General features: G+C 43.1%; 113 protein-coding genes and 1 tRNA gene (2 of these 114 cut by a window edge). 84 read left to right on the top strand and 30 right to left on the bottom strand.

The features are described 5' to 3' along the window. Positions 1-505, bottom strand: partial view of a peptidylprolyl isomerase gene (locus J1C86_RS08125; protein WP_125405277.1) — the 5' portion only. Its footprint begins 314 nt before the window's first position; the window shows 505 of its 819 coding nt (coding positions 1-505); the start codon lies at positions 503-505; its stop codon lies off the left edge, out of view. Positions 506-559: 54 nt separating this feature from the next. Further along, positions 560-979 (bottom strand): NUDIX hydrolase, encoded by a 420-nt coding sequence (locus J1C86_RS08120; protein WP_002899875.1) that lies wholly within the window; start codon positions 977-979, stop codon positions 560-562. A 227-nt stretch (positions 980-1,206) separates the two neighbouring features. On the opposite strand from J1C86_RS08120, the gene J1C86_RS08115 reads away from it, so the two are divergent. The 3 genes from J1C86_RS08115 (at position 1,207) to gloA2 (ending at position 4,319) form a co-directional block, all read left to right on the top strand. Continuing rightward, positions 1,207-1,389 carry a PspC domain-containing protein gene (locus J1C86_RS08115; RefSeq protein ID WP_125405274.1) on the top strand — a complete coding sequence of 61 codons (183 nt, stop codon included), beginning with the start codon at positions 1,207-1,209 and terminating at the stop codon, positions 1,387-1,389. A gap of 129 nt (positions 1,390-1,518) precedes the next feature. Continuing rightward, positions 1,519-3,819, top strand: coding sequence for a DNA translocase FtsK (locus J1C86_RS08110; RefSeq protein ID WP_125408865.1), 2,301 nt, complete (start codon positions 1,519-1,521; stop codon positions 3,817-3,819). Positions 3,820-3,932: 113 nt separating this feature from the next. Next, positions 3,933-4,319: an SMU1112c/YaeR family gloxylase I-like metalloprotein gene (gloA2, locus tag J1C86_RS08105; RefSeq protein ID WP_125408864.1), complete on the top strand. Its 387-nt coding sequence runs from the start codon at positions 3,933-3,935 to the stop codon at positions 4,317-4,319. Positions 4,320-4,428: 109 nt separating this feature from the next. Here gloA2 and J1C86_RS08100 read toward each other — a convergent pair whose 3' ends face one another. Beyond that, positions 4,429-4,776 carry a DUF3397 domain-containing protein gene (locus J1C86_RS08100; RefSeq protein WP_125405269.1) on the bottom strand — a complete coding sequence of 116 codons (348 nt, stop codon included), beginning with the start codon at positions 4,774-4,776 and terminating at the stop codon, positions 4,429-4,431. A gap of 151 nt (positions 4,777-4,927) precedes the next feature. Here J1C86_RS08100 and rplK point away from each other — a divergent pair, with 151 nt between their 5' ends. The 8 genes from rplK (at position 4,928) to J1C86_RS08060 (ending at position 11,541) form a co-directional block, all read left to right on the top strand. Further along, entirely contained in the window at positions 4,928-5,353 is a 426-nt protein-coding gene (gene rplK, locus J1C86_RS08095; protein WP_002894851.1) for a 50S ribosomal protein L11, read from the top strand. A gap of 101 nt (positions 5,354-5,454) precedes the next feature. Then, a complete protein-coding gene (gene rplA, locus J1C86_RS08090) occupies positions 5,455-6,144 on the top strand; it encodes a 50S ribosomal protein L1 (RefSeq protein ID WP_002894855.1) in 690 nt (229 codons plus the stop codon). Positions 6,145-6,273: 129 nt separating this feature from the next. Continuing rightward, positions 6,274-7,725 (top strand): APC family permease, encoded by a 1,452-nt coding sequence (locus tag J1C86_RS08085; protein ID WP_125405266.1) that lies wholly within the window; start codon positions 6,274-6,276, stop codon positions 7,723-7,725. 190 nt (positions 7,726-7,915) lie between these two features. Beyond that, positions 7,916-8,641, top strand: coding sequence for a UMP kinase (gene pyrH / locus J1C86_RS08080; RefSeq protein WP_002894857.1), 726 nt, complete (start codon positions 7,916-7,918; stop codon positions 8,639-8,641). Between the two features lie 19 nt (positions 8,642-8,660). Then, positions 8,661-9,218: a ribosome recycling factor gene (frr, locus tag J1C86_RS08075; protein ID WP_125405263.1), complete on the top strand. Its 558-nt coding sequence runs from the start codon at positions 8,661-8,663 to the stop codon at positions 9,216-9,218. A 104-nt stretch (positions 9,219-9,322) separates the two neighbouring features. Then, positions 9,323-10,177, top strand: a complete 855-nt coding sequence (cvfB, locus tag J1C86_RS08070) for an RNA-binding virulence regulatory protein CvfB (protein ID WP_125405260.1) — start codon at positions 9,323-9,325, stop codon at positions 10,175-10,177. A 68-nt stretch (positions 10,178-10,245) separates the two neighbouring features. Beyond that, positions 10,246-10,461 carry a YozE family protein gene (locus tag J1C86_RS08065; RefSeq protein WP_002894860.1) on the top strand — a complete coding sequence of 72 codons (216 nt, stop codon included), beginning with the start codon at positions 10,246-10,248 and terminating at the stop codon, positions 10,459-10,461. A 90-nt stretch (positions 10,462-10,551) separates the two neighbouring features. Then, positions 10,552-11,541: a PhoH family protein gene (locus J1C86_RS08060; protein ID WP_142998649.1), complete on the top strand. Its 990-nt coding sequence runs from the start codon at positions 10,552-10,554 to the stop codon at positions 11,539-11,541. Positions 11,542-11,607: 66 nt separating this feature from the next. Here the strand turns inward: J1C86_RS08060 and ald are convergent, their stop codons facing one another. Further along, positions 11,608-12,720, bottom strand: a complete 1,113-nt coding sequence (gene ald, locus J1C86_RS08055; RefSeq protein ID WP_125405257.1) for an alanine dehydrogenase — start codon at positions 12,718-12,720, stop codon at positions 11,608-11,610. Between the two features lie 130 nt (positions 12,721-12,850). Between ald and J1C86_RS08050 the strand changes: the two genes are divergently transcribed. From J1C86_RS08050 to J1C86_RS07970, 17 genes are all read left to right on the top strand, one after another. Further along, positions 12,851-13,420 carry a GNAT family N-acetyltransferase gene (locus J1C86_RS08050; RefSeq protein ID WP_125405254.1) on the top strand — a complete coding sequence of 190 codons (570 nt, stop codon included), beginning with the start codon at positions 12,851-12,853 and terminating at the stop codon, positions 13,418-13,420. A gap of 48 nt (positions 13,421-13,468) precedes the next feature. Next, positions 13,469-13,541, top strand: a tRNA-Thr gene (locus J1C86_RS08045). A 224-nt stretch (positions 13,542-13,765) separates the two neighbouring features. Beyond that, positions 13,766-14,263 (top strand): rRNA maturation RNase YbeY, encoded by a 498-nt coding sequence (gene ybeY, locus J1C86_RS08040; protein ID WP_011837247.1) that lies wholly within the window; start codon positions 13,766-13,768, stop codon positions 14,261-14,263. Continuing rightward, positions 14,244-14,642 carry a diacylglycerol kinase family protein gene (locus J1C86_RS08035; RefSeq protein ID WP_125405252.1) on the top strand — a complete coding sequence of 133 codons (399 nt, stop codon included), beginning with the start codon at positions 14,244-14,246 and terminating at the stop codon, positions 14,640-14,642. The genes ybeY and J1C86_RS08035 overlap by 20 nt, the downstream gene beginning before the upstream one ends. Positions 14,643-14,708: 66 nt before the next feature. After that, complete coding sequence (era, locus tag J1C86_RS08030; protein WP_125405249.1) at positions 14,709-15,608, top strand: GTPase Era; 900 nt, start codon at positions 14,709-14,711, stop codon at positions 15,606-15,608. A 76-nt stretch (positions 15,609-15,684) separates the two neighbouring features. Then, the gene (locus J1C86_RS08025) at positions 15,685-17,646 is read left to right on the top strand and encodes a hypothetical protein (RefSeq protein WP_227963774.1); all 1,962 of its coding nucleotides are present in this window, start codon (positions 15,685-15,687) and stop codon (positions 17,644-17,646) included. Between the two features lie 21 nt (positions 17,647-17,667). Continuing rightward, on the top strand, positions 17,668-18,144 hold the full coding sequence (locus J1C86_RS08020) for an NUDIX hydrolase (protein WP_125405242.1): 477 nt from the start codon (positions 17,668-17,670) through the stop codon (positions 18,142-18,144). A 27-nt stretch (positions 18,145-18,171) separates the two neighbouring features. Next, entirely contained in the window at positions 18,172-18,996 is an 825-nt protein-coding gene (gene mutM / locus J1C86_RS08015) for a DNA-formamidopyrimidine glycosylase (RefSeq protein ID WP_125405239.1), read from the top strand. Positions 18,997-19,001: 5 nt separating this feature from the next. Further along, positions 19,002-19,598: a dephospho-CoA kinase gene (gene coaE, locus J1C86_RS08010; RefSeq protein WP_125405236.1), complete on the top strand. Its 597-nt coding sequence runs from the start codon at positions 19,002-19,004 to the stop codon at positions 19,596-19,598. 3 nt (positions 19,599-19,601) lie between these two features. Next, positions 19,602-20,804, top strand: a complete 1,203-nt coding sequence (locus tag J1C86_RS08005) for a multidrug efflux MFS transporter (protein WP_312022653.1) — start codon at positions 19,602-19,604, stop codon at positions 20,802-20,804. After that, positions 20,804-20,953, top strand: a complete 150-nt coding sequence (gene rpmG / locus J1C86_RS08000; RefSeq protein WP_125408861.1) for a 50S ribosomal protein L33 — start codon at positions 20,804-20,806, stop codon at positions 20,951-20,953. Before J1C86_RS08005 ends, rpmG begins: the two co-directional genes overlap by 1 nt. A 42-nt stretch (positions 20,954-20,995) precedes the next feature. Further along, positions 20,996-21,229, top strand: a complete 234-nt coding sequence (secG, locus tag J1C86_RS07995) for a preprotein translocase subunit SecG (RefSeq protein ID WP_002894878.1) — start codon at positions 20,996-20,998, stop codon at positions 21,227-21,229. 89 nt (positions 21,230-21,318) lie between these two features. Beyond that, on the top strand, positions 21,319-23,667 hold the full coding sequence (gene rnr / locus J1C86_RS07990; RefSeq protein ID WP_125405230.1) for a ribonuclease R: 2,349 nt from the start codon (positions 21,319-21,321) through the stop codon (positions 23,665-23,667). Further along, complete coding sequence (gene smpB, locus J1C86_RS07985; protein ID WP_125405227.1) at positions 23,630-24,097, top strand: SsrA-binding protein SmpB; 468 nt, start codon at positions 23,630-23,632, stop codon at positions 24,095-24,097. Before rnr ends, smpB begins: the two co-directional genes overlap by 38 nt. A 194-nt stretch (positions 24,098-24,291) precedes the next feature. Further along, complete coding sequence (tehB, locus tag J1C86_RS07980; protein WP_125405224.1) at positions 24,292-25,155, top strand: SAM-dependent methyltransferase TehB; 864 nt, start codon at positions 24,292-24,294, stop codon at positions 25,153-25,155. Between the two features lie 426 nt (positions 25,156-25,581). Then, the gene (locus J1C86_RS07975; protein ID WP_125408860.1) at positions 25,582-27,651 is read left to right on the top strand and encodes a M13-type metalloendopeptidase; all 2,070 of its coding nucleotides are present in this window, start codon (positions 25,582-25,584) and stop codon (positions 27,649-27,651) included. Between the two features lie 318 nt (positions 27,652-27,969). Further along, complete coding sequence (locus tag J1C86_RS07970) at positions 27,970-30,018, top strand: C69 family dipeptidase (protein ID WP_125405219.1); 2,049 nt, start codon at positions 27,970-27,972, stop codon at positions 30,016-30,018. A gap of 89 nt (positions 30,019-30,107) precedes the next feature. Here the strand turns inward: J1C86_RS07970 and J1C86_RS07965 are convergent, their stop codons facing one another. Next, positions 30,108-30,668 carry a TetR/AcrR family transcriptional regulator gene (locus tag J1C86_RS07965; protein WP_125408859.1) on the bottom strand — a complete coding sequence of 187 codons (561 nt, stop codon included), beginning with the start codon at positions 30,666-30,668 and terminating at the stop codon, positions 30,108-30,110. Positions 30,669-30,810: 142 nt separating this feature from the next. On the opposite strand from J1C86_RS07965, the gene J1C86_RS07960 reads away from it, so the two are divergent. The 6 genes from J1C86_RS07960 (at position 30,811) to J1C86_RS07935 (ending at position 37,313) form a co-directional block, all read left to right on the top strand. Next, entirely contained in the window at positions 30,811-31,512 is a 702-nt protein-coding gene (locus J1C86_RS07960; protein WP_125340958.1) for an ABC transporter ATP-binding protein, read from the top strand. A 1-nt stretch (position 31,513) separates the two neighbouring features. After that, a complete protein-coding gene (locus tag J1C86_RS07955; RefSeq protein ID WP_125408858.1) occupies positions 31,514-34,237 on the top strand; it encodes an ABC transporter permease in 2,724 nt (907 codons plus the stop codon). A 93-nt stretch (positions 34,238-34,330) separates the two neighbouring features. Beyond that, positions 34,331-35,179 (top strand): metallophosphoesterase family protein, encoded by an 849-nt coding sequence (locus tag J1C86_RS07950; RefSeq protein ID WP_125408857.1) that lies wholly within the window; start codon positions 34,331-34,333, stop codon positions 35,177-35,179. Between the two features lie 55 nt (positions 35,180-35,234). Further along, on the top strand, positions 35,235-35,687 hold the full coding sequence (locus tag J1C86_RS07945) for an Rrf2 family transcriptional regulator (RefSeq protein WP_002931101.1): 453 nt from the start codon (positions 35,235-35,237) through the stop codon (positions 35,685-35,687). A 229-nt stretch (positions 35,688-35,916) separates the two neighbouring features. Next, positions 35,917-36,774 carry a VOC family protein gene (locus J1C86_RS07940; protein ID WP_125405211.1) on the top strand — a complete coding sequence of 286 codons (858 nt, stop codon included), beginning with the start codon at positions 35,917-35,919 and terminating at the stop codon, positions 36,772-36,774. Positions 36,775-36,809: 35 nt separating this feature from the next. Then, positions 36,810-37,313, top strand: a complete 504-nt coding sequence (locus J1C86_RS07935; RefSeq protein ID WP_125405208.1) for a methylated-DNA--[protein]-cysteine S-methyltransferase — start codon at positions 36,810-36,812, stop codon at positions 37,311-37,313. 108 nt (positions 37,314-37,421) lie between these two features. On the opposite strand, the gene J1C86_RS07930 is transcribed toward J1C86_RS07935, so the two are convergent. From J1C86_RS07930 to J1C86_RS07910, 5 genes are all read right to left on the bottom strand, one after another. Beyond that, a complete protein-coding gene (locus J1C86_RS07930; protein ID WP_125405205.1) occupies positions 37,422-38,114 on the bottom strand; it encodes an alpha/beta hydrolase-fold protein in 693 nt (230 codons plus the stop codon). Further along, entirely contained in the window at positions 38,095-39,123 is a 1,029-nt protein-coding gene (locus tag J1C86_RS07925; protein WP_125405202.1) for an ABC transporter substrate-binding protein, read from the bottom strand. The genes J1C86_RS07930 and J1C86_RS07925 overlap by 20 nt, the downstream gene beginning before the upstream one ends. Positions 39,124-39,178: 55 nt before the next feature. After that, positions 39,179-39,934: an ABC transporter ATP-binding protein gene (locus J1C86_RS07920; RefSeq protein WP_125405199.1), complete on the bottom strand. Its 756-nt coding sequence runs from the start codon at positions 39,932-39,934 to the stop codon at positions 39,179-39,181. A 1-nt stretch (position 39,935) separates the two neighbouring features. Then, positions 39,936-40,982 (bottom strand): FecCD family ABC transporter permease, encoded by a 1,047-nt coding sequence (locus J1C86_RS07915; RefSeq protein ID WP_125405196.1) that lies wholly within the window; start codon positions 40,980-40,982, stop codon positions 39,936-39,938. Positions 40,983-41,406: 424 nt separating this feature from the next. Beyond that, a complete protein-coding gene (locus J1C86_RS07910) occupies positions 41,407-42,489 on the bottom strand; it encodes a M24 family metallopeptidase (protein WP_125405193.1) in 1,083 nt (360 codons plus the stop codon). 162 nt (positions 42,490-42,651) lie between these two features. Here J1C86_RS07910 and ccpA point away from each other — a divergent pair, with 162 nt between their 5' ends. From ccpA to thrS, 6 genes are all read left to right on the top strand, one after another. Then, positions 42,652-43,656 carry a catabolite control protein A gene (ccpA, locus tag J1C86_RS07905; protein WP_002894913.1) on the top strand — a complete coding sequence of 335 codons (1,005 nt, stop codon included), beginning with the start codon at positions 42,652-42,654 and terminating at the stop codon, positions 43,654-43,656. Positions 43,657-43,901: 245 nt separating this feature from the next. Beyond that, entirely contained in the window at positions 43,902-44,900 is a 999-nt protein-coding gene (locus tag J1C86_RS07900) for a glycosyltransferase family 4 protein (protein ID WP_125408856.1), read from the top strand. Between the two features lies 1 nt (position 44,901). Then, positions 44,902-46,224 (top strand): glycosyltransferase family 4 protein, encoded by a 1,323-nt coding sequence (locus J1C86_RS07895; RefSeq protein ID WP_125408855.1) that lies wholly within the window; start codon positions 44,902-44,904, stop codon positions 46,222-46,224. 68 nt (positions 46,225-46,292) lie between these two features. Next, the gene (locus J1C86_RS07890) at positions 46,293-46,775 is read left to right on the top strand and encodes a hypothetical protein (RefSeq protein WP_125408854.1); all 483 of its coding nucleotides are present in this window, start codon (positions 46,293-46,295) and stop codon (positions 46,773-46,775) included. Positions 46,776-47,112: 337 nt separating this feature from the next. Continuing rightward, on the top strand, positions 47,113-47,511 hold the full coding sequence (locus tag J1C86_RS07885) for a hypothetical protein (protein ID WP_125405191.1): 399 nt from the start codon (positions 47,113-47,115) through the stop codon (positions 47,509-47,511). Positions 47,512-47,542: 31 nt separating this feature from the next. Then, positions 47,543-49,486, top strand: coding sequence for a threonine--tRNA ligase (gene thrS, locus J1C86_RS07880; RefSeq protein ID WP_125405188.1), 1,944 nt, complete (start codon positions 47,543-47,545; stop codon positions 49,484-49,486). Between the two features lie 103 nt (positions 49,487-49,589). Here thrS and J1C86_RS07875 read toward each other — a convergent pair whose 3' ends face one another. From J1C86_RS07875 to J1C86_RS07855, 5 genes are all read right to left on the bottom strand, one after another. Further along, positions 49,590-49,988 (bottom strand): hypothetical protein, encoded by a 399-nt coding sequence (locus tag J1C86_RS07875; protein ID WP_125378111.1) that lies wholly within the window; start codon positions 49,986-49,988, stop codon positions 49,590-49,592. 108 nt (positions 49,989-50,096) lie between these two features. Further along, positions 50,097-50,756: an amino acid ABC transporter permease gene (locus J1C86_RS07870; RefSeq protein ID WP_125405185.1), complete on the bottom strand. Its 660-nt coding sequence runs from the start codon at positions 50,754-50,756 to the stop codon at positions 50,097-50,099. A 10-nt stretch (positions 50,757-50,766) separates the two neighbouring features. After that, a complete protein-coding gene (locus J1C86_RS07865; RefSeq protein WP_002906090.1) occupies positions 50,767-51,447 on the bottom strand; it encodes an amino acid ABC transporter permease in 681 nt (226 codons plus the stop codon). Between the two features lie 12 nt (positions 51,448-51,459). Continuing rightward, entirely contained in the window at positions 51,460-52,272 is an 813-nt protein-coding gene (locus tag J1C86_RS07860; RefSeq protein ID WP_002906091.1) for a transporter substrate-binding domain-containing protein, read from the bottom strand. Between the two features lie 14 nt (positions 52,273-52,286). Then, complete coding sequence (locus J1C86_RS07855) at positions 52,287-53,048, bottom strand: amino acid ABC transporter ATP-binding protein (protein ID WP_032913415.1); 762 nt, start codon at positions 53,046-53,048, stop codon at positions 52,287-52,289. Between the two features lie 340 nt (positions 53,049-53,388). On the opposite strand from J1C86_RS07855, the gene yycF reads away from it, so the two are divergent. The 9 genes from yycF to ftsY all read left to right on the top strand — a co-directional run bounded on the left by yycF (position 53,389) and on the right by ftsY (position 64,151). Next, on the top strand, positions 53,389-54,090 hold the full coding sequence (gene yycF / locus J1C86_RS07850; protein ID WP_002894937.1) for a response regulator YycF: 702 nt from the start codon (positions 53,389-53,391) through the stop codon (positions 54,088-54,090). Continuing rightward, the gene (gene vicK, locus J1C86_RS07845) at positions 54,083-55,429 is read left to right on the top strand and encodes a cell wall metabolism sensor histidine kinase VicK (protein WP_002894938.1); all 1,347 of its coding nucleotides are present in this window, start codon (positions 54,083-54,085) and stop codon (positions 55,427-55,429) included. Before yycF ends, vicK begins: the two co-directional genes overlap by 8 nt. Before the next feature lie 9 nt (positions 55,430-55,438). Continuing rightward, positions 55,439-56,239 (top strand): MBL fold metallo-hydrolase, encoded by an 801-nt coding sequence (locus J1C86_RS07840; protein WP_002894939.1) that lies wholly within the window; start codon positions 55,439-55,441, stop codon positions 56,237-56,239. 91 nt (positions 56,240-56,330) lie between these two features. Beyond that, positions 56,331-56,690: a DUF454 family protein gene (locus J1C86_RS07835; RefSeq protein WP_125408853.1), complete on the top strand. Its 360-nt coding sequence runs from the start codon at positions 56,331-56,333 to the stop codon at positions 56,688-56,690. 121 nt (positions 56,691-56,811) lie between these two features. Then, entirely contained in the window at positions 56,812-57,510 is a 699-nt protein-coding gene (gene rnc / locus J1C86_RS07830) for a ribonuclease III (protein ID WP_002899941.1), read from the top strand. Then, on the top strand, positions 57,501-61,037 hold the full coding sequence (gene smc, locus J1C86_RS07825) for a chromosome segregation protein SMC (RefSeq protein ID WP_125408852.1): 3,537 nt from the start codon (positions 57,501-57,503) through the stop codon (positions 61,035-61,037). Before rnc ends, smc begins: the two co-directional genes overlap by 10 nt. Position 61,038: 1 nt before the next feature. Further along, the gene (locus J1C86_RS07820) at positions 61,039-61,833 is read left to right on the top strand and encodes a Cof-type HAD-IIB family hydrolase (protein ID WP_125408851.1); all 795 of its coding nucleotides are present in this window, start codon (positions 61,039-61,041) and stop codon (positions 61,831-61,833) included. Continuing rightward, entirely contained in the window at positions 61,833-62,651 is an 819-nt protein-coding gene (locus tag J1C86_RS07815) for a Cof-type HAD-IIB family hydrolase (RefSeq protein WP_125408850.1), read from the top strand. Before J1C86_RS07820 ends, J1C86_RS07815 begins: the two co-directional genes overlap by 1 nt. 3 nt (positions 62,652-62,654) lie before the next feature. Further along, complete coding sequence (gene ftsY / locus J1C86_RS07810; protein WP_125382733.1) at positions 62,655-64,151, top strand: signal recognition particle-docking protein FtsY; 1,497 nt, start codon at positions 62,655-62,657, stop codon at positions 64,149-64,151. Between the two features lie 50 nt (positions 64,152-64,201). Here the strand turns inward: ftsY and zwf are convergent, their stop codons facing one another. The 4 genes from zwf to J1C86_RS07790 all read right to left on the bottom strand — a co-directional run bounded on the left by zwf (position 64,202) and on the right by J1C86_RS07790 (position 67,691). After that, complete coding sequence (zwf, locus tag J1C86_RS07805; RefSeq protein WP_125351153.1) at positions 64,202-65,662, bottom strand: glucose-6-phosphate dehydrogenase; 1,461 nt, start codon at positions 65,660-65,662, stop codon at positions 64,202-64,204. 174 nt (positions 65,663-65,836) lie between these two features. Next, on the bottom strand, positions 65,837-66,655 hold the full coding sequence (locus tag J1C86_RS07800) for a TIGR03943 family putative permease subunit (RefSeq protein WP_125382732.1): 819 nt from the start codon (positions 66,653-66,655) through the stop codon (positions 65,837-65,839). Continuing rightward, positions 66,652-67,557, bottom strand: coding sequence for a permease (locus tag J1C86_RS07795; protein ID WP_125405177.1), 906 nt, complete (start codon positions 67,555-67,557; stop codon positions 66,652-66,654). The genes J1C86_RS07800 and J1C86_RS07795 overlap by 4 nt, the downstream gene beginning before the upstream one ends. Beyond that, positions 67,554-67,691 (bottom strand): SPJ_0845 family protein, encoded by a 138-nt coding sequence (locus tag J1C86_RS07790; protein WP_002897213.1) that lies wholly within the window; start codon positions 67,689-67,691, stop codon positions 67,554-67,556. The genes J1C86_RS07795 and J1C86_RS07790 overlap by 4 nt, the downstream gene beginning before the upstream one ends. 178 nt (positions 67,692-67,869) lie before the next feature. Between J1C86_RS07790 and J1C86_RS07785 the strand changes: the two genes are divergently transcribed. From J1C86_RS07785 to J1C86_RS07750, 8 genes are all read left to right on the top strand, one after another. Next, a complete protein-coding gene (locus J1C86_RS07785; RefSeq protein WP_125405175.1) occupies positions 67,870-70,002 on the top strand; it encodes a Tex family protein in 2,133 nt (710 codons plus the stop codon). Further along, complete coding sequence (locus J1C86_RS07780; RefSeq protein WP_048774223.1) at positions 69,989-70,426, top strand: SprT family protein; 438 nt, start codon at positions 69,989-69,991, stop codon at positions 70,424-70,426. Before J1C86_RS07785 ends, J1C86_RS07780 begins: the two co-directional genes overlap by 14 nt. A gap of 137 nt (positions 70,427-70,563) precedes the next feature. Further along, complete coding sequence (locus J1C86_RS07775) at positions 70,564-70,839, top strand: PspC domain-containing protein (RefSeq protein ID WP_023916493.1); 276 nt, start codon at positions 70,564-70,566, stop codon at positions 70,837-70,839. Between the two features lie 203 nt (positions 70,840-71,042). Beyond that, positions 71,043-71,534, top strand: a complete 492-nt coding sequence (locus tag J1C86_RS07770) for an NUDIX hydrolase (protein ID WP_125405172.1) — start codon at positions 71,043-71,045, stop codon at positions 71,532-71,534. Between the two features lie 138 nt (positions 71,535-71,672). Further along, positions 71,673-72,608, top strand: coding sequence for an HPr(Ser) kinase/phosphatase (gene hprK, locus J1C86_RS07765; protein ID WP_125340928.1), 936 nt, complete (start codon positions 71,673-71,675; stop codon positions 72,606-72,608). After that, complete coding sequence (lgt, locus tag J1C86_RS07760) at positions 72,601-73,386, top strand: prolipoprotein diacylglyceryl transferase (protein ID WP_125405169.1); 786 nt, start codon at positions 72,601-72,603, stop codon at positions 73,384-73,386. The genes hprK and lgt overlap by 8 nt, the downstream gene beginning before the upstream one ends. Before the next feature lie 56 nt (positions 73,387-73,442). Next, positions 73,443-73,841 (top strand): DUF948 domain-containing protein, encoded by a 399-nt coding sequence (locus J1C86_RS07755; RefSeq protein WP_002894975.1) that lies wholly within the window; start codon positions 73,443-73,445, stop codon positions 73,839-73,841. Positions 73,842-73,856: 15 nt separating this feature from the next. After that, positions 73,857-74,336 carry a YtxH domain-containing protein gene (locus tag J1C86_RS07750; protein ID WP_125405166.1) on the top strand — a complete coding sequence of 160 codons (480 nt, stop codon included), beginning with the start codon at positions 73,857-73,859 and terminating at the stop codon, positions 74,334-74,336. A 121-nt stretch (positions 74,337-74,457) separates the two neighbouring features. On the opposite strand, the gene J1C86_RS07745 is transcribed toward J1C86_RS07750, so the two are convergent. Beyond that, positions 74,458-74,760, bottom strand: coding sequence for a DUF3270 family protein (locus tag J1C86_RS07745; RefSeq protein WP_002894977.1), 303 nt, complete (start codon positions 74,758-74,760; stop codon positions 74,458-74,460). Positions 74,761-74,890: 130 nt separating this feature from the next. Between J1C86_RS07745 and J1C86_RS07740 the strand changes: the two genes are divergently transcribed. The 3 genes from J1C86_RS07740 to J1C86_RS07730 all read left to right on the top strand — a co-directional run bounded on the left by J1C86_RS07740 (position 74,891) and on the right by J1C86_RS07730 (position 77,721). After that, positions 74,891-75,820 carry a peptidase U32 family protein gene (locus tag J1C86_RS07740; protein ID WP_176798671.1) on the top strand — a complete coding sequence of 310 codons (930 nt, stop codon included), beginning with the start codon at positions 74,891-74,893 and terminating at the stop codon, positions 75,818-75,820. Between the two features lie 218 nt (positions 75,821-76,038). Next, positions 76,039-77,325 (top strand): peptidase U32 family protein, encoded by a 1,287-nt coding sequence (locus J1C86_RS07735; protein ID WP_427150794.1) that lies wholly within the window; start codon positions 76,039-76,041, stop codon positions 77,323-77,325. A 72-nt stretch (positions 77,326-77,397) separates the two neighbouring features. Continuing rightward, positions 77,398-77,721, top strand: a complete 324-nt coding sequence (locus tag J1C86_RS07730; protein WP_185755722.1) for a CHY zinc finger protein — start codon at positions 77,398-77,400, stop codon at positions 77,719-77,721. A gap of 26 nt (positions 77,722-77,747) precedes the next feature. On the opposite strand, the gene J1C86_RS07725 is transcribed toward J1C86_RS07730, so the two are convergent. After that, positions 77,748-78,104 (bottom strand): hypothetical protein, encoded by a 357-nt coding sequence (locus tag J1C86_RS07725; RefSeq protein ID WP_125405154.1) that lies wholly within the window; start codon positions 78,102-78,104, stop codon positions 77,748-77,750. A gap of 90 nt (positions 78,105-78,194) precedes the next feature. On the opposite strand from J1C86_RS07725, the gene J1C86_RS07720 reads away from it, so the two are divergent. Continuing rightward, positions 78,195-78,407, top strand: a complete 213-nt coding sequence (locus J1C86_RS07720; RefSeq protein WP_004186157.1) for a YdbC family protein — start codon at positions 78,195-78,197, stop codon at positions 78,405-78,407. A gap of 23 nt (positions 78,408-78,430) precedes the next feature. Here the strand turns inward: J1C86_RS07720 and J1C86_RS07715 are convergent, their stop codons facing one another. Beyond that, on the bottom strand, positions 78,431-78,976 hold the full coding sequence (locus J1C86_RS07715) for a biotin transporter BioY (protein ID WP_125405152.1): 546 nt from the start codon (positions 78,974-78,976) through the stop codon (positions 78,431-78,433). A 103-nt stretch (positions 78,977-79,079) separates the two neighbouring features. Beyond that, on the bottom strand, positions 79,080-79,625 hold the full coding sequence (locus J1C86_RS07710; RefSeq protein ID WP_125405149.1) for a biotin transporter BioY: 546 nt from the start codon (positions 79,623-79,625) through the stop codon (positions 79,080-79,082). A 470-nt stretch (positions 79,626-80,095) separates the two neighbouring features. Here J1C86_RS07710 and J1C86_RS07705 point away from each other — a divergent pair, with 470 nt between their 5' ends. Then, positions 80,096-80,827, top strand: coding sequence for a cyclase family protein (locus tag J1C86_RS07705; RefSeq protein WP_125405146.1), 732 nt, complete (start codon positions 80,096-80,098; stop codon positions 80,825-80,827). Between the two features lie 279 nt (positions 80,828-81,106). Here J1C86_RS07705 and gorA read toward each other — a convergent pair whose 3' ends face one another. Beyond that, positions 81,107-82,456 (bottom strand): glutathione-disulfide reductase, encoded by a 1,350-nt coding sequence (gene gorA, locus J1C86_RS07700; RefSeq protein WP_185755721.1) that lies wholly within the window; start codon positions 82,454-82,456, stop codon positions 81,107-81,109. A gap of 209 nt (positions 82,457-82,665) precedes the next feature. On the opposite strand from gorA, the gene J1C86_RS07695 reads away from it, so the two are divergent. The 3 genes from J1C86_RS07695 to J1C86_RS07685 are packed head-to-tail and all read left to right on the top strand — an operon-like array spanning position 82,666 to position 85,779. After that, complete coding sequence (locus J1C86_RS07695; protein ID WP_125405139.1) at positions 82,666-83,829, top strand: efflux RND transporter periplasmic adaptor subunit; 1,164 nt, start codon at positions 82,666-82,668, stop codon at positions 83,827-83,829. Next, positions 83,813-84,511: an ABC transporter ATP-binding protein gene (locus J1C86_RS07690; RefSeq protein WP_125342328.1), complete on the top strand. Its 699-nt coding sequence runs from the start codon at positions 83,813-83,815 to the stop codon at positions 84,509-84,511. Before J1C86_RS07695 ends, J1C86_RS07690 begins: the two co-directional genes overlap by 17 nt. After that, complete coding sequence (locus J1C86_RS07685) at positions 84,511-85,779, top strand: ABC transporter permease (protein WP_125405136.1); 1,269 nt, start codon at positions 84,511-84,513, stop codon at positions 85,777-85,779. The genes J1C86_RS07690 and J1C86_RS07685 overlap by 1 nt, the downstream gene beginning before the upstream one ends. A gap of 99 nt (positions 85,780-85,878) precedes the next feature. Here J1C86_RS07685 and lysS read toward each other — a convergent pair whose 3' ends face one another. The 6 genes from lysS to J1C86_RS07655 all read right to left on the bottom strand — a co-directional run bounded on the left by lysS (position 85,879) and on the right by J1C86_RS07655 (position 91,185). After that, complete coding sequence (lysS, locus tag J1C86_RS07680; RefSeq protein WP_002914784.1) at positions 85,879-87,369, bottom strand: lysine--tRNA ligase; 1,491 nt, start codon at positions 87,367-87,369, stop codon at positions 85,879-85,881. Positions 87,370-87,469: 100 nt separating this feature from the next. Next, a complete protein-coding gene (locus J1C86_RS07675) occupies positions 87,470-88,105 on the bottom strand; it encodes a histidine phosphatase family protein (RefSeq protein ID WP_125405133.1) in 636 nt (211 codons plus the stop codon). A 62-nt stretch (positions 88,106-88,167) separates the two neighbouring features. Continuing rightward, a complete protein-coding gene (locus J1C86_RS07670) occupies positions 88,168-88,653 on the bottom strand; it encodes an aminoacyl-tRNA deacylase (protein WP_125405130.1) in 486 nt (161 codons plus the stop codon). Next, positions 88,646-89,494 carry a DUF368 domain-containing protein gene (locus tag J1C86_RS07665; protein WP_185755720.1) on the bottom strand — a complete coding sequence of 283 codons (849 nt, stop codon included), beginning with the start codon at positions 89,492-89,494 and terminating at the stop codon, positions 88,646-88,648. Before J1C86_RS07665 ends, J1C86_RS07670 begins: the two co-directional genes overlap by 8 nt. A gap of 142 nt (positions 89,495-89,636) precedes the next feature. Continuing rightward, the gene (locus J1C86_RS07660) at positions 89,637-90,494 is read right to left on the bottom strand and encodes a glycoside hydrolase family 25 protein (RefSeq protein WP_002894996.1); all 858 of its coding nucleotides are present in this window, start codon (positions 90,492-90,494) and stop codon (positions 89,637-89,639) included. Between the two features lie 214 nt (positions 90,495-90,708). Beyond that, positions 90,709-91,185 carry a glutathione peroxidase gene (locus J1C86_RS07655; RefSeq protein ID WP_125352857.1) on the bottom strand — a complete coding sequence of 159 codons (477 nt, stop codon included), beginning with the start codon at positions 91,183-91,185 and terminating at the stop codon, positions 90,709-90,711. A gap of 154 nt (positions 91,186-91,339) precedes the next feature. On the opposite strand from J1C86_RS07655, the gene ftsW reads away from it, so the two are divergent. From ftsW to J1C86_RS07560, 19 genes are all read left to right on the top strand, one after another. Continuing rightward, complete coding sequence (gene ftsW, locus J1C86_RS07650; protein WP_125352855.1) at positions 91,340-92,572, top strand: cell division peptidoglycan polymerase FtsW; 1,233 nt, start codon at positions 91,340-91,342, stop codon at positions 92,570-92,572. 46 nt (positions 92,573-92,618) lie between these two features. Continuing rightward, positions 92,619-95,465 carry a phosphoenolpyruvate carboxylase gene (gene ppc / locus J1C86_RS07645; RefSeq protein ID WP_125409651.1) on the top strand — a complete coding sequence of 949 codons (2,847 nt, stop codon included), beginning with the start codon at positions 92,619-92,621 and terminating at the stop codon, positions 95,463-95,465. 121 nt (positions 95,466-95,586) lie between these two features. Further along, the gene (locus J1C86_RS07640) at positions 95,587-96,057 is read left to right on the top strand and encodes an RNA polymerase sigma factor (RefSeq protein WP_002899982.1); all 471 of its coding nucleotides are present in this window, start codon (positions 95,587-95,589) and stop codon (positions 96,055-96,057) included. Then, positions 96,044-97,042: an anti sigma factor C-terminal domain-containing protein gene (locus J1C86_RS07635; protein ID WP_125405121.1), complete on the top strand. Its 999-nt coding sequence runs from the start codon at positions 96,044-96,046 to the stop codon at positions 97,040-97,042. Before J1C86_RS07640 ends, J1C86_RS07635 begins: the two co-directional genes overlap by 14 nt. 122 nt (positions 97,043-97,164) lie before the next feature. Then, complete coding sequence (gene tuf / locus J1C86_RS07630; RefSeq protein ID WP_002895003.1) at positions 97,165-98,361, top strand: elongation factor Tu; 1,197 nt, start codon at positions 97,165-97,167, stop codon at positions 98,359-98,361. Positions 98,362-98,675: 314 nt separating this feature from the next. Next, positions 98,676-100,004: a lipopolysaccharide biosynthesis protein gene (locus J1C86_RS07625; protein WP_125405118.1), complete on the top strand. Its 1,329-nt coding sequence runs from the start codon at positions 98,676-98,678 to the stop codon at positions 100,002-100,004. Positions 100,005-100,010: 6 nt separating this feature from the next. Then, the gene (locus J1C86_RS07620; RefSeq protein ID WP_125405115.1) at positions 100,011-101,003 is read left to right on the top strand and encodes a glycosyltransferase family 8 protein; all 993 of its coding nucleotides are present in this window, start codon (positions 100,011-100,013) and stop codon (positions 101,001-101,003) included. Positions 101,004-101,039: 36 nt separating this feature from the next. Then, positions 101,040-101,756, top strand: a complete 717-nt coding sequence (locus tag J1C86_RS07615) for a glycosyltransferase family 2 protein (RefSeq protein WP_185757521.1) — start codon at positions 101,040-101,042, stop codon at positions 101,754-101,756. Further along, entirely contained in the window at positions 101,756-102,115 is a 360-nt protein-coding gene (locus J1C86_RS07610; protein ID WP_125405112.1) for a DUF2304 domain-containing protein, read from the top strand. Before J1C86_RS07615 ends, J1C86_RS07610 begins: the two co-directional genes overlap by 1 nt. Further along, the gene (locus J1C86_RS07605) at positions 102,105-102,884 is read left to right on the top strand and encodes a glycosyltransferase family 2 protein (RefSeq protein ID WP_125405109.1); all 780 of its coding nucleotides are present in this window, start codon (positions 102,105-102,107) and stop codon (positions 102,882-102,884) included. The genes J1C86_RS07610 and J1C86_RS07605 overlap by 11 nt, the downstream gene beginning before the upstream one ends. 24 nt (positions 102,885-102,908) lie before the next feature. Further along, positions 102,909-105,890 carry a rhamnan synthesis F family protein gene (locus tag J1C86_RS07600; protein ID WP_125405106.1) on the top strand — a complete coding sequence of 994 codons (2,982 nt, stop codon included), beginning with the start codon at positions 102,909-102,911 and terminating at the stop codon, positions 105,888-105,890. Continuing rightward, entirely contained in the window at positions 105,877-107,184 is a 1,308-nt protein-coding gene (locus J1C86_RS07595; RefSeq protein WP_125405103.1) for a DUF2142 domain-containing protein, read from the top strand. The genes J1C86_RS07600 and J1C86_RS07595 overlap by 14 nt, the downstream gene beginning before the upstream one ends. A gap of 3 nt (positions 107,185-107,187) precedes the next feature. After that, a complete protein-coding gene (locus tag J1C86_RS07590; protein WP_125405100.1) occupies positions 107,188-108,435 on the top strand; it encodes a glycosyltransferase family 4 protein in 1,248 nt (415 codons plus the stop codon). A gap of 113 nt (positions 108,436-108,548) precedes the next feature. After that, positions 108,549-109,697 (top strand): beta 1-4 rhamnosyltransferase Cps2T, encoded by a 1,149-nt coding sequence (cps2T, locus tag J1C86_RS07585; RefSeq protein ID WP_125405098.1) that lies wholly within the window; start codon positions 108,549-108,551, stop codon positions 109,695-109,697. Beyond that, entirely contained in the window at positions 109,694-110,629 is a 936-nt protein-coding gene (locus J1C86_RS07580) for a glycosyltransferase family 2 protein (RefSeq protein WP_125347571.1), read from the top strand. Before cps2T ends, J1C86_RS07580 begins: the two co-directional genes overlap by 4 nt. 5 nt (positions 110,630-110,634) lie before the next feature. Then, complete coding sequence (locus J1C86_RS07575; RefSeq protein WP_125347569.1) at positions 110,635-111,441, top strand: ABC transporter permease; 807 nt, start codon at positions 110,635-110,637, stop codon at positions 111,439-111,441. Beyond that, positions 111,441-112,646 (top strand): ABC transporter ATP-binding protein, encoded by a 1,206-nt coding sequence (locus J1C86_RS07570; protein ID WP_002914804.1) that lies wholly within the window; start codon positions 111,441-111,443, stop codon positions 112,644-112,646. The genes J1C86_RS07575 and J1C86_RS07570 overlap by 1 nt, the downstream gene beginning before the upstream one ends. Before the next feature lie 16 nt (positions 112,647-112,662). Then, positions 112,663-114,333, top strand: coding sequence for a rhamnan synthesis F family protein (locus J1C86_RS07565; protein ID WP_125405095.1), 1,671 nt, complete (start codon positions 112,663-112,665; stop codon positions 114,331-114,333). A gap of 57 nt (positions 114,334-114,390) precedes the next feature. After that, on the top strand, positions 114,391-114,857 hold the 5' end (the start) of the coding sequence (locus tag J1C86_RS07560) for an LTA synthase family protein (protein WP_125405092.1). Its footprint extends 2,002 nt past the window's final position; the window shows 467 of its 2,469 coding nt (coding positions 1-467); it begins with the start codon at positions 114,391-114,393; the stop codon falls past the right edge of the window.

Here is a 114,857-nt window from a genome sequence, read left to right as displayed (position 1 = left end):
TATTATAGAGATATGGAGAATACTCATTTTTAAAGCCGTTTCCAGAGTCTTTAGACTTGTCTTTTCCCTTCCAGATAGACTCGCCTCCAGTGCCGTCACCTTTAGGGTCTCCGGTCTGAATCATAAATTCATTGATAACACGGTGGAATAAAACGCCATCATAGTAGCCTTCCTTGGCATGGGTCAGGAAGTTTTCGACAGCCAGTGGAGCTTGTTTTGGAAAGAGCTTGATGCGGATATCGCCTTCAGTCGTTATCAACTTGACTTCCGCTTCATCTTCAGCAACTTCTGTAGATAGCTGCGGAAAATTGGCATTTTCGTTGGTCATGGCATCCTTGAATTGCTCACGGAGTTTGCTGGTTTCCTCTGGATCAGAGCTAGAGCTCACTAGAGAGGAACTGCTGGATGAGTTGGAGGAGCTAGTAGTCTCCTCTTTCTTACCTTTACCAGAGCAGCCAGCCAAGACAAGTCCTGATAAGAGACTGATAAGAAGAATTTTTTTCATATAAAACCTTTCTCACATTAGATTGTAAACTACTGATATTTTACTACAATTAAGCTAGTTTTTCAAACCCTCCTGTGTCAGACAATCCAGGAGCAGATTTTTAAGTCCTGCTGGCCGTAAGTTTAGGCCGCAAATTGCTTCTATGTCTAACCATTCAGGTTGATAGACATTCTGGGCATGACTGCGAAGGGCTTCCTCACCCTGAATCATTGGGGCTGATGTATGGCTGATAGTTGCATGAAAATAGGTTTCTAAGCGTTGGCCATTTCTGAAAGTAAAGGCTGGCTGCAGCTGCTTTTCAGACAAGCTCCAACCCAGTTCTTCCTGAATTTCTCGCTGAGCTGCTTGGACTGCAGTCTCACCTGAATCGGCTTCGCCGCCAGGTATCACAAAATACTCTTCTCCATTTTTCCAGCGGTGGATGAGCAGTAATTGCTTGGTTTGGGGATTGTGAAGAATGACTCCGGCTCGCATTATCTTCCTCCTGATATGTTTTTACTGTTAATTAATTAGAATTTCCTTTTATTCTAACACAAGAACAAAAGTTTTGCTGGGACTTGTTAAAAGTATGGTAGAGTGAACAAATTTATCTTGATGTAATTAAATTTTATCGAAAGAGAGAGTTTAATAGCAGGCGAACTTGTGCACAGAGAAATGTTATGGTAAAATAAACAGTGTAAAAATAATAAGGAGTGTTTTCCATGGAGAAAAGACTGACAAGAGATGTCAAAAACAAGAAAATCGCTGGTGTATGTGCTGGTATCGCAAACTACTTTGATTTAGATCCAACCTTGGTCCGTGTTATTTGGATTCTTTTGGTCTGTGCAGCAGGTACGGGTGTCTTGGCTTACTTGATTGCCTGGGCGGTTATGCCAGAGGCTTAATAAGAATTTTGTGATAGTGAAATGAGAACTGGTTAGTCCAGTTCTTTTTGCGTGGATAAATAAGTTTTTTGTTTCTGATCTAGATAAAAGATTTCTCATCTATGGCTCAAATATGGTATAATAAGGGTTATGGCAACTAAGAAAAACACGAAAAAAGGCCGGACAACTCGCCGGCCGACAAAAGCAGAATTAGAAAGACAAAAAGCAATAAAGAGAATGATTGCCACCTTTGTGCTGGCTCTTATTCTTTTGTTTGCAGCTATAAAGCTGGGCGCCTTTGGGGTTACCATTTATAATATGATTCGCCTCTTGGTGGGAAGCTTGGCTTATCTGGCTATTCTGGCCAGCTTTGGCTATCTCTTTTTTTTCAAGTGGCTGCACAAGCACGAGGGGACACTTTCAGGATTTATCAGCCTTTTTTTGGGACTGGAGTTAATTTTCCAAGCTTATTTTGTCAGTGTGTTGAAGCTAGAGGGAGCAGCTGTCTTATCCACAACTCTAGGCAGGGTTTTGACTGATCTGACAGCCTTTAAGGTCAGCTCCTTCGCGGGTGGTGGCCTGCTAGGTTCTCTCCTTTACGCGCCTATCTCTTTCCTTTTTTCAAATATCGGTTCTTATTTCTTCGGTCTGCTGCTCATTCTTTTGGGCGGTCTGCTTATGAGCCCTTGGTCTATCTATGACATTTCAGAAAAGGCTATGGCAGCCTTTCAAAATTGGAGAGAAAAGCAGGAAGAAAAGCGTCAGCTCCGTTTCCTGGAGCAGGAAGAGAAAGCTGCACAGGCAGCTATGCAAGCCATTGAAGTAGAGCAAGAGGAAGCTGAAGTCGATCCTGAAACAGGAGAGATTTTAGATGACGAGGACTTGTCAAATACAGCTGTGGACTTTGACGAGGCAGACTATGAGGAAGTGGGAGAGTATGATCCTCATGAGCCTCTGGACTTTGGTCGCGAAGAAGAGACGGAGGAGGCAGATGTAGACGTTGAAGTGGACTTTACCGCCAAGGAAAGTCTGGACTACAAGCTGCCGACCATCAATCTCTTTGCGCCCGACAAGCCTAAAAACCAGTCCAAAGAAAAACGCATTGTCCGAGATAATATTAAGATTTTGGAAGAGACCTTTGCTAGTTTTGGGATAAAGGCTGCTGTTGAGAGGGCTGAAATCGGACCTTCCGTCACTAAGTACGAGGTCAAGCCAGCAGTTGGAGTTCGGGTCAATAGGATTTCCAATCTGGCGGACGATTTGGCTCTTGCCCTAGCTGCTAAGGATGTACGGATTGAAGCGCCGATTCCTGGAAAATCCCTTGTCGGAATTGAAGTACCCAATTCTGAAGTTGCGACCGTGACTTTCCGAGAACTCTGGGAACAGTCGAAGACGGATGCCAGCAAGCTCCTAGAAATCCCACTTGGGAAGGCTGTCAACGGCTCTGTCCGCTCCTTTGACTTGGCTAAGATGCCCCATCTCTTGGTAGCGGGCTCTACTGGTTCTGGAAAATCTGTGGCCGTCAACGGTATTATTGCCAGCATTCTCATGAAAGCCAGACCTGATGAAGTCAAGTTTATGATGGTGGATCCTAAGATGGTGGAGCTGTCCGTTTATAATGACATTCCCCACTTGCTTATCCCAGTCGTGACCAATCCTCGCAAGGCTAGCCGTGCACTCCAGAAGGTTGTAGATGAGATGGAAAACCGCTATGAACTCTTCTCCAAGGTCGGTGCCCGTAACATTGCTGGCTACAATGCTAAAGTAGCCGAGTACAATGCTCAGTCAGAATACAAGCAGGTGCCCCTGCCTTTAATCGTCGTCATCGTGGACGAGCTGGCTGACCTTATGATGGTGGCCAGCAAGGAAGTGGAAGATGCCATTATTCGTCTGGGACAAAAAGCGCGTGCAGCTGGGATTCACATGATTCTGGCTACCCAGCGTCCATCAGTAGATGTTATCTCCGGTCTGATTAAGGCCAATGTGCCCTCTCGGATTGCCTTTGCTGTATCCAGCGGGACAGATAGTCGGACTATTCTGGATGAAAATGGAGCAGAAAAGCTCTTGGGTCGAGGAGACATGCTCTTTAAGCCTATTGATGAAAACCATCCGGTTCGTTTGCAGGGCTCCTTTATCTCAGATGAAGATGTGGAGCGAATCGTAGCCTTTGTCAAGAATCAAGCTGAAGCGGACTATGACGATAGCTTTGATCCTGGTGAAGTATCTGAAAGTGATATGGAGTCTGGCGGTGGCGACGATGAAGGTGATCCGCTCTTTGAAGAAGCCAAGGCCTTGGTTATCGAGACTCAGAAAGCCAGCGCTTCTATGATTCAGCGGCGACTCTCGGTCGGCTTTAATCGAGCCACTCGTCTTATGGAAGAACTTGAAGCGGCAGGCGTTATCGGACCAGCCGAAGGCACCAAGCCTCGAAAGGTTTTGCAGACTAATTAATCTTTATTTTTACGAGTTTGCTAGGAAGAAAATCATTTGATAAAAATAAATCTGCCAGCAGTCAGCCGGCAGATTTTCTCTACTTAACATTGCCAAGGAAAGGAAAAGAAGGTATGAAACTAGACACCATTCACCATATCGCCATCATTGGTCATGATTATGCCAAGACCAGGGAGTTTTATGTGGACAAGCTGGGCTTTGAGCAGCTGGATGAGCACCATCGACCAGACAAGCAGGACATTCTCTTTAACGTTCGCAAGGGAAATCTAACTCTGGAAATTTTTATCAAGGAAGAAGCTCCCAAGCGGCCAGCCCTGCCGCATCCTGAGCATACTGGTCTGAGGCATCTGGCTTTCCGAGTGACAAATGTCGAAGAAACGCTGGAGGAATTTGACCGTTTGGAGATTCCTCATACCGAGCTGCGTTATGATGACTTTGACGGCCGTAAGATGGCTTTCTTCTTTGATCCTGATGGCCTGCCTCTGGAGATTCACGAATAAAACTAGGAGCATCGGTAGGTTCTTCTTTCACGATAGAAGTAGGACTTGTAAGTCCCGCATATGAAACCCCATCGGCTATCTTATGACCGATGGGGTTTGTTTTACATTGTTACAAAAAGAGTCCGATGACCATGGCTAGGTACATGAAGAAGGTCAGAAGAAAACCAGCCCGCCAGAAGAACTTGAAAAACTTGGGATAGTAGAAGCTCCGTTTTTTCTTTAGAAAATAAATGGTGATGGCGATAGCGAGAACGGAGAGAACTAATGTAAGCTGGGGCAGCAAGCTATGATAGTAGGCCTTGTCTGAAATGATATAAAATTCCACAACAAAAAGCGGAAAAGCCAAGTCCGCAAAGTTTAAACCGTATTTTCTTAATTGAAAAACTCGCACTGTAATAGTGGTTAAAATCAAAGTTAAAAAGATAAATAAAATCGAAGCAATCTTTAATAGTGTCATAAGATTATTTTACCACAAAAAATTCAAAAAAGAAGATAAAATTCCTTGCATTTAACAAAGTTTAGTGTATAATAGAAAGGTATGCGAAAAGCATACTTGTGGGAGGTAAAAATCTTTATTTACCGCCAAAACCACAAAGGAGGATTTAAAAATGGCTAAAAAGGTCGAAAAACTTGTAAAATTGCAAATCCCTGCTGGTAAAGCTACTCCAGCTCCACCAGTTGGTCCTGCGCTTGGTCAAGCCGGTATCAACATCATGGGATTCACTAAGGAGTTCAACGCTCGTACAGCTGATCAAGCTGGTATGATTATTCCAGTTGTTATCTCAGTATACGAAGACAAATCATTCACTTTCGTGACTAAGACTCCGCCAGCTGCTGTTCTTTTGAAGAAAGCTGCAGGTGTTGAAAAAGGTTCTGGTGAGCCAAACAAAACGAAAGTTGCAACAGTTACTCGTGCGCAAGTACAAGAAATTGCTGAAACTAAGATGCCAGATTTGAACGCTGCAAACATCGAGTCTGCAATGCGTATGATTGAAGGTACTGCTCGTTCTATGGGATTCACTGTTGTTGACTAATCAATAACGCTCATCCCATTTGCCCGCACTACACTTGATCAGATTGACGAGTGACGTGGGAGATGAAAATCGATTGAACCACTTACAAGGAGAAAGATAAAATGGCTAAAAAAAGCAAACAACTTCGTGCTGCTCTTGAAAAAATCGACAGCACAAAAGCATACAGCGTAGAAGAAGCTGTAGCACTTGCAAAAGAAACTAACTTTGCAAAATTCGATGCAACTGTAGAAGTTGCTTACAACCTGAACATCGACGTTAAAAAAGCTGACCAACAAATCCGTGGCGCAATGGTATTGCCAAACGGAACTGGTAAAACTTCACGCGTTCTTGTTTTCGCACGTGGAGCAAAAGCTGAAGAAGCAAAAGCTGCTGGTGCAGACTTCGTTGGTGAAGATGACCTCGTTGCAAAAATCAACGACGGTTGGTTGGACTTTGACGTAGTAATCGCTACGCCTGACATGATGGCACTTGTAGGTCGCCTTGGACGTGTCCTTGGACCTCGTAACTTGATGCCAAACCCTAAAACTGGTACTGTAACAATGGATGTTGCAAAAGCAGTTGAAGAGTCTAAAGGTGGTAAGATTACTTACCGTGCAGACCGTGCAGGTAACGTACAAGCTATCATTGGTAAAGTTTCATTTGAAGCTGACAAGTTGGTTGAAAACTTCAAAGCTTTCAACGACACAATCCAAAAAGCGAAACCAGCTACTGCTAAAGGTACTTACGTAACCAACCTGACTATCACTACTACACAAGGTGTTGGTATCAAGGTTGACGTAAACTCACTTTAAGAATTAAATTGAACTGCCTTCGGGTAGTTCTTTTTTTGAAATAAAATTGATGATAGCGATTACAAACTCATAGAAACATGTTATAATAATATCGAATCAATTTATTTTATAACAAAAGGAGACGGTGTCATGAAAAAAGATCAGAAGCAGCTAACCTGGCTGATGGTATCTCTGATTGCTTTTAATATGGTCTGGGGTCTGGGAAATGTGGTTAATAACTATTCCCAGCAGGGTATTTCGGTAATTGTTTCTTGGATTCTTATCCTAGCTATTTACTTCATTCCTTATGCCCTAATCGTGGGGCAACTAGGCTCGACTTTTAAGGAGAGCGGAGGCGGTGTCAGCGACTGGGTGGAGAAAACCTCTACCAAGCGGCTGGCTTATTTTGCGGCCTGGACTTACTGGGTAGTGCATATTCCTTATCTGGCTCAAAAGCCACAAGGTGTTTTGATTCCGCTGGGCTGGGCTCTTCAGGGGAATGGTGATTTTTTGAGCAGCCTTGATATTCATTGGATTGTTATTCTTAGCTTGCTGATTTTCGGTGCCTTTCTCTATTTGTCCACCAAGGGGCTGTCCACGCTCAAGGTGATTGGGGGCTTGGCAGGAAGTGCCATGCTGATTATGTCTTTCCTCTTTGTCCTCTTAGCAGTTGGGGCACCTTTTATCAAACCTGACATGCAGTTTGCGACGGCTAATATGGATAAGCTTAGCACTTACATTCCCAACTTTGACTTCTCTTATTTCACGACTATCTCCCTCTTAGTCTTTGCGGTCGGCGGGGCTGAAAAAATCTCTCCTTACGTTAACCAAACACGCAATCCAGCCAAGGAATTTCCCAAGGGGATGATTGTCATGGCTGTCATGGTTGGTGCATCTGCTATCCTAGGCTCTATTGCTATGGGCATGCTTTTTGATGGCAGCAATATTCCTGAGGATCTGATGCGAAACGGTGCTTATCAAGCTTTCCAAAAGCTGGGCAGCTACTGGGGTGTAGGCAATGTGCTAGTAGTCATCTATGCCCTGACCAATATGGTTGGACAGATTGCTGCACTGGCTTTCTCTATTGACGCGCCTCTGCAAATCATGCTCAATAATGCAGATGAAGAGTTTGTCCCAAGCTGGCTGCGCAAGAGAACATCAAAAGGAGTCCTAATTAACGGTTACATCCTGACAGGGATTTTAGTTAGCTTACTAATTATTCTGCCTATCTTTGGAATCAAAGAAATTGACGGCCTGGTCAAATGGATGACCAACCTCAACTCCATCGTTATGCCCATGCGGTATCTCTGGGTATTCCTGGCCTATATGTTATTAAACAAAGCTTGGAAAAAGTACAAAGATGCTGAGTACAAGTTTACCAAAAATCCAAAAGTTGGCTTTGCTATCGGAGCTTGGTGCTTTCTCTTTACAGCCTTTGCCTGCATTTTAGGGATGGTTCCGAAAGTAGACTTTGCCAAAGACCCAGCTGGCTGGCAATTCTCTCTCTTGACAAATATCCTGACGCCAATCGTCTTGATCAGTCTGGGTGTTATCCTGCCGCTCTTAGCTAAGCGGGAAAGGAAACAGTCGCTCAAGCAGTGAGTAGACCTAGCAAAAGATGATTGAAGTATTCATTCCCAGTCCTATCTGATGATGGGGCTGGTTTTTCTGTGAAATAAGCTTGTCTGCTCTGCTATTTTACAAAAAGGAAAAAAGAAAAATTTCAGTGATTTAACTATATAAAAATCACAAAATGTGGTAAAATAGTACAGATAAAATAAGGAGTAAAAAAATGGTAGAACCTAAGTATAAGCGTATTTTGATTAAGTTGTCAGGTGAAGCTCTTGCCGGTGAAAAAGGCGTTGGTATTGATATTCAGACTGTTCAGAAGATGGCGGAAGAAATCAAAGAAGTTCACGATTTGGGAGTTCAAATTGCTCTGGTTATCGGAGGCGGAAACCTTTGGCGGGGTGAGCCGGCAGCAGAAGCAGGCATGGACCGCGTGCAGGCCGACTATACTGGTATGTTGGGCACTGTCATGAATGCGCTGGTAATGGCGGATTCGCTGCAGCAAGTCGGTGTAGATACGCGCGTGCAGACTGCGATTGCTATGCAGCAGGTAGCTGAGCCTTACATCCGAGGTCGGGCCCTTCGTCATTTGGAAAAAGGCCGTATCGTCATTTTCGGTGCAGGTATTGGTTCTCCTTATTTTTCAACCGATACAACCGCTGCCTTGCGCTCAGCAGAGATTGAAGCAGATGCGATTCTCATGGCCAAAAATGGCGTAGATGGTGTTTACAATGCCGATCCTAAGAAAGACAAGACCGCTGTTAAGTTTGATGAGCTGACTCACCGGGATGTCATCAGCAAGGGACTGCGGATTATGGACTCAACGGCTTCGACCTTGTCTATGGACAATGATATTGACTTGGTTGTCTTTAACATGAATGAGCCGGGCAATATCAAACGCGTTGTTATCGGTGAGCAAATCGGAACAACAGTATCAAATAATTTATAAGAACGGAGATTAGAAACTCATGGCAAATGCAATTGTAGAAAAAGCAAAAGAAAGAATGACCCACTCGCACCAAAGTTTGGCTCGTGAATTTGGCAGCATCCGTGCAGGCCGCGCCAATGCCAGCCTTTTGGACCGCGTCCATGTGGAGTACTATGGAGTAGAAACTCCGCTCAATCAAATCGCTTCGATTACGATTCCGGAAGCGCGTGTTCTTTTGGTGACACCTTTTGACAAGTCTTCTATCAAGGACATTGAGCGTGCGCTTAATGCTTCTGACCTCGGTATTACGCCAGCCAGCGATGGCTCTGTGATTCGTTTGGTCATTCCAGCTCTGACAGAGGAAACTCGCCGTGATTTGGCTAAAGAAGTGAAAAAGGTCGGTGAAAATGCTAAAGTTGCTATCCGCAACATCCGCCGCGATGCTATGGATGAAGCTAAGAAGCAGGAAAAAGCTAAAGAAATCACTGAAGATGAATTGAAGACCTTGGAAAAGGATATTCAAAAAGTAACGGACGATGCTGTCAAACATATCGATGAAATGACAGCAAATAAAGAAAAAGAACTTTTAGAAGTTTAACATTTTTATCAGAATCAAAACTCAGTTGGCTTTGGCTGACTGAGTTGTTTTAACATCAAAAATCCTTGCCCGGTTTGAAGAAGCAAGGTAGAAAATAGGTCTATATGAATACAAATATTGCCAGCTTCATCGTGGGTATCATCACGGATGAAAATGATCGCTTTTACTTTGTTCAAAAGGACGGTCAGGTTTATGCCCTTTCTAAGAAAGAGGGAGCGCATGAGCTGGGACAGTCTGTCAAAGGCTTTGCCTATAGCGATATGAAGCAGAAGCTTCGCCTGACAACTCTTGAAGTTACAGCTACTCAAGACCAGTTTGGCTGGGGAACAGTAACGGAGGTCCGCAAGGATTTAGGCGTCTTTGTTGATACCGGTCTGCCGGATAAGCAAATCGTTGTGTCACTTGACATCTTGCCAGAAATCAAGGAACTCTGGCCTAAGAAAGGCGACCGCCTCTATATCCGTCTGGATGTTGACAAAAAGGATCGTATCTGGGGCCAACTGGCTTATCAGGAGGATTTCCAGCGTCTGGCTCGTCCAGCCTACAATAACATGCAAAACCAAAACTGGCCAGCCATCGTTTATCGGCTCAAGCTTTCTGGCACCTTTGTCTACCTGCCGGAGAATAATATGCTGGGCTTCATCCATCCAAGCGAGCGCTATGCAGAGCCTCGTCTAGGTCAGGTATTGGACGCACGGGTGATTGGCTTCCGTGAAGTAGACCGCACGCTTAACCTCTCGCTTAAGCCCCGTTCCTTTGAAATGTTGGAAAACGATGCCCAGATGATTCTGACCTATCTGGAGAGCAATGGAGGCTTCATGACCTTGAATGATAAATCTTCACCAGACGACATCAAGGCTACATTTGGCATTTCCAAAGGCCAGTTTAAAAAAGCTCTGGGTGGGCTGATGAAAGCTGGTAAAATCAAGCAGGATCCGACTGGAACAGAGTTGGTGTGAGGATAAAGAATCTCGTATCTAGAGCTGATGCTTGGAAGGATACGGTCTTAAAGAAATGAAAGGAACCTATGAGAAAATCTTTTTACAGCTGGCTGATGACAGAGCGCAATCCTAAGAGCAAGGAGCCCAAGGCTATTTTGGCGGATTTGGCTTTTCAGGATACGGCCTTTCCCAAGCATACAGATGATTTTGATGAGGTCAGTCGTTTTCTGGAGGAGCATGCCAATTTTTCCTTTAACTTGGGGGAATTCGATGCTATTTGGGAAGAGTATCAGGCACATTGAGTGGATAGTGGCTAGGGATAGTCATTTTCTGCTTGCTTTGATATAATAAAGGTAATTCATTCAAAAAAATAAATTAGAGAGGTTCTTTGTTTGCAGGAACATTCAGTAGAATTGAAACTGGGCCATCCAGATGATGCTTTTCATCTCTTTGGCTCTAATGAACGCCATCTGCGCCTGATGGAACAGGAATTAAAGGTCACCATCCATGCCCGAACCGAGATTGTGCAGATTTTAGGTACGGAGACTGCCTGCGAGGAGACTCGACAGGTCATTCAGGCTCTATTGGTCTTGGTCAATCGTGGCATGACCATCGGTACTCCCGATGTTGTGACAGCCATTACCATGGTCAAAAATGATGAAATTGATAAGTTTGTAGCTCTTTACGAAGAAGAGATTATCAAGGATAGCTATGGCAAGCCAATTCGGGTCAAGACACTTGGTCAGAAGATCTATGTAGACAGTGTTAAAAATCATGATATCGTCTTTGGTATCGGGCCAGCTGGAACAGGGAAGACTTTTCTGGCGGTGACCTTGGCGGTGACAGCTCTCAAGCGTGGGCAGGTCAAGCGAATTATCCTGACACGTCCAGCAGTGGAAGCTGGTGAGAGTTTGGGCTTTCTGCCTGGTGACCTTAAGGAAAAGGTGGATCCTTATCTGCGGCCGGTCTATGATGCCTTGTATCAGATTTTGGGTAAGGATCAAACGACGCGCCTCATGGAGCGAGAAATCATTGAGATTGCACCTTTAGCCTATATGCGGGGGCGGACGCTGGATGATGCCTTTGTGATTCTGGACGAGGCACAAAATACGACTATCATGCAGATGAAGATGTTTCTGACACGCCTTGGTTTCCAGTCCAAGATGATTGTCAATGGAGACATCAGCCAGATCGACCTGCCTCGCAATGTTAAATCAGGACTTATTGATGCTCAGGAGAAATTGAAGAACATCTCTCAGATCGACTTTGTGCATTTCTCAGCTAAGGATGTCGTTCGTCATCCAGTGGTGGCGCAGATTATCCGAGCTTATGAACCAACTCCTGTTAAAGAGGCTGCAACTGAGCCAGAAGAAATGGAATAGCATACGAAAAGAGCAGATTTATTTCTGCTCTTTTTGTGCGATTAATTTTAAAGTCGAAATGTTCAACTAAACGAGTTCGTCAATAGATGTGTAGTCCTTGTTGAGTCCCTCTGCAACTGGAAGGCTGGTGATGTGGCCTTGGTAGGTTGTGACACCTTGGCGCAGTCCTTGGTCATCCGCAATGGCTTGCTTGAAGCCTTTTCCTGCCAAAGCCTCCACATAAGGAAGGGTTACATTGGTCAAGGCGATGGTAGAAGTGCGGGCTACGGCACCAGGGATATTAGCAACTGCATAGTGGAGGACACCATGTTTTTCATAGACAGGCTCGGTGTGAGTCGTTACACGGTCGGCTGTTTCAATGACACCGCCTTGGTCAACGGCTACGTCAACAATGACTGAGCCTGGACGCATTTGCCTAACCATATCGTCTGTCACCAGTTTCGGAGCTTTCGCACCTGGAATGAGGACAGCGCCAATCACGACATCTGCCTCTCGAACGCTAGCTTCGATATTGAAAGGATTAGACATGAGGGTCTGGATTTGATGACCAAAGACATCTTCTAGGACAGACAGACGCTTAGCACTGATATCCAAAATAGTCACTTGAGCACCCAATCCTAGAGCGATACGAGCGGCATGAGTTCCAACGACACCGCCACCGATGATGGTAACTTTTCCTTTCGGAACGCCCGGTACACCACCGAGAAGTACGCCGGATCCGCCTTCACGCTTAGTCAGGAAGTGGGCTCCGATTTGGACAGCCATCCGTCCAGCTACCTCACTCATAGGTACCAAGAGTGGCAGTTGTCCATCTTGATCGCGGACAGTTTCGTAAGCCAGACCGGTTGTCTTGGCACTGGTCATAGCATCTGCTAGCTCAGGAGCGGCAGCCATGTGCAGGTAGGTAAAGAGCAAGAGGTCATCTCGCAGGAAGCCATATTCAGCAGCCAGGGGTTCTTTGACCTTGACCACTAGCTCAGCTGCCCATGCTTCTGCAGCAGTAGGGACGATTTTTGCACCTTGCTTTTCATAGTCTGCATCTGTAAAACCAGATCCCAGACCTGCATTTGTCTCAATCAGCACTTCATGTCCTTTACCAACGAGGCTGTGAACACCAGCTGGTGTCAGAGCGACACGATTTTCATTGTTTTTGATTTCTTTTGGAATACCGATTAACATAAAAAATATGCTCCTTTTTTAAGATGTTTTTATTGTATATGAAAACGCTTCAAAAATCAAGAAAAAATCGGAGTGGTTTGCTTTCATTAGTGAATTGTGCTATTCTGTTAAGAAAAAATAGGAGGTCCTGATGGAAAATATCTATGTCAAACTGGCTCGTCATACCAGACTGGAAACTGAGCGGTTGATTCTGCGCCCAGTGACCTTGGAAGATGCCCCAGCGATGTTTGAGTACGCTTCGGATGAGGAAAATACTCGCTATACCTTTGAGACTAACAAAAGCTTAGAAGAAACACGCAATAATATCGCTCTCTTTTATCTGACCAATCCTCTGGGGCGCTGGGGAATAGAAGTGAAGGAAAGCTGTAAATTCATCGGGACTATTGACCTGCATAAGATCAGGCTAGACTTGAAAACGGCAGCTATCGGCTATGTAATCAATAAAAAATACTGGAACCAGGGCTACACGACAGAGGCCAATCGCTCAGTCATCAAGCTGGCTTTTGAGGAAGTCGGAATGAATAAACTTGTAGCGCTGCATGATGTGGATAATCCAGCATCTGGCCGAGTTATGGTCAAGTCTGGTATGAAATATTCCCACGAAGAGCCTTATGCATCACTAGACAAATATAAGAAAGGCTGCATTGTGACACGGGTTCATTACTATCTGACTAGGGAAGATTATTTTGCAAAAAAATGAGAAAGGATATTGACAAGCACCTATCTACATGATATATTAGATAGGTACGCTGATTTAGCTCAGTTGGCAGAGCGCATCCATGGTAAGGATGAGGTCGCCGGTTCGATCCCGGCAATTAGCATCTTGTAGGACAAGGTTGGGGTTTCCCAGCCTTTTCTTTTTGTCAGTTATAGCAAATAGTGAAAGGCAAAGTTTCGGGAAGGAACGTAATAAAAATAGCTGCTTTTGTCTTTGTGATGAGAGGTTGATAAATCTGCTCTGCTATTTTCCAAAACCCTGCCCTCGGCTCCCTAAAGTGAGTCAAAATATGATATAATAAGGTAATACTAGCAAAGCGGGTAAGATATGTATATCGAAATGGTAGATGAAACGGGTCAGGTTTCGGAAGAGATTCTTAAACAGACTCAGGAAATTTTGGAGTTTGCGGCCCAGAAAACGGGTAAGGAAAATAAGGAAATGGCTGTGACTTTTGTCAGCAATGAGCGCAGTCATGAACTCAACTTGGAATATAGAGATACTGATCGGCCAACGGATGTGATTAGCTTGGAGTATAAGCCTGAGCTGGACATCGCTGTTGACGAGGAGGATTTGCTGGACCATCCTGAGCTAGCTGAGATGTTGGAGGATTTTGATGCCTATATCGGAGAGCTGTTCATTTCAGTGGACAAGGCGCGTGAGCAGGCTGAAGAATACGGCCACAGCTTTGAGCGGGAGATGGGCTTTTTGGCAGTGCATGGTTTTCTGCATATCAACGGCTATGATCACTATACGCCGGAAGAAGAAGCAGAAATGTTTGGATTACAGGAAGAAATTTTAACTGCTTATGGACTCACAAGGAAATAACAAACGCAAATGGAAAAATCGAGATGTGGTCTCGAGTCTGGAATTTGCTTTAACCGGTATTTTTACAGCCTTTAAAGAGGAGCGCAACCTGCGCAAGCATGTCCTTTCAGCTCTGGTAGTGATAGTTGCGGGACTGATTTTTGACTTGTCCGCGACAGAATGGCTCTTTCTCTTTTTGAGCATTTTTCTGGTCATTGCCTTTGAGATTGTCAATTCTGCCATTGAAAATGTCGTGGATTTGGCTAGCGATTACCACTTTTCTATGCGGGCAAAGAATGCCAAGGATATGGCAGCGGGAGCTGTTCTGGTCGTGTCTGGCTTTGCTGTTGTAACTGGGCTGATTATTTTTGTTCCCAAGATTTGGGATTGGATTTTTTAAAGATTTGAAAATCGGGGGAGACTGCCGATTTTCTGCTGTTTTAATGGAAATAATAGAGGTGAAATAATGACTTTTAAATCAGGTTTTGTAGCTATTTTAGGACGTCCCAATGTTGGGAAATCAACTTTTTTGAATCATGTTATGGGGCAAAAGATTGCCATCATGAGCGATAAGGCCCAGACCACTCGCAATAAAATTATGGGAATTTACACGACGGATAAGGAGCAGATTGTCTTTATCGATACGCCGGGAATCCATAAGCCTAAGACGGCTCTAGGCGATTTTATGGTGGAAGCAGCTTACAGCACCCTGCGTGAGGTGGATACCGTCCTCTTCATGGTGCCGGCTGATGAGCCGCGTGGCAAGGGTGATGACATGATTATCGAACGCCTGAAAGCGGCTAAGGTGCCAGTTATTTTGGTGGTTAATAAGATCGATAAAGTACATCCGGATCAGCTCTTAGCGCAAATTGATGATTTTCGTCAGCAGATGGATTTCAAAGAAATCGTGCCGATTTCAGCCCTGCAGGGCAATAATGTGTCCCATCTTATTGGTATTCTCAGTGAGAATCTGGAGGAAGGCTTCCAGTATTTCCCAGAAGACCAGATTACTGACCATCCGGAGCGTTTTCTGGTGTCAGAAATGATTCGGGAGAAGGTTTTGATGTTGACACGGGAGGAAATTCCCCACTCAGTCGCAGTGGTTGTTGACAGCATGAAGCGAGACGAAGAGACGGACAAGGTCCATATCCGAGCGACTATCATGGTGGAGCGCGATAGCCAAAAAGGCATTATCATTGGTAAAGGCGGTTCCATGCTGAAGAAAATCGGGTCCATGGCTCGGCGCGATATTGAGCTCATGCTGGGGGACAAGGTCTTCCTAGAAACTTGGGTCAAGGTCAAGAAAAACTGGCGGGACAAGAAGCTGGACTTGGCGGACTTTGGCTATAATAAGAAGGAGTATTGATAAATAAACAGAAATGGAACATAGGGTTAAATTTTATGGGACCAATGATTTATCAATTTCTTCTTACCTTAGTAGAATGGAGAAAATCTTTGATTTATATATAGAGCAAAAGAAAAAGATTAGTAATTTTACAGATGCTATTGAACTTGATAATACTCTTAAAATCTTTGATTCAGCTAATTATTCTACAAATTGGCCAGAAGAATATATTGACAAAGTTAATTCTTATGAAAATGTATTAAAAAGAAATATTAATGAATTTTATGGTAGAGCATCGAGTGAATTGATTTTAAGATATATGATTCTGTTGAAAGATGAATACGAATATCGAGAAGATTTTTTTGACATTTTTTGTAGATTCAACTACGGTTCAAAAATATCTGAAATTTGGTTTGAAGAAGTTTTTTGGGAAAGCGGGTTACCATTATATTATTTATTAAAAAATAAATATTTTTGTAACATGTATCCAAAATTTATTAGGGAAGCTTTTCTTGCAAAAACGAAACATCTTGAATATCTTTTAAGTAATTATATAAATTCATCTAGACAGTCTTACTGTATACCTGATAATATATCTTCCGATGAGTGGAACGAACTTTTATCTGATTATATAAATAGTATAGAAGCAAATCCAAATTATCTTAGGCTTCTTTTAATGCCAATTCAAGAACTCGGTACCAAATATTTTAAAGTTACACGAAATCAGAAGTCAGACATTCAAGAAATATTAAAACTATTTTATCAAAGTTTTGATAAATCTGAAGCAGGACTTCATGTGATTTTTGAAGTATATTTTGATAGAAATTTATATGAAAAAAAGATTGTTGAATATAGTGATAAAAGTCCATTTTCACCACCAGAATTGATTGATAAAAGTATTATTAATAATTTAATGAAATCTAGTGGGGAAAAAGTCGATGAGCAATTGACCTTGTATATGGTATCTTTGGTTGATTACGAAAAAATAAAAAGCAAGCATGATTATACTAGTTTATTCACATATTTTTTAAAAGATTCTGAAGTTTTCTCAAAGAAAAGGATGTCAAGCTTGCCAAGTTTCCCTAATAAAGAGACATTAGGAGTCGTAAAATCTACGTTGATGTTAACTAGGAATTCTTATCAAGATACTCAATATTTTAAAATGAAGCTACAGTTAGTCTCATTCAAGATTCGTGCTTATCAGAGATTATTTAGTGAGTTTGATTTAAGTATTGAACAGGTAGTGGATTGGTTTTTCTTTCAATACTGCGATGAATTGAAGATAAAGTGGTTACCTTTTAGTTTTTCACCTCATGATGATGCGATTGATAATAAAACAGCAACAATTTTTAGGAATGAAGAAAAAATAAGAAAGCAATATCTGTTACTAATGGAAGATGGTGAAATTAGTAGAGAACAATATAATTTGTTAGACTCAACTCCAAATGTAGGGAATCTATCTAGTAATATTCCTAAAAAGTATGCGTATATTAACAATAATTCTGATATTAAAAATATTTTGTTTTTATTATTTTCTGATCAATCTCATTTGGCCTATATCAATGAACGAAAAAACGGTAAAAATTTTGTAGAATTAATCACAAATAACATTGTAAGGAAAGAAGATTTCTTAAGAGTTGATAGAGCCAAAATACAATTTTTAGTTGACAATGAAATACTATCTGAAAAAAATGATAGGCTTGTTTTTTTAAACAATAAAGAAATTGGTGTATTACAAGATCTATATTTGTATGATGAAGTAAGCTATTTTAACTCAGATAATGATGAGAAAGCAATTTTAGACTGCCTTTCTGAGAAAGGTATGATTGAATTTGAGAGTAAGCTTTTTTCAAAAAGCGAAGCAAATTATTTAAATTTTCTATTGAATAATAGTAAGTTTGATAATAGTTTGGCAATAAGGAATAAGTATCAACATGGTTCACCCTCATATGAATCAGAAGAAATGTATCAAATTGATTACTCTATTGCTTTATTAATTTTAGTAATATATATTGTTAAAATTGATGAAGAACTATCTTACAAATTATCTGTTACTTGATTGAAAATAATGATTTATGATATGAACCAAGACTATATTTCCTATATTCGCTCCAAGGTGGGGCATGATAAGGTTATCTTGAATTTTGCCGGTGGGCTTCTGGCAGACGAGGAAGGTCGTGTGCTTCTGCAGTTGCGAGGTGATAAGAAAACATGGGCGATTCCTGGTGGAGCTATGGAGCTCGGGGAGACTTCTTTGCAAGCAGCCGTGCGCGAATTTCACGAAGAGACAGGCATTGCTGTTGAAGCCAAGCGCTTGCTGAATGTCTACACTAATTTTGATGAATCTTATCCTAATGGTGACAAAGTGCAGACGGTTGTCTTTCTGTATGAATTTCAGGCACTGAAGAATGTTGATATTTCCAATTTTCATAATGAGGAAACACTGCGTTTAGGCTTTTTTTCTAAAGAAGAAATAGCAGAGCTGGAAAATGTATCGGATAAACATCGCCTGATGATGGATGAGTATTTTTCGGACAGCTTTGCTATGGGGCTTTGAGATGTGAAAGAATAAGAAAGGAGCTTTATGCCTGAATTACCTGAAGTGGAAACGGTTAGGCGTGGTTTGGAGCGTCTGGTTGTTGGTAAGATGATTGAGCAGGTGCAGGTCCGCTATGCCAAGATGATTGGCACGGGAGTGGACAGCTTTGTCCACGACTTGCCAGGCCAGACCTTTGAAAAGATCGGTCGTCGGGGCAAGTATTTGCTTTTTTACCTGACGGGTGGGGTGCTGGTTTCCCATCTGAGAATGGAAGGCAAGTATCTTTTTTATCCTGATGCGGTGCCTGAGCGCAAGCATGCCCATGTCTTTTTCGAGATGACGGATGGTGGGACGCTTGTTTATGAGGATGTTCGCAAGTTTGGGACCATGGAGCTGTTGAGAAAGGATCAGTTGGAGGCCTATTTTGCTGCTAGAAAGCTTGGTCCTGAGCCGACAGAGGCGGACTTTCTTTTGCCTCCTTTTGTAGCAGCTTTGAATCGTTCCAAGAAGCCCATCAAACCCTATTTACTGGAGCAGACCTTGGTCGTTGGGCTGGGCAATATCTATGTAGATGAGGCCCTTTGGCGGGCGCGGATTCATCCGGCAAGGCCGGCAGATAGTCTAAAGCCTGCTGAAGTGAAGCAGCTGCGTGAGCAGATTATAGAAGTTTTGCAGCTCGGGATTGAAAAGAGAGGATCGACCATTCGGACCTACCGCAATGCTCTAGGTGAAGATGGCACGATGCAGGATTTTCTGCAGGTTTATGGAAAGACTGGTCACCCCTGTGCTAGATGCGGCAGCCCGATTGAGAAAATTAAGCTGGGTGGACGCGGTACACATCTCTGTCCTCATTGTCAGAAAACGAGGTAGCTGTCATGGCAAGAATTATCGGTATCACTGGCGGCATTGCCTCGGGTAAGTCAACAGTGACAGAGTTTTTAAGGCAGCAGGGCTACCAAGTCATTGATGCGGATCAAGTAGTGCATGAGCTGCAGGAGCCGGGCGGACGCCTTTATCAAGCTCTTTTATCCGCTTTTGGTCCAGCTATCTTACAGGAAGATGGGCGCTTGGATCGGCCTAAGCTGGGAGCTATGATTTTTGGGGATCCCGAACTCTTGGCCCAGTCCAGTCAAATACAAAACCAGATTATCCGCGAGGAACTGGCTGGCAGACGGGATTTGCTGGCAGAGATGGAAGATATCTTTTTTATGGATCTTCCCTTGCTGTTTGAGTTACAATATGAAGATTGGTTTGACCAGATCTGGCTGGTGGATGTGACTGAGGAAACTCAGCTCAGTCGTCTTATGTCTCGAAATGCTCTCAGTCAGGAAGAAGCAGAGAAACGCATAGCAGCTCAGCTATCTTTACAAGAAAAACGAAAGAGGGCGGATGTGCTGATTGGTAATAATGGCTCGCTTGAGGAAACTCGACAGCAGATTCGCGATGCTTTGCAGAAATTAGAAAGAAGATGATTTATTACGACACAAGTAAATTGGAAACATAACCTGAAAGTCGCTTGGTTTGGGAACTTCCTGACAGGTGCCAGCATTTCTCTGGTGACGCCTTTTATGCCACTTTTCGTGGAGCAGCTGGGTGCCAGAGGTCATGAGGTGGAGTATTACGCTGGGCTAGGGATTTCTCTCTCTGCAATCTCAGCGGCCCTGCTCTCTCCTGTTTGGGGAAGTCTGGCTGATCGATATGGCCGCAAGCCTATGATGGTACGTGCGGCTTTTGCCATGGTTTTTACTATGGGCGGTATTACCTTTGTGCCCAATATTTTCTGGCTTCTACTCCTACGCTTTCTAAACGGTGTTTTTGCTGGTTATATTCCCAACAGTACAGCTCTGATTGCCAGTCAGGCTCCCAAGGAAAAAACGGGTTATGCTCTGGGAACTCTCTCGACCGGTGTCGTTGCGGGTAATCTTATGGGTCCATTTATTGGTGGTCTGATTGCGGAGATGTTCGGTATTCGAAATGTCTTTCTCCTGATTGGCGGCTTCTTTCTAGTGGCAGCCCTGATGACCTTTTATTTGATTCGGGAGGATTTTGTGCCGGTGACCCGACAAGAAGAGGTAGGCTTTAGGGAATTGCTGCGTCAACTTAGGTATCCTAAGATGCTGATGAATCTCTTTCTGACCAGCTTTGTTATCCAGTTTGCAGCTCAGTCCATCAGCCCTATCCTTGCCCTCTATGTCAGAGAGCTGGGGCAAAAGGACAATCTGATCTTTGTTTCGGGTCTCATCGTTTCTAGCATGGGACTTTCCAGCATGATGAGCTCCAGTATTCTGGGGTGGTTAGGAGATCGTATCGGCAATCACCGGCTTCTGGTGCTGGCTCAGTTCTATTCAATCCTAATTTATCTGCTCTGTGCCAATGCTGGTTCCCCTATGCAGCTAGGCTTTTATCGCTTTTTATTTGGCCTAGGAACAGGAGCGCTGATACCAGGTGTCAATGCTCTGCTAAGTAAGATAACACCCAAGTTTGGAATCTCTAGAATTTTCAGCTATAATCAGATTTTCTTTTATCTGGGTGGAGTGGTCGGCCCTATGTCTGGATCGGTCATTGCGGCAGCCTATGGCTATCATTCAGTCTTTTATGCAACAGCAGGTCTAGTTGCTATCAGTATGCTGGCCAATCTCTTTAGTTTTCGAAATTTATTTAAAAAGAAGGATATCTAGTGCGCGTTAAAATAAATTTAAAATGTTCCAGCTGCGGCAGTCAGAACTATCTGACCAGCAAAAATACTAAAACGCATCCGGAAAAAATAAAGGTCTTAAAGTATTGTCCTAAGGAAAGAAAAGTTACTTTACATCTTGAATCCAAGTAGATTTTATGATAAAATAGATAGGATTTTAAGGAGTTTTTATTTATGTACAACCTATTATTAACCATTTTAGTCATTTTATCAGCTATTATTGTCATTGCAATTTTCATGCAGCCAACTAAAAATCAGTCCAGCAACGTCTTTGATGCCAGTGCCAACGACTTGTTTGAACGTCCTAAGGCACGCGGTTTTGAAGCTGTGATGCAGCGTATGACGGGAATCATGATTTTCTTCTGGCTACTGATTGCATTGGTATTAGCAGTATTATCTAGTAAATAAAATGGGCTCTGACTTCGTCTTGGCCTATTTTTTAAGTTTTAAAGAGATTTAGAAGAGATGAAGAAAACGCTCATCAAGAGAAGAGGAATATGAAATCAGAAATCATTGAATATTTAAAAGACAGGCAGCAGGCCAGCGTGGATGAGCTGGCGGCTGCTTTGGGGAAAGACTCTTCCAAGGCCTTTAGTAGCTTGGTCAAGACCATCTCCCAGATGGAAAGAAAGCATCAGATTCGCTTTGATGACAAGGGGCGGATTGAGCTTTATGAGAAGAAAAAGCAGGAGCGTCTGACGCTCAAGGGTGTTTTTCATGCCCACAAGAATGGCTTTGGTTTTGTCACCCTGAATGAGGAAGAGGATGATCTCTTTGTCGGCCGTAATGATGTCAATCATGCCATTGATGGCGATACGGTGGAAGTAGTCATTACCAAGGTGGCAGACCGTATCAAGGGAACATCAGCTGAGGCTAAGATTATCGATATTTTGGAGCACAGCCTGACGTCAGCGGTTGGTCAGCTGGTTCTGGATGAGGAAAAGCCCAAGTATGCGGGTTATATCCGCTCGAAAAATCAGAAAATAAGCCAGCCTATTTATGTCAAAAAACCAGCTATGGTTCTGGATGGTACAGAGGTGCTCAAGGTCGCTATTGACAAATATCCGACCAAGAAACACGATTTCTTTGTGGCTAGTCTGGTCGATGTGGTCGGTCATGTCAATGATCCAGGCATTGATGTACTGGAAGTGCTGGAGTCGATGGATATTGTCTCTGAGTTTCCAGAAAAGGTCTTGGAAGAAGCCGAGCGAGTTCCAGAGGCACCGACAGAGAGTGATTTGGCAGGGCGTTTGGACCTGCGTGAAGAGGTTATCTTCACCATCGATGGAGCGGATGCCAAAGACTTGGACGATGCTGTCCATATCAAGCGCCTGAAAAATGGCAACTTTGAGCTAGGCGTCCATATCGCAGATGTGTCCTACTATGTCAAAGAAGGCTCTGAGCTGGACAAGGAAGCCCTCAATCGGGCGACTTCAGTCTATGTGACCGACCGCGTGGTGCCTATGCTGCCAGAGCGCCTGTCCAACGGAATCTGCTCGCTCAATCCAAATGTGGATCGGCTGACCCAGTCGGCTATCATGGAGATTGATGCCAAGGGGCGCGTGGTCAAGCATACCATCACCCAAACTGTCATCAAGACGACCTTCCGCATGACCTACAGTGATGTCAACGACATCATTGCTGGAAATCAGGAAAAAGCTGAGCAGTTCAAGGAAATTGTGCCTAGTATTGACAGTATGGTCCAGCTGCATGAGATTCTGGAAAGCATGCGCTTTAAACGCGGTGCGCTTAACTTTGACACTAATGAAGCCAAAATCATGGTCAATAAGGAAGGCCGGCCGGTGGACATTGTCCTGCGTCAGCGGGGAATTGCTGAGCGTATGATTGAATCCTTTATGCTGGTGGCGAATGAGACGGTGGCTGAGCATTTTGCTAAGCTAAATCTGCCCTTCATCTATCGGATCCACGAGGAGCCTAAGGCGGAGAAGGTGCAGAAGTTTATCGACTACGCCTCTAGCTTTGGGATTCGGATATACGGGACGGCTAGCTCTATGAGTCAACAGGCCCTGCAGGATATTATGGAATCGGTCAAAGACCAGCCTTATGAGGATGTCCTATCCATGATGCTTCTGCGCTCCATGCAGCAGGCTCGCTACTCGGAGCACAATCACGGCCACTACGGTCTGGCAGCGGAGTTTTATACGCATTTCACCAGTCCGATTCGCCGCTATCCGGACCTTCTGGTTCATCGGATGGTACGGGATTATGGCAAGTCTAAAGAAATAGCAGAGCATTTTGAGCAAGTGATTCCAGATATTGCCAGTCAATCTTCCAGCCGAGAGCGTCGGGCTATCGAGGCCGAGCGTGAAGTCGAAGCCATGAAGAAAGCGGAGTACATGGAAGAATTCGTTGGGGAAGAGTTTGATGGTGTTGTCTCAAGCGTGGTTAAGTTTGGACTCTTCGTCGAACTGCCTAATACGGTCGAGGGCTTGATTCATGTCACCAACCTGCCGGAGTTTTATAACTACAATGAGCGGACGATGACCCTGCAAGGAGAAAAGTCCGGCGTAGTCTTCAAGGTCGGTCAACAGATTCGCATCAAGCTGGTTCGAGCGGATAAGGCTACAGGCGAGATTGACTTTGAATACCTGCCTAGTGAATTTGACCTGGTAGAAAAGACTAGCAAGAGTGGCAGAGGCAGCTCAGGCAGAAAGAGACGCCGTGAAGATGACAAGCGCAGCCATTCTTCCAAAGAAAAAGGCTACAGAGATAAGAAAGATAAGAAGTCCAAGAAAGGCAAGAGCCAGAAGGCATTTTACAAGGAAATAGTCAAGAAAGGAGCCAAGCATGGCAAAGGGAGAAGGAAAGGTCGTCGCGCAAAATAAAAAGGCCAGACACGACTACACCATCGTGGATACCATCGAGGCAGGCATAGTGCTGACAGGGACGGAGATTAAGAGCGTCCGTGCTGCCCGTATCAATCTCAAAGACGGCTTTGCCCAGATCAAGAATGGTGAGGCCTGGCTCAGCAATGTCCATATCGCGCCTTATGAAGAGGGCAATATCTGGAACCAAGAGCCTGAACGCCGCAGAAAGCTGCTGCTACATAAGAATCAGATCCAAAAGCTGGAGCAGGAGACCAAGGGAACTGGCATGACGTTGGTGCCGCTCAAGGTCTATCTCAAGGACGGTTATGCCAAGCTGCTTCTGGGCTTAGCCAAAGGGAAGCACGATTACGACAAGCGCGAGTCCATCAAACGTCGCGAGCAAAACCTCGACATCGCAAGACAGATGAAAAATTTTAATACAAGATGAAAGACTGGGCGACCGGTCTTTTTTAGTTTTATATTAGTGATTCTCATCTACAGTAGTTATCTTAAATTGTTTATTGTCAAATTTACTAAACAGAAAACTTCTGACCACTTTTCCACTTGTCAAGTTTGTGCTTTTCGAGTATGATAAAGACAGTTAAATTATTCGGAGCTTGGCTTTCAGAGAAAGGATTTTTTATGACAGAAGAATTGCTAGCTTATAAACGTATGCCGCTGTGGACGGCTGAGACCATGCCAGAAGCGGTAAAGAGAAAGCACAATACCAAAGAGGGAACTTGGGGCAAAATCACTGTTCTCAAGGGACGCCTTAAGTTTGTCGAGATGTCAGAGGAAGGTGAGGAGTTGGCTGAGCACATTTTTGAGGCTGGTCAGGATAATCCTTTTGCCCAGCCCCAAGCTTGGCATCGGGTCGAAGCCCTGACTGATGACCTAGAGTGGTATTTGGAGTTTTACTGTCGGCCTGAGGATTATTTCCCTAAGAAATACGGCAGCAATCCAGTTCACTCAGAGGTTTTGGAAGCTATGCAGACAGTCCGGCCAGGGCGGGCATTAGATCTAGGCTGTGGTCAAGGTCGCAATGCTCTCTTTCTAGCCAAGCAGGGCTTTGAAGTGACAGCCGTAGATCAGAATGAGCTGGCATTGGAAATCTTACGTAGCATTGTGGAGCAGGAAGATTTAGATCTGCCAGTGGGTACTTACGATATCAACTCAGCTAATCTGACCCAGACTTATGATTTAATTATTTCCACCGTTGTCCTTATGTTCCTCCAGGCGGAGCGAATTCCGGATATTATCCGCAATATGCAAGAGCACACAGCGCTTGGTGGCTACAATCTCATCGTCTGTGCCATGGATACACAAGACTTCCCATGCTCTGTTCCCTTTCCTTTTACTTTTAAGGAAGGTGAGCTTGCCGAATATTATAAAGACTGGGAACTGGTTAAGTACAATGAAAATCCTGGTCACCTCCATCGCCGTGATGAAAACGGCAATCGAATTCAGCTGTGCTTTGCGACTATGCTGGCTAAAAAGATTCAGTAGAAGATGCTAGGACAGAACTAAATTTTTGAAAATTTAGCTTGGCTCACTTATTTTGAGGCTTAGGTTTAAAAGGTCTGGGAGACAATTTAAATTGTCTCAGCCACAATGTTTTTTGAACATAATAAAGCTAGACTGAGATATTTTTGTCTCAGTCTTTTTTTATTTTAGTAAAAAACTTTAGAAATATTTTAGAATTTCTTGAGAAATATCTGAAGTTTGGTCGCTATACTAGAAAGTGCAAGGGGGAGAGAAAAGAGCTGGAAGCAACAGGACAGCTGGTAAAAAACATTAGTTTTTCTTTAAGTGTGAGTCTAGAGCAGATCACATTTAAAAGCAGACTGAATGACCTTATTCTCTCTTCTTGCGGCAAATTTTTCCAGACCTTCAGTTTTCTGTTGACGAGGAAAAAAGAATATGTTAAAGTAAATGAGTAAAATAAAAAAGTCAATTATATTTTACTTAATATACAAGGAGGAACTCATGAAGAAAAGAACGAAAATCATTCTAACTTCTACGTTGACTGTGACCGGCCTAATCTTGGCTGCCGGTGGCTACTGGGCTTATAAGACCTTTGTCCCTCAGGAGACACCGATCGATAAGAATGCCACAGTAAGGACCAATTACTATCAAGCCATCAATAAAAAATGGCTGGAAAAGGCAGAAATTCCTAGCGACCAGCCGTCTAATGGTGTGTTTTATGAGCTGAACGAGCAGGTCAAGGATAAGATGAAGGCGGATGTCAAAAATCTAGTCTCTGGTAAAGAAGAGTCAACGATTGAAGGCATGCCTGAGTTTATCAAATACTACCAGCAAGCTACTGACTTCAAGCAGCGGGAAAAGGATGGCTTAGATCCTCTCAAGTCCTATCTCAAGGAAATTGAAGACTTGTCCGATCTAAAGGACCTAGCTGGCAAGGCTGTTGACTGGGAAAAACGCGGTTTGGCTCTGCCGTTTACCTTTGAAATCAGTTCTAACCTAGAAAATACTAATCAGAAACAAGTGAATCTGTCCAGTCCAAGTCTTATGCTGCCGGATAAGAGCTATTATGAAGATGAAGGTGCTAAGAAAAGGATGATGGATCCGCTGGAAAAAGCATTCAAAGAAGCCTTTCAAAAGCTAGGCTATAGTGAAAAAGAGAGCGAAAAGATTGTCAAAGAAGCCTTAGAATTTGATGGAGAATTGGCCAAGTATGCCCAAAGTAATGAAGAAACTTCGGAAATTAAAAATCTTCACCATCCTAAGACGGCAGAAGACATCAATGCCTACTCTGATACCTTTAAGTTTCACGATATTATCAATGACTATCTAGGCCAGGAATCTGGTGATGTCAATGTACCTAACCCTAAGTATTATGAAAATTTTGCCAAGGTGGTTAATGACAAGAACTTTGCAAAGCTCAAATCTTGGATGCTTGTGAAGCAGGCAGCATCAGCATCTAGTTTTCTAACCGATGACTATCGGCTGATTTTTGCAGAGTACCAAAAATCCTTGCAAGGTACTAAGGAAGCAACTTCGAAGGAAGATGCAGCATACAACCTGACAACAGGAACTTTTTCAGATGTCTTTAGTCTTTACTATGGCCGCAAATATTTCGGTGAGGAAGCCAAGCAAGAAGTGACCCAAATGGTCAAAGATATCAAGGAAGTTTATCGGGAACGTATGCTGAAAAACGAATGGCTGTCAGAAGAAACCAAGCAGAAGGCAGTCAAGAAGCTGGATACGATGAAACTCTATATCGGCTATCCTGAAAAAGTTCGCGAAGTGACTAAGGCCTTAAAAGTAGATGATAAAAAATCCTTCTTTGAAAATGCAATTGCTTTGAGTCAGGCAAAAAATCAATATGATGTTGAGCACTTCTCTGAGCCAGTAGACAAGGACGAGTGGCTGATGCCTTCCTATGATATCAACGCTTACTACTCACAGGAAAATAACAGTATCAACTTCCCAGCCGCAATCCTGCAGAATCCATTCTTTGATGTTAAGCAAGAAATGGAAAAGAATTATGGTGGTATCGGTATGGTTATTGGTCACGAGATTACTCACGCCTTCGACTCAAATGGTGCAAACTTTGATGAAGAGGGTAATTTGAACAATTGGTGGACAGAAGCAGATAGGAAAGCTTTTGACAAGAAAATTGAAGCTGTTACCAAGCAGTGGGATGGTATTGAAATCTACGGCGGCAAGGTCAACGGCAAGCTTACGGTAACAGAAAATGTAGCCGATGCGGGTGGACTTTCAGCTACTCTTGAAGTTGTTAAAAAGAAATATCCAGATGCAGACTTGAAGAATTACTTTGAAAACTATGCCAATATCTGGAGAAGCAAGGCCAGTCTGCAATTTAACCAACTTCTCCTGAAGGTAGATGTTCATGCTCCGTCCGAACTGCGGGTCAACCAGCAACTCAAAAATGTAGAGGCCTTCTATGAAACCTATCCAGAAATCAAAGAAGGTGATGCCATGTATCTGGCTCCAGATAAGCGGGTCAGCGTATGGTAAGATTGATTGTCTAGAGAAGACAGTAAAATAATCTAAGCTATGAAGCACAACCAGTTTGGTAATAGGAGAGAAGTTTGTTCTTTTTCTCCTATCCATTCTTTCCTGCGATACTTGCGCGGCTGCGGTTTGTGCCTCCGCAGCCACGTGTCTTTAAAGTCAGATTTTATCTGGCTTTTTTCTATTTTGAAATGAATTATTTATCTAGTAAATCTTATACGTCAAAAAATGAAATCGCTTGCAAAACTTAGAGTAAAAGGCTATACTGAATATAGTATTTAATTTTGTAATTTTTTACAAAAAAACAAAGGAGATATTTTTATGAAAAAAATATTGTTTCGTTCCTTGTTAGCTCTTTCGACCATTTTCCTCTTTCCTTTCCAAGTGGTCGAAGCCTGCACAGGATTTATCGTTGGGAAAGACCTGACTGCAGACGGCACGACGCTTTACGGTCGGACAGAGGACTTGGAGCCCAATCACAATAAGGTCTTTTTGGTTCATCCGAGAAAGACCAATGCGAGTGGTGCCAAGCTGGTCGATGAAACCAACGGCTTTGAATGGACCCTGCCGACAGAAAGCTACAAGTATACCTCTGTATCAGATGTGACCCCATCCCAAGGTATTTTTGACGAGGTTGGCTTTAATGAGTACGGGGTTTCTATTTCTGCGACAGTTTCTGCCAAGGCTAATGATGCCATCCAAAAAGTGGATCCTTATGTAGAAAATGGCTTGGCTGAGTCTATCCTGACAACTGTCGTTCTGCCCCACGTTCAGACAGCTCGTCAGGGTGTGGAGCTGATGGCGCAGATTGTAAGAGAGCAGGGAGCAGCAGAGGGGAATATTATCACCATTGCTGACAAGACTGGTGTCTGGTATATGGAAATCCTATCCGGTCACCAATATGTTGCTATTAAATTCCCAGATGACAAGTATGCTGTCTTTCCTAATACTTTCTTCTTGGGCAGTGTTGATTTTGACGATACAGAAAATGTCATTGCCTCAAAAGGTGTTCAGGATGTTGCCAAACAAGCTAACTCTTATAAAGAAATTTACGGCAAATTCCACATTTCTCAGTCCTACAATCCACCGATGGCAGAGGCAGATCGTTCGCGTGCCTGGGCAGGTATCACCAGTCTAGATCCAAATGCGGCCGTGTCTTATAACGACTCTTACTTTGATCTCATGCACTCCACAGACAGAAAGATCAGTGTAGCAGATGTCATGGCTATGCAGCGCAATCGCTTTGAGGGTACTCAGTTCAAACCGCTGGACCAAATGGAGCTAGATGGTAAGGGGCTGCCACAACGCGGTACGACAGACCCTGTTTACAAATATCCGCTGGGCAATCCAAATGTTATGGAAGCTCATATCTTCCAGCTCAAAGATGGCGTTCCAGCCAATATGGGCGGAGGCACTATGTGGCTGGCGGTAGGCAGTCCGCGCTTCTCACCTTACCTGCCTTATAATGGGAATATCACGGATACTTACGATGCTTATAAGGTAAACACAACTAGCTACAGTCCAGACTCTTGGTACTGGGTAGCATCTCATATCTACGATATGGCGGCCAAGCATCAGGACCTCTTTGGAACTTCTGTCCAAGACAAGTGGAAGGCCTTGGAAGCCCGCTTTATTGAGGAGCAAAATGCTCTAGATGCAGCCAATGCAGCTCTGCCAGACTCTTCAGCCAAAGTTACTGAGGAAACACAGGCTCGAGCAGCCCAAGTCTTTAAGGAAATGAAAGATCTAGAAGCAGAAATGGAAGCTAAAATCAAGGAAGCAACAAAAAACACTCCATCTAGCTCCAGCAAAGATTCTAGCAGCTCTTTGTCATCCCAAAGTTCATCAAATTCTTCTTCAGCAACTTCTAGCAGTTCGGATACACGGACGGAAGTCAATGTAGAAGATGACAGCTTGGTAGATGTCGCAACTGGCATTCGCTTGAAAAATGCTGACTTGGTCAAGTCCGGTCTTCAGCTGTCAGTGAAAAAACTGGAAAGCAAGATTCAGCCGACAGATACCTATGACATTAGCTTGACCGATCCGAATGGTCAGCCGGTGCATCAGGTCAGTCCAACACTTGTGACGATTCCAGTTCGCAAAGACTTGCCAGTAGATGCCGTCTATGCTCTGGATGAAAATGGCAAACAAGTTGAGAAATTTGATGTAACGGTTAATCAAAACCAGACCATCAGCTTCACGACCAATCATTTCTCTGTTTATCAAGTGCAGTATCGAAATGAGCAGTCTGTCAAAGCTAAGAAAAAAGACCTGCCATCAACAGGTGAGCAAGTCACCATCATAGGCCTTGCAGGTTTGATTATCCTAGCAGGAGTCTTCTTCCTTTTGAAGAAAACAAATAAAAACTAATCTAAAATAAAAAGAAGGCCGAGCAAAATGTTCGGCCTTTCTTGGTGAAAAAACGATTTTTGTCTAGGCTATCCTTTAAACTAGAGCCTTTATCTTAAATAGTCATAGTTATAAGTAGTCAAAATTATGTCAGTGAGTTCTTCAGGTTCTTCTTGAGCTCCGCCGGCTATCCAAAGAGAAATAATCCCCTCAACACTGGATAGGAAGATTTCCAAGGCGTATTTCTGAGGGATGTGAAAGTTCTCCTCTAAAAAACGCTGGGTAGCAGCCTTTTGCTTATCACTCAGAATGATACTGGTTATGTACTCCCGAATAGCCTCCCGAAAGTCCATATAATGGCTCTTGGTCAAGGCATTGATAAGACGTTCATTAGCACGGAGTATATGAAATTTTGCTATCATTAACTTTTTGGGATATTCGTTCTCCGCTTCAAACATGCTATAACTAGAAAGTTGGGAGATAATGTCGTTTTTGAGACTATCAACCATCTGATATTTATCTTGGTAGTGGAGGTAGAAGGTGCCGCGGTTAATCCCAGCCCGTTTGCAGAGTTTGCTGATGGAGATAGTATCAAATCTTTCCTCTGATAGTAGCTGAATCAAGGCTTCTTTGATGTCTTCCTTGGTACTAGTTTTTCGTTTCTGGACCATTTTTCTTCCTTTTTTACTTAAATCAACACTTTGTTGATTTTTGATTATTGCTTTTTATCTAAGCTCATTATATAATATCTGTGATTTAGAATCAACACATTGTTGATTTAAGGAAAAGAGCTTTGAAAAGGAAAGAAACGATATGGCTTACATTGAAATGAAACATAGTTTTAAACGTTATCAGGTAGGTGACACGGAGATTGTCGCCAATCATGATATTTCTTTTGAGATTGAAAAGGGGGAACTGGTTATTATCCTGGGTGCTTCTGGTGCTGGTAAGTCAACAGTGCTCAATATCCTCGGAGGTATGGATACCAATGATGAGGGAGACATCCTGATAGACGGCCAGAATATTGCTGACTACAATTCCCACCAGCTGACGGACTATCGCCGCAATGACGTGGGCTTCGTCTTTCAGTTTTATAATTTGGTGCCCAACCTGACGGCCAAGGAAAATGTCGAATTGGCCTCTGAAATCGTCAAGGATGCCCAAGATCCAGTAGCCGTTCTAACTGCAGTTGGTATGGAAAATCGCCTCAATAACTTTCCAGCCCAGCTATCAGGCGGGGAGCAGCAGCGGGTGTCTATCGCTCGGGCTGTGGCAAAAAATCCCAAGATTTTGCTCTGCGATGAGCCGACAGGGGCTCTGGACTACAATACCGGCAAGCAAGTGCTGCAAATCTTACAGGACATGTCTCGCAATCAAGGAGCGACTGTTATTATCGTAACCCACAATGCTGCCTTGGCTCCCATTGCTGACCGGGTTATCCGCATGCACGATGCGAGAGTTAAGAGTGTTACAGTCAATGAAGAGCCTCAGGATATAAGTACATTGGAGTATTGATATGAAGAGAAAGATTTATTGGAAAGATATTCTGCGCTCCTTCACTAGCTCTAAAGGACGTTTCCTATCTATTTTAATCCTCATGATGCTAGGCTCTTTAGCTCTCGTGGGCCTCAAGGTCGCTCCACCCAATATGCGCAGAACAGCAACAGATTACTTGAAAGAACAGAGAACCATGGACTTGGCTGTTATGGCGGACTATGGTTTGGATAAGGCGGATCAGAAAGAGCTGGAAGCTATCAAGGGAGCTGATGTCGAGTTTGGCTATCTGACAGATGTCACCGTGGACGAGGAGGCCCTCCGAGTATTCTCAGATACCAAGGATATTTCAAACTTTCAAGTGACCTCTGGTCGTCTTCCCAAGAAAGAGCAAGAAATTGCTCTGGCTAGCTTTTGGTCTAAGAAATATAAGCTTGGCCAGGAGATTGATCTGACTGAAAAGGCCGGCAGTCGGTCAGTTCTGAAAAACAAGACCTATAAGATTGTAGGATTTGTCAACTCGGCAGAGCTCTGGTCTGATAGAAATCTGGGCAATGCGACTAGTGGCAGCGGGGCTTTATCTGCCTATGCTGTAGTCAGCCCCAAGGCCTTTGATACAGATGTTTACAGTATTGCCCGCCTGCGCTATCATGATTTAGAAAAGCTGGCTCCCTTCTCTGAAAGCTATCAGGAGCGTTTGGAGCAGCACCAGACAGCTTTGGACAAGAGCCTTGAAGATAACGGAGTGGTCCGGTTTAAGCAATTAGAGGCAGATGCCAAAAGCACCATTCAGAAGGGCCAAGATAAGATTGCTCAGGCTGAGAGCGAACTGACCCAAGGTAAAAAGCAATTAGAGCAAGCTCAGAGTCAGCTGGACCAGCAAAAAAGCCAGCTAGCAGCAACTCAATCCGCTTCTATCCTCCCTCCTGCCCAGCTCAGCCAGAGCCAGCAGCAGATTCAGGAAGCTGAGTCCCAGCTCAATCAGAAAAAAGCAGAGCTAGCTCAGGCAGAGAAAGACTTATCAGCTAGCAAGGACAAGATAGCTGACGCTAAGGCAGACCTGAATCGTTTGAAAGAGCCGACCTATCATAGCTATGACCGCAAGTCTCTGCCAGGTGGGAATGGCTATCATATGTATAAAAACTCCATGAATAGTATTGCGTCGATTGGTAATATTTTCCCAGTGGTGCTCTATCTGGTGGCAGCTATGGTGACCTTTACCACCATGACTCGCTTTGTCGATGAGGAGCGAACAAATGCAGGTGTCTTCAAAGCTCTAGGCTATCATAGCAGCGATATCATTCGCAAGTTTGCTCTTTACGGTTTGGTGGCGGGGAGTCTAGGTACCCTCATAGGGATTCTGCTGGGACATTATTTCTTGTCGGGAGTGATTTCTTCTATTATTACCAGAGGGATGGTGCTTTCTGCCCCGCATGCATATTTTTATGTTTCCTATAGTATACTGGCCCTGGGGCTTTCCCTTCTATCCAGTGTTCTCCCTGCCTATTTGGTAGCGAGACGGGAGCTGACAGAGGAAGCAGCTCACTTGCTTTTGCCCAAGCCACCGGTCAAGGGCTCCAAGATTTTCTTGGAAAGACTGTCCCTTATCTGGCGACGCCTTAGCTTTACTCAGAAAGTCACAGCTCGCAATATCTTTCGCTATAAGCAGCGGATGTTTATGACCATCTTTGGTGTGGCGGGTTCTGTTGCCCTGCTCTTTGCCGGCCTAGGACTCCAATCTTCTATTGGTGGTATTCCCAAGCGTCAGTTTGAGGAGATTCTGCGATACGACTTGATTGTCGCTGTCAATCCTGGGGAGAATCAAGCTGAGCAAGACAAGCTGAAAAAGATGTTGGCAGATGACTCGATTGCTGATTATCAGGAGATCTACAGTGAAACCTTGACAGAGAAATACAAAGGAAAAAAAGAGACAGAATCAGTCACTTTAATGGTTACGGACAAGGAAAATTTTGAACCTTTTATTTCGTTAGAAAGTCCTGACAACCAGCAAAAGCTGACTCTCAAGGACGGTGCAGTCGTTTCGGATAAATTGGCCCGTATAGCTGGAGTTAGCCCCGGTGGCAGTATAGAGCTGGATGGCAAGTCTGTCAAGCTCGCAGCAGTCAATGAGAATCATTTTGGTCATTTTGCCTTCATGAAGGCAACTGACTACCAGAAGATTTACGGGAACAAGCTAGAGAAAAATACTTATCTAGTGCGGCTCAAGGACTCTTCTAGTAAAAATATTGTGGACAAGGCCAATGAATTTATGAGCCTCAAGTCTGTCAAGAGTGTTTCTCAAAATGCAAGCATGGTGAAGCAGTTCAACGTTCTAGCTGATTCTCTTAATAATACAATGCTGGTTTTGGTGCTGATTTCCATTCTTTTAGCAGTCGTCATTCTCTACAATCTGACTAATATCAATGTCGCTGAGCGGATTCGCGAGTTGTCCACCATCAAGGTTTTGGGCTTTCATAATAAGAAAGTGACACTTTATATCTATCGAGAGACCATTATTCTTTCAGTAATTGGGATGGCAGTTGGGCTTCTAGGAGGTTTCTTCCTGCATCGTTTTTTGATTGAGAAGGTTGCGCCTAGCATTATCAGCTTAAACCCTCAAGTAAGTCCCTCAGTCTATCTGTTCCCTCTAACAGCAGTGACTCTTATTCTGACCTTACTTGGCTTCTTTGTCAACTACCGCCTCAGACGGGTGGATATGCTGGAAGCACTCAAGTCTGTTGATTGATAAAAAGACTTCAAAACTTTCACTCACTTGATGGGTGGAAGTTTTTTTGAACTTTGATATAATATTCTTTGTAAAGAAAGAGAAAGACACACGATGAAACGAAAAATTGCCTTATTATCCGATGTGCATGGGAATAGCACAGCCTTGGAAGCAGTACTGGCGGATGCGGAAAGCCAGCAGGTGACAGACTATTGGTTTTTGGGGGACTTGCTCCTGCCAGGAACTGGCCGCAGAAATATCTTAGATAGGATGGAGAAGCTGCACATCAGTCTCCAGGTCAGAGGGAATTGGGAAGACAGTCTCTGGCATGCCCTGCACCAAAAGTTAGACTTGACACGTCCCAGCCATCTCTACCTGACCCGGCTCTGCCATTTTGTCCTAGAGGAAGTCGGTCCTGAAGAGATTGACCGCATGCAGGAACTTCCTCTGCAGATCTTGACAGAAGTAGAGGGATTGAAGATTGCGGTTAGCCACCATCTGCCTGATAAGAATTGGGGGCGGGAGCTGATTCATATTGGTGAGCAGAGCGATTTCGACCGCCTTTTTGAGGGCAATGACTGCGCTATCGCTGTTTATGGTCATATTCACCAGCAGTTTCTTCGTTATGGGACTAAGGGTCAGCTGATTATCAATCCCGGCTCTATTGGTCAGCCATTCTTTCTTGATTCAGCTTTGCGTCAGGACTTGCGAGCCCAGTATGCCATTTTAGAGATAGATGAGACGGGTCTGGCTGATGTCGACCTGAGGCGCGTGGCCTACGATGTGGAGCAGGAGCTGAGATTGGCTCGGGAGCTCCACTTACCTTACTATGAGATTTATCAGGAAAGTTTGGTCAATGGTATCCACCATACCCATAACCACGACCTGCTGCGAGAAATCAGTGAGCGGGAAGGCTATGCGGATGAGATTGCAGCTTTCTTAAAGTCTAGTCGTAACTCTTGAAGTTACACCAGTTTTGAGATATAATAGTGAGAGAAAATGATGAGGGAGGAGAAAAATGCAGATTTCTAGCCGTTTTACCATTGCCACCCATATGCTGATTGTACTGGCTTTGGAGGGAAAAAAACAAAAACTGACAAGTGATATCCTTGCTGGCAGTGTTGGCGTTAATCCAGTTATTATCCGTAAGACCCTGTCCCAGCTCAAGAATGCCGGGATGATTACCGTTGCTCGTGGGACTGGAGGAGCAGAGATTGCCAAAGATTTGAAAGACATTAGCCTGTTGGACGTCTATAGCGCAGTTGAATGTCTGGGCAAGAGTGGCCAGCTCTTTAGTTTTCATGATAAGCCCAATCCAGACTGTCCTATCGGCAAGAACATTCACAATGTCTTAGATGACCGCTTGGCGGCTATTCAGGCAGCCATGGAAGCTGAATTGGCTCAGACCAGCCTTGACGAGGTCGTCGCAGCAACCGAAAAAGAAATTAAAGAACAATCTGTTTCCCAGTGAGCAGATTGTTTTTTTGGTGAATAATATTTTGAGATGTAATTATTGACATTACATTAAAACCTGCTATACTAATAGATGTAATATAAATAATTACAATATAAAAATAAGTCTTCGAAGCAAATGGAGGTATGGAAATCCATATCAAGGAACCTATCTCCGTTTTGGGAAAATAAAAAAAGATTTGGCAGGAGCGCTGCTGAAATTTTAAATTTAAGAGAGGAGAAAGTACATGACTTTTGAATATCAAAGCAAGATTTATCTAGGAGAGGTGGCACTTTATGTAGCTGACCTAACAAGACAAAGGGATTTTTATCAGCGTGTTTTAGGCTTGGAACTTTTGGAAGAGCAAGACGGACAAGTGGCTTTGGGTAGGGACGAACAAGTGCTGGTGAGGCTCTTAGCAACCAGCGACCGGCAGTCAGTTAAGTCGGCTTACGGTCTTTATCATCTGGCGCTTTTGCTTCCCAGCCGTCAAGCTTTAGCAGATATCCTGAAGCATTTATCCGAAAATAAAGTTCCTATGGTTGGAGGAGCGGACCACGGCTATAGTGAAGCCATTTATCTGGAGGATCCAGAAGGCAATGGCATTGAGCTTTATCGGGACAAACCTCAGGCTGATTGGGATATTCGAGAAGATGGCCGTATTATCGGAGTGACGGAAGCACTTGCGGCTCAAGAAATCTATGAATTAGGTCAGGAAGTCCAACCGTTTAGTATTGCTGAAGGCACTCGTATGGGCCATGTCCACCTGTCTGTGAAAAATAGCAGATCTGCCAGTCATTTTTACCAAAAGCTTCTAGGTATGGAGGATAAATTTTCTGTACCTTCTGCTAGCTGGTTGGCATCAGGGAACTACCATCATCATTTAGCCGTCAATGAATGGGGAGGTTCTCACTTGAATCATCGCCAACCGAAGCAACTGGGACTAGCCTATTTTGAAGCGCAAGTAGAAGGAAAAGAAGGCTTAGTAGCTATTTATGAAAATGCTCTGGACTTGCAGGCACCAGTCCGATGGATTAGCTCCCAAGAGCTAGAAGTTACAGACCCAGATGGGATTGTGGCAAAAGTTAAGACAAAAGTGGTATAATAAGGCTTATCAATGATCTAGAAGAAAGAAAAAATATGTACAAGACTTATTATGCATCACCGATTGGCCGGATTCTTATCTTGACAGACGCAAATGCCTTGTTGGGGCTTTGGCTGGAGAATCAGAAATATTTTGGGGCAGGCTATGATTTGGAGCAAGCGCAGGAGGAGGAGACAGAAGTCAGCCGACGCGTCTCTGCTTGGCTCGACGCTTATTTTAAGGGAGAAAATCCCGCAACAAATGAAATTCCATTGGCACCCCAAGTGACTGAGTTTAGAAGCAAGGTTCTGACAGTGCTGCTGAAGATTCCCTATGGACAAACGGCTACCTATTCAGACATTCTACGAGAATTACAAGCTGAGTACGGTAAGATTGGCTCGGCTAGAGCAGTCGGTGGTGCCATCGGCCATAATCCTATTTCACTACTGATTCCCTGTCACCGGATTGTCGGAAGCGACGGCAAGCTGACCGGCTATGCCGGCGGTCTTGATAAAAAAGCCTTCTTGTTGAAACTAGAGGCGGGGGAGAAAACAGAATAAATCTTTCCACTCAAGACTTTTACCATTTTACTGGTGAGAGTCTTTTGCTTGCATTAATAAACAAAAAATCCCTTTGTCAGCTACTGTAAGTGACAAAGGGGTTTTTCGTTAGTCAATATGCCATTGTGTGGCCAGCCAGTCGGCAAAGGCAGCATAGCGCTCTTTGAGGGCTTCATGATGTCCATAAGGATCAAAGACGGAGCAGGTGGTAAGGACTTCTTTCTGAATCAAGCGATGAATTTCTTCAGCATAAAAAGGAGCCTTGGAAAGTCGATTTGAGTGATTCGCGCCTTCTGTCTTTCCATTCTGCAAATAAACCAGACAGTCCTTGTTTTTCAACTCCTGTGTCCGACAATAGTCGGTGAAACCTGAGTACCAAAAGGAACCGCAGATAGAAAAGACACAGGAGATCTTGCATTCGTTATAGAGACTGTAAACAGCAGCTAGTCCACCGAGAGAGTAGCCACCATAGGCAATTCTCTTATCATCCAGTAGGTAGTGCTGTCTGATTTCGGCTAATATACCGTTGAAGAGCTTTTGGTGGTAGCTATCTGCTCTGCCGCCAAAATCAGGATTGCCAGGCTTTAGAGCATTGGCTTTCCAGGGTGTATAATCGTCCAGCCTGTTGTTCGATATCAGTCCGATCAAGATTACCGATGAAGAAAGCCTGCTCAGGTAGTTTATCTGTCCATCATTTAGCAAGACAGCAGGATAAGGTCTCGATCCGTCATAATCTTGGGGCAGAGCAATGTTGACAGTGATCCCATCCCAGACAAAGGTCTTATTTATTGATAAAGTCATTGATTTTCTCGAGTGAGTCGATTACAGCAGGACCATAATCCATGAACTCATCATAGGAGATGGTCATGATTTTCTGATTTTTGACCGCTGGGACATCTTCCAGAACTGGATTGGCTTTCATTAGATCAACTGCTTGCTCATCCATGGCCTTGTTGCGGTCGCTGGTTACATAGATGATGACTTCTGGATCCATAGAGACCAGATTTTCCAAGGTTAGGTCAGAGGTTCCGGTCGCTACATTGGTATAGCCGAGCTGGTTAAGCAGGCTCTCCTGCAGGGCAGATTTATAAGCACCGAAAGTCTCATCGTTGTAGGCACACATGATGAGCGCTTTTTTCTTTTCGCCTTGGCTAGTCTTATTGGCCTTCTTGACACTGTCAATTCTTGTCTGCAGCTGGTCAGCATACTGATTGGCCTTGTCTTGAACGTTAAAGATGGTTCCTATATTCTTGACATCTTCAACGATATTTCCTAGGTCTTGCTTTGTATTAGACAGGGAAGCCTTCTGTGTGTAGACAGGGATTTTGTTTTCATTCCAGGCACTGACTGTCCCCAGAGACTTCTCAGAAAACATCATGTTTCGGCCAAGAAGAGCGTCTGGCTCATAAGATAGCACAGTTTCCTGTGATACGGTTTTCTTGTCGCCGACTTGCGGAATGGTGGCAATATCAGCCTTGTATTTATCTGTGACATCGTTGTCTGGATTGAGCATACCGGCGATTTTGTCTTTCAATCCTAATTCAATCAAGATTTCAGTCGTCGAAAGGTTGTTGGTGATGACCTTTTCCGGTGCCTTTTCAAAGACCTGATCAATCTCCTTGCCTTCGGCATCGTAAGTTTTGATTGTCACTGGATATTTTGTCTCTGCTGTGCTCTTTTTCGCGCTTTCTGTTTTGGAGGAAGATTGCGAAGTTGAGCTTTCTTTCGTACTTTCCTTAGATGAAGAATTGCAGGCTGCCATTGTCAGTGCAGCAGTTGCGACGAGTAAGATACTGAGTGTTTTTTTCATATTGCCTTCCTTTCTTGGGCTTGGAGCTTGTATAGATAAAGCTGAGAGTAGACTCTTATAGATACTGAATCATGGCCTGTCGATCCTTGGTCCAGATCACTTTACTCTGAATACCGTAAACGGCTTGCAGTGAATCATGAGTGATGGCCTCCTTTGGAGCGCCTTGGTATGCAATCTCACCTCCCTTCATGAGGTACAAATAATCTGAATACTGACAAGCTAGTTGGATATCGTGTAAAACTGCTAAAACATTGATGTTCAGGTCTTTGACGATACGCAGCATATCCAGCTGGTATTTGATATCCAAATGATTGGTCGGCTCGTCTAGGAGCAGTAGGCTTGGCTGTTGAGCCAAAGCGCGTGCCAGCAGGACTCTTTGCTTCTCACCACCAGACAGGGATAAATAGGTTCGCTCTCCCTTGTCTAGCATATCTACCTGACTCAAGGCATGACGGACAAGGGCATAGTCTTTTTCGCTCTCTTTTTGAAAAAAGGATAGATGCGGCGTCCTGCCCAGCATGACGATTTCTTGGACAGTGCAGTCAAACTGAAGATGGTTAAACTGAGTTACAACGGCTATTTTCTGGGCTGCTTTTTTTATGCTGACCTGTTCAAGTGGCCTTCCGTTTAGATAAATGTCCCCGCTGTCAGGTTTGATTTGGCGGTAGATGGTTTTGAGCAGACTAGTTTTGCCGCTTCCGTTGGGTCCTAAAATGGTGTGAAACTGATTTCCCTCGACCGTGAGTGAAATCCCTCTTAAGATTTCTTTTTGGCCGACAGCATAGTGGATATTTTGGCAAGTTAGATCCATATCAGCTGCTTACCTCCTTTCGGCTTTTGGCTACAATGTAGATAAAGAAGGGTGCGCCAACCAAAGCGGTAAAGATCCCAATCGGCAGCTCGGCATTTTTGACCAAAATTCGAGCTAAAACATCTGCCCAGACAAGAAAGAGAGAGCCGAGCAGGGTAGCGATAGGAAAGAGCCTTTTGTAGTTGGTACCGACTAATCTTCGAGCAATGTGCGGAGTGATTAGTCCGACGAAGCCGATAATGCCACAGCAGGCAACCAGTACCGCTGTCATGACTGCGACAACTGTGATATAAAGGAACCAGTAAAAACGCAGAGGGACTCCCAGCGTCAGAGCTGCTTCGTCCCCCATCATCATAGTATTGAAAATACGATACTGGGAACAGAAAAACAAAAAGGAGAGACTAACAACAAGAGCTGGCAAGGCAAGATCTGACCAAGAAGTTCCGGCCAGTGAACCCATAGTCCAGAACTTGATTGTCATAAGGCTGTCAGCATTGGCACCGACGGAAATGATAAAGTTGGAAAAGGCGATAAAAAGGGCATTTACAACCGTTCCTGATAAAATCAGACTGCTTGTCGTCATTTTTCCCTGCATGGATGCGATAAAAAGGACCACTGCCGATGCCAGAATGGCTCCTATAAAGGCACCTGTGCCAGTAATGGATTTGAGCCCTAAGATAATGCTCAGTGTGGCTCCGAAGGTTGCACCCGCTGAAATTCCCAAGATATAAGGCTCTGCAATAGGATTATTGACAGTAGATTGCATGACGCTGCCACAGACAGAAAGGCCAGCACCAGCTAGGATTCCCAAAAGCACTCTTGGAACCCGCATGTTCCAAACAATAGCGATTGTAGACGGCGATAGTTTGCTTGTACCAAGGGAAAAGCCGAGCTTGCTGAAAATAATCTGGTAAGTATCCTGTATATCAATAGTGACCGATCCCAAAGATACAGCTAAAAAGAGGGAGAAAGCCAGAAAAATGATGAGAAGCAAGATTAGGCAGAGATAGCGAGAAAATCCGTGATTTTCTGACCTTTTGAAGAGCATCCAGACCTCCTTAACAGCAAAGATTAGAATTTTTAGATAATTTCATAAAAAATTATAACATTTTTAAATCAGAAGGGCAAGAAGGGATAAAAACCTCTGATATGATAAGCTTTAATGACGCTTTATCTTTTCAGTGATGAAATTATCTTGCTAGTGTAAGAACTAGATAGTGAGGAGCCATTGAGTTCTTCGGAATGTCTCGAGAGACGACTTCATTGGAAGAAAAGCTGGTGCCCCTTAATGACTTATTATAAATACCAGGAAACAAGAAAAAACGACAGAAACTTTTCTATCGTTTTTTGAAATTATAAACGCTTAAGGACTAAGACAGCTATAACAATGTTCAACAATGGTAGCTCAAAGAACCAGAAGGTCTTTGCTAAGTCCAATAATCATTCAAAATATAATATAGACTTATAAAATTCTATTCAAAATACAGCAAGTCTTTGCTAGTCTCAGTGAAGAGTTCAAAACCATTCTTAGTGACATGGCCGCAGTCCTCGATGCGGACACCGACCTTGCCAGGGATGTAGATACCAGGCTCAACAGAGAAGCACATGCCTTCTTCGATGACCATGTCGTTGCCTTCCATAATGGATGGAAATTCGTGAACATCCATACCGATACCATGGCCGAGTCGGTGATTGAAATACTCACCGTAGCCAGCTTTTTCGATGACCTGCCGTGCTGCGCGGTCTACTTCATGAGCTGTGACGCCTGGCTTGATAAAGTCAAGAGCAGCTTGTTGGGCTTCTAATGTCAGATGGTAGATATCTTTTTTGAACTGATCCGGCTGGCCGACAGCAACGGTCCTTGTCATATCGCTGGCATAGCCATTGACCATGCAGCCAAGGTCAAAGAGCAGGAGGGCGTTATTTTCGACTTTATTTGCTCCGGGAATGCCGTGCGGGTTAGCTGCATTATTTCCCGTCAGCACCATAGTTTCAAAGCTCATCTCATAACCTTCGCGCTTGATGGCAAAGTCAATCTGAGCGATGATATCTGTTTCGGTATTGTCCAGTGAAATATTGTCAAAACCGATATTAACAGCCTTGTCAGCATATTGGCCAGCTACTAGCATTTTCTGGATTTCATCGGCAGACTTAATCAGGCGCAAGCGGTTGACGTAAGGAGTCAGGTTGGCAAATTCTGCAGATTCAAAGACAGTTTTCAATCCATGATATTTGGTCAAAATCAAGTTGTCAAACTCAAGAGCGACAGTCTTGAAGGAGTGATCCGGCAGGGCTGCTTTAATCTTCTGCCAAGGATTTTCCGAGTCTATATAGCCAAGGACTGAAAAGGGAACAGCTCCTGAAGCGCGCTCAACCTCTAGAGCAGGAACGAAGAGCAGGGGCTCATGGTCAGGATAGACAAACAAAAACATCTGCCGCTCATGCGGATCGCTGTAGAAACCAGTCAGATAATTGATAGTGACTGGATCAGACAGAACAGCGGCATCTAGCTTCTCATTCTCGAGATAGTGGGTGATTTGTTGGATTTTTGTCATGGTCACAACCTTCTTTCTATGCCTCTATTTTGGCAAAAAATGTCAAAAAAAGCAAGACTTTTCAAAAACTTATCAAAATACTTGAAAGTGTTTACAAGAAGTGATAAAATGGTGAATGTAGGAAAGTGAAAACGATATTTTCAATAGAAGAAAGGAAACTATATGAACACAGACGACACAGTAACCATTTATGATGTCGCCCGTGAAGCGGGAGTTTCGATGGCGACAGTCAGTCGGGTAGTGAATGGAAACAAGAACGTCAAAGAAAACACACGTAAAAAAGTTTTAGAGGTCATTGATCGTCTTGACTATCGTCCAAATGCAGTAGCACGTGGACTAGCCAGCAAGAAGACTACAACCGTCGGCGTTGTCATTCCAAATATTACCAATAGCTATTTCTCAACTCTGGCAAAAGGGATTGATGATATTGCTGAAATGTATAAATACAATATTGTCTTGGCTAACAGTGATGAGGACGATGATAAGGAAGTATCCGTTGTCAATACTCTCTTTTCTAAACAGGTGGATGGCATTATTTTCATGGGCTATCATCTGACAGAGAAAATTCGCTCAGAGTTTTCACGTTCGCGTACACCGGTCGTTTTGGCGGGTACTGTCGATGTGGAGCATCAGCTTCCGAGCGTCAATATTGACTACAAGCAAGCAACGGTTGATGCTGTAGAATTACTGGCTAAGCGCAATAAGAAAATTGCCTTTGTCAGCGGACCGCTCGTAGATGATATCAACGGGAAAATCCGTCTATCAGGCTATAAAGATGGCTTGAAGAACAAGAAACTTTCATACAGCGAAGGCTTGGTTTTTGAATCAAAATATTCTTATGATGATGGCTACCACTTGGCAGAGCGTGTCATTGCTTCCAAAGCAACTGCAGCTTTTGTCACAGGAGATGAGTTGGCAGCAGGCCTCTTAAATGGTCTGTCTGATCAAGGAATCAAGGTTCCAGAAGATTTTGAAATCATTACCAGTGATGATTCGCAAGTAGCTCGTTTCACTCGTCCTAACCTTTCCACAATCGGTCAGCCCCTCTATGACATCGGTGCTATCAGTATGCGCATGCTGACTAAGATTATGCATAAGGAAGAATTGGAAGAACGCGAAGTTCTCCTAGCTCACAGCATTAGCGAGCGTAAATCAACTCGGAAATAAGCGGTGAGATAGAAGCTTGATTATCAAGTCTTCTGAGCTTGAAAAGCGACAAAGGAGACCAAGCAAATTACTGCTTTAAGAGAGTTTCATGATTATGAAGCGAGGCTGAGGTGTAGTACCTCAGCTTTTTTGTGTTTCCGTTCAGTTAGAGCAGTTTTCTAAGCCTATCAGGCTTTGGATGGATTTTTTACCCCATTTGCCCTTGTGGTTTTCCTTTTTATTTTATTTTAGGTATAATAGGAAGTATGAAAGTATTACTGTATCTTGAAGGAAAGTCCGTTTTGGAGAAATCAGGAATCGGCCGAGCCCTCCAGCACCAGATGCACGCCTTGGATTTGGCTGGGATTCCTTATACGACGGACGTTTTAGGAGATTATGATGTGGTCCACATCAATACCTATGGTCCCCGTAGCTTGCTTCTTCTGCATGCTGCCAAGAGGGGCAATAAAAAAGTGATTATGCATGGGCATTCGACCAAGGAGGACTTTGAAAATTCCTTTATTGGATCCAATCTCTTTGCTCCGCTTTTTGGTAAATATCTGACTCACATGTATAAAAAGGCGGATTTCATTATCACGCCATCGGAGTATTCCAAGCAGCTTATCCAGTCTTATGGGGTCACTACGCCTATGGTGGCTGTGTCAAACGGTATTGACCTGCCTAAGTATAAGAAAGATGCTCGCAAGGAAGAAGTTTTTAAAAAGTATTTTAAGATTGAAGAAGGACAGAAGGTGGTCGTCTGTGCTGGACTTTATTTCCGCCGCAAGGGGATTGAGGATTTTGTAGAGGTTGCCCGCAGGATGCCAGATGTGCGTTTCATTTGGCTGGGCTCTATCAATCTCTGGTTGATTCCGCGCAAGATCCGCCGTCTGGTCCTCTTTGACCACCCTGATAATGTCGAATTCCCTGGCTATTTTAAGGGAGCGGTTTTCCAGGGAGCCATGTCAGGAGCAGATGCTTTCTTTTTCCCGTCCTATGAGGAAACTGAAGGAATTGTTGTCCTGGAGGCCTTGGCCAGTGAGCAGAATGTTGTGCTACGCGATATTCCAGTTTATCATGGCTGGGTGGATGACCGTTCAGCCGAGCTCTGTCATAACGTAGACGAGTTTGTCCAGTCTCTGAGAAATATCTTAGATAAAAAGGTGGACAAGCGCGAAGCAGGCTATCAGGTAGCTAAAAGCCGGTCTATTGACGATGTTGCAGATCAGTTAGTCAAGGCTTATCAAACAGTTTTGGAGATGTAAGATGCGTATTGGTCTTTTTACAGATACCTATTTTCCTCAGGTCTCTGGGGTTGCTACCAGTATTCGGACTTTGAAGACGGAGCTGGAAAAATTAGGTCACACGGTATTTATTTTTACGACGACGGACAAGGATGTCAATCGCTATGAGGATTGGCAGATTATTCGAATTCCCAGCGTACCTTTCTTTGCCTTTAAGGACCGAAGAGTGGCTTACCGAGGCTTTTCTCACGCCTTAGAAATTGCCCGTCAGTACCAGCTAGATATTATCCATACCCAGACTGAGTTTTCACTAGGGCTACTGGGGATTTGGATCGCCAAAGAGCTGCGGATTCCGGTAGTACATACCTATCATACCCAATATGAAGATTATGTGCACTATATTGCCAAGGGGATGGTCATCCGTCCTAGTATGGTCAAGTACATCGTCCGCGGTTTTATGAGTGACTTGGATGGGGTTATCTGCCCTAGCGAAATTGTCTATGACCTTTTGGTTAATTATAAAATCGAAGCAGAAAAACGGGTGATTCCGACAGGGATTGAGCTAGCGAAGTTTGAGCGTCCAGAAATTTCGCGTGAGGATATCAAGAAGCTCCGTTTCAAGCTAGGACTGGCTGAAGACGAGATTATGCTGCTCAGTCTGTCCCGTATTTCTTATGAAAAGAATATCCAGGCTATCGTTGAGGCGATGCCTGCCGTCCTTGAAGAAAATGACAAAGTCAAGTTGGTCATTGTCGGCGACGGTCCCTATGCGGAAGACTTGAAAGAACTGGTTGCCAAGCTTCAGATTGAAGAAGCTGTCATCTTTACGGGGATGATTGCTCCCAGTGATACGGCCCTTTACTATAAAGCTGCGGATTTCTTTATCTCTGCCTCAACCAGTGAGACCCAAGGTCTGACCTACTTAGAAAGCTTAGCCAGCGGCACACCGATTATTGCCCATGGCAATCCTTATCTGGATAATGTTATCAGTGACAAGATTTTTGGGACCCTTTATTACCAAGAGCGGGATTTATCAGGTGCTATTTTAGAGGCGATTATTGCAACACCTGACATGGATGAGCAGAAGCTAGCAAACAAGCTCTACGAGATTTCAGCGGAGAACTTTGGCCGCAGAGTCTATGAGTTTTATCTGGATTTGACTATTTCCAAGGACTTCCATAACGAGCTCAGCCCAGAGGAAAGTGCTGCCAAGCGACTGGCCAAGACAGTGGCCTATCTGCCTGGAAAAGTCATTTCTCTTCCAATCAATGGCTCCGTTCGTATCCTCAAAGCTTCGAGTAAGCAAGTGAAAAAAATCAGGAATATTACTAAATTATTAGAATAGAAACATGCCTTGCATCATTGTGGCAATAGCTATTTATGCAAGGTTTTTAGAAATAGAGGAGAAATCTTATGAAAAAATATCTCAAACAGTTGCCTTGGTTGCTCTTGTTCTATGGCATTTTCATTGCTTCAGATTGGATTTGGCAAGAGCTTTGGAGATATCTTATAGAAAATACAGAAAGTGTAGAAAGTGTTTTGAACTGGCTTTCAAACTTTAATATTTTGTATTATCTTTTACTGCTGCCCTTGGTTGGCGCGGTGATTGTTTATATAAATACTCGGATGCAAGGTTTTTCACTGCCCTTTCTTCTTTTGATTCCAGGGGTTCATTATTATTACCTATTCAAAAACTTTTTTGACGGACTTTTTTACTCAGGAGATAAGATTTATAATCCAATCACTTCCACGCTTTACAATGCTAGGGATATTCATGTCTTGTTATTTCTTTCTTTGGGAGGAATGCTGTTGGCAGAGCAACACCGTAAAAAACGTCAAGCTGCGACTTTGAGTCAAGAGGCTCTAAATCGTTTTTCTGGTTTTGATGGTCAATAGCTCTTGCAAATTTTTCCAATCGTGCTATAATGTTTTCTAGAGACATATCACCTGCAGGAAATCTTGTAGAGAGCGCGTGGAGCTGGAAATCGCGTAGAGGATGCAGTTGAGACTACTCTATCAGCTTTTATGCAAACATAAAACGGTGGCTACGTTAGAGCCGATTCGAGGTGTAAGTCTTTTGACTTGCATAAATGAAGGTGGAACCACGTTGCGACGTCCTTTTACGGATGTCGTTTTTTGTTTTCATTTTTCTTTTGTTGCTTTTTGAGTGGCGAGAGATGGCTTTTCCTTTGCTACAATATTATAAAAAATAAAATGAATAAAGGAGATCTGTATGGTATTCAAATTCGAAGAAATTAAGGCTTATTTAATGAAACATGGCTTAGATTCTAGCATAGCTGAGTCGCTGCATGCAGTCTATGGAACTCAGCGTTTGGGAGGCACTGCAAATGCCTACTTTTTAATTGTTTTTACTGAGACAGGAATCTACATCATTTCTATTACCCCTATGGGGAAATTAGGAGATATTGTGGGAGAATTTTCAGTCGAAGATATCCAAGCATATCAATTTAAGAAGCGCTTGTTCATGGGATATAAACTTAAGTTTTCGATGAATGATAAACAGAGTTTTGAATTTAATGTTAATAAGGTAATGATTGGTGCTGGCTGGCATAAAACTGAGCTACAAGAAATCCTAGAAATCAACTATTACAATAAAAGAATAGATTCTTAAAATATTTGGATGATAGATAAGGAGAAAACACATGATTAAGATTACTTTCCCAGATGGCGCTGTTCGTGAATTCGAATTTGGCGCTACAACTTTTGAAATTGCTCAATCTATCAGCAATTCCCTAGCTAAAAAAGCTTTGGCTGGTAAATTCAACGGCAAACTGATTGATACGACTCGTGCCATTACTGAAGATGGTGCTATTGAAATCGTGACACCTGACCACGAAGATGCTTTAGATATCTTGCGTCACTCTGCAGCCCACTTGTTTGCGCAAGCAGCTCGCCGTCTTTTCCCAGATATTCACTTGGGCGTTGGTCCTGCCATTCAGGATGGTTTCTACTACGATACGGACAATGAAGCAGGGCAAATTTCAAATGAAGACCTGCCTCGTATCGAAGAAGAAATGAAGAAAATCGTCAAAGAAAACTTCCCGTCCATCCGTGAGGAAGTGACCAAGGATGAGGCCCGTGAAATTTTCAAAAACGATCCTTACAAGTTGGAATTGATTGAAGAGCACTCAGAAGATGAGGGCGGTTTGACCATCTACCGTCAGGGTGAATATGTGGATCTCTGCCGTGGGCCTCACGTTCCATCTACAGGTCGGATTCAAATCTTCCATCTCTTGAACGTGGCTGGAGCATACTGGCGCGGGAACAGCGACAATGCTATGATGCAGCGGGTCTATGGTACTGCTTGGTTTGACAAGAAAGACCTGAAGAAATATCTGCAAATGCGGGAGGAAGCTAAAGAACGCGACCACCGTAAGTTAGGGAAAGAGCTGGATCTCTTCATGATTTCTCAAGAAGTGGGTCAAGGTTTGCCATTCTGGCTGCCAAATGGTGCGACTGTCCGTCGCGAGTTGGAGCGTTACATCGTTGATAAAGAGTTGGCTTCCGGCTACCAACACGTCTACACTCCGCCTTTGGCTTCTGTGGAGCTTTATAAGACTTCTGGCCACTGGGAGCACTACCAAGAAGATATGTTCCCAACCATGGATATGGGTGATGGAGAAGAGTTTGTTCTGCGTCCCATGAACTGCCCTCACCACATCCAAGTCTACAAACACCATGTTCACTCTTACCGTGAGCTGCCAATCCGTATTGCTGAGATTGGCATGATGCACCGCTATGAGAAATCTGGTGCTTTGACTGGTCTTCAACGTGTACGTGAAATGTCCTTGAATGATGGCCACTTGTTTGTAACGCCAGAACAGATTCAAGAAGAATTCCAGCGTGCGCTGCAGTTGATTATCGACGTTTATGCCGACTTCAACTTGACAGAATATCGTTTCCGTCTGTCTCTTCGTGATCCTCAGGATACGCATAAGTATTTTGATAACGATGAGATGTGGGAAAATGCCCAAACCATGCTGCGAGCAGCCTTGGACGAAATGGGTGTGGACTACTTTGAGGCAGAAGGAGAAGCAGCCTTCTACGGTCCCAAACTCGATATCCAGGTCAAAACAGCCCTAGGGAATGAAGAAACTCTGTCAACTATCCAGCTGGACTTCCTCTTGCCAGAGCGTTTTGACCTCAAGTATGTCGGAGCTGACGGTGAAGAGCATCGCCCAGTTATGATTCACCGTGGAGTTATCTCAACCATGGAGCGCTTCACAGCCATCTTGATTGAAAATTACAAGGGTGCCTTCCCGACCTGGCTGGCTCCGCATCAAGTGACTTTGATTCCTGTTTCTAACGAAGCCCATATTGACTATGCTTGGCAAGTGGCTAAAAAGCTGCGCGACAAGGGTGTACGTGCTGATGTGGATGAGCGCAATGAAAAGATGCAGTACAAGATTCGTGCTTCACAAACTAGCAAGATTCCTTATCAGCTCATCGTTGGTGACAAGGAAGTAGAAGACGGTACTGTTAATGTCCGCCGCTACGGTCAAAAAGAAACACATACAATACCAGTAGACGAATTTGTAGAGCAAATCTTAGCAGACATTGCCAGCAAATCCCGCGTTGAAAAGTAGAACTCATTAGAAAACAATAAAACCCGAGCAATTAGCTCGGGTTTTATTGTTTTCTATCTGTAGGTAGAAACTTCTTTAACTAATTATGTTAGCAAGTTCAATCTTAATTCAAGTATTTATCCACATAATCATCAAAATCAGGATACTCATTTCGGTTCATGGCATAGAGCATTTCCCCATAGAGAGGGTCGCTAGACGGGTCATCAGGTTCTAGAAGAGTAGCTATTTTCATATCATCATCTGGGAAAAGGATGGTGTAGTGATAGGTATCGCTGACAGTGATACTGTAATATTTGGTGTTATCTTGATAGCCTGACTTATCTATCTTATAGTGAAATTCTTTATCACCTAGCTTGCCGGTCTTGTCATTGAAGACAATGTCAATGTCCTCGCCGTTTGCTTTCTGAGCCTTCCATTTTCCCTGGAAGCTAGTGTGCTGACCGCAGGCGCTGAGAAAGATTAGTGTTAAGAAAGTGATGAAAAGCCATGTTAGTTTTTTCATATCGTTCTCCTTGTCTATCCTTTGATATTATTCTACCACAAATGTTAAAAATAAAAAAGTTGAGTTGGTAAACTCAACTTTTGCACAGTAGGTCTGTATCTGAGCTACTTATTCTGCAGCTTGAGCCCAGCGTTGGGATAGCTTGCGCGAGAAGCTGGAAATGGCGAAGTTAATCAGGAAATAGATGGCAGCTACTAGTAGGTAGAGCGCGAAGACCTGTTCAGCTTCAAAATAGCGTCCCATCAGAATTTGAGCAGAACCAAAGAGTTCTTGGAGCGCAATAACAGAATAGAGCAGGCTGGTATCCTTAATCACTGTGACAAACTGAGAAATGATGGCTGGCAGCATTTTCCGAATAGCTTGAGGTAGGATGATAAAACGCAAAATCTGAAACTGAGTAAATCCTTGAGATAAGCCAGCTTCAGTCTGACCTGGGTCAATGGCATTGAGACCGCCCCGGATAATTTCTGCCAAAGCAGCAGAAGTAAAAACAGTGAAGCTGATGATACCGGCTGGCGTTGATTTAATCTGAAAGACTAAAAAGATAGTGAAAATCCAGAGCAGATTGGGTACATTACGGACAAATTCGATATAAATGCTGGCAATCAGCTTGAGCAGTTTATTTTTTCCATTTCGCATGACGGCTAGAATAGTTCCAAAAATCGTGGATAGGACAATGGAAATGAAAGAAATTTGTAGTGTCAGCCAGAGCCCCTTAAGGATAAAGAGGAGGTTGGTTGTGGTTAAGACTTTTAAAATATTTTCCATAGAGACCTCCTTAGATGCTGTAAGCTTGTTTATTGGCTTCCTCTACCTTACGTCCCCAGCTGGCGATTGGGAAGCAAAGGAGGAAGTAGAGCAGAGCTGCTCCAGCAAAGGCTGGGATGTAGTTGGAGTTCAGAGCAGACCAGGACTTGGTCACGAACATCAGATCCATACCAGAGATAATAGCGACAGTAGAAGTGTTTTTTATCAGATTGACGACCTGATTGATTAACGGTGGCAGGATAATCCGAAAAGCTTGGGGCAGGATGATGTATCGCATGGTTTCTACATAGGTAAAGCCCTGAGATAGTGCAGCTTCAGTCTGTCCGCGAGGAATGGACTGGATACCTGAGCGGATGACTTCGGCGATGTAAGCACCGTGATACAGTCCTACACAGAGAACCGCAGTCCAATAGATTGAGGGCATGATGGTGTAATTGCTGACTAGCGGAAGACCGTAAAAGACAATTACAAATTGCACTAAGAGTGGTGTGTTCTGATAAAACTCAACAAAAACACGAGCTAGACCACGTAGAACTTTATGCTTACCTGTGCTGATAGCTCCAAAGAAAATCCCTAGTAGAAGAGCCAAGGTCAGGGCACCGATAGAAATAGCTAAGGTAAAGAGGAATCCTTGGAAAAACTTGCCAAAGTCCGCAAAGTAGGCCTGCCAAGAAGAAATACTAAAACTCATAGGGTCTCCTTTCTAATCATCTGTTGAAGCAGATGGTTTTAAATTATATTTGTCATAAAGTTTCTGCAGACTGCCGTCTTCCTTCCATTTAGAAATTAGGCTATCTACATAGTCATTCAATTGAGTATTGGATTTTTTTGTTACTACACCATAATCGGCTTTTTTGAAGCTGTAATCCAGAATGTTTGACTTGGAGCTTACATAGCCAGTCAGGATAGACTTGTCAACAGAAATGGCATCAATACGGTGAGCTCGCAAGGAAACAGCAAGTTCAGGGTAAGAGCCTAACTCCACATATTTGAAGTTGAGTTTTTTCTCTTGGGCGATTTCTTCCAGTAAGGTTTGAGTAATAGAGCCCTGGACGACGCCGATAGTCTTATTATTCAAGTCCTTAACGTCTGTAATTTTGCTGGATTTATTAACTAGAAAACCAGAAGCATCAGTGTAGTAAGGGGTTGTGAAATTATAGATTTCCTTACGCTCATCTGTGATGGTAAAGGTCGCAATGACCATGTCAACTTGTCCGTTGTCCAGAAGTGGTCCGCGGGTTTGTGCAGTAACTGGGACGTAGTTGATTTTGACGCCTAGTTCCTTAGCAATCTTCTTTGCAATATCGATTTCTAAGCCGCTGTAAGTATTGCTATCAGGATTGAGGTAACCAAAGTTAGGTACATCCTGCTTGACACCGACATTGAGGACTCCGCGTTTCTGGATGGCCTTGACCTGTTGGCTGGTACTGGAATCGGCTTGTGCGGGAGCGGCATTGATTAAGCCAAGAGTCAGAAGGAGTAAGAGTAGGATAATGAGTATTTTTTGTAGTTTCATAGGTCTTCTCCTTTTTAAGAAAGCACATTATCACTCTCATGGTTGATAATTTTACTGAGAAACTGCTTAGCACGAGGTTCGGTAGGATTGTCAAAGAAAGCATCAACATCAGTAGTATCTACTAGCACCTCGCCGTCTGCCATGAAGATAATGCGGTCAGCTACCTCACGGGCAAATCCCATCTCGTGTGTGACCACAATCATATTCATGCCGTCTTTGGCTAGTTTTTGCATAACAGCCAGAACATCCCCGATTGTCTCAGGGTCAAGGGCAGAAGTCGGTTCATCAAAGAGCAGGAGCTCAGGATGCATGGCTAAACCGCGGGCAATGGCAATCCTTTGCTTTTGTCCACCGGATAACATGCCTGGGTAAGAGTCTTTCTTGTCCCACATGTTGACAAATTCTAGATATTTTTGAGCGATTTTGTTAGCTTCTTGTTTATCCATTCCTAGAACTTTAATAGGCGCCAAGGTAACATTTTCTAACACCGTTTTGTGGGGGTAAAGATTAAAATGTTGAAAGACCATTCCGACTTCTTTGCGTAAGTTGACCAAATCTTTGGCAGCAGTGTTCGTGACCTCGTGGCCATTGACAATTAAGCTTCCCTGGTCAATGTCTTCTAAAGCGTTGATTGTACGGATAAGAGTAGATTTTCCTGAGCCGGATGGTCCCAGCAGTACAACTACTTGCCCTTTTTCAAAACTGAGATTGATATTGCGCAGAGCATGGTAGTCTCCGTAATACTTTTCGACATTTTTAAATTCAACTAAAGCCATATCTTTCTCCTTTGTGTTAGATAATATGACATAGATTTTACCATAGAATAAATAAACTGTCAAATTGAATAAAAATGAGTATTTCCATTTAGGAAAAAAATTTTTTAGATGAGAATTGTCCATTTTCTACAAATGTGGAATAAAAATGGCTTGAATTAGTGTTTTTTAAGAAAACTTTGGTATAATAAGACTAGATAAATAAATAAAATTGGATTGGGAGTCTAGCTAGGCAAACTAGATTGCCTTTTGCACGTGTTGATGCAGGACGACTTAGCTGACTATGTCACAACTTTTCTATCATGGAGTTGATTCAATCCCAATCTTATGTTAAGGTGAACATATGAAGAAAATATTAGTTGTAGATGATGAGAAGCCAATCTCAGATATTATTAAGTTTAATATGGCCAAGGAAGGCTATGAGGTTTTGACTGCTTTTGATGGTAAGGAAGCCTTGGAAATGTTTGAAGCAGAACAGCCAGATATCTTGATTTTGGACTTGATGCTGCCAGAAGTGGATGGATTGGAAGTGGCTCGGACTATTCGTAAGACCAGCAATGTTCCGATTATTGTATTGTCTGCTAAGGACAGTGAGTTTGACAAGGTTATCGGCCTTGAAATCGGTGCAGATGACTATGTGACTAAGCCTTTCTCAAATCGTGAGCTGCAGGCGCGTGTCAAGGCACTTCTTCGTCGGGCAGACCTTGTTGTGGAAAATCAAGTAGAAGAAAGTGGCCCGAACGAGTTGACCATTGGAGAACTGCAGATTTTGCCAGATGCTTTTGTTGCTAAGAAGCATGGCAAGGAGCTGGAGCTGACCCACCGTGAGTTTGAACTGCTTCACCATTTGGCGACACATATCGGTCAAGTGATGACACGTGAGCACTTGCTGGAAACAGTATGGGGCTATGACTATTTTGGCGATGTCCGTACAGTGGATGTGACCATTCGCCGCCTGCGTGAAAAGATTGAAGATACGCCAAGCCGACCTGAGTATATCTTGACTCGCCGCGGAGTTGGCTATTATATGAGAAATAATGATTGAAGCAATTAAACAATTTGTGATTTCTGCGGATTTTGTCTTTGCAATCATTATTATCGGCTTCATTGTAGTTGTGGCCTTGCTTTTATTGGAAAATCGCCGTGATAACCAAAAGCTTGTACAGCTTAATCAAAAGGTTAAAGATTTGATTGCAGGGGACTATTCTGAAGTGCTGGATATGCAGGGAAGTCCAGAAATCACAGATATGACCAACAGTATCAATGATCTTTCAGAGGTCATTCGACTGACACATGAAAACCTTGAGCAAGAAACAAAACGCCTTTCCAGTATCCTGTCCTATATGACAGATGGCGTGCTTGCGACCAACCGCCGGGGACAGATTATCACTATCAACGATATGGCAACTAAGCAGTTGGGAGTTAAGAGAGATGAGGTCCAAAATATGAGTATTTTGGATCTGCTTTCGATTTCAGACGAGTATGATTTGAGGGACCTGATTACCAATGTTCCTGAGCTGACGATAGATTCTCAGGATGAAAATGGTGAGTACTTGAGCTTGCGGGTTCGCTTTGCCTTGGTAAGGCGGGAGTCGGGCTTCATTTCTGGTTTGGTAGCTGTCTTGCATGATACGACCGAGCAGGACAAGGAAGAGCGGGAGCGTCGCCTCTTTGTCTCCAACGTCAGCCATGAGTTGCGGACTCCGCTGACCAGTGTTAAGTCCTATCTGGAAGCCCTGGATGAGGGAGCCTTGTCTGAGCCAGTAGCACCGGACTTTGTCAAGGTATCGCTCAATGAAACCAACCGCATGATGCGGATGGTGACGGACTTGCTCAGCTTGTCACGCATTGACAATGAGACCAGTCATCTAGAAGTGGAGCTGACGAATTTCACGGCTTTTATTACCTTTATCCTCAATCGCTTTGACAAGATAAAAAACCAAGACGAGACTAAGAAATATGAGATTATCCGTGATTATCCGATAACACCGATCTGGGTGGAGATTGATACAGATAAGCTGACCCAGGTCATTGATAATATCATGAACAATGCCATCAAGTATTCACCAGATGGTGGAACCATTACTGTTTCCATCAAGACAACGGATGAGCAGTTGATTCTCTCGATTGCAGATGAAGGTCTGGGGATTCCCAAGCAGGACCTGCCTAAGATTTTTGACCGCTTTTATCGAGTGGACAAGGCACGCAGTCGCGCACAGGGCGGAACAGGTCTGGGGCTGGCTATTGCCAAGGAAATTATCAAGCAGCATCAGGGCTTTATCTGGGCTAAGAGTGAGTATGGTGTGGGCTCGACCTTTACCATTGTCTTGCCTTATGAGAATGATGGTGTCCGGGATGACGACTGGGATAATGAAGATATATAGAAAGTAAACATGACTAAAGGATTTCAATACAGTATTCTGGCGTCAGGATCAAGCGGTAATTGTTTCTATCTGGAAACAGACCAAAAGCGGATTCTGGTTGACGCTGGCTTATCAGGCAAGAAAATTACTAGTTTGTTGGGCGAAATTGGCCGCAAGCCTGAGGATTTGGATGCTATTTTAGTGACTCATGAGCACAAGGATCACATTCATGGTGTTGGTGTATTGGCCCGCAAGTATCATCTGGATATTTATGCTAATGAGGCCACTTGGAAGGCTATGGAAAAGGACTTGGGCAAGCTGGATGCGAGTCAAAAGCATATCTTTGAATTGGGAAAGACCAAGACCTTTGGAGACTTGGATGTGGAGAGCTTTGGTGTCAGTCATGACGCAGTCTGTCCACAATTTTACCGTTTTATGAAGGATGACAAGAGTTTTGTCATGCTGACGGATACGGGCTATGTCAGTGACCGGATGGCTGGGATTATCGAAAATGCCGACGGGTACCTGATTGAGAGCAACCATGATATTGAAATTCTTCGCAGCGGCGCCTATCCTTGGAGTCTCAAGCAGAGGATTCTTTCGGATATGGGTCACCTGTCTAATGAAGACGGAGCGGAGACTATGATTCGGACTCTGGGCAATCGTACCAAGCGGATCTATCTGGGCCATCTCAGTAAGGAAAATAATATCAAAGAATTGGCCCACATGACCATGGTCAATCAACTGGCTCAAGCCGATATGGCAGTCGGTCACGACTTCCAAGTCTATGATACCTCGCCTGATACCGCGACACCTTTGACGAGTATTTAAAAATCAAAGCAAAAGGTTTGGTTTTATTGCTCTAGTGCGGTATCCATTATATATTTAAAAAGTAACGGTTTTATTTTGCAAAGGAGCTTGTATGCGGCCAATTTACTTTGTGGTAGGTCTCTTATCTTTAGGGTTAGGTGTTTTGGGAATTTTTCTTCCTCTCCTGCCGACGACACCATTTCTTCTCTTGTCCATCGCCTGCTTTTCGCGCAGTTCCAAGCGTTTTGAGAATTGGCTCTATCATACAAAGATGTATCAGACCTATGTGGCAGATTTTCGAGAGACAGGAACGATCGCCAAGGAGCGTAAGAAAAAGATTATTATTTCCATCTATATCTTGATGGGGATTTCCATTTTCCTGGCGCCTATTATTTGGGTTAAGATTGGTCTGTTAGGTCTGACCGTTTTTATCACCTATTATTTGTTTAAAGTAATTCCGGATAAGGAATAGAAATCACTGTCAGCAGGTGCGTTTGCGCCTGTTTTTTGTTATAATAGAGACTGTATATCTTTGGAAAGGAAAAGGTATCATGCTGCTTATCTGACTGAAGCCAGCATGATATAAAATAGTAATGGAAAATTTGAAAAAAGCATTGCTGGAGCAGTTTGACTTGGTTTTCTCTGATGAGACCTTGTTGGAAACGGCTTTTACCCATACGAGCTATGCCAATGAGCACCGCCTCTTAAAAATTTCACACAATGAACGCTTGGAATTTTTAGGAGACGCTGTTCTGCAACTGATTATTTCGGAGTATCTGTATACCAAGTATCCTAAGAGGCCAGAGGGAGACCTGTCTAAGCTGCGTTCCATGATTGTTCGGGAGGAGAGCTTGGCAGGCTTTGCCCGAGATTGTCAGTTTGATCAGTTTATCAAGCTGGGACGCGGAGAGGAGAAGTCTGGCGGCCGGAATCGTGATACGATTTTAGGTGATTTGTTCGAGGCCTTTTTAGGTGCCTTGCTCTTAGATAAGGGTGTGGAAGCAGTCAAAAGTTTTCTCTATCAAGTCATGATTCCCAAGGTTGAAGCGGGAGATTTTGAGCGGGTGACGGACTATAAGACCAAGCTGCAGGAGCTGCTGCAGATTAATGGTGATGTGGAAATTACCTATCAGGTCGTCTCCGAGACAGGACCGGCTCATGCCAAAAATTTCGAGGTGGCTGTTCTCATCAATGGCCGCAAGTCCGGTCAAGGCCAGGGGCGTTCTAAAAAGCTGGCCGAGCAGGAAGCTGCTAAAAACGCATTTGAAAAGGAAAGTTCTTCATGTTTTTAAAGGAAATTGAAATTCAGGGCTTCAAGTCATTTGCTGATAAGACTAAAGTTGTCTTTGATCAGGGAGTGACAGCGGTTGTTGGGCCAAACGGTTCCGGCAAGTCCAATATTACGGAGAGCCTGCGCTGGGCCTTGGGAGAGTCCAGTGTGAAAAGTCTGCGGGGCGGCAAGATGCCCGATGTGATTTTTGCGGGAACAGAAACCCGCAAGCCACTCAATTACGCATCCGTGGTAGTGGTTCTGGACAACAGTGACCAATTTATCAAGGATGCTGCCAATGAGATTCGGGTGGAGCGTCACATTTACCGCAGCGGTGACAGTGAGTATAAGATTGATGGCAAAAAAGTCCGTCTGCGCGATGTCCATGATCTTTTCATGGATACTGGGCTGGGACGAGATTCCTTCTCCATTATTTCCCAAGGGAAGGTCGAGGAAATCTTCAACAGCAAGCCGGAGGAACGCCGGGCAATTTTTGAAGAAGCTGCTGGAGTGCTTAAGTATAAGACACGTCGTAAGGAAACGGAAAGCAAGCTTAGTCAAACTCAGGATAATCTGGATCGACTGGAAGACATTATCTACGAGCTGGAGAGCCAGGTCAAGCCCTTGGAGAAGCAGGCTGAAACTACTAAGCGCTTCTTGAGTCTGGATGGCCAGCGCCGAGAGCTTTACTTGGATGTTTTGGTCGCTCAGCTGAAAGCTAATAAGGAAAGGCTGACTCAGGCTGAAGAAGATTTAACGAATATCCAGCAGGAGCTGGCAGCTTACTATAGCAAACGCGATGAGCTGGAAGTTGAAAACCAAACCTTGAAGGCCAAGCGCCATGAGCTCAATCAAACTTTGTCTGATGATCAAGCTAGTTTGCTGGAATTGACTCGCTTAATCAGTGATTTGGAGCGTCAGATTGACCTTTCTAAGTTGGAGTCCAGTCAGGCAGCGACGAGCCGTCGGGAAAATGAAGAACGTTTGGCTACTTTGTCAGAAAAACTGGCTCAGATAGAAAGCAACATAGAAGACAAGCAGGCTGAATTGAGCCAAATAGCTGCCCAACTGAGTGACAATGAGGAGTCTATCGCTGCTTTGGAAGCAGAATTAGCAGACTTTTCAGATGATCCGGACCAGCTGATTGAACATCTTCGTGAGCAGTATGTCAAGCTCATGCAGGAAGAAGCAAATCTTTCTAATGACTTGACTTCTCTGGAGAGCCAGCTGGCTAGCGAGCTTAAATTGGCTGAGAGCAAGAAGGCAGACTATGCTAAACTGCAAGCAGATTTGGAAGCTAGCCAGACTCAGGAGCAGGCTGGTTTGGAGGAGTTGGAAATTGCTCGCCAAGCCCTCAAGGGCCTACTGGCTGACTATCAAAGTCAGATCCAGTTAGTAGAGAAGCTAGAGGCTGACTATAAGCATCAGCAGACTAAGATGTTTGAGCTTTTGGACGACCTCAAAAACAAGCAGGCACGTTCAAATAGCTTGGAAGCCATTCTCAAAAATCACAGCAATTTCTATGCTGGGGTTAAGAGTGTGCTGCAGGAGGCTGGCCGTCTGGGGGGCATTGTAGGAGCAGTCAGCGAAAAACTCAGCTTTGACCCCCACTATCAGACTGCGCTGGAAATTGCGTTGGGAGCCAGCAGTCAGAATATCATCGTGGAAGATGAGGCGGCTGCGACTCGGGCTATCGAATTTCTGAAGAAAAATCGGGCTGGCCGGGCAACCTTCCTGCCTTTAACAACCATCAAGCCGCGTCAGCTGCCTGACCATAACCGTGCTACGATTGAAAAGAGTGCTGGTTTTCTGGGACTGGCTTCTTCCTTGGTCAGCTATGAGTCATCGTTAGACAGCATTTTTCAAAATCTGCTGGGAACGACTGCTATTTTTGACACAGTGGAGCATGCCCGAGCGGCAGCTCGTCAAGTACGCTATCAGGTTCGCATGGTGACTCTGGATGGAACAGAGCTTCGGACTGGCGGTTCTTATGCTGGTGGTGCCAACCGCAATAACAATACTATCTTTATCAAGCCAGAGCTAGATGCTTTGCTAGAGGAGATTAAGCAGAAAAATGTCAGCTTGAAAGAGCAGGAAGAAGCAGTGCAAATTCTGCAAAACCAGCTAAGTCAGGCTAAGCAGGTATTGGAACAAATCAAGACAGATGGTGAGCAAGCTCGCTTAGCTGAGCAAAAGGCTAATCTAGCCTATGAACAGTTGGCCAAGCGTGTAGAAGAACTCACAAGTCTGAAAAATCTACAGGAGCAAGAGTTGGCTGGTCAATCTGCTTTGGATATTTCAGAAGAGAAAGACCGACTGCGGACCCGCTTGACCGAAATTGAGCAAGAAAAAGCAGACATCACTGCAGAAATAGAGCAGGTTAAGTCGAACAAAGATGCAGTTCAGGCTCGTTTTGACAAGCTTTCCTCTCGTCTAGCTGAACTCAAGCTCCAGCGTACAGAGCTGACCTCCAACCAACGCTTTGAAAAAAATGACTTGGAACGTCTGTCCGAGGAAAAAGCCAGCCTTGAAAAAGAGCAGGCGACCTTGGAGCTTTTGATGGAGCAAAAGGAGCAGTCCAGCCTGCAGAAGGTGGATATTACGGTCCTAGAAGGGCAATTAGAGACCGCCAAGCAAGAAAAGACTGAGCTGGATCAAAGACTGATTCGTCTAAAATTTGAGCTTGAAGATTTAGAAGGTCAGTCTGACGATATTGCCAGTCGTTTGGAGCAAGCCCGTCATCAAAATGAAGAATTGATTCGTCGGCAGGCCAAGGCAGAGGCAGAAAAGGATAAGCTCATGGATGTCATGCGCCGTCTGGCAAGCAATCTGACAGATGACTATCAGATGAGCTTCGAAGAAGCAAGCAGCCAAGCTCGTCCTTTAGAAAGTTTGCCTGCTGCTGAAAGCCAGGTGAAGGATTTGGAAAAAGCCATTCGAGCTTTAGGTCCAGTCAATCTGGAAGCAGTTGAGCAGTTTGAAGAAGTCAGCAATCGTTTGAACTTCCTCAATGAGCAACGAGACGACGTTCTATCAGCCAAAAATCTGCTATTAGAGACGATTGAAGAGATGAATGACGAAGTCAAGGAACGCTTTAAATCAACCTTTGAAGCTATTCGTGAAAGCTTCAAGGTGACTTTCCGTCAGATGTTTGGTGGTGGTTCAGCAGACTTGATATTGACGGAGGGAGACTTGCTGACTGCAGGTGTAGAAATCTCCGTTCAGCCACCGGGCAAGAAGATACAATCGCTCAATCTGATGAGCGGTGGCGAGAAGGCCTTGTCAGCTTTGGCTCTGCTCTTCTCTATTATCCGTGTTAAGACCATTCCTTTTGTCATCTTGGATGAGGTAGAAGCAGCGCTGGACGAGGCTAATGTTAAACGCTTTGGGGATTATCTCAATCGATTTGACAAGGACAGCCAGTTCATCGTGGTCACTCACCGTAAGGGAACCATGTCAGCTGCAGACTCTATTTACGGAGTTACCATGCAGGAGTCTGGGGTTTCCAAGATTGTCTCGGTCAAGTTAAAAGATTTAGAAAGTATGTAACATGAGTATAAAATTAGTAGCAACGGATATGGATGGCACCTTTTTAGACAGTAAAGGTCAGTTTGATATGGACCGCCTCAAGCAAGTTTTGGCTCGCTTCAAAGAAAAAGGTATCTACTTTGCTGTAGCCAGCGGGCGCGGCATCTTGTCGCTGGAAAAGCTGTTTGAGGAAGTGCGCAATGAGATTATTTTTATTGCTGAAAACGGCAGCTTAGTTGAATTTCATGGCGAAGATCTCTATGAAGCAACCATGCCTCGGGACTTTTACCTCAAGGTTTTTGATAAGCTGCAGGAATCTCCCTATGTCAATGTCAACGAGCTGCTTCTAACGGGCAAACGTGCCTGCTATGTCTTGGAGACTGTGGATCCGACCTATCTTTCTTTCAGTGCTCATTATAATGAAAACATTCAAAAAGTAGCTAGCCTGGCTGATATCGACGATGATATTTTCAAGTTTACGACCAATTTTGCTGAGGACCAAGTCGCAGCTGGTGAAGCTTGGGTCAATGAGAATATCGATGGAGTCAAGGCCATGACAACTGGCTACAAGTCCATTGACATCGTTCTGGACCATGTGGATAAGGGGGTTGCCATTGTCGAGCTGGCCAAGAAGCTAGACATAGATCTTTCTCAAGTCATGGTTTTTGGTGATAATCTCAATGATTTGCACATGATGCAGGTGGCTGGCTATCCGATTGCGACTGAAAATGCTCGCCCTGAGATTTTAGAAGTGGCCAAGGAAGTCATCGGCCACCATGATGCTCAGTCGGTTATCACTTACATGGAGGGATTATAATGTCAGATATAAAACTGATTGCTCTGGACTTAGATGGAACTCTCCTGACTTCAGACAAGAAGATTTCTGAGCGTAATTTAGCGGCTTTAAAAGCAGCTCAGGCCAAGGGAGTTAAGGTAGTTCTGACTACTGGACGCCCTCTTAAGGCCATGGACTTTTTCCTGCATGAGCTGGGAACAGACGGTCGAGAGGATGAGTACACCATTACTTTTAATGGTGGTCTTGTTCAGCGCAACACTGGAGAAATCCTCGATAAAACAGTCTTTTCTTATGATGATGTAGCCCGGATTTATGAGGAGGCGGACAAGCTCCATATCCCGCTTGATGCTATCTGCGAAGGACTTGTCTATCAGATTCAATCCGATCAAGATTCGCTTTATGCTCAGTTCAATCCTGCTCTGACCTTTGAGCCTGTTGATTTCAGCGACTTATCCAGCCAGCAGACTTACAATAAATGTGTCACTGCTTATGCTCAAGAACCACTGGATGCGGCTATTGAGCAAATTTCACCGGAATTATTTGAGCGCTATGAGATTTTTAAATCTAGAGAAATGCTGCTGGAATGGTCCCCTAAAAATGTCCATAAGGCTAATGGTTTGGAGAAACTGATTGCCCATTTAGGCATTGAGAGAAGTCAGGTCATGGCCTGTGGTGATGAAGCCAACGATTTGTCTATGATTGAGTGGGCTGGTTTGAGAGTGGCCATGCAGAATGCAGTAGCCATCGTCAAAGAAGCAGCCAATGTGGTGACACCTATGACCAATGATGAGGATGCAGTGGCTTGGGCTATTGAAGAATATGTACTAAAGGAGGATTAGCCGATGGGATTATTTGACCGCCTTTTCGGCCGAAAAAAACAAGAACCGCCGATTGAAGAAGTTGTCAAGGAAGCATTGGAAAACATTGATGACCTTGGAGAAGAAACAGCACCTGCTCCAGAAGCAGGAGAAAATCTTGAAGCGGAAGCTGTTCAGTCCTATCAGGGCGAGCAGCAACTTGATGACCAAATTTCGGATACAAAAGATAGTTTGGCTGATGTTGAAGAGCCAGCATCTCAAGCCATCCAAGAAGAAAGCAAGGAGCCAGAGCATGAAAGAGAAATTATTGCAGAAAATCAAGAAATGGCTCAAGGAGCAAGTCAGACTGAAGAAACTCTAGAAGAGCATCATGCTGAGAGCAGTGACGAAACGGTAGAAGAAGTTGTTGAACAAGCAAAGCTGTCGGATGAAGCATCTTCTTATGACGAGGTGGCAACCGATTCAAATAATGAGTTCGAGCCAGAAACAGCTGAGGAGTCACTAACAGAATCAGAACAGGTCGTTCAAGCAGCTGATGTTGCTGAAGAATCAGAAGCAGCCGCTACAGAAGACCATGCTGAACTTCCTCAAGAGGAATCCACTCAGGAAAAATATGACCGCAGCCTAAAGAAGACTCGGACAGGATTTGGAGCACGGCTCAATGCCTTCTTTGCTAATTTCCGCTCAGTAGATGAAGAGTTCTTCGAAGACTTGGAAGAGCTGCTCATCACTAGTGATGTAGGGGTGCAGGTAGCTTCCAGTCTGACTGAGGAACTACGCTATGAAGCCCGTCTGGAAAATGCTAAAAAACCAGCTGCTCTACGCCAGCTGATTATTGAAAAATTGGTGGACATTTATGAGAAAGATGGCCGCTTTAATGAAAAAATCAATTTCCAAAACGGTTTGACTGTCATGCTCTTTGTTGGGGTCAACGGAGTTGGTAAAACCACCTCTATCGGTAAACTAGCCTATAAGTACAAACAACAAGGCAAGAAAGTCATGTTGGTAGCAGCAGATACATTCCGAGCTGGAGCAGTAGCTCAGCTGGCTGAATGGGGTCGGCGCGTAGATGTTCCAGTAGTAACGGGGCCTGAGAAGAGCGATCCTGCTAGCGTGGTTTATGACGGAATGGAGCGTGCTCTGGCAGAGAAGGTTGATGTTCTTATGATTGACACGGCTGGTCGCCTGCAAAATAAGGACAATCTCATGGCAGAGCTGGAGAAAATTGGCCGTATTATTAAGCGGGTGGATCCAGAAGCGCCACATGAAACTTTCCTAGCTCTCGATGCTTCAACCGGTCAGAATGCTCTGGTTCAGGCCAAGGAATTTTCTAAAATAACTCCAGTCACAGGAATTGTACTGACGAAGATCGATGGGACTGCTCGAGGTGGAGTTGTACTAGCCATTCGTCAGGAATTGGATATTCCAGTGAAGCTGATTGGCTTTGGAGAAAAGATTGATGATATCGGTGAGTTTAATTCAGAGAACTTTATGAAAGGCCTGCTTGAAGGCTTGGTATAAGACAAAAAACCAGTACGAGTACTGGTTTTTTTATGAACAATTTTTAAATTTTATTTGTTTGGAGACCACTGCCAGTCAGCTCCAAATTCTCTAAGGAGTTCAAAGGAAGCATTTGGTCCCATAGATCCGACAGGATACTCATGAAGAGGCACTTCGTTGCTATGCCAGAGCTCTTCAATCTGATCAATCAGCTCCCAGCTGGAGCGGACTTCATCCCAGTGGCTGAAGTTGGTTGAGTCATTGTTAAGGACGTCAAAGATTAATTTTTCGTAAGGATCAGGGGAAGCACCGCTAGCTGTTGCGTCTGTTCGATAGTCCAGAGAGAGAGGGGCTAAGCTGAAGCGCTCGCCGACCTCTTTGCCATTCATGCTGAGAGAGAAGCCCTCAGTCGGCTGGATATGAATGGTCAGAACATTTGGTGCTAATTCCTCACCAAAGATAGATTCCATCTGCTTAAAGACGATATTAACAAGAGTACCTTTTTCAGTGAGGCGTTTACCAGTTCGGAAGAAAAATGGAACATCACGGAAACGCTCGCTATTTACAAAGAAAGCTCCTGAAGCAAAGGTTTCAGTCATGGAGTCAGGATTGACATTAGGTTCGCTCCGGTAAGAGATGTATTTCTTACCTTTGACCGTGCCAGACTTATACTGACCACGTATAAAGAAGCGTTTCAAGTCATCTTTATCGGGCTGTACCAAGCGCTCAAAAACCTTGACTTTCTCTGCCCGAATGTCCTCTTTGCCGAAGCTTTTCGGCTTGTCCATAGCTAAGAGTGATAGGAGCTGCAGAGTATGGTTCTGCACCATATCCCGTAGAGCACCGGACTGGTCATAGTAACCGCCACGTTCTTCGACACCAAGCTTTTCTGCAAAGGTAATCTGGACATTGTCAATGTAGTCACGATTCCAGATATTTTCAAAGAGAAGATTGGCAAAACGAATAGCGAAGATGCTCTGAATCATTTCCTTGCCTAGATAATGGTCAATACGGAAAATCTGCTCTTCATTAAAGGCAGCCAAGAGTTCTTCATTAAGTTGGCTGGCAGTTGCCAAGTCTGTTCCGAAAGGTTTTTCGACAATCAGGCGTTCAAATCCTTTGCCATCTACGATATTTTCAGACTTGAGGTGTTTGGCAATGGTACCGAAAAATTGCGGAGCCATGGACAGGAAGAAGAGTTTATTGTGCTCAGCTTGGTATTGCTCATCGAGTCGGTTTTGAAGCTTGCGTAGCTCAATGTAGTGCTCGGTATCCTGCACATCATGACTTTGATAGTAGAAGTGACTGGCAAACTCTTGGGCTTGCTCTGGACTGTCAGCTAAATCAGCGATTGCCTCGACGACGACAGACTCAAAATACTCCTTGCTCCAAGGCCGGCGGGCTGTTCCAATGACAGCAAAATGCTTGGAAAGATTGCCAGACTTATAGAGCCTGAAGAGGGATGGATAGAGTTTTCTTTTGGCCAAGTCACCGCTGGCTCCGAAAATTGTTACAATAACTTTTGAAGACATCCTGATACCTATTTTCTAAATGATGTCTCTATTTTATCACAATTTTTCTAAAGATTGTATTCAGAAATTCGGTTTCTGAAAAGGAGGATAAATAGAGAGGAATTGACCGCTGCTTGAAACATATTCAAAGATAAAAAATGAGGCTAAGACACGATTGTGCCAGCCTCGTTTTCTTTATTCAAATACCCGATAAACGTAAGGATTTTCCGGTTTTTCTACCTTATCAAAGCTTTCAACTTCTAGAGTTGGCAGGCTTTGCCCCAGACTTTTATGGTAGTGCATGGTAATTTTTCCCTTGGCATGAATCCAGGTATTATTCTCGAAATGCTGGGTATTTCCAGTCGTCAAGAGGCCATAGACACCTGAGTCGGCGATACAATGGATAATACCGAAGCGAAAGAGAAATTGACTCTTCTGATCGCTGGGATCATTGTAGACAAATCCGGTGAACTCCAGCGTCTTGCCTACAAACTCGTCGGGATAATCATAGATGACTTCCATGATTTCCATGTAGTTCTCAGTTGTGACCTGAATGGTATCTTGCTTGACATATTTCTTAGCGGCTGCACGCATTTCTTTTTCGTAAGCCCCTTTGGTAAAGTAGGTGCTGGTGTCCGGCTTCAGGTATTGGCTGGTTGTGCCTTCGTCCTGCTGAATAGCAGTTGAAGTTCCCTCAGCCAGCGGGAAATGAAATCCTTTAGCCGAAACTGTTGTCGAATCCAAGGTTACAGTTGGAAAGAAAATTCCTACAAAAAGCGGAATGACAAGAAGAAGCACGCTACCTAACTTAGCCCAGCGAGTATTTAAATGACTGTGGACCTCCATCTTTTTCATCCAGATGATAAGCTGTACGACTGCCAAGACAAAAGACAGAATCATAGACAAGTAGGCTAGATAGGAATAGTGGAGATTGATATATTGATTAAGCTTGCCCGTCAGCTGTAGATACATGGTGATCTCAAAGTAGCCGACTAAGATTAAAAATCGAATCATAGCACTACCCCCACAAGCCAAGAGTAAAGAAAGACGACGACGGTAACCAGGCTGATAAATTGCCAGATAAAGCGTGTCTTAAAGTAGTTTTTCATCATCAGCAGATTCTTGACATCTAGCATAGGCCCAATGACCAAGAAAGCTAAGACAGGCGATAGGCCGAAGCTAGCAATCAAGGAGCTCCCGATGAAAGCATCAGCTTCGCTGCAAAGTGAGAGCAGGAAGGACAGCAGCATGAGCAGGAGAATAGCAACAGCTGGTGTCGAGCTGATGGAGGTCAGGATTCTGGTTGGCACATAGACTTGGACCAGGCTGGCAAAGAGACAGCCAAAGACCAGATAGCGGCCTGTATCGAAAAATTCATCAATAGCTTGAACGAAGACTTGAAAAAGCTTTTGTCCCTTACTGAGATGTGAAAAGTCATGCTCATGAACAGCCTTGCGATTTTCTTTTTGGATATTGCTGTCTGCAAAGAAGCCCAGAAAAATCCCTAAAAGAATAGCCACGACCATAGAACCTAAAGCACGAAGCAGAGCCATTCGGAAGGAATTACCAAAGGCTGAGTAGGTCGCAAAGAGCACAATGGGGTTGATGACTGGAGCCGTTACCAGAAAAGGCACAGCCGTGTAACTGGGAACTTTTTTTTCTAGAAATCGATTTATAATGGGAACAATTCCGCACTCGCAAGAGGGGAAGACAAAACCAACCAAGCTTCCAAAGAAAATCCGGGCCCATTTGTTCTTGGGTAGGAAACGATAAACCTTGTCTGGCGTGACATACACCTCAATAAAGCCAGAAATAATACTTCCGATTAAGACAAAAGGCAGGGCCTCAATGATAATGGAGAGAAAAATGGCACCAGCTTGCAGGACACTGGCCGGTAGCTGAGAGAAGAAGTTCATTCTTTCTTATCCTTCTCATTTTTAGATTTTTTCTTGTCTTCCTCAGGGAACTCTACCTTTTCCATCTTGGGCAGGGTCGCAAACTCCTCGAACATTTTGTCCAAATCATCTGATCTAGTAAATTTAACAGCCATAAAGGCACCTCATTTCTAAAATAATAATTCTATTATACTACCAATTATCAAAAAATGAAATTTTGAGACATAAGAGACCCTTTGTCGTTAATTTACCCTAAATTTTTTTGTACAAATAGTACTAAATAGTTCTAAAATAGCCTATCTTTCAAAGCACTTGTGATATAATAGGATTGTTATGGAAAATATAAATATTGAAAAAATTGCCCAGAAATTGGGCCTTAAAGAAAGCCAAGTATCACAGGTTCTAGATCTGACCGCTGAGGGAAATACAATTCCTTTTATTGCTCGTTACCGTAAGGAAATGACAGGAAATCTGGATGAGGTCGAGATTAAGGCGATCATTGACTTAGATAAGAGCATGACTGCTTTGGCAGAGCGTAAAGCGACGGTCTTAGCTAAGATTGAGGAGCAGGGCAAACTAACGGATGCGTTGCGCTCTGAGATTGAGGCTGCTGAAAAGCTGGCCGATGTGGAAGAACTTTATTTGCCTTATAAGGAGAAGCGTCGTACCAAGGCTACTATTGCCCGTGAAGCAGGTCTCTTTCCTTTGGCTCGCTTCATCCTACAGGATGCGGCTAACTTGCAGGAAGAAGCTGAGAAACTGACTAGTGAAGCCTTTCCAACAGCAGAAGCTGCTCTTGCTGGAGCAGTGGATATTCTGACCGAGGCGATTTCCGAAGACACCAAGCTGCGGGCTTGGACCTATCACGAGATGCAGACCAATTCTTCTATCGTATCCAGTCTCAAAGATGGTGATTTGGATGAAAAGCAGGTCTTCCAGATTTATTATGATTTTTCTGAAAAAGTAGCGACTATGCAGGGCTACCGAACACTGGCCCTTAACCGTGGTGAGAAGCTAGGTATTCTCAAGGTTGGTTTTGAGCACAATCTTGAGAAGGTCTTGCGCTTCTTTGAAGTACGTTTCAAGGTGAAAAATGCCTATATTAGTGAAGCTATCCAGCAAGCAGTTAAAAAGAAAATCATTCCAGCCATGGAGCGTCGTATTCGGACCGAGCTGACTGAGGTGGCTGAGGATGGAGCGATTCAGCTCTTCTCAGAAAATCTCCGTCATCTCCTTTTGATTGCTCCTCTCAAAGGCCGCGTAGTACTGGGCTTTGATCCAGCCTTTCGGACAGGAGCCAAGCTGGCTGTTGTTGATGCGACAGGAAAAATGCTGACGACCCATGTCATCTATCCAGTAGCGCCAGCAAAGCCAGCTCAGATTGAAGCATCTAAGAAAGAGTTATCGGAGCTGATTGAACAGTTTGGCGTGGAAATCATCGCCATCGGAAACGGAACGGCCAGCCGAGAAAGCGAAGCCTTTGTAGCGGAAGTTTTGAAATCCCATCCAACTGTCAGCTATGTCATCGTCAATGAGAGCGGAGCATCTGTCTACTCTGCTAGTGAACTGGCTCGTCATGAGTTTCCAGATTTGACTGTTGAAAAGCGCTCAGCTATTTCCATTGCCCGCCGCCTGCAAGATCCTTTAGCAGAGTTGGTTAAGATTGATCCTAAGTCTATTGGGGTTGGTCAGTACCAGCATGATGTCAGCCAGAAAAAACTGTCTGAAAGTCTGGACTTTGTCGTAGATACCGTGGTTAACCAAGTCGGGGTCAATATCAACACAGCCAGTCCTGCCCTACTGGCCCATGTAGCTGGTCTTAATAAAACTATCTCAGAAAATATTGTCAAGTATCGGGAAACAGAAGGTTTGATTCGGTCTCGCGAGGCCATCAAGAAAGTGCCACGTCTGGGCGCAAAAGCTTTTGAACAGGCAGCCGGCTTCCTGCGTATTCCCGAAAGTGATAACTTGCTAGACAATACAGGCGTTCACCCAGAGTCTTATAAGGCTGTGGAGGAGCTCTTTAAGCGTCTGGAAATCAGCAGTTTGGATGAAGCTGCCCAAGCTAAGTTAAAAGCTGTTCAGACTGCTAGTTTGGCTGCAGAGCTAGGCTTGGGAGAAGAAACCCTCAAAGATATTATTGCGGATTTGCTCAAGCCTGGCCGAGATTTGCGTGATTCCTTTGACGCGCCAGTTCTGCGGCAGGATGTCTTGGATATCAAGGACCTGCGCATCGGTCAAAAGCTGGAAGGCGTCGTCCGGAATGTCGTCGATTTCGGAGCCTTTGTGGATATCGGTATCCACGAAGATGGTCTTATCCATATCTCCAAGCTGAGCACAGACTATATTAAGCATCCTAGTCAAGTCCTATCTGTTGGTGACTTGGTCACTGTCTGGGTGGATAAGCTGGATGTGGAGCGGGAGAAGGTCAACCTCTCTTTGATAGCACCAAATGAATCTAACTAACTATGTCAAGCAGGTTTCGGTTGAAGATTTTGGCTGGGAATTCCGCCACCAAGCTTATTGGAACAAGCGCCTCCGCACTACAGGAGGACGCTTCTTTCCAAAAGATGGCCATCTAGATTTCAACCCAAAAATCTATGAAACTTTTGGGTTGGAGATCTTTCGAAAAATTGTCCGCCATGAGTTAGCTCATTATCACCTCTATTATCAGGGTAAAGGTTACCGCCATGGGGATAGAGATTTTAAAGATCTGCTCAAGCGAGTTGATGGTCTGCGCTACGCTCCATCCTTGTCCGATTCGCAATCTTTTCTCGTCTATGAATGCCTGAGCTGCGGAGCACTTATCCGTCGTAGACGTAGAGTCAATCTTCAAAAATACCGTTGCGGACGCTGTATGGGTAAGCTTCGTTTGTCAGAGAAAGCTTGATAATTAGTAAGAGAGTTCATTAAAGAACTCTCTTTTTTAAAAGAATGAATTTTCTAAACTATAATCAGCCTTTGGCCCGATTGTTTTCTCATGAAATATGGTAGAATAAAGTAAATATGATCATTGAGGTCTCTATCATGAACGTGAAATTCTATAAGTTGAAAAAGAATCGACTGATTTCCGGTGTCTTGTCCGGTCTGTGTGATAAATTTGATTTTGATCTGAGCCTGGTGCGCTTCCTCTTTATTATCTTTACTGTGGTCAATTTCGGCTTGGGAATTCTCATCTATATCCTGCTGGCTATGGTTATGCCCTATAAAGAAGACATAGAAGAAGAAATGTATGGAACCGGCCCGCGCAAACGAAAAGAAGCGGAAGCTATCAAAGACGATAAAGACGGCTGGTTTTGGTAATTCTTAATAAAATAGAAAATTTCGGGATGCACTCCCGATTTTTTACTTGAAGTAGGGAATGTTTTAGTAAGACATTTCTATGCCGTGATTTATTTTCTGCTTGCTTCTTTTAGAAAAAATCTAAAAGAAGCAGTCTAGAAAACCAGGTAAGTCGACACTTAAAAACTTCACCAAAATATTAGCAATTTATCCAAGGAGGAAATATGACAGAAGTTTGGAATGCCTATGACTTAAATCGAAATCAACTCCCTCATCTCCTGGTTCGAGGAGAAAAAATTCCTGAAGGACAGTTTCATCTCTGTGTTAATGTCTTGGTTCGCCATCAGGATGGTGATATTCTTTTTATGCGGCGATCAGCCAATAAAAGCCTTTATCCCGGCTATTATGAGTTCGGAGCAGGTGGCAGTGTGCTGGCTGGAGAGGATAGTCTGACAGCCGCCTTACGTGAATTAGAAGAAGAAACAGGCCTGGTTCCTGACAGCATCAGACTTTTGGAGCAGGTGTGCTCTGTCAATGATCAGTGCCATTTCGACTACTATGAGGTGGTTGTGTCTGGCGATAAGAGTCAAGTCCGCTATCAGGAAGGCGAAACAGATGCCCATGTCTGGTTGCCTCTGAAAGAGGTCCCAGATTTTGTAGAAAACCATCCTTGTTTTAATAACCAAAAGAAGATTCTTAACAGCCTGCTTGACTAAGACCATGGATGTTTTTCTATTTTTACTAAAAAGTTGATTTAAATCAAAATATTTTTTCGACCTAAAATCAATCTTAAGGATTCTTTTGAGGTAAAAATTTGCTATAATAGAAGCAGACAAATTTGAAGGGAGAAGACAATGTCAGTAAAGGTCAAAGACCTCTTAAAAATGTCTCGTCTGTCTCAGGAGTACGGAGATAAAGTTTTACTGGAGAAAGAAATTAAAACTTCAGATATTTCTCGGCCTGGACTTGAAATGACTGGATATTTTGATTTTTATACACCCGAGCGGATACAGCTGATTGGGATGAAAGAGTGGTCTTATCTGATGAAGATGAGCTCTCATAATCGCCATCAAGTACTGCTGAAAATGTTCCAGCCTGAGACGCCGGTGGTTATCATTGCTCGAAATTTAGAGATTCCTAAAGAAATGATTGATGCGGCTGATGAGAAGCAGGTTGCTATTCTTAGAAGCAAAACCTCCACCAGTCGCTTGTCTGGAGAAATTTCCAGTTATCTTGATTCTCGGCTGGCTGAGAGAACCAGTGTTCATGGGGTCCTGATGGATATCTATGGCATGGGGGTTCTCATCCAAGGGGACAGTGGAATTGGTAAAAGTGAGACAGGGCTTGAATTGGTTAAGCGTGGCCATCGTTTGGTTGCGGACGATCGAGTGGATATCTATGCCAAGGATGAAGTGACCCTTTGGGGAGAGCCGGCTGAAATACTGCGACATCTATTGGAAATTCGTGGTGTTGGTATCATCGATGTCATGAGTTTATACGGAGCCAGTGCAGTCAAAGATTCTTCTCAAGTTCAGATAGCTGTCTATTTGGAGAATTACGATACTCAAAAAACTTTTGACCGTCTAGGTAATGATACAGAGGAGCTGGAGGTTGCCGGTGTCAGAATTCCACGTATTCGGATTCCTGTAAAGACTGGCCGCAATATCTCAGTCGTGATTGAGGCTGCAGCGATGAACTATCGAGCTAAGCAAATGGGCTATGATGCTACCAAGATATTTGAAGAGCGCCTCACCGATTTAATTAGCCGGAATGAGGTGAAACATGATTGATCCAGTAGCTATCCAACTAGGGCCTATCAGTATTCGCTGGTATGCCATCTGTATTGTCACAGGCTTAGTTTTAGCCGTTTATCTTGCCATGAAAGAGGCTCCGCGTCGGAAGATTATTCCTGATGATATTTTGGATTTTATCCTAGTAGCTTTTCCCGTAGCTATCATTGGTGCCCGACTTTATTACGTGGCCTTTGAATGGGATTATTACGGTAAGAATCTGATAAAAATCATCGATTTTTGGAATGGCGGGATAGCAGGTATTGCTATTTACGGCGGGCTGATAGCTGGTGCTATCGTTCTCTACTTTTTCTGTCGGAGAAGGCTGATTCACCCAGTTGATTTTCTAGATATTGCAGCACCAAGTGTGATGATTGCTCAGAGTATTGGGCGCTGGGGAAATTTTGCCAACCATGAGGCCTATGGTGCGGCAGTTAAGAGTTTGAACTATCTGCCTAGTTTTATTCGTGAGAATATGTATATCGAGGGCAGCTACAGACAGCCAACTTTCCTCTATGAATCTGTATGGAACCTACTTGGTTTTATCTTGATTATTGTTCTCCGCCGTCGGCCTAAGTTGCTGAGACAGGGAGAAATCGCCGCCTTCTATCTGATTTGGTATGGATTTGGTCGGATGATTATTGAGGGTATGCGGACGGACAGTCTCATGTTTGCTGGTCTGCGTGTTTCCCAATGGCTGTCGCTGATTCTTATTTTTGTAGGAATAGGCATCATCATTTACCAAAGAAAAAAGAAAGCCCCTTATTATCAAGAATAAGAAATAATAGAGCCGCTGACTCTTGTAAGAGATGTCTGCAATGAAAGGAGAGAAATATGATAATTGAAATTGCTTATGCTTTACTGGCGGTTGCCCTTATTATCTTCGTGATTTACTTGACGATTACTGTCAAAAATCTGGGCGAGAAAGCTGGTAAGATGCTAGATGAAACAGAAAATACCATCAAGGTCTTGACTTCTGATGTCAACGTGACCCTTCACCAAACCAATGATTTGCTGGCCAAGGTCAATGTCTTAACTGATGACATCAATCAAAAAGTCGCAACTATTGATCCTTTATTTACAGCTGTAGCGGACCTGTCTGAGTCCGTTTCAGATTTAAACGTTCAGGCGCGCACGCTGAGTAAAAAAGCTGTGTCTGTTGGTAAGGGATCTGTCAAGACAACAGCTGGTTTATCTGCTTTGCGTTTTGCTTCAAAATTGTTTAAAAAATAAGAAAGAAGGTCTATTATGGGAAAATTTTCATCACTGTTATTGGGCGCCGTTACAGGTGCAGCTGCTGCCTATTTTCTGACCAGTAAGAAAGGAAAGGAAACGACAGATAAGGTTCGGGACTTTGTTAAGGAATACCAAGAAAATCCTGATGATATCCACGAAGCTGTCGTTCAGTCCGCTAAAGACTTTTCAAATCAAGCTGTCAGCGCGATTCAACAAACCAAAGAAAAGGTTGAGAAAGGCGAGATTACAACTGAAACAGTCATCGAATCGGTCAAAGAAACGACCAAGTCAGTCGTGGACTACTCGCAAGATAAGTTTAACGAAATCAAAGAAAAATTTGAGAAAGAAGAAAGCAGCTTAGCTGAGGAAGAACCTGTGATCTTCGAAGAGGAAGAAGAACCTTCAGAAGAAATCATCATTGACTTCGGAGCAGAAGCGACAGAAGGACAAGAAGAAAAGGCTGTTGAAACAGACAGTCAAGAAGAAAAATAAAACAAAGAAGACTAGCAATTTTGCTAGTCTTCTTTGTTTACAAGAGTGAAAAAAAGAACCGAGGACTTAAAGCGTCGTCGGTTTTTCTTATATTTTAAAATCGTAGAATCACAAGGTTGGTTTATTTGCTAGTTTGGCGTTTCTTTGCGAACAGGCGATAAGATTGAATGCTAATCAGGCTGGAAGCAATGGCCAAAGTGAAGGACATAAATGTATTCATTTTTAAACTCAAAAATACAAAGCTAAACAAAACTGTCAAGACACAGAACACAGCAATATTTAAGAAGAAAAAGAGTTCACTTAATCTTGGTGATGTTTCTGCTTCAGGTAGGTATTCTTGATAGAGTGGTGTTTGTTCAGATTCAATTTCTTGGTAGTAGTAGTCAGTTGGGTCATCATATTGTTGGTATTTTCTTACGTGCATAATTCTCTCTCCTTACAGTACCCTCTAATTCTACCATTTTTTTGCAGTTTTAAATATTACAAAAGGATTACAAAACGAATAAATTCGAATGAAAAACCACTCCTTTATATTTTTTTGCTATAATGGTTGTATGAAAAAGATAATTATTACAGCAACAGCTGAAAGTATAGAACAAGTTGAGGAACTTTTAGAGGCAAATGTCGATCGAATTTATGTCGGTGAGAAAAATTATGGCCTTCGTTTGCCTCATAATTTTAGTTTAGACGAATTAACTCGAATTTCTGACTTAGTTCACCAAGCAGGAAAAGAGTTGACCGTTGCAGTGAACGCGCTCATGCATCAAGAAATGATGGATAAGATCAAGCCCTATCTTGATTTTCTGCAGGAGATTGGGGCAGATTATATTACCGTTGGTGATGCTGGTGTTTTCTATGTGCTGCAGCGCGATGGTTATAAATTAAAGACCATTTACGATGCCTCGACCATGGTTACCAGCAGTCGTCAGATTAACTTTTGGGCTAAGAACGCAGGAGTTTCAGAAGCTGTCCTAGCGCGTGAGATTCCTTCTGCTGAGCTTTTTAAGATGCCAGAAATTCTGGAAATTCCTGCTGAAGTCTTGGTTTACGGAGCTAGTGTCATCCATCACTCCAAGCGTCCTCTTTTGCAGAATTACTATAATTTTACTCATATCGATGATGAAAAGACGCGGGAGCGAGACCTCTTTCTGGCGGAACCTAGTGACCCGCAGAGCCATTACTCGATTTTTGAGGACAATCATGGTACTCATATTTTTGCCAATAATGACTTGGATTTGATGACCAAGCTGATAGAATTGGTTGACCATGGATTCTGCCACTGGAAGTTGGAAGGGCTCTACACACCTGGTCACAACTTTGTCGAGATTGCTAAGATTTTTGTAGAGGCAAGGGATTTGATTGAAGCAGGCAAGTTTAGCTCAGACCAAGCCTTTGTGCTGGATGAGGCGATTCATAAACTGCATCCGAAAAATCGTTTTCTCGATACAGGATTTTATGACTATGACCCTGATATGGTAAAATAAATATTTAAACTAGAACTCCTTTTAGGAGTTCTTTTTTGAGAACAAAATTGATATTTACTAAAATAGGATTAAAAAATAGATGTTTTTTGAATTAATTCGAAAAATCTGAAAATTAGAATTGTGAAAATAATTCAAAGAACCTTGCTTTTAGGGGTAAATTACTATAAAATAATAAGGATTAGACATCAACACTTTTATATTGCAAATAGGAGAAAATGATGGCAAGAAAGTTGAAACGACCAGAGGTGTTATCGCCTGCTGGTACTTTGGAAAAGCTAAAAGTAGCTGTTCGATATGGAGCAGATGCTGTTTTTATTGGCGGACAGGCCTATGGTCTGCGCAGTCGGGCTGGGAACTTTACCTTTGAACAGATGGAAGAAGGGGTTCAGTTTGCGGCTAGTTATGGTGCTAAGGTCTATGTCGCAGCCAATATGGTCATGCACGAGGGTAACGAAGAGGGAGCTGGTGAGTGGTTCCGCCGTTTGCGGGATATCGGGATTGCGGCTGTCATTGTTTCAGATCCGGCTCTGATTGCTATTGCAGCATCAGAAGCACCTGGTCTGGAAATCCACTTGTCTACTCAGGCCAGTGCGACCAACTATGAAACGCTGGAATTCTGGAAAAATCTAGGACTGACTCGTGTTGTCCTAGCTCGCGAAGTTTCTATGGCTGAGCTGGCTGAAATTCGCCGACGGACTGACGTTGAAATTGAAGCCTTTGTTCATGGAGCCATGTGTATCTCCTACTCAGGCCGCTGTACACTGTCCAACCACATGAGTATGCGCGATGCCAATCGTGGTGGCTGCTCCCAATCCTGCCGTTGGAAATACGACCTCTATGATATGCCTTTTGGACAAGAACGTAAGAGCTTGAAGGGGGAAGTTCCAGAAGAATTTTCTATGTCCGCGGTTGATATGTCCATGATTGACCGCATACCAGACATGATTGAAAACGGAGTTGATAGCTTGAAGATTGAGGGACGGATGAAGTCTATTCATTACGTTTCCACGGTGACTAACTGCTATAAAGCGGCTGTAAATGCTTATCTAGAAAGTCCTGAAAAGTTTGAAGCTATCAAGCAGGACTTGGTCGAAGAGATGTGGAAGGTTGCTCAACGTGAATTGGCCACAGGATTCTACTATCATACTCCAACTGAAAATGAGCAGCTGTTCGGAGCGCGACGCAAGATTCCAGAATACAAATTTGTGGCAGAAGTAGTAGCCTATGACGCAGACAGTCAGACAGCGACTATTCGTCAGCGCAATGTTATTCACGAAGGGGATCAGGTTGAATTTTACGGACCGGGCTTCCGTCATTTTGAAACCTTTATCACAGACCTTCGAGATGCTGATGGTAACAAAATTGATCGGGCTCCTAATCCGATGGAGCTTCTGACCATTCACTTGGAGCAGCCCGTAGAGGCTGGGGATATGGTGCGGGCTCGTAAGGAAGGCTTGATTAATCTTTACAAGGAAGATGGCACTAGCGTGACCGTCCGAGCTTAATCTTTTATTCATAGGTGGCTTTTTAATCTAAAAGCCATTTTTATGAATACAGGTTTTCAGAGAGGAAATAGCATGATTCAGGTTTACGGAGATATTCTTGATGAGGAGACTCGCTGCCAGCATTATCACAGTGAGAGAGATATCATAGCCCTTAAGTGCTTTGCTTGTCAGAAATACTATCCTTGCTTTCTCTGTCATGACCGCTGCGAAGATCATGCTTTTCTGGCCTATCCTGTGAGTCGGTCAGAAGATCGAGTAGTCCTTTGTGGCCATTGCAGGACTGAGCTGACTATTTCTCAGTACCTTGGCTGTGAGGATGCCTGCCCTTTCTGCGCTCATCCTTTTAATCCAGGATGCAAGAAGCATCGATCAATTTATTTTCAGAAAAACAAATAACTCTTCCATCCAGCTGGATGGAAGAGTTATCTTTTGAAACGACGGTTGGTGATGCGAATGTCTTTCTTTTGGGCTTCACGGATATTATTGGGTACGAGACTGATTCGCTTGATGTCCTGCACGCGGATAATAGTGGTCATACTTTTCTTGAAATTCTTGATAATCAGCTGCAGGCGCTCGCGATCGTATTTGACAATATCGCCAGTGAAGCTCTTGTCCAAAAAGATAACGTGCACACCAGATTGTTTTCGCAGAGCTAACTCGATGGTACGCAGAATGCGGCCGCTGTCCTCTGGTTCTTGTTCATTCTTTTTGCCACTGATAAATTCGTTGGCTCTTTGTAAAATCATTTCGAGATATTTTTTCATAGCTAAAATCTCCATAACTTGTTACAATATATTATATAACAAAATTCCCTAAATTGTAAATTCTTTTACGAATTATTAATTGGAAAATAAAACAAGAGGTGAAATATGGCTGAATTTACATTCGAAATCGAAGAAAAACTACTGGTCCTGTCTGAAAATGACAAGGGCTGGACCAAGGAACTCAACCGAGTTAGCTTTAACGGAGCACCAGCTAAGTACGATATTCGGACTTGGAGCCCAGACCACAGCAAGATGGGCAAGGGAATTACACTTTCTAATGAAGAATTCCAAATTCTCGTGGATGCATTTAAAAACTGATAGAGAAAATTCTATCAGTTTTTCTATTTCTCTGAAAAGTAGGAATGGAATTTCAGACTCTTAAAAATAGGGATGCTAATAATGGTGATAGCAATCATTTTTAGCAAGTCAGGCAGGATAAAAGGAGTCAGGCCAACCGCGATTGACTTAGAGAAATCAAGCCCCCCCAAGAAATGCAGTCCTAGGATACCACCGACAAAGACGAGAGCGTCACCCAATACATTGGCTATAAAAATCATATAGAAAGGACTGTCCTTGTGGCTCAGACTGGATGTCACAAGGGCAAAGAGTAAGTAGAACCAGAGATATCCGGCGCTTGGGCCAAAGAGAGCCTGAAAACCACCGCTTCCTCCAGCAAAGACCGGTAGGCCAATAGCTCCCAGCAGCAGATAAATAAAGACTGACAAAACCGCTTCGCGAGGTTTGAAAATCGTTGCAATCAAACCGACAGCAAAAGTCTGCAACGTAATGGGAACGGGACCAATGGAAATAGTTAACTGGGATAGGACAGCTAGAAAAGCAGCTCCGATAGCTGGGAGGGCAAGAAGAAATGCTTTGTTCTTGTTCATAAATAGTAAACCTCTTTTTTATTTTATGGTAACTATTTTAAAAGCTAAATAAAAAAAAGTCAAGTCCTTCTTAATCGGACGAGACAAATATACAGACAGATTCTTATTTCTCTGAAAAGTAGGGATGAATTTTCAGATTCTTAAAAATAGGGATGCTGATAATGGTGATGGCAATAATTTTTATCAATCCAGGCAGGATAAAAGGAGTTAGGCCAACCTCTACTGACTTAGAGAAATCAAGTCCTCCAAAGAACTGCAGTCCTAGGATACCACCGACAAAGACGAGAGCGGCACCCAATACATTAGCTATAAAAATCATATAGAAAGGACTGTCCTTATGAGTCAGACTGGATGTCACAAGCGCAAAGGGTAAGAAGAACCAGAGATAACCGGCGCTTGGACCAAAGAGAGCCTGGAAACCACCGCTTCCTCCAGCAAAGACCGGCAGACCAATAGCTCCCAGCAGTAGATAAATAAAGACTGACAAAACAGCTTCTCGAGGTTTGAAAATCGTCGCAATTAAGCCGATAACAAAAGTCTGCAGCGTGATGGGAATGGGGCCGATGGAAATAGTTAATTGGGACAGGACAGCTAGGAAGGCGGCTCCGATAGCTGGGAGGGCAAGAAGAAATGCTTTGTTCTTGTTCATAAATAGTAAACCTCTTTTTATTTTTATGGTAACTATTTTAAAAGCTAAATAAAAAAAGTCAAGTCCTTCTTAATCGGACGAGACAAATATACAGACAGATTCTTATTTTCGTTTCTTGCTTCTGATAAGCAAGACAAAGAAGGCGATAAGGCCAAAAATATTAAAGAAAAGGATGCCCAAGGCTGCAAGAAGCTTTTTCGTTTTACTCAACTGTTTTCCTCGTTTCTGGATTGCTTTGTTCTATCATATCAAAATTTTCAATTTTTGAATAGGTTTCATTAGAAAAAATAGCTATAGCTTCAAACTATATTATTATCAATAAAAAAGGATTATCTAAAAGAGCTATAAAGAATTGCAGCAGCACACTTTGATTGATATAATAATGCAAAAGTAAATAAGAGTTTTTGCTAGAGGTGTGGGTGCGTAATCAACATCTTCCTAAAGCAAGACTGACTAGATTGGAGAAGACTATGACAGATTTATTAAAAATTTATCAGGAACTACAGGAGAAAAAATGGGTCAACTTGTCCCATCAGATCAAGGAAGATAGTCCGCATTTTCCCGCTCTGCCTGCCTTGGAGAAGAAGGACATTTTCACTTTGAAAGATGGTTTTCATGTTCAGCAGTTTTCTGTAGTTGGCCAGTACGGGACTCATATTGATGCTCCGATTCACTTTGTGGAGGGTGGTCGCTGGTTGGAAGAGATTGAGCTAAAAGATCTTTTTCTGCCTTTGGTAGTTATTGATAAGTCTAAGGAAGTAGCAGAGAATCCAGACTTTATTCTGGGCAAGCAGGATATTTTAGATTTTGAAGCGGAGCACGGGCAGATTGAGCCAGGAACATTTGTTGCCTTTCGCTCAGACTGGTCCAAGCGTTGGCCAAGTCAATCAGCTATGCGCAATCTGGATGCTCAGGAGATTCAGCACACTCCTGGATGGGGGCAGGATGCTCTAGAGTTCCTTATCCATGAGCGTGGTGTCAAGGCGGTAGGCCACGAAACTTTTGATACAGATGCGGGTATCCCCACAGCAGAGCATGGTCTGCTCAATGAATATTATCTGTTGGAGCAGGACATTTATCAGCTAGAAGTTATGACCAATCTGGATCAGTTGCCAGCTAAGGGTGCTCTCATCTCGATTAGCTTTCCCAACTGGCATCAAGCCAGCGGTTCACCAGTGAGGGCAGTGGCTATTTTACCATAAAGAAAAAGGAGTCTGAGGTTTCATTTCAGGCTTCTTGTCTCATATAATAACTAATAAATAGATTGCTTTTTAGAATCTTTGGAATTTCTTCCATTAGACTGATATTTGAAAGGAATGTTAAAAGAAGCTGAAATAGCTTAAATCGCAATCTTACAAAAATGTAAGATTCGTCTGTAAAATGAAAGATTAGATTATGGAACGGTCATCATCTTTATTATAAAATGGTAGCAGAAATCAAAAAGAGGCTGGAATACCAAACCTCTTCTGATTTTGAATTTTTTATCGCATGGTCACGAACTCTTCGGAGCCAGTTGGGTGAATAGCAACTGTAGCATCAAAGTCAGCTTTGGTAGCGCCCATCTTGATAGCAACTGCGAAACCTTGAATCATCTCATCTACTCCGTAGCCAATACCGTGAAGGCCAACGACTTTTTCATCCTCACCGGCAGTGATAAGCTTGAACTTGGCCTGTTGGCGGTGCTGGGTGACAGCTGAGTACATGGATGTGAAGCTAGATGTGTAAACGTGGATATTTTCTGCTCCGTAAGTCTTGATAGCCTCTACCTCAGTCAGGCCGACTGTCCCAATAGCAGGATGGGAAAAGACAACAGTTGGAATAGTTGAGTAGTCCATTTTAGCATTTGTTTTACCATTGAAAAGACGCTCAGACAGAGTTCGTCCAGCCTTGATAGCAACAGGAGTTAATTCTTTTTCACCTGTTACATCGCCTAGAGCATAGATGCCTGGTACAACAGTGTTTTGGTACTCATCGACAGCGATGAAGCCACGTTCATTGAGAGTGACGCCAGCTGCTTCCAGATTGAGGTCTTGGACGTTTGGTTTACGGCCGATGGCCCAAATAACATGCTGGGCTGTGTGGCTGCTGCCATCTTCAAAATAGAGCTTGAGCTGACCATCAGGCAGTTTTTCCAGCTTTTGTGGAATCTTATGAGTATGAAACTGGAGTCCAGAGTTCTCCATTTCTTGGAGCAGACCGTCAATCAGATAGCTGTCAAAGTTGCGCAGTGGTCGATCCTTACGAACAAAAAGATCTGTTTTAACTCCCAGAGCATGGAGCACGCCGGCTAGCTCAACTGCTATATAGCCTGCTCCGACAATGGCAACAGATTCAGGTAACTCTTCCCAAGCAAAGACATCGTCAGAATTCTCGCCGTAGCCTGCGCCAGGGATATTTGGAATAGCAGCATGAGCACCCGTCGCGATAACGATATGCTTGGCGCGAATAAGCTCGCCGTTGACTTGGACAGTGTTTGCATCCACAAAGCGGGCACGGCCTTCAATCAGCTCGACACCATTCCGCTTGAAGCTACCGTCATAGGACGAACGTGCCCGGTCAATATAAGCTTCACGATTTTTCCGAAGGGTAGCAAAATCAAAAGCTTGATTATCAGAGGTAAAGCCGTAGTCTGGTCCATAATGCTGGATAGCTTCAGCGATTTGAGCACCGTACCACATAATCTTCTTTGGGACACAGCCGACATTGACACAGGTGCCACCCAGTTTCTTTTCTTCAATAACGGCAACCTTGGCACCGTATTCACCGGCCCGATTCATGGTAGCAATCCCCCCGCTGCCACCGCCAATAGCAATTATATCAAATTCTTTCATCTTGTTAGAATCTCCTTCTATTATATGAGGTAATTGTACCTTTTTTAGCAGGTGAATGCAAAAATCTGCTACGGATTTGAGCGGAGTGACTATCTGAGATAAAATAGCAACCATTTGTGAAAAACTGTAAATTTTTTTAGAAGAATTATGATAGCCTTGTGATATAATATAACAAAAGAAAATCGTTTTCATCAGGAGGAGGAAAAAAGATGAAAAAGTTAAAGAAATGGCAATTATTTAGCATTATTGGAGCTACGATTGCAGTTGTTGCAGGAGCAATTCTCTTCATGTTTCTAAACGGAGGGAATCCTTCTGAGACACCAGTCGATACGACTCCGCTGGTCCAGAAAGCCAAGGAAGGCTCAGTGGCTTCTTCAGTCTTACTGACAGGAAATGTTACAGCCAGCAACGAGCAGTACATCTACTATGATAGCACCAAGGGTGACTTGGAAAATGTACTGGTCAATGTCGGTGACCAAGTGACTGCCGGTCAAGCGTTGGTTACTTATAAAAGTGCAGAGGCTCAGGCAGCTTATGATGCAGCTGCTCGGGCGGTTAGCAAAGCTGATCGTCAATTGCATGACTTGCAAACCAATGGTGTGACTGTAAATACAACTGGTGATGAAGAAGCAGATGGGGCTTCTGAAGCTCAGGCTCAGCGTTCTGTAGAGTCTCAGGCAGCTGATCTGCGCGATGCTCGAGCTGATGCAGTTGATAATATGAATAAAGCGCAAGCTACTCTCAATGCCTTGACGGTGACCAGCACTGCAGATGGTACGGTCGTAGAAGTTAACCGTGATGTTTCAAAATCAACAACAGGTGCTACTCAAACCTTGGTTCATATCGTCAGCAATGGTAATCTGCAGATTAAGGGTGAATTATCCGAATACAATCTGGCTAACTTGTCTGTCGGCCAAGAAGTGACCATTACATCAAAAGTTTACCCTGATAAGAAATGGACTGGTAAAATCAGCTACATTTCCAACTATCCGAAAGACGGCCAGCAGGCAGCAGCTCAATCATCTGGAACAGGTGGCAGCGGAACAGCTTCAGGCTCTAAATATCCATTTACAATTGACATTACCAGCGAGATTGGTGAGCTCAAGCAAGGATTCTCTGTCAATATTGAAGTTAAAAACAATACTCAGGGACTCATTGTGCCAGTAAGCAGTGTCGTAATGGACGGAGACAAGAACTATGTTTGGGTCCTGGAAAAAGGAGTTGCCAAGAAAACAGAAGTGACGCTCGGAAATGCTGATGCTGAAAATCAAGAAATCTCATCTGGTTTGACAAAGGATAGTAAAGTTATCATCAATCCGACAGATAGCTTGAAAGACGGTCAAGAGGTGAAATCTTATGAAGAAGCTAATTGAGTTAAAAAATATTAATAAGAGCTATCGCAATGGAGATCAGGAACTGCAGGTATTAAAAGACATCAGCCTGGAGGTTGATGAGGGCGAGTTTGTTGCCATCATGGGACCATCTGGATCTGGTAAGTCTACACTGATGAATATCATTGGGATGCTGGATCGTCCGACCACTGGTGAATACCATCTGGGAAGCGAAGAAGTCGCTAAGCTAGGTGATAAGAAGCTGGCCAAGGTTCGAAATAAGCAAATCGGCTTTGTCTTTCAGCAGTTCTTTCTCCTGTCTAAGCTCAATGCCTTGCAAAATGTGGAACTGCCCTTGATCTATGCAGGTGTCGGTCTATCTAAACGTAAGTCCTTGGCCGAGCAGTTTCTGACCAAGGTGGAGCTAGACACGCGGATGCATCACCTGCCTTCAGAGCTTTCCGGAGGGCAGAAGCAGCGGGTAGCCATTGCGCGTGCTTTGGTCAACAATCCCTCTTTGATTCTAGCTGACGAACCAACAGGAGCCTTGGATACCAAGACTGGTGAGCAGATTATGGAGCTCTTAACTGAGCTCAATCGAGAAGGGAAAACCATTATCATGGTAACCCATGAGCCTGAGATTGCTGCCTATGCCAAACGGCAGATTGTCATTCGTGACGGTGTCATCTCATCTGATAGCGCTAAGGAAGGAGGACTAGCCTAATGCAAAACTGGAAATTTGCCATTAGCTCCATTCTTGGACACAAGATGCGGTCTTTCCTGACCATGATTGGGATTATTATCGGAGTGGCTTCAGTTGTGGTTATCATGGCCTTAGGAGATTCTATTACCCGGCGGGTCAATGAGAGTTTTACCAAAAGTCAGAAAAATATGCGTCTCGTCTTTTCTCCTAAAAAGAGCAAAGACGGATCCTACACACAAACGGCTGATCTCTATTCAGTAAACGTGGAAGATGAAAGCGAAGAAGTGGTGGAACCACCCAAGGCTCAGGAAGCCTGGGTCAAGGAATTGACCCATATCAAGGGAGTGGACGGCTACTATGTGACCAACTCAGCTATGGAAACCTTTAGCTACGAAAATAAGCAGGCTGAGCGCGTCAACTTTGTCGGTGCAAACATGACCTATATTCAGGTGAAAAAATACAAAATAATTGCTGGTCGCGCTCTGAGGCAGCAAGACTATCAAGGTTTTGCCAGTGTTGTGCTGCTGGACGAAGATCTGGCTGCGAACCTCTTTTCTTCCGCTGAAGAAGCAATCAATAAGATTGTGACAGTGGGGGCTAGTAACTATCGGGTGATTGGGGTTTATAGAGATCCTGAGACTGCTGCTGCATCTGGCTCCATGCAGGTCTATGGTGGCAATGCCATTACAACCAATACTCTCATAGCTGCAAACTTTGGAGTCGATGAAATTTCAGAGATTGTTCTTCGGGTGAATGATACTAGTTTGGTTCCAGAACTTGGCCCTAAGGTTGCCAAGAAATTAACTGAAATTGCTGGTCTCCAACAGGGAGAATATCAAGTGACAGATGATAGTGCCCTCTATCAGGAAGTGCAAAATATTTATGGTGCCATGACAGGAGTTATCGGTGCCATCGCCGGAATCTCACTCTTTGTTGGTGGTATCGGCGTTATGAATATCATGCTGGTATCTGTCACTGAGCGGACCCGAGAAATTGGACTTCGGAAAGCTCTGGGAGCGACACGCGGAAATATTTTGATGCAATTTTTGATTGAGTCTATGATTTTGACACTGATTGGTGGGTTGATTGGACTGCTTCTAGCGGCAGGACTTGCGTCTGTACTAGGCTCAGCCATGAGTCAAATGCTGGAAGGAACACCAGTGACAGTATCACTCACAGTCAGCATCATTAGTCTTCTTTTCTCAGCGACTATCGGTGTTCTCTTTGGAATCCTGCCAGCCAACAAGGCCTCCAAACTGGATCCAATTGAAGCACTGAGATATGAATAACATAAACAAAAGTCTGGGGAACCAGGCTTTTTTATGATGTAAAAAATCCTGCTGGAATTCCAGCAGGATTTGCTTTCTTAATATCGTATAAAATACAGATTATTTCATCGTTGGGAAGAGCAAGACATCGCGAATAGTGGTCACATCGGTCAGCAACATAACCAGACGGTCAATACCGATTCCCAGACCTCCAGTTGGTGGCATACCGTATTCCAGAGCTTCAACGAAGTCATAGTCTATACCAGTCGCTTCATCATCACCCAGTTCTTTAGCTTTTGCCTGGGCTTCAAAACGAGATAATTGATCGATTGGATCGTTCAACTCTGTGAAGGCATTGGCATATTCTTTGGTCATGATGAAGAGCTCGAAACGGTCCGTGAAGCGTGGGTCTTCTGGATTTTTCTTAGCCAGAGGTGATACTGCAACGGGATGACCGTAGACAAAGGTTGGCTGAATCAAGGTTTCTTCCACAAATTCTTCAAAGAAGGCGTTGATAACATGGCCGACTTCGGTGAAGTGCTTCTCAAGCGGAACTTTCTTTTCTTTAGCCAAAGCAGCAGCTTCTTCAAAACTCATATCTTGCCAGAAGTCAACGCCTGTAATTTCCTTGATGGCGTCAACCATGTGAACCCGTTTAAATGGTTCATTGATCTTGATTTCAGTTCCTTGGTAGTTGACCGGTCCATCTCCATTTACAGAGACAGCTGCATGTTGGATAATGCCTTCAGTCAAGTCCATGATGTCTTGGAAGTCTGCATAGGCTTGGTAAACCTCAATGGAAGTGAACTCTGGATTGTGAGTCGCATCCATTCCTTCGTTACGGAAGATACGCCCAATCTCATACACTCGCTCCATACCGCCGACGATAAGACGTTTAAGGTGAAGCTCGGTTGCAATCCGCAGTACCATGTCAATGTTTTGGGCATTGTGGTGGGTGATAAAAGGACGGGCAGCAGCACCGCCTGCCTCATTATGGAGAACAGGAGTTTCAACTTCAAGGAAGCCTTGTCCATCCAAGTAACGGCGAATTTCTGAAATGATTTTTGAACGAGTGACAAAGCGTTCAAAGCTTTCACGGTTGGAAATCAAATCCAAATAACGTTTACGGTAGATGGTTTCGACATCTGTCAGGCCGTGGAATTTTTCAGGCAGGGGACGCAGAGCCTTAGACAAATGAGTAAGGTGGGTCGCCTTGATAGAAAGCTCCCCCATATCTGTCCGCATAATCTCACCTTCGATACCGAGGAAATCTCCTAAGTCAGCCTTTTTGAAGATTTCATAGTTTTCTTCACCAACAGCATCCTTACGCACATAAATCTGGATTTGGCCTTCACGGTCTTGGATGTGAGCAAAGCCAACCTTTCCTTTGCCGCGCTTGGTCATGAGACGGCCAGCGATAATAGCTGTTTCATTAAGTTCGTTTAATTCTTCTTTATCTTTATCGTTGTATTTTTCTTTCAGTTGAGCAGAGTTAGCAGTCCGTTCAAAGCGTTTGCCAAAAGGGTCAATTCCCTGCTCAGCCAGCGCAGCCATTTTTTCACGGCGTATAATCTGCTGGTCGTTTAATTCCTCGATATGTTCAGTAGTCATGTTTTTCCTCCAAAAGTTTTCCTACCTATTTTATCACAAAAGGTAGGGAAATTCATCTATATTTGGCTATAAAGTAAGAAAAAAAGCTAGAAATCCAGCTTTACTTTTCTGCCTTTTCAAGTAGGTAATCCGTATTATTCCAAGTGATCAGCTCAAAATTCTCAAAGTCTTCTGTTTCAAGGATGGTGATACTGGCATTGGTCAGACCGCCATTCTTGCGTAGGAGAGGTGTGTCATAGCCCAGCATGGTTCGAATACTGGCGGTTAAGTTAGCACCGTGCCCGACAATGAGCACTTGTTCATAGTCCTTGTCCTTTAAGGTCTTGATAAAGGAAATGGTCCGGTGGGTTGTATGGTAAACCGACTCAGCGTCAAAAAAAGTATGATTAAATTGCGAAAGGTTGTGGCGGAAGGCAGTCATCTGGTGCGGATAGATGGCTTCTATGGTAGAGATTTTTGCGCCTTCCAATTTTCCCAACTGCCATTCTCGCAGTTCAGGCACTGATAAGATTTCAGTCTGGAACTGGCTTTCTTCTTGGATAATCTCAGCAGAGCGAACGGCGCGTGGGAGATCGCTGCTGTAAATCTTGCCAAATTGTGTTTGAGCCAGATGTTTTCCAAGGGTATGCAGTTCTTCAACAGCGGCTGGCAGCAGTGGCGAATCACCGCTGGCTCCCTGAAATCGTCCTTCCTGATTCCATTCCGTTCTTCCGTGTCGGACAAAGTATAATTTCATAGTGGTTGATTGTTTCTTTCTTATTAGAGTTTATTGAGAATATTAGGTGCAGTATTGAAAAATTATGAGCTAGAATCTTCCTTTAGGTCTGCAAAGTCAGCTTGAACAAAATCCGCCAAATCTTGAGCCTTGATTTCGATACTGCGGCCGACTTCGCCTGCAGACACGATGATGCTATCTCGCTCTAGAGCTGACTGGTCGATATAGATTGGAAAGTTGTGCTTTTGACGGATACCGACAGGATTGTTGGCTCCGTGGACATAGCCCGTTGTCTTTTCCAAGTCTTTCTGAGGAATCATGCTGACTTTTTTATTACCAGAAATCTTGGCCATTTTCTTTTCAGATAGATGTTCTGTGATCGGTAAGATACCGATTAGTGTGCCGGTCTTGTCTCCTGTCAAGGCCAAGGTTTTATAAATCTGCGAACGGTCCAAGCCTTTGGCTGGTTGTTCTGCTAAGGCATTTAGCTGCAGGCCTTTATGTTCAATCTTAGCCTTGCTTAAAATTTGCTCGACCAGTGTTTTTTTGATTTTTGTTTTTTTAGCCATTAGTATATCTCTCTTCTAATTGTGACATCCAGAGTCCCAGCCAAGTTCCTAATCCGAAGAAAAAGGCTGCAAGGACAAGTGTCAATATAGAAACTCCATGATAGCTAATGCTTTCACTGTTTCCTGCTTGAGGCACTACAATGAGAAGTGTACTGGATAGGACGATGCCAATGATAAAGTGATAGACACGAGAGTAGTAGTTTTTCAAAATATGATCCATGAGCTTAGAGAAGAGAATCAGAGCCAAGACGCCTCCTATTCCGATAGGAAGAAAGGTACCTAAGAGATCCAGTTTGCGAAAGCCATTGAGCATAGGGGCATAGAGGCCTAAAATCAGGAGAAGGTTGGACGGACTAAGTCCGGGAATTAAAATGCCCAGTGCAATCAAGGCTCCTGCTAAGATAAAAGAGAGGAAGTTGGCTGGCAAGGTGCCGACCATACCGTTTAGGGAATAAAGAAAAATTCCTGAGACGATGAGGCTGACCCAGAAAACGAGAATATCAATCCGATCACGCTCACTTTTAGCAACAGACTCTTTAATGAGGCTTGGAACAGTCCCGATGATAGCTCCGGCAAATCCCCAAAGGACAATCACTTTGTAGTTGTCCAGTAGCAGATTGACGGGATAGGAGAAGGCAGCTATTCCTAAAATCATTCCGATTCCAACTGGTATGAAATAGAGAACATTTTCGACGAAGTTTTCCTTTAAATGTGCTAAAAAATGAATCAGGCGCTCGTAAATACCTAAGATAGCTGCTAAAACACCGCCTGAAACTCCCGGCAAAATAAAGCCAAGTGCAATGACCATTCCTTTGAAAGTTCTATTCAACCAAGAAATCATTGTATTTTCCTTTTCTAATTTCATTTATCAAATCATTATATCATAAAATATAGGCTTTATTAAGAGGAAACGGCTGGAAATTTCCTATTATTTGACAATAAAAAACGACAGCAGTCTTTGAGACTTGTTCTGTCGCTCTGAGCTATTGGCTTTCTTTAGGAACTGTAAATAGCTTTTGATAAGTAGCTGTTTGGTCTTTCAAGGTTGACAGCTGGTTCAAATCAAGATAATGAGAGAAACCAGTCAGCTGACCTTGTGATGTGTACTGGTGCAAGTCGTAATCTTGCTCCGTATTTGGTGCAGCATTGTAGTAGCCGTCGTCATTACCATAAGTCGGAATCCAAATTGCTGTGAACTTATCGGTAGAGATGCTATGCTCCTCCATAAAATATGTTCCAATATAGATACCAATATTTTTAACACCCAGTGACTCTAGCTTCGCTCGGAAAGCTTCAACTCCCGCATTCATGTCAGACATGGTCTTTTCTTCGACGTCTAGCCAATAATAGGTTGGATGGTACTTGGCAGAAGCCTTGTAGAAACTTTCGGCTTCTTTTTCCATTTCCTTTTTGCTATTGGCGGCCACATAGGCATAGACAGCAACAGGGATGTTGCGCTTTTGAAATTCTTTGATGTGTCTTTCATAAGATTTGTCCAGACCATTCAGATGAGTTGCTGCGTTTTCTTTTTTTGCCTGCGCTCCACTATGAACACGGACAATTACTCCTGAAACATTCTGTGCGAGTAAGTCGTAATTAATCTCACTTGGCAGCTGCCAGCCAGAAATGTCAATGATTGGTCTGGAAATAAACTCTTCATCCAAGGACGAATCATCAGATGTTTCCTCTTTTTTTGAGGAACTTGGAGTTTGTTTAGTTTGTGAAATTTTTGCCTGTGCTTGCTTTTCCTGAGAGTCAGTAATTTGCTTGCTTATCAAAATAAAAGCGATAAAAGAAGCAAAGAAAATTAGGATTGCAAGCGGTTTAATCCTCTTCCTCATACTGGTTTATTTTAACTTAAAACAAATAAAAAAGCAAAAAATATCCCCAGAATTGCTGGAAAATGAATGAAATGTAATATAATTGAAATATTATAAAGCAAAAACAAGACGTTTTGAAAGCCCAAAATGTCTTGTTTTTAAAGAAATTAGTCAGGCTATAGAAGATGAGTTGCCGTTGGATAAATCGTTTTGCTTTTTCCTACCTTTTATAATATTATAATAGCTTTTGAATGAGTTCTTCTATCTTTTGGGGAGAGGTTTGTGGAGAGAAGCGTTTGATGACTGTTCCGTCTCGACTGACCAGAAACTTTGTGAAATTCCACTTTATGTTTTCGCCCAGAAGACCGCCCTTTTCTTTTTTGAGCCAGTCAAAGAGTGGAGCAGTATGAGGGCCGTTGACATCAATCTTAGCAAATCGAGGAAAGGTCGTTCCGTAGTTAAGGCTGCAAAAGCTGTTGATTTCTGCAGCGTCTCCAGGAGCCTGCTGGCCAAACTGATTGCAGGGGAAATCCAGGATTTCAAATCTGTCTTTCTGATAGCGCTCATAGAGTTCCTGCAGTTCTTGATACTGAGGAGTGAAGCCGCAGCCGGTCGCTGTATTGACAATCAGCAGAATCTTTCCTTTATGATCACTCATTTTTTGCGGACTTCCGTCTTGTTTTTGGATTTCGATATCATAAATGTCTGTCATGTTCTCCTCCTTTGTTTGCTTCCTATCTTATCACATTTTTATATAAATAAGGCAAAGCAAGCCATGATTGTCCCTGTCTTTGCGCTAGTGCTTTTTTTTCAATCCAAAAGGTGGTATAATGAGAATTGAATTTTTAGAAGTTTAATGGTGAAATATGAAAATTGACAAGAAGCACTTGTTGAATTATTCTATCTTGATTCCTTATTTGATTTTATCTGTTTTGGGATTGATTGTGGTCTATTCAACGACGAGTCCTACCTCGATTCAGGCCGGAGGAAATGGTTTTGGAATGGTCATGAATCAGGGGATTTTTTGGATAATAAGTCTCTTTATAATTGCGCTCCTATATAGAATCCGCCTGGGTTTCTTAAAAAAAGGAAGTATTCTGACTATAGTTATCTTTGCTGAGATTATTCTCTTGCTTTTATCTCGTTTTATAACAGGGACTATCAACGGAGCTCATGGTTGGCTCAAGCTTGGAGCTTTCAGTATTCAGCCTGCGGAGTATTTGAAGATTATTCTGGTCTGGTATCTAGCTTTTCGCTTCACAAAGAGGCAGGATGAGATAAATGTCTATGACTATCAAGCCCTGACTCACAACCATTGGTTTCCTAAAGCCTTTAACGACTGGCGGACCATGGTGGCTATTCTGATTGGGATTGTAGCTATTATGCCAGACCTTGGAAATGCGACTATTCTATTTTTGACCGTCGTGATAATGATAGCCGTCAGCGGGATTGGCTACCGATGGTTTTCTACGATGCTGGGAGCCATTGTTAGTGTTTCCGGCTTGGTTCTGGCTAGCATTTGGTTGATTGGGGTTGAGCGCGTGGCCAAGATTCCAGTCTTTGGATATGTGGCCAAGCGTTTCAGCGCTTTCTTCAATCCCTTCAAGGATCTGTCTGGCTCAGGCCACCAATTAGCTAATTCCTACTATGCTATGAGTAATGGCGGCTGGTTTGGTCTGGGCTTGGGTAACTCTATTGAGAAGCGCGGATATTTGCCGGAAGCTCATACAGACTTTGTATTTTCTATCGTGATAGAAGAGTTTGGTTTCTTTGGTGCCAGTCTGATTCTGGCTTTACTCTTTTTCCTGATTCTGAGAATTATCTTGGTAGGGATTCGGGCAAAGAATCCATTTAACTCCATGATGGCTTTGGGAATTGGCGGTATGATACTTATGCAGACCTTCATCAATATCGGTGGAATTTCAGGTCTCATTCCTTCTACAGGAGTAACCTTCCCCTTCCTATCGCAAGGAGGAAACAGTCTTCTGGTCTTGTCAGTAGCCATTGCCTTGGTACTTAATATTGATGCCAACGAGCGCCGTGATGCCCTGTATGAGCAGATGGAAGCGGAGGCACAAGACCGGTCTGAGGAAGCTTAATCGCAGTTCGTGTGAACAGTTGTTGCAAAAATGAAAGGTGCAGATTATGTCATTTAACAAATTAGAAAGCTACAGCAATAAAGAAGTGATTCGAGAAGAAGTCGCCATTTTGACAGACTTACTTGCCGATATTACTCGGAATCTTCTCGACCCTGAGACCTTTGAAAAAATCTCCCTTATGGAGGAGCTGGCGGTTAACTCCAAATATCATGAGTTAAAAGCGATTGTAGAAGAATTATCGACAGATGAAATGGTTTATATTTCCCGTTATTTCTCTATCTTGCCGCTTTTGATTAATATCTCAGAAGACGTGGACCTAGCTTATGAAATCAACCATCAGAACAATATCGATCAGGATTATCTTGGGAAGCTGTCAACAACTATTGACCTGATTTCAACGCGGGAAAATGCTCAGGAGATTCTTGAAAACCTGAATGTTGTGCCAGTACTGACAGCTCACCCGACTCAGGTTCAGCGTAAGACCGTTCTGGATTTAACCAATCATATTCATAGTTTGCTGCGTCAGCATCGTGATGTTAAGGCTGGCCTAGTTAATGAGAAGAAGTGGCTAGGAAATCTCCGCCGCTATATTGAGCTTATGATGCAGACAGATATGATCCGTGAGAAGAAGCTGAAAGTGACCAATGAGATTACCAATGTCATGGAGTACTATAACAGCTCTTTCCTGCAAGCTATTACCAACTTTATGGTCGAATACAGACGCTTGGCAGAAGAGCGGGGCATCAAGCTGGATAATCCTAAGCCTATTACCATGGGAATGTGGATCGGCGGTGACCGGGATGGCAATCCTTTTGTAACCGCAGAAACTCTGAAACTGTCAGCCACCCTCCAGAGCGAAGTCATCCTCAACTATTATATTGACAAGGTTTATACACTCTATCGTACCTTCTCGCTCTCGACCAACCTCTCAGAAACCAGTCAGGCAGTAGCAGAAATGGCGGCTCTGTCTACTGACAAGTCTGTTTATCGGGAAAACGAACCTTACCGTCGAGCTTTCCACTATATCCAGTCCAAGCTGATTCAAACCTTGCTTTACCTTAAAGAAGGCAACTTTTCAACTGACGGTCAGCGATTGACGGACCGAGCTGAGGAAAAATTGTCTGCGAAGGCCAACCTTTCTGTCAGCAATAAAGGAAGAGAAATCATCCCTAATTATATCCAGTCTCGTATCAGCGAGACCCTGACTGAGCTCAAGAAGGAGGAGACACCTTCTTACAGAACCGCTCAGGAATTTAAAGAAGACTTGCAGGTCATTTATGATTCTCTTATCGAACATCATGGTGAAGCCTTGGTAAGTGGGGACTTGACTGAACTTCTTCAAGCTGTAGAGGTTTTTGGTTTCTTCTTGGCCAGCATTGATATGCGTCAGGATTCTAGTGTTCATGAGGCCTGTGTGGCTGAGCTCTTGGCTTCGGCTAATATTGTTCAGGATTATAGTAGTCTGTCAGAAGAAGAAAAATGCCAGATCCTCCTCAAACAGCTGCTTGAAGATCCTCGTATCCTGTCAGCTACCCATGAGACTAAATCCGAACTCCTGCAAAAAGAACTGGAGATTTTCAAAACAGCCCGTCAGCTAAAAGATGCCATTGGTGAGGAAGTGATTAAGCAGAATATTATTTCTCATTCGACCAGTGTATCAGATCTACTTGAGTTGGCTATTATGCTCAAGGAAGTGGGGCTGATTGATGAAAATGGGGCTCGTGTCCAGATTGTTCCGCTTTTTGAGACCATTGAGGATTTGGACAATTCCTGTGATACTATGGAGAAATACCTGTCTCTGCCGGTTGCGCAGAAGTGGATTGCTTCTAAGGATAATTATCAGGAAATCATGCTGGGCTATTCAGACAGTAATAAGGACGGTGGCTACCTGTCTTCTTGCTGGACTCTCTACAAAGCACAGCAGCAGTTGACAGCTATCGGTGATCAATTTGGCGTAAAAATTACCTTCTTCCATGGCCGGGGAGGGACAGTGGGACGCGGTGGCGGCCCAACCTATGAAGCCATTACTTCTCAGCCACTCCGCAGTATCAATGACCGGATCCGTCTGACTGAGCAAGGGGAAGTCATTGGTAATAAATATGGTAACAAGGACGCAGCCTACTATAACTTGGAAATGTTGGTTTCTGCTGCCATTAACCGCATGGTCACTCATAAGAAGAGCGATAGCCATACTTCTGATAAATATGAGCGGATCATGGATCAAGTAGTTAATCGCAGTTATCAGATTTACAGAGATTTGGTCTTTGGCGACGAGCGTTTTTACGATTACTTCTTCGAATCCAGCCCGATCAAGGCTATCTCTAGCTTTAATATTGGTTCACGTCCTGCTGCCCGTAAAACCATCACTGAAATCGGCGGTCTCAGAGCTATTCCTTGGGTCTTCTCATGGTCTCAAAGTCGAGTTATGTTCCCAGGCTGGTATGGTGTCGGGTCAAGTTTCAAGGAATTTATTGATGAAGATCCAGAAAATAACTTAGCCTTTCTGCAATTTATGTATAAGAGATGGCCTTTCTTCAAGTCACTCTTGTCAAATGTAGACATGGTTCTGTCTAAGTCAAATATGAATATCGCTTTTGAGTATGCGCAGCTTTGTGAAGATCAGAATGTGCGAGATATTTTCAATATTATCTTGGATGAGTGGCAGCTGACTAAGGATGTCATTTTAGAGATTGAAGGTCATGATGAGCTCCTAGCAGAAAACACCTATCTGAGAGATAGCTTGCACTATCGTATGCCTTACTTCAATGTTTTGAACTATATCCAGCTAGAATTGATCAAGCGTCAGCGAAACGGCCAGCTCACACCTGATCAAGAAAAACTGATTCACATCACCATCAACGGTATTGCGACTGGTCTGCGAAACTCTGGCTAATACAAAGAGAAAATCGGAATTGTTCCGGTTTTTTCTATTTTTGTAACCAAAGGGCTACTTAATTCGTTATACTAGTGAAGGAGGGGGTGAGCTTATCAAACTAGATGAATATGAAACAATCTTGATAGGCTTTGCTCGCGAGATTGTCTCCTATCTGCAGAAGTCAGGGGCTTCTAAAGTGGAAGCAGAAGATGTAGTTCAGGACGTTTTTGTCAAGATGTTGGAAACAGAAGTTATTATTCCGGCGGAAAAGATGCGAGCTTGGATGTATCGAGTTTCCATCCGGCGCTATATCGACAGATATAGGAGAGATAAGCATTATTTGGAGATTTTGCGAAAAGAATTTTTTGGAAAAGATCTTGTCAATCCCTTTGAAAATGAAGATTATGAGCTGCTAAGAAGTATGATAGAAGCTCTGCCGCTCAAGGAAGCCACGCTTTTAGAACTCTATTATTTTCAAGATTTCACGGTCAAGGAGATTGCCCAAATTATGTCTTACTCAGTGAGCAAGGTCAAGATTCAGCTGATGCGCAGTCGTGCTAAACTCCGAAAGGAGCTGGAAAAGAAAGGATATCGAAATGGAAACATTTAAAATTATTGCAAAGAAAAGTAGGAGAAAGAGACTCTGGAAGACAGTCGTCATTAGTTCCTTTGTATCTTTAGTTCTCTTAGGTCTTCTAGGAAAGGGGCTGGCAGAATTAGCCTCTGGTAACGGACGAGACTTGCAGAAACAGTATGAAGTTATGTCCGAAATCGCCTATCCTAATGTTGACTATGACAGTCTATACTACAATCCGACCTCTTATCTTTCGGGAACATTACGTTCTGATCGTTTTAAAGACCTTGATGGAGTGATGGTGGATTATCCAGCCTATGAGGGGAACTATTCACTAACAGGTTCTTATAAAAATCCGACGTCAGAGGCGACTTATTCCTCTACCTCAGGGACCTATACGCGAGAGCTTCGGCAGAAATATCCGGTCTTTTACAATGTCAATGCCAAACAGACGAAGTCTTCAGATCCAGCACCTCAGGAACTTGTATCTGTCAAAGAAATGCCGAATCAATTGGTAGAAATAGCTCTGACTTTTGATAAACCATACACTTATAAGGAAATCCAGCAGATGATACCGAGCAACCTCAAGATTAACTGGTACTGGATTGGCAGTCAGTCAGAAGATGGTGAAAATGGTATGGCATTGCGCACCGATCCTCAGACGACTTACGGAGCTAATAGTACGCTGCTTAATCCCTATCCGTCGGACGGCAAAAAAGAGAGCGAAGAGGCTAAGCAAGAGCAACAGACTTTCTTAGACTATTTGAAAAAGGCCGATAAAAACCTTTTCCCAACTGTCAACAAGTACAATATGTACAATGATGTTGAGGCCTATCTCAAGAAATTTGGTCAGCTAGATATTCGTGAAGCAGAAAATCGGGATCAATTGACCTTTTCTGGTATTATTCTGACTGGGAAAGCTGAGAATTTCAGCCAATTAGAAGGGAAAGAATGGATTGCTGCTTCGAGTATTGGTGCTTCCGTTTCCAATCAACCTTACTATAAATTAGAGAAGGAATAATTCACAAAAAAATGCTAAAAGACTTGCATTTTCATTTAAATTTGATAAAATAGTAAGGAAAGTTAGACTGTATTGCCTACTGTCTATCTATAAAATATATTTTATTGGAGGCTTTTACTCAAATGGCAAAAGAAAAATACGATCGTAGTAAACCACACGTTAACATTGGTACTATCGGACACGTTGACCACGGTAAAACTACTTTGACAGCAGCTATCACAACTGTATTGGCACGTCGCTTGCCTTCAGCAGTTAACCAACCTAAAGACTATGCGTCTATCGATGCTGCTCCAGAAGAACGCGAACGTGGAATCACTATCAACACTGCGCACGTTGAGTATGAAACTGCTAAGCGTCACTACGCTCACATCGACGCTCCAGGACACGCGGACTACGTTAAAAACATGATCACTGGTGCCGCTCAAATGGACGGAGCTATCCTTGTAGTAGCTTCAACTGACGGACCAATGCCACAAACTCGTGAGCACATCTTGCTTTCACGTCAGGTTGGTGTTAAGCACTTGATCGTCTTCATGAACAAAGTTGACTTGGTTGACGATGAAGAATTGCTTGAATTGGTTGAAATGGAAATCCGTGACCTCTTGTCAGAATACGACTTCCCAGGTGACGATCTTCCAGTTATCCAAGGTTCAGCTCTTAAAGCTCTTGAAGGTGACTCTAAATATGAAGACATCATCATGGAATTGATGGACACTGTTGATGAGTACATCCCAGAACCAGAACGCGATACTGACAAGCCATTGCTTCTTCCAGTCGAAGACGTATTCTCAATCACTGGTCGTGGTACAGTTGCTTCAGGACGTATCGACCGTGGTATCGTTAAAGTCAACGACGAAATCGAAATCGTTGGTATCAAAGAAGAAATCCAAAAAGCAGTTGTTACTGGTGTTGAAATGTTCCGTAAACAGCTTGACGAAGGTCTTGCAGGGGACAACGTAGGTGTACTTCTCCGTGGTATCCAACGTGATGAAATCGAACGTGGACAAGTTATCGCTAAACCAGGTTCAATCAACCCACACACTAAATTCAAGGGTGAAGTTTATATCCTTACTAAAGAAGAAGGCGGACGTCACACTCCATTCTTCAACAACTACCGTCCACAGTTCTACTTCCGTACAACTGACGTTACAGGTTCAATCGAACTTCCAGCAGGTACTGAAATGGTAATGCCTGGTGATAACGTAACAATCGACGTTGAGTTGATCCACCCAATCGCCGTTGAACAAGGTACTACTTTCTCTATCCGTGAAGGTGGACGTACTGTTGGTTCAGGTATGGTTACAGAAATCGAAGCTTAATTCGATTCCGTTCCCAGATAACAATTAAAGTCAGACACTAAACCCCGTGAAAACGGGGTTTTTTAGTATACAGAAGAATAAAAGGTAGTCGGTAATCTCCAGAATAGATAGCTTGATTTTGCAGAACCACCTTTAAGATGATTTAGGAAACGGAAAGAGAAGAAGTATAGATATAAGCTTGATAGAAGTTTTGTCCTTTTTAATTAGGTTGGGGAAGAAAGTATCATTTAAAAGAGAGATTCTTTCAAGAAGGATTTTCACTTTTCACTGAAAGTATAGTATAATAAGAAATAGAATACATTTGGAGAAGAAAAATGCCCTCAAAATCAGGATCATCACCTTATGCTAAAAATAATGACGGTAATAAAGAAATAGAAAAAATAATCTCAAAAGAAGGACTGAAAAATAACTATATATGGAACATGTTGGGGACAGTCTCATCTTCATTGATATCAGTCGTCTTGCTTCTACTAGCTTCTAGATTTCTAGATTCAAGAGATTCTGATATTTTTAGTATTGCTTATGCTCTTGGTCAGCAGTTCTTTGTTCTAGGTTATTTTCAAGTTAGAAATCTGCAATCTACGGATGTAAAAGAAAGATACCAATTTGGTTCTTATCATAATACGAGACTTTTTACGGTCTTTTTGATGATTTTAACATCGTTTATCTATACTCTATGGCAAGGGTATGATGTTTACAAATCTAGTATTATTTTATTGCTTGTTGTTTATCGGGCTATAGATGCGTATTCAGATGTTTTTCAAGGATTATTTCAGCAAAAAAATAGATCAGACTTAGCTGGAAAGGTGCAATTCTATAGGAGCTGGATTTGCATGTTAATATTTGCAATAGTCCTGTTGCTTACAAAATCATTGATGGTAGCTAGTATTGTTATTTGCTGTGCGAATTTTATTCTGACCTTCCCCTTAGATTTCAGAAACTGTAGATTATATTTTTCTCAGGAAAAGTTTTCGCCTAAACTCCATGATGACAGAAAAAATGTGTATTCTATTTTGAAAAATAGTTTTCCCTTGTTTTTAAATGGATTTTTGATAACGTATATCTATAACGAGCCAAAAATTGATATTGATTACCTTTTGACAAATGGCTATTTTTCATCTGGGGTTCAAAGAGATTTTAATGTTCTATTCATGCCTGTCTTTGTTCTATCCCTTTTATTCTTTGTCCTGAGACCGTTGACTACACAGCTTTCCATTTATTGGAATGAAAAGAAATTTACACTATTTTTCAAACAGGTCAATACTCTAAATCTAGTAATGACTGTTTTAGGACTCGTTATTGTTATTTTGGGTTATCTGATTGGTACAGAAGTTCTTAGTGCTGTCTATGGTATCCAATTACAGGAGTATAAACTTCCTTTCACAATATTACTTATAGGCGGTATTTTGAATGTTTTTGCTCTAGTGGTTGATATCATTATGACCATCTTTAGAAAACAGCATTATCTGATAATAGCCTATTTATTGACATTTGCTGTTTCAAAATTTATTACTTTACCATTTATTCGCGATCAAAAATTGCTGGGAGCTGCTAATTCCTTTTTAATCTCCATGTGCGTCTTTTATGCAACAAGTCTGATTATTTATGGCGTTGCTAAAAATCAGGAAAAAAGAAAGAAGTAGGATTCTATGAATATCTTATTTACATTAAATGATGCGTTCGTACCTCAAGTTGCAACCTGTATGTGTTCTATATTTGAGAATAATAAATCTGCTGAGAATATTACAGTATATTTAATTGGCGAGAGGATAAGCGAAGAGAATCAAAATAAATTAAAAGAATTCGCTAAAAGTTACGATAGAAAAGTTTGTATTATTTCTATAAATAATATCGCAGACTATATTGACTTTGATTTTGATACAAACGGTTGGTCTTCAATTATTTTAGCACGTCTTTTTTTAGATAAGCTTCTTCCACAAGAAGTTGATAGGATCTTATATCTCGATGGAGATACACTAGTTCTAGAAGATTTAGGTTCATTGTTTTATAGCGACTTAGGAGATAAGGTAATAGGTATGTGTCCTGAACCAACTGTCGATAAGTCAAGAAAGGAATTTCTAGCTTTGAAAGAGCATCCCTATCATAATTCGGGTGTCCTATTGATCGATCTAAAAAAATGGCGTAGGGAAGAGATTGGTAAAAAGGTCATAGAATTTTACCAATTTCACGAAGGAAAGCTATTCGCACCAGACCAAGATGCCTTAAATGGAGCCTTGAAAGAGCAAATTTTTACCTTGCCAATTTCCTTTAATTATTTTAATATTTATGATGTCTATCCTTATAAAACGTTGAGTGAATTAAGTAAGCCAACTAAGTTTATATCACAGGAAGATTTTAATTATTTTCGGAAAGCACCTACAATTATTCACTATCTTGGTGAAGAGAGACCTTGGCGGAAGGGGAATACGCATAGGTTTAAAAAGGAATATCTCTATTATCTCCACAAAACTCCATGGAAGGATACACCAATGGAAGAAGGTTGGCAGCTGTATTTTGTTTGTTTTAGAATCTTTAATATTGTTATGAAGCCTTTTCCAATGCTAAGATATAAGATTATCAATTCCCTAATTCCGAGCTTTATGAAATATAGAAAAAAACAGTTGCAGAAAAACAAAAAATAATGTGATGACATGTTATAGAAAGAATAGATTAAATTAATGAAAATTTTAATGATAATTCCTGCTTATAATGAGGAAGAAAGTATTTTAAATACGGTTATGAGCATTGTAGAATATCGGAAGAAAGTTGATTTTGACTTAGAGTACGTAGTTATCAATGATGGATCCGTTGACAGAACTAAGGAGATTTTGGACAGCCATCATCTGAATGCTATTCATTTGGTTATGAATTTAGGGATTGGCGGAGCTGTTCAGACGGGCTATAAGTATGCTCTTGAGAAGGATTATGATGTGGCCGTACAGTTTGATGGAGATGGTCAGCATGATATTGAGTCGCTGGATGCTTTGCTGGAGCCTATTCGTCGTCAGCAGGCTGATTTGGTTGTTGGTTCTCGTTTTATCGGTGACAAGTCTTCGGAATTTCAGACGACTTTTATGCGGCGTTTTGGCATTACCATTATTTCAGCTTTTATTAAATTAACAACTGGCAAAAGGATTCTGGATACCACATCAGGCTATCGTTTGGCCAATCAAGACATTATTAGACAATTCGCTGCGCGCTATCCTATCAAGTATCCTGAGCCAGAATCAATCGTCCATATCTTGAAGCGGAAATATAAAGTGGTGGAAGCACCAGCCAATATGTTTGAACGTGCAGGAGGAGTCTCTTCGATTACTCCGATTAAGTCCATTCGCTATATGATTGAAGTTTGTTCTTCAATCTTGATTGCTGCTTTTATGAAAGAGAGTGAATAATGTCCATTTTGTCTATTGTTATGCTAGTGGCTTCAGTTCTATTCCTGTATTTTGTCTTTCGGAATATCAATCAAAACAATATTTTATTTGAGCAAGCCTTTATGTGGATTATTATTGGCTTTGTACTGATTATTATTTCTGTTTTTGATTGGATTCCCGTTTCGATTGCCAAATTGTTAGGTTTTGAACTGACCTCAAACTTTGTCATGTCCTTGGCCATCTTTTTCCTGTTGGTTATTGTTTTTTTACACACTATTTCCATTTCCAAGCAAAAGGAGCAAATCAAGCAGTTGGTGCAAGAACTGTCCATCATGAAGCAAAGAATGTCCAAGTTAGAGAGTGAAAAAGATGAAAAATAATCATACCTGGGTGATTTGTGCCTATGGCGAAAGCGAATTTTTAGAAGCTTGTATCCTATCTTTGCAAGCTCAAACCTTGCAATCAAAGATAATCTGCTATAGCTCAACACCGTTGGATTCAATTAAGCAGCTGTGCCAGAAGTACGGTATTCCTTTTTACACGAAAGAAGGCGGTGGTATCGGTAAGGACTGGAATAATGCCCTTACCTTTGTTGAGACTTCTTATGCTACCATTGCTCATCAGGATGACTACTATGAGCCAACTTATCTAGAAGCAGTGATGCAAAAAATAGAGCAGTCGAAGGACATTCTCATTGCCTATACAGACTATTTTGAAGAGAAAAATGGAGTCAAGATTCCAGCTAATACCAATTTGAAAATCAAGACTCTCATGCTTAAAACCTTGAATCTGATGCCGGCCAGCCGTTTTTGGAGAAATCGGGTCCTGGCTTTTGGTAATCCCATTTCCTGTCCGGCGGTGACATACAACTTAGAGGCATTAAGGGATTTCCAATTTGATGAGGAAATGCGCGTGAGTCTAGATTGGTATGCATGGTACAAGATTAGCACCTATAAGGGTCGCTTTGCTTATATTTCTGAGAAGCTTATGTGCCACCGGATTCATGGAGAGTCTGAAACAACCAAGACCATTTCAGATAATACTCGAACCAAAGAGGACTTGTTTATGTATCAGCTTTTCTGGCCCAAGTGGGTTGCTAATCTGATAAATAAAGCATACATGAAGAGTCAAGATGCTAACTCAAACTAATAGAGTTATTTACAAGGAAAGTATATGAAAGATTTAATATCTGTTGTTGTAACTTGTTACAACCATCAAGATTACATTGAACAGTGTTTGCGTAGTATTTTTGAGCAGACCTATCGAAATATTGAGCTGCTGGTATTGGATGATGGCTCCTCTGATCATTCTGCTGAAATCATAGAGGCTGTCTTGGCGGATTCCCCTTTTCCGACGCGGTTTGAAAGTCATGAAAATATGGGGGTTGTCAAGACAAGAAACAAGGCTTTGCAGCAAATTCAAGGCACTTATTTTATTTTTGTGGATAGTGACGATTTTCTGGATTCGGACTATATTGAGAGTTTCTACACAAGCATGGTGCAAGAGGAGGCAGATATTGTCTATGGTGATTTGTATGATCCTGATAAAAAGGAAGTTTACCTTAAATCACGGCCTTATGACAAGCTAGCTTTCTTAACGGAGAATTATATTTCCAATTGCTCCCTCATTCGTCGTTCGGTTGCTGAAGGTATTTATTATGACGAAGCGCTGAATCGTGAGAAACTGGAGGACTATGATTTTCTTTTAAACTTAATTATCAATCAAGGTGCAAAACCAGTTTATGATGCAAAAACAAAGCTGAATTACCGGGTCTTTGATAAGGAATCAATCTCTAAACGGGATTCTACGAGATATCATTACGAAATGTATCTGAAAATCCTGCGTAAGTATGTGAGAAAGATACCAGATGATATTTACCAAGCTCTGGGCCAGAACATATTTACTCTGGAAGGCCGTTTGGATGAACTGATTCAGCATATGGATAAAGTGAACGACTATGTTCTTGAACTGCAGGAGGATCAGCGACAGTTACATAAAAATCTAGATTCTCTGAAATCCAGACTGAGAACGATAAAGGAACAGCGAGATGAGGCTATTCAGGAGCAGTTTCGTATTCGCCGATCTATTTCCTATCGGCTGGGGAATGGTGTGATTACCCCATTGAAACGTCTGGCTCGATTAGTCAAAAATCCTCGCAGTATCAAAGTTGCTTTAAGTCGGATTAAGCAACAGCTGGTTCGTTTGAAACGCCAAGTTAAGTCTCCTAAGGTTTATTATTATCAATGGTTGCGGAATTCTCAAAGGGGAAAAGCTTTAGCTTCAGTTTCAAGCGGCGAAAAAGTCTTAGTCTATGTCATTTTTGAATCCGAGCCACGCTTGCAGCAGTACAAGGTTATCTTTTTAGAAAAGTTAGCAGCTTTGGCTGATAAGACTCTCATCGTCGTTAACGGCGGACTGGTTGCAGAAGATTTAGAAACTTTAGGACAGTATGGTCAAGTCTTGGTGCGGGATAATACCGGCTATGATACAGCAGCTTTTCGTGAAGGTATTCTTTCCTTGGGAAAGGAAAAGCTACAGCATTGTTCTCAGCTGATGCTCGTCAATGACACCAATATCGGCCCTATGAGTGATTTGACGGCTGTCTTTCAAACTATGGCTGGCAGAAATCTTGACTTTTGGGGGATTTCCTATGGTGAGACCCAGGAAGATATCACTGGTTTTAACCGCTATGGTTACATTCCCAACCACCTACAGTCTTATTTTTTGGTGATTGAGCCTTTGCTGCTTCAGTCCGAAGAATTCTACGACTATTGGCAAGTGCTGACTGACACGGATTCACGGGAAGAAGCTATCGGAAAGCATGAAACGACTTTTACCAAGTACTTTGCTGACTTGGGCTATCGCTACGATGCCTTGGTTCACGAAAATCAGGATTCGGCTATGTATATTCATCCATTAAGGATGTTAAAGGCGGGTAGTCCTCTGATTAAGTACACTTCTTTGAAGAATTATGATGATCAGCAGTTTTTATGGCAAGGTTTGGAAAGAGAGTCAGAGGTTCCTGATGTATTGGACTATGTCCGGGAGAAGACAGACTACCCAGTGGAGATTCTTGAGAACATTGTTCAAAAATTTAAAGCGGTGCCTCGTGATCAATACATTCTCATCATTGACGGTGTAGAGAATATCATTCCGCAGTGTACGCGCTACCGTGTTCTCAATAAGGCAGACCAGCTTAGAAAGAATGGCTTTGCTGTGAAAGTGGTCAATGCGTCTGAGTTTAGTCTGGCTCAGGCCCAGTATGCCAGCCACATCATTATCTATCGCGCTCCTTGGTCCGCCCAGCTCCAGCTTTTATGCGATTTGGCTCGGGAGGAGCATAAGCCAGTTTATTTTGATATTGATGATTTGGTCTTTGATACCCTTTATACGGACCAGCTAAGCTATACACAAGGCTTGTCTGAGAAGGAAAAGGGCAATTACGATGCTGGTGTTAAGAATTACGGGAAAATGCTGGCGGCTTGTGATGGGGCGATTACCTCTACGAATCAGCTAAAAGAGGAATTGCTCAAATACAAGGACTCCGTCCTGCTGAATCGTAATCTGGCGTCCAGCGAATTGATTGCGGTTAGCTCGCAGTTCTTGAAGGAAGACTTTGGTACAGACGACAGAATCAAAATCGGCTATTTCTCTGGCTCTATCAGCCACAATGAAAATTTTGAGCTCATCAAGCCGTCTATCAAAGAAGTTCTTGACAACTACCCAACCGTTGAGCTTCATATTGTAGGGCACTTGGATATCCCGCAGGATATGAAACAATATTCGCAGCGTATTTTCGTCCATGAGTATGTGGACTGGAAGGCCTTACCTCAGCTGATTAGTCAGGTTGATATTAATCTAGCTCCGCTGGTTGACTCAGTCTTTAATCGGGCCAAGTCAGAAATCAAGTGGATAGAAGCAGCTCTAGTCAAGGTGCCAACGATTGCCAGTCATATCGGTGCTTTTTCTGATATGATGATTGACGGTCAGACGGGACTTTTGGCTAAAGATGGTGAATGGAAAGAAAAGCTGGAAAGTCTGATTCTTTCTGCGGATTTACGCAGAGAACTGGCGGAGAATGCCTACGCTTTTGTATTAGAAAATTGCAGTTTAGATAAAAAAGATGAAATGGTGACTTATTTTGAAAAGAAATAAAGAAGTAAAAGTTGAGAATATTTTCTTGCTGCTGGCAAGTATCTTTGTCTTGACTTTTATGATTGCACAGCCGATTAATCGAGTGCCTGATGAGACCAATCACGCTCGTATGACATGGGAAATCTTCCATAAACCTACCAGTCGAACATATAAATGGATGGACAAAATCCCATCCACTCCGAATGTTTCTCCGGCAGAGTACAAGCAGCTGTTCTCAGAGAAGATAGATCTGGCGCAAGAAGAGTTTACCTTTGGCTTTAATCTCAAGGCTATCTCTTTTCTGCCTCAGCTACTAGGTATGACCTTGGGAAGCATGCTTTATCCGTCAGTAGGCTTCATCGTGATGATGGGGAGGCTCTTTAATGCTTTGGCATATATCATCGGGGTTTATCTGCTGATTAAATACTTCAAATATGGCAAAAAAGCTCTGTTTTTCCTATCTCTTTTGCCTATTATGGTCCAGCAGGCTGCTTCTCTCTCTTACGATGTGATGAGCTATCTGGAGATTATGTTGGCGGTTGGCTTTTTGACCAATATTGCCTACCATAAGAAATTCACTAATAGAAATGTACTGGAGCTTTTGGTGATTTCTATAGGCCTCTTTGTCACCAAACCGAATAATGTCCTTTTATTAGGCTTGCTACCTTTTGTTCATTTTGAGTTTGAAGGATTCCTTGCGGTTCTGAACAAGCCTTTTGTTGCAACCAAAGCTTTTGTAGCTCGTTATCGCATTATCTTTTATATACTTGGCTTTGCAGCTTTCTTTCTTGCCCTGCATTTGGCATTTCGCAATCAGGGAGGGCTCTTGCACTATGGCCAAGTCTTGCTGAATACGCTCTTTAAGCAAAGCGTCAATGGTGACTTGAATACGATTTTGACAATCGGTATGTTTGGTTTTTTGGGGAATTTTACTATCCAGCTGCCGCTTTGGCTGATTTTTATTGATGTGGCAGTTTTGGCGATTATCTTTTTGCAGTCGCAGAAGGATTTTATGACCAAGGGCTATACAGTCATGTCGCGTTATCTGTTTTTGGTTCAAGTGATTGCTGTTGTGTCAATTATGTATCTGCAGTGGACACCCATTGTCCTCGGTAAAGGTGCCATGATATCAGTTGGTGCTCAGGGACGTTATTTTACACCCTTCTTGATCTTACTGCTACCAACTGTTGCTAATTTAGGAACCTTGGACATTAAAGACAGGGTAGTGAATCAAATGATGGTTGGGACTCTGGTAGCTAACTTCTTGGTTTCCCTCTACTTGATGGTGCCCTTTTATTGGAATGTACTAGGATAAGCTATGAAAAAAAAGATATTATTCATTTCGCCGACTGGAACGCTGGATAATGGAGCTGAAATCTCTATTGTCAATTTGATGGAATACTTGGTCCAGACGGGCCATCAGGTTATCAATGCGATTCCGGATTATCATGTAGCCGTTCAGCAGGACTATATATCCAGCTTGGCTGCCTTGGCTATTGAGACTATAGCCTTGCCGTCAGTTAAATGGTGGTGGGAGGATGCGCCTGGTGGCCTGCCAGATAGTCCTGAGACTAGAGCTCGGTCATATCAGGATAATACCTCAGCGCTCAGAAAGATACTAACGGAGCGAAAGATTGATTTGGTTATTACCAATACGGTCAATATGTTTCAAGGTGCAGTGGCAGCGGCCTGCGAGGATGTTCCGCATTTCTGGCTGATTCATGAATTTCCTGACGGAGAGTTTGGCTACTATAAGGAAAAGCTAGATTTTATCAGTGATTATTCACAGGAAATATTTGCAGTTAGAGGTGCCTTGCAGAGACAGTTACAGGAGCTGCTGCCAGACAGAAAAGTCTTGTCTTTTGCCCCTTTTACGAAAATTCATCCTACTAATACAGGAGAAAGGGATGGAGCCGAAAGGCGTATTGTGTCAGTCGGACGTTTGACAGAGCGGAAAAATCAATTAGAATTGATAAAGGCCTATAACCAGCTATCTCAGCCAAAACCGGCCTTAGTTTTTATCGGTGCCTGGGATGAGGAGTACAAAAAAAGATGCGATACTTATATCTCTGAACACCAGATAAAAAATATTAGTTTTCTGGGACACAAGGACAATCCTTGGGCAGAGGTGACGGCAGCAGATCTTGCGGTATTTCCTTCTGCAATGGAAACTTTTGGCTTAGTCTATATTGAAGCGATTATGAATGGCCTTCCGACCATTTTGTCGGACAATCCTGGTCATCTATCTGCCTATGAAATCTTTGAAGAAGGCCAGCTGTATTCATCTGGTAATATCGAGGGGTTGGCTGATAAGATAAACATTGCCTTGGCAAACTTTGAGGGATTAAAAGACCAGTCGGTGGCCAATCTTGGCAAAATCCAAGAGCGCTACTCGGTTCAGAGTGTTTACCAAAACTTATTGGATAAGATTGAAAATACTGAAATGTATCAGGCTAACTCTTTGCGCCATGTCAAGTGCTTATTGGATACAAATTTACCTTCTCAACAAGCCAGCTCTTTCTTACGCAAAGTGAAAAATAAGCTGTTTTCTGGTAGAAGAGGTTAAAGAAAGAAAAGGACAAGTTCAGCCGTGGCTCTACCTGTCCTTTTTGTATTATACAAACACACTAGAAAGTGGTATAATAGAATGGATTGTAAAATCTTGAATTGAGGGAAATCATGAAACATGTCTTCATCATCGGGAGTCGGGGACTTCCTGCCAAATATGGAGGATTTGAAACCTTTGTCGAAAAATTGACAGAACATCAAATCTCTTCTCAAATCCAATATCATGTGGCTTGCTTATCAGATGATGAAGCTTTTCATCATTTTGATTACAAGGGGGTAGACTGTTTTACAGTAAATCCACCTAAGCTTGGCCCAGCCCGAGTAATTGCCTATGATATGATGGCTGTCTCCTATGCCCTCAAGTTTGCTAAAAAAGAGCAGATTGAACAGCCTATTTTTTACATTCTTGGAAATACGATTGGTGCTTTTATCTTTCCCTTTGCTCGTCGTATCCATCGGGCAGGCGGTAAATTCTTTATCAATCCTGACGGGTTGGAGTGGAAGCGGGCCAAGTGGTCTAAGCCAGTTCAAACCTATCTCAAGTATTCTGAGAAGGTTATGACCAAGCACGCAGACTTGGTTATCGCGGACAATCTAGGCATCGAAAGCTATATTCAAAAAGCTTATCCTTGGTCTAAAACGACCTGTATCGCTTATGGAACCGACCTTTATCTGTCCAATCTGACGGAAAACGAAGGCAAGGTCAGGGTCTTCTTTGAAAAGTGGGCCAGTAAGGAAAAAGACTATTACCTCATTGTCGGACGCTTCGTTCCTGAAAACAACTATGAAACCATCATTCAAGAATTTATGAAGTCCAAAACCCAACGTGACTTGCTGATTATCTGCAATCATGAGGGCAATCCCTATTTTGAAGATCTCAAGCAGAAAACAGGCTTTGACCATGATTCTCGCATTAAATTTGTTGGGACGGTCTATGATCAGAATCTGCTCAAATATATCCGTAATCATGCTTTTGCATACATACATGGGCATGAGGTTGGTGGGACCAATCCGGGACTCTTGGAAGCACTGGCTCAGACAGATGCCAATCTGGTGCTGGATGTGGACTTCAATCGGAAGGTAGCAAAAGAAACGGCTCTGTACTGGCAAAAAGAACCCGGCCAGTTGGCCCAGCTGATTGACCGAGTAGATGCTCAAACAGAGTTTACGGAGCTAGGTCAAGCCGCCAAAGAAAATATGAAAGAAAACTACACCTGGGAAAAAATTGTGGGTGAATACGAGGATTTATTTTTATCATGAAAGTGACCATTCTTCTGTCCACCTATAATGGTGAGCAGTTTCTGGCCGAGCAGATTAAGAGTATTCAAGAGCAGACATATAGGGACTGGCAGCTGCTGATTCGTGATGATGGCTCTACAGATGGGACGCGGGCTGTCATCGAAGACTTTTGCTGCAAGGATGACCGCATTGCCTTTATCAATCGGGAAAATCCACAAAATCTAGGTGTCATTCAGAGTTTTCATAGCCTGCTTCAATACCAAGATTCGGATTTCTATCTCTTTAGCGACCAAGATGATGTTTGGCTGCCAGACAAGATTGCCATGCAATTGGCTGAGGCAGACAAGTATGATAGCAGTCAGCCCTTGCTGGTGTATACTGACTTGAAGGTCGTGGATCAAGAGCTACAGGTTGTTCATGAAAGTATGATTCGCACTCAGTCAGATCACGCTAATACAGAACTAGTCCAAGAGTTGACGGAGAATACGGTGACGGGTGGAGTTTCTATGATAAATCGCGCCTTGGCCCAACTTTGGACTGGGAAGGAAGAGCATGAACTGCTCATGCACGATTGGTATCTGGGCTTGCTTGCTGCGGCTTTTGGCAATCTAGTCTATATTGACAAGCCGGGTGAGCTCTATCGTCAGCATTCAAATAATGTGCTAGGAGCTCGAACGCTCAGAAAACGCGTAAAAAACTGGGTGCGTCCCCATGTTCTTTTTACCAAATATTGGAAATTGATAAAAGACAGTCAGACCCAGGCTAGAAATTTGCTGGTCCTGCCGCTGACTGCTGAAAATAGAGAGTTAATTGAGAACTTTGTGACCATTATGGAGGTTTCTACCAAGGAGCGCTGGCGCAGGATTCGCCAGTATGGCTACCGTAAAAACCGCACTTTCCATACCCTTGTTTTTACAAGCCTCATTCTCACAAAGTTTGCTTATAAGGAGTAATATTCATGGATTTTTTTAGTAAAAAAAATCGGATTCTTTTGAAAGAATTAATCAAGACGGATTTTAAATTACGTTATCAAGGGTCCTTGGTCGGCTATCTCTGGTCGATTTTGAAGCCATTGATGATGTTTACTATCATGTATCTGGTCTTTGTCCGCTTTTTGCGCTTTGATGACGGGACCCCTCACTATACAGTAGGACTCTTGCTGGGGATGGTTTTCTGGTCTTTCTTTACTGAAGCCACTAACATGGGCATGCTTTCCATCGTTTCTCGGGGAGATTTGCTTCGTAAATTAAACTTTCCTAAGCATACCATCGTCATTTCATCGGTTCTTGGAGCGGCAATCAATTTTATGATTAATCTAGTTGTTGTTTTTCTTTTCGCCTTGATCAATCAGGTGGAATTCGGATTGCATACGCTGGTGATTATTCCTCTTTTTCTGGAGGTATTGGTCTTGGCAATGGGCTGTGCCCTCATGCTGTCTTCCTTATTTGTGAAGTATCGGGATATTGGACCGATTTGGGAAGTGGCTCTTCAAGCAGGAATGTATGCTAGTCCTATTATTTACTCTCTGACCTTTCTTTTGCAGCGGAAGCAATTCTTTGTCGCTAAAATTATGATGCTCAATCCGATTGCTCAGATGCTGCAGGATATGCGCCATTTCATCGTTTCTCCTGTTAATGTCAGAGGCTGGGATATTGTGAATAACAAACTAATCGCCCTCATTCCTTACTTAATTCCTTTTGTGATATTGGCTCTAGGTTTGTTCTTCTTTAATAAAAATGCTAAGAGATTTGCGGAGATTTTATAATGTCAAATAATATTGCAGTAAAAGTCGACCATGTAAGTAAATTCTTTCGATTGCCTACGGAGGCTACTCAGAGTTTGAGAACCAGTCTGGTTAATCGTTTTAAGGGGATCAAAGGCTACAAAGAACAGCATGTTTTGAAAGATATTTCCTTTGAGGTCGAAAAAGGTGACTTCTACGGTATTGTCGGCCGCAATGGCTCTGGTAAGTCTACCCTCCTGAAAATTATCTCTGAGATTTATATTCCGGAGAAGGGCAAGGTAACTATTGATGGTAAGTTGGTTTCCTTTATTGAGCTGGGTGTCGGATTCAATCCAGAACTAACTGGCCGCGAAAATGTCTATATGAACGGTGCCATGCTGGGATTCTCAACAGAAGAAGTAGACGCCATGTACGATGATATCGTGGAGTTTGCCGAGCTGGGAGAGTTTATGAACCAAAAACTCAAGAACTACTCCAGCGGTATGCAGGTTCGTCTGGCCTTTTCAGTGGCCATCAAAGCTCAGGGTGATATTCTGATTTTGGACGAGGTTTTGGCTGTTGGGGACGAAGCCTTTCAGCGTAAGTGTAATGACTATTTCAAAGATCGCAAGGAGTCAGGTAAGACGACCATTCTGGTGACCCATGACATGGGAGCTGTTAAAAAGTATTGTAATAAGGCTGTCTTGATTGAAAATGGCTTGGTCAAGGCTATCGGCAATCCAGATGATGTGGCAAACCAGTACAGTCTGGACAATGCGACTGAAACAAAAGCCATGAACGAAGGATTCCAGGTTGAGAATGCAGCAGTTTCTGATTTGAAGGTTAAGCTCTTGCATTCGCCTCAGATTTCACCTGAACAAGAGATTGAATTTGAAATTTCTTATCAGGTTAATCAAGACCTACCGACTTATGTTTCCTTTTCTCTGACAGATATCGATCGAACTATCTGGCTTTACAATGATAATTCCATGGATCAGCCGACAGAAGGACCTGGGCAGAAGCGCTTGACTTACAAGTGTCATGTAACACAGATAAATAACGCTAAGTTAAAACTGCAGGTTTCGGTGCGGGATCAGGAAGAACAGATTTTAGCCTTTGCAGACTCTCAGAACAACCCAGTTATCTTAGTCAATCGCCAGGATATTAAGGATGACGATGTCTCTGCTAAGGATTCTGCTACTGGCTTAATCCAGCGTAATGGCAGTTGGAAGATTTCTCAATCATAAAGAATAAGGTATTTTCATGGAACGAATATTACTCTATGTTCATTTCAATAAATGCAATCATATAAGCGGTCATGTCTTCTATCAATTGAAGCAGCTAAAGCCGCTTTTTTCTAAGATTCTTTTTATTTCAAATAGTCCTTTGAGCAATGAGGACAAATGCCGGCTGAGAGAAGACTTGGGAATTTCTGACTTGCTTGAGCGGGATAATCGAGGCTTTGATTTTGCAGCTTGGCGTGACGGTATGAACTGGCTGGGTTTTGATACTTTGCAGAACTCAGACTCTCTGACTCTCATGAACGACACTTGCTTTGGTCCACTATGGGATTTGGCGCCCATTTATCAGCGCTTTGAAGAGGATTTGCAAGTCGATTTTTGGGGAATGACTAATTTTCGCAAGACCAGGTACTTTGAAGAACACCTGCAGAGCTACTTTGTAACCTTTAAGCAGTCAGTTCTCAAAGACAAGGCTTTCCATGAATTTTGGTCTCAGGTAGAAGATTTTACTGACGTTCAAGATGTGATAGACCATTATGAGACCCAGTTTACCAAACTTTTTGTAGAGGCAGGATTCAGATATCAATCTCTCCTTGATACCCGTCAGGAAGAAGCAGGAGAATTGGTTCATCCAGATTTTTCATACTATAAGCCTCTTAGGATTCTGGAAGCAAAGATTCCTTTTCTAAAGGTGAAGGCTCTCACCGGCAATCCTTTTTTGGCTAGGTATTTGCTGGAAGATCTTGAAACCAACTCATCCTATCCAACTTCGCTTATTAGGGAACACCTGTTCTATCATTTTGGTCCAGACCTTCCTTGTTTGCTGCAGGACAAGTATTTGTCTCAGGCAACTTCGAACTATCGGACAGATCAGCCTGTCCTCCTGCATATTCATGTAACGGATTTTCCTATTTTTCAGCAGTATCAGGACAAGCTATTCTCTCTGTCGTCTCAGTATCAGTATTTAGTGACTGTAACGCAGCCAGAAATGCTGAAACAGCTGCAGACAACTCTGGCTCATCTGGGCGATAAAGTTCAGCTTGTACTAAGCCAGAAATCTCATGCCTGGCTTGCCATGCTGGAGCAGAAGGAAATTCTGCAAGACTATGCTTATATCGGCCATCTATCTACTCATAGAATAATGGAAAATCAGGCTGTTTTTGACCAAGCTATGCGCTCTGATTTGATAAATATGATGGTTTATTATGCAGATACAAGCATAGAAGCGCTAGAGCAGGAGTCTGCTGTAGGGCTGGTTATTCCAGATTTGCCGCGCCTAGTCAGAGATGGCTTGTTTGAGTCAGAACCGCCGCGTCCAAGGCTGGCTGCTATCTGGCAGGAAGCTGGTTTGCATAAGTCTTTTGACTTTATGACTCCCCCTTCTCTAACGAGAGTCTATGGTGGCTTTGTATGGTTTAAATACTCTGCTTTGGCTAGTTTGTTCCAGATGAAGAGCTTAGAAAGCTTGCCATCCTTTGAGCAGGAAATGTCTGATGTTTTAGAGCATTTATTGGTTTATCTAGCTTGGGACAGTCATTATGATTTCAAGATAATGCCCTTATCTTCCCTCCCCTCTTTACTGGACTGGCAGAGGAAAATGGCAGAGTTGACTGAGCAAAAAGAAAAATTAAGTCAGAAAAATTTATCTCAAAAGATTAGAAATCGTTTGTCCAATCTTTTAAAGAAAAAGTGAGATTCTTGGTTTACAAAAAATCTCGCTAGAGAATTTAACTATTTACCAGAAAGAAAAATGAAATTTTTACTCAACCACTATAAGCAGTTCTCATACCTGCTAATTAGTTTTTTACTTCTAGATACCGTCGCTGTTACAACAGTTTTACTATTGGAGGAAGGCGAAGATTTGCGGAATTATCCAGCCTTGTGGTTGGCCTTTCTGATGTTGCTTCCTCTTTTGTTTGGCTTGGGCAAGCTTTTGTCTCAGCTCTTCAGCAAAAGATTTTTCCTATGGTCAGCTATTATTTACGCTCTTTATACAGGATTTTCTTACTTACTGACAGTAACGCAGCATGTCAATGATTTTGAGTTCAAAGCAGATCGAGTTTTCAGCAATCATTTTTGGCAGCTTAACTCCCTGCCTGGCTTGCTTTTGATTTTCTTATTCGCTTATATTTTTATCCATTTTCCAAAGTTTAAAAAACGTTTCCCAGGTAAGTTCTTGCAGGTTGCTAAGAAAAACAGAGAGGTACTGGAAAATCT

The organism is Streptococcus sanguinis, from assembly GCF_050220005.1.
Classification (GTDB): Bacteria; Bacillota; Bacilli; order Lactobacillales; family Streptococcaceae; genus Streptococcus; species Streptococcus sanguinis_Z.
This window is presented reverse-complemented; position numbering and strand designations above follow the sequence as displayed.

Bases quoted from the DNA above. Each gene is read 5' to 3' on its own strand.
- smc (WP_125408852.1), top strand. From the start codon at position 57,501: ATGTTTTTAAAGGAAATTGAAATTCAGGGCTTCAAGTCATTTGCTGAT.
- J1C86_RS07835 (WP_125408853.1), top strand. From the start codon at position 56,331: ATGCGGCCAATTTACTTTGTGGTAGGTCTCTTATCTTTAGGGTTAGGT.
- J1C86_RS07950 (WP_125408857.1), top strand. From the start codon at position 34,331: ATGAAACGAAAAATTGCCTTATTATCCGATGTGCATGGGAATAGCACA.
- ftsW (WP_125352855.1), top strand. From the start codon at position 91,340: ATGAAAATTGACAAGAAGCACTTGTTGAATTATTCTATCTTGATTCCT.
- J1C86_RS08050 (WP_125405254.1), top strand. From the start codon at position 12,851: ATGGAAAATATCTATGTCAAACTGGCTCGTCATACCAGACTGGAAACT.
- gloA2 (WP_125408864.1), top strand. From the start codon at position 3,933: ATGAAACTAGACACCATTCACCATATCGCCATCATTGGTCATGATTAT.
- J1C86_RS07675 (WP_125405133.1), bottom strand. From the start codon at position 88,105: ATGAAATTATACTTTGTCCGACACGGAAGAACGGAATGGAATCAGGAA.
- ald (WP_125405257.1), bottom strand. From the start codon at position 12,720: ATGTTAATCGGTATTCCAAAAGAAATCAAAAACAATGAAAATCGTGTC.
- J1C86_RS07875 (WP_125378111.1), bottom strand. From the start codon at position 49,988: ATGAAAAAACTAACATGGCTTTTCATCACTTTCTTAACACTAATCTTT.
- J1C86_RS07655 (WP_125352857.1), bottom strand. From the start codon at position 91,185: ATGACAGACATTTATGATATCGAAATCCAAAAACAAGACGGAAGTCCG.
- J1C86_RS07855 (WP_032913415.1), bottom strand. From the start codon at position 53,048: ATGGCTTTAGTTGAATTTAAAAATGTCGAAAAGTATTACGGAGACTAC.
- J1C86_RS07570 (WP_002914804.1), top strand. From the start codon at position 111,441: ATGTCAAATAATATTGCAGTAAAAGTCGACCATGTAAGTAAATTCTTT.
- J1C86_RS07915 (WP_125405196.1), bottom strand. From the start codon at position 40,982: ATGCTCTTCAAAAGGTCAGAAAATCACGGATTTTCTCGCTATCTCTGC.
- rnr (WP_125405230.1), top strand. From the start codon at position 21,319: ATGAAATCAGAAATCATTGAATATTTAAAAGACAGGCAGCAGGCCAGC.
- J1C86_RS07940 (WP_125405211.1), top strand. From the start codon at position 35,917: ATGACTTTTGAATATCAAAGCAAGATTTATCTAGGAGAGGTGGCACTT.
- J1C86_RS08085 (WP_125405266.1), top strand. From the start codon at position 6,274: ATGAAAAAAGATCAGAAGCAGCTAACCTGGCTGATGGTATCTCTGATT.
- J1C86_RS07730 (WP_185755722.1), top strand. From the start codon at position 77,398: ATGATTCAGGTTTACGGAGATATTCTTGATGAGGAGACTCGCTGCCAG.
- J1C86_RS07945 (WP_002931101.1), top strand. From the start codon at position 35,235: ATGCAGATTTCTAGCCGTTTTACCATTGCCACCCATATGCTGATTGTA.
- yycF (WP_002894937.1), top strand. From the start codon at position 53,389: ATGAAGAAAATATTAGTTGTAGATGATGAGAAGCCAATCTCAGATATT.
- J1C86_RS07890 (WP_125408854.1), top strand. From the start codon at position 46,293: ATGAAAAAATATCTCAAACAGTTGCCTTGGTTGCTCTTGTTCTATGGC.
- J1C86_RS08025 (WP_227963774.1), top strand. From the start codon at position 15,685: ATGGAGAAAATCTTTGATTTATATATAGAGCAAAAGAAAAAGATTAGT.
- J1C86_RS07725 (WP_125405154.1), bottom strand. From the start codon at position 78,104: ATGGAGATTTTAGCTATGAAAAAATATCTCGAAATGATTTTACAAAGA.
- J1C86_RS08110 (WP_125408865.1), top strand. From the start codon at position 1,519: ATGGCAACTAAGAAAAACACGAAAAAAGGCCGGACAACTCGCCGGCCG.
- J1C86_RS07690 (WP_125342328.1), top strand. From the start codon at position 83,813: ATGAAGAAGCTAATTGAGTTAAAAAATATTAATAAGAGCTATCGCAAT.
- J1C86_RS07910 (WP_125405193.1), bottom strand. From the start codon at position 42,489: ATGACAAAAATCCAACAAATCACCCACTATCTCGAGAATGAGAAGCTA.
- rplK (WP_002894851.1), top strand. From the start codon at position 4,928: ATGGCTAAAAAGGTCGAAAAACTTGTAAAATTGCAAATCCCTGCTGGT.
- cps2T (WP_125405098.1), top strand. From the start codon at position 108,549: ATGAAACATGTCTTCATCATCGGGAGTCGGGGACTTCCTGCCAAATAT.
- J1C86_RS07860 (WP_002906091.1), bottom strand. From the start codon at position 52,272: ATGAAACTACAAAAAATACTCATTATCCTACTCTTACTCCTTCTGACT.
- tuf (WP_002895003.1), top strand. From the start codon at position 97,165: ATGGCAAAAGAAAAATACGATCGTAGTAAACCACACGTTAACATTGGT.
- J1C86_RS07740 (WP_176798671.1), top strand. From the start codon at position 74,891: ATGAAAAAGATAATTATTACAGCAACAGCTGAAAGTATAGAACAAGTT.
- J1C86_RS07930 (WP_125405205.1), bottom strand. From the start codon at position 38,114: ATGACTTTATCAATAAATAAGACCTTTGTCTGGGATGGGATCACTGTC.
- J1C86_RS07575 (WP_125347569.1), top strand. From the start codon at position 110,635: ATGGATTTTTTTAGTAAAAAAAATCGGATTCTTTTGAAAGAATTAATC.
- J1C86_RS07790 (WP_002897213.1), bottom strand. From the start codon at position 67,691: ATGGCTGTTAAATTTACTAGATCAGATGATTTGGACAAAATGTTCGAG.
- J1C86_RS07745 (WP_002894977.1), bottom strand. From the start codon at position 74,760: ATGCACGTAAGAAAATACCAACAATATGATGACCCAACTGACTACTAC.
- J1C86_RS07955 (WP_125408858.1), top strand. From the start codon at position 31,514: ATGAAGAGAAAGATTTATTGGAAAGATATTCTGCGCTCCTTCACTAGC.
- ybeY (WP_011837247.1), top strand. From the start codon at position 13,766: ATGTATATCGAAATGGTAGATGAAACGGGTCAGGTTTCGGAAGAGATT.
- gorA (WP_185755721.1), bottom strand. From the start codon at position 82,456: ATGAAAGAATTTGATATAATTGCTATTGGCGGTGGCAGCGGGGGGATT.
- rnc (WP_002899941.1), top strand. From the start codon at position 56,812: ATGGAAAATTTGAAAAAAGCATTGCTGGAGCAGTTTGACTTGGTTTTC.
- J1C86_RS07780 (WP_048774223.1), top strand. From the start codon at position 69,989: ATGAATCTAACTAACTATGTCAAGCAGGTTTCGGTTGAAGATTTTGGC.
- J1C86_RS07935 (WP_125405208.1), top strand. From the start codon at position 36,810: ATGTACAAGACTTATTATGCATCACCGATTGGCCGGATTCTTATCTTG.
- mutM (WP_125405239.1), top strand. From the start codon at position 18,172: ATGCCTGAATTACCTGAAGTGGAAACGGTTAGGCGTGGTTTGGAGCGT.
- rplA (WP_002894855.1), top strand. From the start codon at position 5,455: ATGGCTAAAAAAAGCAAACAACTTCGTGCTGCTCTTGAAAAAATCGAC.
- J1C86_RS08065 (WP_002894860.1), top strand. From the start codon at position 10,246: ATGAGAAAATCTTTTTACAGCTGGCTGATGACAGAGCGCAATCCTAAG.
- secG (WP_002894878.1), top strand. From the start codon at position 20,996: ATGTACAACCTATTATTAACCATTTTAGTCATTTTATCAGCTATTATT.
- J1C86_RS07735 (WP_427150794.1), top strand. From the start codon at position 76,039: ATGGCAAGAAAGTTGAAACGACCAGAGGTGTTATCGCCTGCTGGTACT.
- J1C86_RS07820 (WP_125408851.1), top strand. From the start codon at position 61,039: ATGAGTATAAAATTAGTAGCAACGGATATGGATGGCACCTTTTTAGAC.
- J1C86_RS07620 (WP_125405115.1), top strand. From the start codon at position 100,011: ATGAATATCTTATTTACATTAAATGATGCGTTCGTACCTCAAGTTGCA.
- J1C86_RS07670 (WP_125405130.1), bottom strand. From the start codon at position 88,653: ATGGCTAAAAAAACAAAAATCAAAAAAACACTGGTCGAGCAAATTTTA.
- J1C86_RS07720 (WP_004186157.1), top strand. From the start codon at position 78,195: ATGGCTGAATTTACATTCGAAATCGAAGAAAAACTACTGGTCCTGTCT.
- era (WP_125405249.1), top strand. From the start codon at position 14,709: ATGACTTTTAAATCAGGTTTTGTAGCTATTTTAGGACGTCCCAATGTT.
- J1C86_RS07600 (WP_125405106.1), top strand. From the start codon at position 102,909: ATGAAAGATTTAATATCTGTTGTTGTAACTTGTTACAACCATCAAGAT.
- J1C86_RS07970 (WP_125405219.1), top strand. From the start codon at position 27,970: ATGAAAAAAATATTGTTTCGTTCCTTGTTAGCTCTTTCGACCATTTTC.
- zwf (WP_125351153.1), bottom strand. From the start codon at position 65,662: ATGTCTTCAAAAGTTATTGTAACAATTTTCGGAGCCAGCGGTGACTTG.
- J1C86_RS07870 (WP_125405185.1), bottom strand. From the start codon at position 50,756: ATGGAAAATATTTTAAAAGTCTTAACCACAACCAACCTCCTCTTTATC.
- J1C86_RS07590 (WP_125405100.1), top strand. From the start codon at position 107,188: ATGAAAAAAAAGATATTATTCATTTCGCCGACTGGAACGCTGGATAAT.
- J1C86_RS07710 (WP_125405149.1), bottom strand. From the start codon at position 79,625: ATGAACAAGAACAAAGCATTTCTTCTTGCCCTCCCAGCTATCGGAGCC.
- J1C86_RS07840 (WP_002894939.1), top strand. From the start codon at position 55,439: ATGACTAAAGGATTTCAATACAGTATTCTGGCGTCAGGATCAAGCGGT.
- J1C86_RS07815 (WP_125408850.1), top strand. From the start codon at position 61,833: ATGTCAGATATAAAACTGATTGCTCTGGACTTAGATGGAACTCTCCTG.
- J1C86_RS07705 (WP_125405146.1), top strand. From the start codon at position 80,096: ATGACAGATTTATTAAAAATTTATCAGGAACTACAGGAGAAAAAATGG.
- J1C86_RS07785 (WP_125405175.1), top strand. From the start codon at position 67,870: ATGGAAAATATAAATATTGAAAAAATTGCCCAGAAATTGGGCCTTAAA.
- J1C86_RS07795 (WP_125405177.1), bottom strand. From the start codon at position 67,557: ATGAACTTCTTCTCTCAGCTACCGGCCAGTGTCCTGCAAGCTGGTGCC.
- smpB (WP_125405227.1), top strand. From the start codon at position 23,630: ATGGCAAAGGGAGAAGGAAAGGTCGTCGCGCAAAATAAAAAGGCCAGA.
- J1C86_RS07755 (WP_002894975.1), top strand. From the start codon at position 73,443: ATGATAATTGAAATTGCTTATGCTTTACTGGCGGTTGCCCTTATTATC.
- J1C86_RS08035 (WP_125405252.1), top strand. From the start codon at position 14,244: ATGGACTCACAAGGAAATAACAAACGCAAATGGAAAAATCGAGATGTG.
- J1C86_RS07715 (WP_125405152.1), bottom strand. From the start codon at position 78,976: ATGAACAAGAACAAAGCATTTCTTCTTGCCCTCCCAGCTATCGGAGCT.
- J1C86_RS07800 (WP_125382732.1), bottom strand. From the start codon at position 66,655: ATGATTCGATTTTTAATCTTAGTCGGCTACTTTGAGATCACCATGTAT.
- J1C86_RS08020 (WP_125405242.1), top strand. From the start codon at position 17,668: ATGAACCAAGACTATATTTCCTATATTCGCTCCAAGGTGGGGCATGAT.
- J1C86_RS07965 (WP_125408859.1), bottom strand. From the start codon at position 30,668: ATGGTCCAGAAACGAAAAACTAGTACCAAGGAAGACATCAAAGAAGCC.
- hprK (WP_125340928.1), top strand. From the start codon at position 71,673: ATGTCAGTAAAGGTCAAAGACCTCTTAAAAATGTCTCGTCTGTCTCAG.
- J1C86_RS08115 (WP_125405274.1), top strand. From the start codon at position 1,207: ATGGAGAAAAGACTGACAAGAGATGTCAAAAACAAGAAAATCGCTGGT.
- cvfB (WP_125405260.1), top strand. From the start codon at position 9,323: ATGAATACAAATATTGCCAGCTTCATCGTGGGTATCATCACGGATGAA.
- J1C86_RS07920 (WP_125405199.1), bottom strand. From the start codon at position 39,934: ATGGATCTAACTTGCCAAAATATCCACTATGCTGTCGGCCAAAAAGAA.
- J1C86_RS07635 (WP_125405121.1), top strand. From the start codon at position 96,044: ATGGAAACATTTAAAATTATTGCAAAGAAAAGTAGGAGAAAGAGACTC.
- frr (WP_125405263.1), top strand. From the start codon at position 8,661: ATGGCAAATGCAATTGTAGAAAAAGCAAAAGAAAGAATGACCCACTCG.
- J1C86_RS07605 (WP_125405109.1), top strand. From the start codon at position 102,105: ATGAAAAATAATCATACCTGGGTGATTTGTGCCTATGGCGAAAGCGAA.
- J1C86_RS07900 (WP_125408856.1), top strand. From the start codon at position 43,902: ATGAAAGTATTACTGTATCTTGAAGGAAAGTCCGTTTTGGAGAAATCA.
- J1C86_RS07625 (WP_125405118.1), top strand. From the start codon at position 98,676: ATGCCCTCAAAATCAGGATCATCACCTTATGCTAAAAATAATGACGGT.
- J1C86_RS08120 (WP_002899875.1), bottom strand. From the start codon at position 979: ATGCGAGCCGGAGTCATTCTTCACAATCCCCAAACCAAGCAATTACTG.
- J1C86_RS07975 (WP_125408860.1), top strand. From the start codon at position 25,582: ATGAGTAAAATAAAAAAGTCAATTATATTTTACTTAATATACAAGGAG.
- thrS (WP_125405188.1), top strand. From the start codon at position 47,543: ATGATTAAGATTACTTTCCCAGATGGCGCTGTTCGTGAATTCGAATTT.
- J1C86_RS07925 (WP_125405202.1), bottom strand. From the start codon at position 39,123: ATGAAAAAAACACTCAGTATCTTACTCGTCGCAACTGCTGCACTGACA.
- J1C86_RS08100 (WP_125405269.1), bottom strand. From the start codon at position 4,776: ATGACACTATTAAAGATTGCTTCGATTTTATTTATCTTTTTAACTTTG.
- J1C86_RS07750 (WP_125405166.1), top strand. From the start codon at position 73,857: ATGGGAAAATTTTCATCACTGTTATTGGGCGCCGTTACAGGTGCAGCT.
- ftsY (WP_125382733.1), top strand. From the start codon at position 62,655: ATGGGATTATTTGACCGCCTTTTCGGCCGAAAAAAACAAGAACCGCCG.
- ppc (WP_125409651.1), top strand. From the start codon at position 92,619: ATGTCATTTAACAAATTAGAAAGCTACAGCAATAAAGAAGTGATTCGA.
- J1C86_RS07895 (WP_125408855.1), top strand. From the start codon at position 44,902: ATGCGTATTGGTCTTTTTACAGATACCTATTTTCCTCAGGTCTCTGGG.
- ccpA (WP_002894913.1), top strand. From the start codon at position 42,652: ATGAACACAGACGACACAGTAACCATTTATGATGTCGCCCGTGAAGCG.
- J1C86_RS07865 (WP_002906090.1), bottom strand. From the start codon at position 51,447: ATGAGTTTTAGTATTTCTTCTTGGCAGGCCTACTTTGCGGACTTTGGC.
- J1C86_RS07770 (WP_125405172.1), top strand. From the start codon at position 71,043: ATGACAGAAGTTTGGAATGCCTATGACTTAAATCGAAATCAACTCCCT.
- vicK (WP_002894938.1), top strand. From the start codon at position 54,083: ATGATTGAAGCAATTAAACAATTTGTGATTTCTGCGGATTTTGTCTTT.
- J1C86_RS07685 (WP_125405136.1), top strand. From the start codon at position 84,511: ATGCAAAACTGGAAATTTGCCATTAGCTCCATTCTTGGACACAAGATG.
- J1C86_RS07660 (WP_002894996.1), bottom strand. From the start codon at position 90,494: ATGAGGAAGAGGATTAAACCGCTTGCAATCCTAATTTTCTTTGCTTCT.
- lysS (WP_002914784.1), bottom strand. From the start codon at position 87,369: ATGACTACTGAACATATCGAGGAATTAAACGACCAGCAGATTATACGC.
- coaE (WP_125405236.1), top strand. From the start codon at position 19,002: ATGGCAAGAATTATCGGTATCACTGGCGGCATTGCCTCGGGTAAGTCA.
- J1C86_RS07960 (WP_125340958.1), top strand. From the start codon at position 30,811: ATGGCTTACATTGAAATGAAACATAGTTTTAAACGTTATCAGGTAGGT.
- lgt (WP_125405169.1), top strand. From the start codon at position 72,601: ATGATTGATCCAGTAGCTATCCAACTAGGGCCTATCAGTATTCGCTGG.
- J1C86_RS07695 (WP_125405139.1), top strand. From the start codon at position 82,666: ATGAAAAAGTTAAAGAAATGGCAATTATTTAGCATTATTGGAGCTACG.
- tehB (WP_125405224.1), top strand. From the start codon at position 24,292: ATGACAGAAGAATTGCTAGCTTATAAACGTATGCCGCTGTGGACGGCT.
- J1C86_RS07885 (WP_125405191.1), top strand. From the start codon at position 47,113: ATGGTATTCAAATTCGAAGAAATTAAGGCTTATTTAATGAAACATGGC.
- J1C86_RS07565 (WP_125405095.1), top strand. From the start codon at position 112,663: ATGGAACGAATATTACTCTATGTTCATTTCAATAAATGCAATCATATA.
- J1C86_RS07775 (WP_023916493.1), top strand. From the start codon at position 70,564: ATGAACGTGAAATTCTATAAGTTGAAAAAGAATCGACTGATTTCCGGT.
- J1C86_RS07665 (WP_185755720.1), bottom strand. From the start codon at position 89,494: ATGATTTCTTGGTTGAATAGAACTTTCAAAGGAATGGTCATTGCACTT.
- J1C86_RS07610 (WP_125405112.1), top strand. From the start codon at position 101,756: ATGTCCATTTTGTCTATTGTTATGCTAGTGGCTTCAGTTCTATTCCTG.
- J1C86_RS07580 (WP_125347571.1), top strand. From the start codon at position 109,694: ATGAAAGTGACCATTCTTCTGTCCACCTATAATGGTGAGCAGTTTCTG.
- J1C86_RS07615 (WP_185757521.1), top strand. From the start codon at position 101,040: ATGAAAATTTTAATGATAATTCCTGCTTATAATGAGGAAGAAAGTATT.
- pyrH (WP_002894857.1), top strand. From the start codon at position 7,916: ATGGTAGAACCTAAGTATAAGCGTATTTTGATTAAGTTGTCAGGTGAA.